Origin of the sequence: Paenibacillus tundrae (assembly GCF_030812775.1) — a bacterium.
Taxonomy (GTDB): domain Bacteria; phylum Bacillota; class Bacilli; order Paenibacillales; family Paenibacillaceae; genus Paenibacillus; species Paenibacillus tundrae_A.
Genome location: NZ_JAUSTI010000007.1, coordinates 1 through 115,343 on the forward strand (window position 1 = coordinate 1; position 115,343 = coordinate 115,343).

102 protein-coding genes and 8 pseudogenes (1 of these 110 running past the window's edge) are annotated in these 115,343 nt (G+C 42.1%); 51 read left to right on the plus strand and 59 right to left on the minus strand.

What is annotated here, in order from left to right:
• Window positions 1-204: 204 nt before the first annotated feature.
• Together J2T19_RS13615 and J2T19_RS13620 are read left to right on the plus strand one after the other, a co-directional pair.
• A complete protein-coding gene (locus J2T19_RS13615; RefSeq protein ID WP_307216547.1) occupies window positions 205-507 on the plus strand; it encodes a PadR family transcriptional regulator in 303 nt (100 codons plus the stop codon).
• A gap of 1 nt (window position 508) precedes the next feature.
• Window positions 509-1,075: a DUF2812 domain-containing protein gene (locus J2T19_RS13620; protein ID WP_307216549.1), complete on the plus strand. Its 567-nt coding sequence runs from the start codon at window positions 509-511 to the stop codon at window positions 1,073-1,075.
• 732 nt (window positions 1,076-1,807) lie between these two features.
• Here the strand turns inward: J2T19_RS13620 and J2T19_RS13625 are convergent.
• The 4 genes from J2T19_RS13625 to J2T19_RS13640 form a co-directional block, all read right to left on the minus strand.
• The gene (locus J2T19_RS13625) at window positions 1,808-2,284 is read right to left on the minus strand and encodes a DinB family protein (RefSeq protein ID WP_307216551.1); all 477 of its coding nucleotides are present in this window, start codon (window positions 2,282-2,284) and stop codon (window positions 1,808-1,810) included.
• Between the two features lie 172 nt (window positions 2,285-2,456).
• Entirely contained in the window at window positions 2,457-3,038 is a 582-nt protein-coding gene (locus J2T19_RS13630; RefSeq protein WP_307216553.1) for a TetR/AcrR family transcriptional regulator, read from the minus strand.
• Window positions 3,035-3,496, minus strand: coding sequence for a nuclear transport factor 2 family protein (locus J2T19_RS13635; protein ID WP_307216555.1), 462 nt, complete (start codon window positions 3,494-3,496; stop codon window positions 3,035-3,037). The genes J2T19_RS13630 and J2T19_RS13635 overlap by 4 nt, the downstream gene beginning before the upstream one ends.
• 299 nt (window positions 3,497-3,795) lie before the next feature.
• The gene (locus J2T19_RS13640; protein WP_307216557.1) at window positions 3,796-4,632 is read right to left on the minus strand and encodes an alpha/beta fold hydrolase; all 837 of its coding nucleotides are present in this window, start codon (window positions 4,630-4,632) and stop codon (window positions 3,796-3,798) included.
• 643 nt (window positions 4,633-5,275) lie between these two features.
• Here J2T19_RS13640 and J2T19_RS13645 point away from each other — a divergent pair.
• Window positions 5,276-5,876: pseudogene (locus J2T19_RS13645) on the plus strand (cation:proton antiporter); the annotation flags it as partial.
• Between the two features lie 269 nt (window positions 5,877-6,145).
• Here J2T19_RS13645 and J2T19_RS13650 read toward each other — a convergent pair.
• Window positions 6,146-7,210 carry a GntR family transcriptional regulator gene (locus J2T19_RS13650; protein ID WP_307216559.1) on the minus strand — a complete coding sequence of 355 codons (1,065 nt, stop codon included), beginning with the start codon at window positions 7,208-7,210 and terminating at the stop codon, window positions 6,146-6,148.
• 262 nt (window positions 7,211-7,472) lie between these two features.
• Between J2T19_RS13650 and J2T19_RS13655 the strand changes: the two genes are divergently transcribed.
• From J2T19_RS13655 to J2T19_RS13670, 4 genes are all read left to right on the plus strand, one after another.
• On the plus strand, window positions 7,473-8,810 hold the full coding sequence (locus J2T19_RS13655; RefSeq protein ID WP_307216561.1) for an ABC transporter substrate-binding protein: 1,338 nt from the start codon (window positions 7,473-7,475) through the stop codon (window positions 8,808-8,810).
• Window positions 8,811-8,894: 84 nt separating this feature from the next.
• On the plus strand, window positions 8,895-9,791 hold the full coding sequence (locus J2T19_RS13660; RefSeq protein WP_307216563.1) for a carbohydrate ABC transporter permease: 897 nt from the start codon (window positions 8,895-8,897) through the stop codon (window positions 9,789-9,791).
• Window position 9,792: 1 nt separating this feature from the next.
• Complete coding sequence (locus J2T19_RS13665; protein WP_307216565.1) at window positions 9,793-10,641, plus strand: carbohydrate ABC transporter permease; 849 nt, start codon at window positions 9,793-9,795, stop codon at window positions 10,639-10,641.
• Window positions 10,642-10,669: 28 nt separating this feature from the next.
• Window positions 10,670-11,659, plus strand: a complete 990-nt coding sequence (locus J2T19_RS13670) for a glycoside hydrolase family 43 protein (RefSeq protein ID WP_307217112.1) — start codon at window positions 10,670-10,672, stop codon at window positions 11,657-11,659.
• A gap of 103 nt (window positions 11,660-11,762) precedes the next feature.
• On the opposite strand, the gene J2T19_RS13675 is transcribed toward J2T19_RS13670, so the two are convergent.
• Complete coding sequence (locus J2T19_RS13675) at window positions 11,763-12,137, minus strand: MerR family transcriptional regulator (RefSeq protein WP_307216568.1); 375 nt, start codon at window positions 12,135-12,137, stop codon at window positions 11,763-11,765.
• A gap of 100 nt (window positions 12,138-12,237) precedes the next feature.
• Between J2T19_RS13675 and J2T19_RS13680 the strand changes: the two genes are divergently transcribed.
• From J2T19_RS13680 to J2T19_RS13750, 15 genes and pseudogenes are all read left to right on the plus strand, one after another.
• Complete coding sequence (locus J2T19_RS13680) at window positions 12,238-13,095, plus strand: SDR family NAD(P)-dependent oxidoreductase (RefSeq protein WP_307216570.1); 858 nt, start codon at window positions 12,238-12,240, stop codon at window positions 13,093-13,095.
• Between the two features lie 148 nt (window positions 13,096-13,243).
• Window positions 13,244-14,161, plus strand: coding sequence for an ABC transporter permease (locus J2T19_RS13685; protein WP_307216572.1), 918 nt, complete (start codon window positions 13,244-13,246; stop codon window positions 14,159-14,161).
• A gap of 17 nt (window positions 14,162-14,178) precedes the next feature.
• On the plus strand, window positions 14,179-15,111 hold the full coding sequence (locus tag J2T19_RS13690; RefSeq protein WP_307216574.1) for a carbohydrate ABC transporter permease: 933 nt from the start codon (window positions 14,179-14,181) through the stop codon (window positions 15,109-15,111).
• Window positions 15,112-15,244: 133 nt separating this feature from the next.
• A complete protein-coding gene (locus J2T19_RS13695) occupies window positions 15,245-16,834 on the plus strand; it encodes a helix-turn-helix domain-containing protein (protein ID WP_307216576.1) in 1,590 nt (529 codons plus the stop codon).
• 38 nt (window positions 16,835-16,872) lie between these two features.
• Window positions 16,873-18,633, plus strand: coding sequence for a sensor histidine kinase (locus J2T19_RS13700; protein ID WP_307216578.1), 1,761 nt, complete (start codon window positions 16,873-16,875; stop codon window positions 18,631-18,633).
• Between the two features lie 40 nt (window positions 18,634-18,673).
• Window positions 18,674-20,290, plus strand: a complete 1,617-nt coding sequence (locus J2T19_RS13705) for an ABC transporter substrate-binding protein (protein WP_307216580.1) — start codon at window positions 18,674-18,676, stop codon at window positions 20,288-20,290.
• 253 nt (window positions 20,291-20,543) lie between these two features.
• Window positions 20,544-22,076: an extracellular solute-binding protein gene (locus tag J2T19_RS13710; RefSeq protein ID WP_307216582.1), complete on the plus strand. Its 1,533-nt coding sequence runs from the start codon at window positions 20,544-20,546 to the stop codon at window positions 22,074-22,076.
• Window positions 22,077-22,106: 30 nt separating this feature from the next.
• Window positions 22,107-23,549: a glycosyl hydrolase 53 family protein gene (locus J2T19_RS13715; RefSeq protein WP_307216584.1), complete on the plus strand. Its 1,443-nt coding sequence runs from the start codon at window positions 22,107-22,109 to the stop codon at window positions 23,547-23,549.
• Between the two features lie 103 nt (window positions 23,550-23,652).
• The gene (locus tag J2T19_RS13720; protein ID WP_307216586.1) at window positions 23,653-24,615 is read left to right on the plus strand and encodes a glycoside hydrolase family 43 protein; all 963 of its coding nucleotides are present in this window, start codon (window positions 23,653-23,655) and stop codon (window positions 24,613-24,615) included.
• Window positions 24,616-24,657: 42 nt separating this feature from the next.
• The gene (locus J2T19_RS13725; protein WP_307216588.1) at window positions 24,658-25,053 is read left to right on the plus strand and encodes a family 43 glycosylhydrolase; all 396 of its coding nucleotides are present in this window, start codon (window positions 24,658-24,660) and stop codon (window positions 25,051-25,053) included.
• Between the two features lie 43 nt (window positions 25,054-25,096).
• Complete coding sequence (locus J2T19_RS13730) at window positions 25,097-26,026, plus strand: glycoside hydrolase family 43 protein (RefSeq protein WP_307216590.1); 930 nt, start codon at window positions 25,097-25,099, stop codon at window positions 26,024-26,026.
• Between the two features lie 288 nt (window positions 26,027-26,314).
• Window positions 26,315-28,228: a family 43 glycosylhydrolase gene (locus J2T19_RS13735; protein ID WP_307216592.1), complete on the plus strand. Its 1,914-nt coding sequence runs from the start codon at window positions 26,315-26,317 to the stop codon at window positions 28,226-28,228.
• 1,227 nt (window positions 28,229-29,455) lie between these two features.
• On the plus strand, window positions 29,456-30,679 hold the full coding sequence (locus J2T19_RS13740; protein WP_370874876.1) for a glycine C-acetyltransferase: 1,224 nt from the start codon (window positions 29,456-29,458) through the stop codon (window positions 30,677-30,679).
• A 37-nt stretch (window positions 30,680-30,716) separates the two neighbouring features.
• A complete protein-coding gene (locus J2T19_RS13745; RefSeq protein ID WP_307216595.1) occupies window positions 30,717-31,712 on the plus strand; it encodes an NAD-dependent epimerase/dehydratase family protein in 996 nt (331 codons plus the stop codon).
• A gap of 127 nt (window positions 31,713-31,839) precedes the next feature.
• Window positions 31,840-31,932, plus strand: a pseudogene (locus J2T19_RS13750) (helix-turn-helix domain-containing protein); the annotation flags it as partial.
• A 92-nt stretch (window positions 31,933-32,024) separates the two neighbouring features.
• Here J2T19_RS13750 and J2T19_RS13755 read toward each other — a convergent pair.
• Window positions 32,025-32,564, minus strand: a complete 540-nt coding sequence (locus J2T19_RS13755) for a cupin domain-containing protein (RefSeq protein WP_370874877.1) — start codon at window positions 32,562-32,564, stop codon at window positions 32,025-32,027.
• Window positions 32,565-32,799: 235 nt separating this feature from the next.
• Between J2T19_RS13755 and J2T19_RS13760 the strand changes: the two genes are divergently transcribed.
• From J2T19_RS13760 to J2T19_RS13805, 11 genes and pseudogenes are all read left to right on the plus strand, one after another.
• On the plus strand, window positions 32,800-32,946 hold the full coding sequence (locus J2T19_RS13760; RefSeq protein WP_307216599.1) for an FAD-binding protein: 147 nt from the start codon (window positions 32,800-32,802) through the stop codon (window positions 32,944-32,946).
• Window positions 32,897-33,310 (plus strand): NAD(P)-binding domain-containing protein, encoded by a 414-nt coding sequence (locus J2T19_RS28150; protein WP_370874884.1) that lies wholly within the window; start codon window positions 32,897-32,899, stop codon window positions 33,308-33,310. The genes J2T19_RS13760 and J2T19_RS28150 overlap by 50 nt, the downstream gene beginning before the upstream one ends.
• Window positions 33,247-33,678 (plus strand): NAD(P)/FAD-dependent oxidoreductase, encoded by a 432-nt coding sequence (locus tag J2T19_RS13765; protein WP_307217114.1) that lies wholly within the window; start codon window positions 33,247-33,249, stop codon window positions 33,676-33,678. Before J2T19_RS28150 ends, J2T19_RS13765 begins: the two co-directional genes overlap by 64 nt.
• Window positions 33,679-33,730: 52 nt before the next feature.
• The gene (locus J2T19_RS13770) at window positions 33,731-34,060 is read left to right on the plus strand and encodes an NAD(P)-binding protein (RefSeq protein WP_370874885.1); all 330 of its coding nucleotides are present in this window, start codon (window positions 33,731-33,733) and stop codon (window positions 34,058-34,060) included.
• A pseudogene (locus tag J2T19_RS13775) lies at window positions 34,024-34,272 on the plus strand (glutamate synthase); the annotation flags it as partial. The gene J2T19_RS13770 and the pseudogene J2T19_RS13775, both read left to right, overlap by 37 nt.
• Window positions 34,273-34,417: 145 nt before the next feature.
• Window positions 34,418-34,744 carry an ArsR/SmtB family transcription factor gene (locus J2T19_RS13780; protein ID WP_307216604.1) on the plus strand — a complete coding sequence of 109 codons (327 nt, stop codon included), beginning with the start codon at window positions 34,418-34,420 and terminating at the stop codon, window positions 34,742-34,744.
• Window positions 34,745-34,815: 71 nt separating this feature from the next.
• Window positions 34,816-36,111 carry an arsenic transporter gene (locus tag J2T19_RS13785; protein WP_307216606.1) on the plus strand — a complete coding sequence of 432 codons (1,296 nt, stop codon included), beginning with the start codon at window positions 34,816-34,818 and terminating at the stop codon, window positions 36,109-36,111.
• Between the two features lie 38 nt (window positions 36,112-36,149).
• Window positions 36,150-36,569, plus strand: coding sequence for an arsenate reductase (thioredoxin) (gene arsC / locus J2T19_RS13790; protein ID WP_307216608.1), 420 nt, complete (start codon window positions 36,150-36,152; stop codon window positions 36,567-36,569).
• 56 nt (window positions 36,570-36,625) lie between these two features.
• A pseudogene (arsD, locus tag J2T19_RS13795) lies at window positions 36,626-36,993 on the plus strand (arsenite efflux transporter metallochaperone ArsD).
• Between the two features lie 46 nt (window positions 36,994-37,039).
• Window positions 37,040-37,573: pseudogene (locus J2T19_RS13800) on the plus strand (TRC40/GET3/ArsA family transport-energizing ATPase).
• 93 nt (window positions 37,574-37,666) lie between these two features.
• Window positions 37,667-37,834: pseudogene (locus J2T19_RS13805) on the plus strand (undecaprenyl diphosphate synthase family protein); the annotation flags it as partial.
• A gap of 465 nt (window positions 37,835-38,299) precedes the next feature.
• Here J2T19_RS13805 and J2T19_RS13810 read toward each other — a convergent pair.
• The 3 genes from J2T19_RS13810 to J2T19_RS13820 form a co-directional block, all read right to left on the minus strand.
• Window positions 38,300-39,016: a collagen-like protein gene (locus J2T19_RS13810; protein WP_307216612.1), complete on the minus strand. Its 717-nt coding sequence runs from the start codon at window positions 39,014-39,016 to the stop codon at window positions 38,300-38,302.
• 214 nt (window positions 39,017-39,230) lie between these two features.
• Window positions 39,231-39,479, minus strand: coding sequence for a hypothetical protein (locus J2T19_RS13815; protein WP_307216614.1), 249 nt, complete (start codon window positions 39,477-39,479; stop codon window positions 39,231-39,233).
• A 45-nt stretch (window positions 39,480-39,524) separates the two neighbouring features.
• Window positions 39,525-39,686, minus strand: a complete 162-nt coding sequence (locus J2T19_RS13820; RefSeq protein WP_307216616.1) for a hypothetical protein — start codon at window positions 39,684-39,686, stop codon at window positions 39,525-39,527.
• A gap of 436 nt (window positions 39,687-40,122) precedes the next feature.
• Here J2T19_RS13820 and J2T19_RS13825 point away from each other — a divergent pair, with 436 nt between their 5' ends.
• The 3 genes and pseudogenes from J2T19_RS13825 to tnpA all read left to right on the plus strand — a co-directional run bounded on the left by J2T19_RS13825 (window position 40,123) and on the right by tnpA (window position 43,456).
• Window positions 40,123-40,749 (plus strand): spore coat protein, encoded by a 627-nt coding sequence (locus J2T19_RS13825; RefSeq protein ID WP_307216618.1) that lies wholly within the window; start codon window positions 40,123-40,125, stop codon window positions 40,747-40,749.
• Between the two features lie 1,557 nt (window positions 40,750-42,306).
• Window positions 42,307-42,686 (plus strand): annotated as a pseudogene (locus J2T19_RS13830) (copper amine oxidase N-terminal domain-containing protein).
• 350 nt (window positions 42,687-43,036) lie between these two features.
• Complete coding sequence (tnpA, locus tag J2T19_RS13835) at window positions 43,037-43,456, plus strand: IS200/IS605 family transposase (RefSeq protein ID WP_307217115.1); 420 nt, start codon at window positions 43,037-43,039, stop codon at window positions 43,454-43,456.
• A gap of 1,624 nt (window positions 43,457-45,080) precedes the next feature.
• On the opposite strand, the gene J2T19_RS13840 is transcribed toward tnpA, so the two are convergent.
• The gene (locus tag J2T19_RS13840) at window positions 45,081-45,989 is read right to left on the minus strand and encodes an EamA family transporter (RefSeq protein WP_307216620.1); all 909 of its coding nucleotides are present in this window, start codon (window positions 45,987-45,989) and stop codon (window positions 45,081-45,083) included.
• 637 nt (window positions 45,990-46,626) lie between these two features.
• Here J2T19_RS13840 and J2T19_RS13845 point away from each other — a divergent pair.
• The 3 genes and pseudogenes from J2T19_RS13845 (at window position 46,627) to J2T19_RS13855 (ending at window position 50,404) form a co-directional block, all read left to right on the plus strand.
• A pseudogene (locus tag J2T19_RS13845) lies at window positions 46,627-48,570 on the plus strand (beta-glucoside-specific PTS transporter subunit IIABC).
• A 15-nt stretch (window positions 48,571-48,585) separates the two neighbouring features.
• Window positions 48,586-50,031, plus strand: a complete 1,446-nt coding sequence (locus J2T19_RS13850) for a 6-phospho-beta-glucosidase (protein WP_307216622.1) — start codon at window positions 48,586-48,588, stop codon at window positions 50,029-50,031.
• A gap of 133 nt (window positions 50,032-50,164) precedes the next feature.
• Window positions 50,165-50,404, plus strand: a complete 240-nt coding sequence (locus tag J2T19_RS13855; RefSeq protein WP_307216623.1) for a Gfo/Idh/MocA family protein — start codon at window positions 50,165-50,167, stop codon at window positions 50,402-50,404.
• Between the two features lie 682 nt (window positions 50,405-51,086).
• On the opposite strand, the gene J2T19_RS13860 is transcribed toward J2T19_RS13855, so the two are convergent.
• The 5 genes from J2T19_RS13860 to J2T19_RS13880 all read right to left on the minus strand — a co-directional run bounded on the left by J2T19_RS13860 (window position 51,087) and on the right by J2T19_RS13880 (window position 53,830).
• The gene (locus J2T19_RS13860; protein ID WP_307216625.1) at window positions 51,087-51,527 is read right to left on the minus strand and encodes an Imm26 family immunity protein; all 441 of its coding nucleotides are present in this window, start codon (window positions 51,525-51,527) and stop codon (window positions 51,087-51,089) included.
• A gap of 21 nt (window positions 51,528-51,548) precedes the next feature.
• The gene (locus J2T19_RS13865; protein WP_307216627.1) at window positions 51,549-52,169 is read right to left on the minus strand and encodes an NAD(P)-dependent oxidoreductase; all 621 of its coding nucleotides are present in this window, start codon (window positions 52,167-52,169) and stop codon (window positions 51,549-51,551) included.
• Window positions 52,170-52,238: 69 nt separating this feature from the next.
• Window positions 52,239-52,895: a GAP family protein gene (locus J2T19_RS13870; protein WP_307216629.1), complete on the minus strand. Its 657-nt coding sequence runs from the start codon at window positions 52,893-52,895 to the stop codon at window positions 52,239-52,241.
• Window positions 52,892-53,665: a MerR family transcriptional regulator gene (locus J2T19_RS13875; protein ID WP_307216631.1), complete on the minus strand. Its 774-nt coding sequence runs from the start codon at window positions 53,663-53,665 to the stop codon at window positions 52,892-52,894. Before J2T19_RS13875 ends, J2T19_RS13870 begins: the two co-directional genes overlap by 4 nt.
• Window positions 53,666-53,689: 24 nt before the next feature.
• Window positions 53,690-53,830, minus strand: a complete 141-nt coding sequence (locus tag J2T19_RS13880) for a hypothetical protein (protein WP_307216633.1) — start codon at window positions 53,828-53,830, stop codon at window positions 53,690-53,692.
• 208 nt (window positions 53,831-54,038) lie between these two features.
• Between J2T19_RS13880 and J2T19_RS13885 the strand changes: the two genes are divergently transcribed.
• Complete coding sequence (locus tag J2T19_RS13885) at window positions 54,039-54,713, plus strand: DUF4097 family beta strand repeat-containing protein (protein WP_307216635.1); 675 nt, start codon at window positions 54,039-54,041, stop codon at window positions 54,711-54,713.
• Window positions 54,714-54,879: 166 nt separating this feature from the next.
• Here the strand turns inward: J2T19_RS13885 and map are convergent, their stop codons facing one another.
• Both map and J2T19_RS13895 read right to left on the minus strand, forming a co-directional pair.
• A complete protein-coding gene (map, locus tag J2T19_RS13890) occupies window positions 54,880-55,620 on the minus strand; it encodes a type I methionyl aminopeptidase (protein ID WP_307216637.1) in 741 nt (246 codons plus the stop codon).
• A 151-nt stretch (window positions 55,621-55,771) separates the two neighbouring features.
• Window positions 55,772-57,193, minus strand: a complete 1,422-nt coding sequence (locus J2T19_RS13895; RefSeq protein ID WP_307216639.1) for a DKNYY domain-containing protein — start codon at window positions 57,191-57,193, stop codon at window positions 55,772-55,774.
• Window positions 57,194-57,618: 425 nt separating this feature from the next.
• Between J2T19_RS13895 and J2T19_RS28155 the strand changes: the two genes are divergently transcribed.
• Together J2T19_RS28155 and J2T19_RS13900 are read left to right on the plus strand one after the other, a co-directional pair.
• A complete protein-coding gene (locus tag J2T19_RS28155; protein WP_370874880.1) occupies window positions 57,619-58,074 on the plus strand; it encodes a CBO0543 family protein in 456 nt (151 codons plus the stop codon).
• Window positions 58,075-58,161: 87 nt separating this feature from the next.
• A complete protein-coding gene (locus J2T19_RS13900) occupies window positions 58,162-58,638 on the plus strand; it encodes a ferritin-like domain-containing protein (protein ID WP_307216641.1) in 477 nt (158 codons plus the stop codon).
• A 75-nt stretch (window positions 58,639-58,713) separates the two neighbouring features.
• On the opposite strand, the gene J2T19_RS13905 is transcribed toward J2T19_RS13900, so the two are convergent.
• From J2T19_RS13905 to J2T19_RS13950, 10 genes are all read right to left on the minus strand, one after another.
• Window positions 58,714-59,253, minus strand: coding sequence for a hypothetical protein (locus tag J2T19_RS13905; protein WP_307216643.1), 540 nt, complete (start codon window positions 59,251-59,253; stop codon window positions 58,714-58,716).
• A 133-nt stretch (window positions 59,254-59,386) separates the two neighbouring features.
• Window positions 59,387-61,891: a WG repeat-containing protein gene (locus J2T19_RS13910; RefSeq protein WP_307216645.1), complete on the minus strand. Its 2,505-nt coding sequence runs from the start codon at window positions 61,889-61,891 to the stop codon at window positions 59,387-59,389.
• Window positions 61,892-62,110: 219 nt separating this feature from the next.
• Window positions 62,111-62,467 (minus strand): hypothetical protein, encoded by a 357-nt coding sequence (locus J2T19_RS13915; RefSeq protein ID WP_307216647.1) that lies wholly within the window; start codon window positions 62,465-62,467, stop codon window positions 62,111-62,113.
• A 65-nt stretch (window positions 62,468-62,532) separates the two neighbouring features.
• The gene (locus J2T19_RS13920) at window positions 62,533-62,814 is read right to left on the minus strand and encodes a hypothetical protein (RefSeq protein ID WP_307216649.1); all 282 of its coding nucleotides are present in this window, start codon (window positions 62,812-62,814) and stop codon (window positions 62,533-62,535) included.
• Window positions 62,801-64,576 (minus strand): hypothetical protein, encoded by a 1,776-nt coding sequence (locus tag J2T19_RS13925; protein WP_307216651.1) that lies wholly within the window; start codon window positions 64,574-64,576, stop codon window positions 62,801-62,803. The genes J2T19_RS13920 and J2T19_RS13925 overlap by 14 nt, the downstream gene beginning before the upstream one ends.
• Before the next feature lie 4 nt (window positions 64,577-64,580).
• Window positions 64,581-68,132 (minus strand): DUF4132 domain-containing protein, encoded by a 3,552-nt coding sequence (locus tag J2T19_RS13930; RefSeq protein ID WP_307216653.1) that lies wholly within the window; start codon window positions 68,130-68,132, stop codon window positions 64,581-64,583.
• Window positions 68,133-68,205: 73 nt separating this feature from the next.
• A complete protein-coding gene (locus J2T19_RS13935; RefSeq protein ID WP_307216655.1) occupies window positions 68,206-69,411 on the minus strand; it encodes a VWA domain-containing protein in 1,206 nt (401 codons plus the stop codon).
• Window positions 69,396-71,804, minus strand: a complete 2,409-nt coding sequence (locus tag J2T19_RS13940; protein ID WP_307216657.1) for a DUF5682 family protein — start codon at window positions 71,802-71,804, stop codon at window positions 69,396-69,398. Before J2T19_RS13940 ends, J2T19_RS13935 begins: the two co-directional genes overlap by 16 nt.
• Window positions 71,792-72,892, minus strand: coding sequence for an ATP-binding protein (locus tag J2T19_RS13945; RefSeq protein WP_307216658.1), 1,101 nt, complete (start codon window positions 72,890-72,892; stop codon window positions 71,792-71,794). The genes J2T19_RS13940 and J2T19_RS13945 overlap by 13 nt, the downstream gene beginning before the upstream one ends.
• Before the next feature lie 244 nt (window positions 72,893-73,136).
• A complete protein-coding gene (locus J2T19_RS13950; RefSeq protein ID WP_307216660.1) occupies window positions 73,137-74,114 on the minus strand; it encodes an aldo/keto reductase in 978 nt (325 codons plus the stop codon).
• Between the two features lie 173 nt (window positions 74,115-74,287).
• Here J2T19_RS13950 and J2T19_RS13955 point away from each other — a divergent pair, with 173 nt between their 5' ends.
• Together J2T19_RS13955 and J2T19_RS13960 are read left to right on the plus strand one after the other, a co-directional pair.
• Complete coding sequence (locus tag J2T19_RS13955; protein WP_370874886.1) at window positions 74,288-75,469, plus strand: cytochrome P450 family protein; 1,182 nt, start codon at window positions 74,288-74,290, stop codon at window positions 75,467-75,469.
• A 35-nt stretch (window positions 75,470-75,504) separates the two neighbouring features.
• A complete protein-coding gene (locus J2T19_RS13960) occupies window positions 75,505-75,870 on the plus strand; it encodes a ribosomal protein L7/L12 (RefSeq protein WP_307216664.1) in 366 nt (121 codons plus the stop codon).
• A 149-nt stretch (window positions 75,871-76,019) separates the two neighbouring features.
• Here J2T19_RS13960 and J2T19_RS13965 read toward each other — a convergent pair whose 3' ends face one another.
• From J2T19_RS13965 to J2T19_RS14005, 9 genes are all read right to left on the minus strand, one after another.
• Window positions 76,020-76,775, minus strand: coding sequence for an SDR family NAD(P)-dependent oxidoreductase (locus tag J2T19_RS13965; RefSeq protein WP_128102183.1), 756 nt, complete (start codon window positions 76,773-76,775; stop codon window positions 76,020-76,022).
• Between the two features lie 375 nt (window positions 76,776-77,150).
• Window positions 77,151-78,878 carry a ubiquinone-dependent pyruvate dehydrogenase gene (gene poxB, locus J2T19_RS13970; RefSeq protein WP_307216667.1) on the minus strand — a complete coding sequence of 576 codons (1,728 nt, stop codon included), beginning with the start codon at window positions 78,876-78,878 and terminating at the stop codon, window positions 77,151-77,153.
• 216 nt (window positions 78,879-79,094) lie between these two features.
• Window positions 79,095-79,862, minus strand: a complete 768-nt coding sequence (locus J2T19_RS13975) for an SDR family NAD(P)-dependent oxidoreductase (RefSeq protein ID WP_307216668.1) — start codon at window positions 79,860-79,862, stop codon at window positions 79,095-79,097.
• Between the two features lie 61 nt (window positions 79,863-79,923).
• Window positions 79,924-80,229, minus strand: a complete 306-nt coding sequence (locus J2T19_RS13980) for a Dabb family protein (protein ID WP_307216669.1) — start codon at window positions 80,227-80,229, stop codon at window positions 79,924-79,926.
• Between the two features lie 200 nt (window positions 80,230-80,429).
• A complete protein-coding gene (locus J2T19_RS13985) occupies window positions 80,430-80,681 on the minus strand; it encodes a type B 50S ribosomal protein L31 (protein WP_056691355.1) in 252 nt (83 codons plus the stop codon).
• Between the two features lie 142 nt (window positions 80,682-80,823).
• On the minus strand, window positions 80,824-81,090 hold the full coding sequence (locus tag J2T19_RS13990; RefSeq protein ID WP_307216672.1) for an HPr family phosphocarrier protein: 267 nt from the start codon (window positions 81,088-81,090) through the stop codon (window positions 80,824-80,826).
• A gap of 204 nt (window positions 81,091-81,294) precedes the next feature.
• On the minus strand, window positions 81,295-82,365 hold the full coding sequence (gutB, locus tag J2T19_RS13995; RefSeq protein WP_307216674.1) for a sorbitol/xylitol/iditol dehydrogenase GutB: 1,071 nt from the start codon (window positions 82,363-82,365) through the stop codon (window positions 81,295-81,297).
• A 61-nt stretch (window positions 82,366-82,426) separates the two neighbouring features.
• Window positions 82,427-84,559 (minus strand): alpha-glucuronidase family glycosyl hydrolase, encoded by a 2,133-nt coding sequence (locus J2T19_RS14000; RefSeq protein ID WP_307216676.1) that lies wholly within the window; start codon window positions 84,557-84,559, stop codon window positions 82,427-82,429.
• Window positions 84,556-86,778 carry a glycoside hydrolase family 52 protein gene (locus tag J2T19_RS14005; RefSeq protein WP_307216678.1) on the minus strand — a complete coding sequence of 741 codons (2,223 nt, stop codon included), beginning with the start codon at window positions 86,776-86,778 and terminating at the stop codon, window positions 84,556-84,558. Before J2T19_RS14005 ends, J2T19_RS14000 begins: the two co-directional genes overlap by 4 nt.
• Window positions 86,779-87,017: 239 nt before the next feature.
• Between J2T19_RS14005 and J2T19_RS14010 the strand changes: the two genes are divergently transcribed.
• Entirely contained in the window at window positions 87,018-87,929 is a 912-nt protein-coding gene (locus J2T19_RS14010) for an AraC family transcriptional regulator (protein ID WP_307216680.1), read from the plus strand.
• On the opposite strand, the gene J2T19_RS14015 is transcribed toward J2T19_RS14010, so the two are convergent.
• Together J2T19_RS14015 and J2T19_RS14020 are read right to left on the minus strand one after the other, a co-directional pair.
• Complete coding sequence (locus J2T19_RS14015; protein ID WP_307216682.1) at window positions 87,930-89,330, minus strand: aldehyde dehydrogenase; 1,401 nt, start codon at window positions 89,328-89,330, stop codon at window positions 87,930-87,932. It abuts the gene before it with no gap.
• A 148-nt stretch (window positions 89,331-89,478) separates the two neighbouring features.
• Complete coding sequence (locus J2T19_RS14020) at window positions 89,479-89,781, minus strand: ArsR/SmtB family transcription factor (protein WP_145047722.1); 303 nt, start codon at window positions 89,779-89,781, stop codon at window positions 89,479-89,481.
• 392 nt (window positions 89,782-90,173) lie between these two features.
• On the opposite strand from J2T19_RS14020, the gene uxuA reads away from it, so the two are divergent.
• The 4 genes from uxuA (at window position 90,174) to J2T19_RS14040 (ending at window position 93,534) form a co-directional block, all read left to right on the plus strand.
• Entirely contained in the window at window positions 90,174-91,241 is a 1,068-nt protein-coding gene (uxuA, locus tag J2T19_RS14025; protein ID WP_307216686.1) for a mannonate dehydratase, read from the plus strand.
• Entirely contained in the window at window positions 91,238-92,101 is an 864-nt protein-coding gene (locus tag J2T19_RS14030) for an SDR family oxidoreductase (protein ID WP_307216688.1), read from the plus strand. The genes uxuA and J2T19_RS14030 overlap by 4 nt, the downstream gene beginning before the upstream one ends.
• A 263-nt stretch (window positions 92,102-92,364) precedes the next feature.
• Entirely contained in the window at window positions 92,365-93,090 is a 726-nt protein-coding gene (locus J2T19_RS14035; RefSeq protein WP_307216690.1) for a DUF421 domain-containing protein, read from the plus strand.
• 72 nt (window positions 93,091-93,162) lie between these two features.
• The gene (locus tag J2T19_RS14040; RefSeq protein WP_307216693.1) at window positions 93,163-93,534 is read left to right on the plus strand and encodes a DUF4363 family protein; all 372 of its coding nucleotides are present in this window, start codon (window positions 93,163-93,165) and stop codon (window positions 93,532-93,534) included.
• Window positions 93,535-93,599: 65 nt separating this feature from the next.
• On the opposite strand, the gene J2T19_RS14045 is transcribed toward J2T19_RS14040, so the two are convergent.
• From J2T19_RS14045 to J2T19_RS14075, 7 genes are all read right to left on the minus strand, one after another.
• Complete coding sequence (locus J2T19_RS14045; RefSeq protein WP_307216695.1) at window positions 93,600-94,301, minus strand: M50 family metallopeptidase; 702 nt, start codon at window positions 94,299-94,301, stop codon at window positions 93,600-93,602.
• Window positions 94,302-94,376: 75 nt separating this feature from the next.
• Window positions 94,377-94,931 (minus strand): hypothetical protein, encoded by a 555-nt coding sequence (locus tag J2T19_RS14050; protein WP_307216697.1) that lies wholly within the window; start codon window positions 94,929-94,931, stop codon window positions 94,377-94,379.
• Window positions 94,932-95,097: 166 nt separating this feature from the next.
• The gene (locus tag J2T19_RS14055) at window positions 95,098-96,288 is read right to left on the minus strand and encodes a metal ABC transporter solute-binding protein, Zn/Mn family (protein WP_307216699.1); all 1,191 of its coding nucleotides are present in this window, start codon (window positions 96,286-96,288) and stop codon (window positions 95,098-95,100) included.
• A gap of 1 nt (window position 96,289) precedes the next feature.
• The gene (locus J2T19_RS14060) at window positions 96,290-97,168 is read right to left on the minus strand and encodes a metal ABC transporter permease (protein ID WP_307216701.1); all 879 of its coding nucleotides are present in this window, start codon (window positions 97,166-97,168) and stop codon (window positions 96,290-96,292) included.
• Complete coding sequence (locus J2T19_RS14065; protein ID WP_307216703.1) at window positions 97,114-97,821, minus strand: metal ABC transporter ATP-binding protein; 708 nt, start codon at window positions 97,819-97,821, stop codon at window positions 97,114-97,116. Before J2T19_RS14065 ends, J2T19_RS14060 begins: the two co-directional genes overlap by 55 nt.
• A 49-nt stretch (window positions 97,822-97,870) precedes the next feature.
• Window positions 97,871-98,020 carry a 50S ribosomal protein L33 gene (gene rpmG / locus J2T19_RS14070; RefSeq protein WP_036613813.1) on the minus strand — a complete coding sequence of 50 codons (150 nt, stop codon included), beginning with the start codon at window positions 98,018-98,020 and terminating at the stop codon, window positions 97,871-97,873.
• A 78-nt stretch (window positions 98,021-98,098) separates the two neighbouring features.
• On the minus strand, window positions 98,099-99,304 hold the full coding sequence (locus J2T19_RS14075) for a GTP-binding protein (protein ID WP_307216706.1): 1,206 nt from the start codon (window positions 99,302-99,304) through the stop codon (window positions 98,099-98,101).
• Window positions 99,305-99,571: 267 nt separating this feature from the next.
• Here J2T19_RS14075 and J2T19_RS14080 point away from each other — a divergent pair, with 267 nt between their 5' ends.
• Together J2T19_RS14080 and J2T19_RS14085 are read left to right on the plus strand one after the other, a co-directional pair.
• The gene (locus J2T19_RS14080) at window positions 99,572-100,606 is read left to right on the plus strand and encodes a permease (RefSeq protein ID WP_307216708.1); all 1,035 of its coding nucleotides are present in this window, start codon (window positions 99,572-99,574) and stop codon (window positions 100,604-100,606) included.
• 44 nt (window positions 100,607-100,650) lie between these two features.
• Window positions 100,651-101,634 (plus strand): TIGR03943 family putative permease subunit, encoded by a 984-nt coding sequence (locus tag J2T19_RS14085; protein ID WP_307216710.1) that lies wholly within the window; start codon window positions 100,651-100,653, stop codon window positions 101,632-101,634.
• A gap of 114 nt (window positions 101,635-101,748) precedes the next feature.
• Here the strand turns inward: J2T19_RS14085 and J2T19_RS14090 are convergent, their stop codons facing one another.
• The 13 genes from J2T19_RS14090 to J2T19_RS14150 form a co-directional block, all read right to left on the minus strand.
• Window positions 101,749-102,957 (minus strand): hypothetical protein, encoded by a 1,209-nt coding sequence (locus J2T19_RS14090; protein ID WP_307216712.1) that lies wholly within the window; start codon window positions 102,955-102,957, stop codon window positions 101,749-101,751.
• A 237-nt stretch (window positions 102,958-103,194) separates the two neighbouring features.
• Window positions 103,195-104,496: a pyrimidine-nucleoside phosphorylase gene (locus J2T19_RS14095; RefSeq protein ID WP_307216714.1), complete on the minus strand. Its 1,302-nt coding sequence runs from the start codon at window positions 104,494-104,496 to the stop codon at window positions 103,195-103,197.
• Between the two features lie 498 nt (window positions 104,497-104,994).
• Window positions 104,995-105,702 (minus strand): purine-nucleoside phosphorylase, encoded by a 708-nt coding sequence (gene deoD, locus J2T19_RS14100; RefSeq protein WP_307216715.1) that lies wholly within the window; start codon window positions 105,700-105,702, stop codon window positions 104,995-104,997.
• Window positions 105,703-105,879: 177 nt separating this feature from the next.
• A complete protein-coding gene (gene deoB, locus J2T19_RS14105; RefSeq protein WP_307216717.1) occupies window positions 105,880-107,058 on the minus strand; it encodes a phosphopentomutase in 1,179 nt (392 codons plus the stop codon).
• Between the two features lie 29 nt (window positions 107,059-107,087).
• Window positions 107,088-108,278, minus strand: a complete 1,191-nt coding sequence (locus J2T19_RS14110) for a NupC/NupG family nucleoside CNT transporter (protein WP_307216719.1) — start codon at window positions 108,276-108,278, stop codon at window positions 107,088-107,090.
• A gap of 294 nt (window positions 108,279-108,572) precedes the next feature.
• Complete coding sequence (gene deoC, locus J2T19_RS14115) at window positions 108,573-109,247, minus strand: deoxyribose-phosphate aldolase (protein ID WP_056691424.1); 675 nt, start codon at window positions 109,245-109,247, stop codon at window positions 108,573-108,575.
• A gap of 218 nt (window positions 109,248-109,465) precedes the next feature.
• Window positions 109,466-110,404, minus strand: a complete 939-nt coding sequence (gene deoR, locus J2T19_RS14120) for a DNA-binding transcriptional repressor DeoR (protein WP_307217117.1) — start codon at window positions 110,402-110,404, stop codon at window positions 109,466-109,468.
• A 245-nt stretch (window positions 110,405-110,649) separates the two neighbouring features.
• A complete protein-coding gene (locus J2T19_RS14125) occupies window positions 110,650-111,000 on the minus strand; it encodes a hypothetical protein (protein ID WP_307216722.1) in 351 nt (116 codons plus the stop codon).
• Between the two features lie 90 nt (window positions 111,001-111,090).
• Complete coding sequence (locus J2T19_RS14130; RefSeq protein WP_307216724.1) at window positions 111,091-111,984, minus strand: NAD-dependent epimerase/dehydratase family protein; 894 nt, start codon at window positions 111,982-111,984, stop codon at window positions 111,091-111,093.
• Window positions 111,985-112,003: 19 nt separating this feature from the next.
• Window positions 112,004-112,987 carry a Gfo/Idh/MocA family protein gene (locus J2T19_RS14135; protein WP_307216726.1) on the minus strand — a complete coding sequence of 328 codons (984 nt, stop codon included), beginning with the start codon at window positions 112,985-112,987 and terminating at the stop codon, window positions 112,004-112,006.
• Window positions 112,988-113,137: 150 nt separating this feature from the next.
• Entirely contained in the window at window positions 113,138-114,244 is a 1,107-nt protein-coding gene (locus tag J2T19_RS14140; RefSeq protein WP_307216728.1) for a Gfo/Idh/MocA family protein, read from the minus strand.
• A gap of 149 nt (window positions 114,245-114,393) precedes the next feature.
• On the minus strand, window positions 114,394-115,119 hold the full coding sequence (locus J2T19_RS14145; RefSeq protein WP_307216730.1) for a ThuA domain-containing protein: 726 nt from the start codon (window positions 115,117-115,119) through the stop codon (window positions 114,394-114,396).
• A 58-nt stretch (window positions 115,120-115,177) separates the two neighbouring features.
• Window positions 115,178-115,343: the end of a Gfo/Idh/MocA family protein gene (locus J2T19_RS14150; protein WP_307216732.1), read on the minus strand. It continues 1,007 nt past the right edge of the window; 166 of the gene's 1,173 nt are visible here — the last part of the coding sequence; the start codon falls outside the window, past its right edge; it ends in the stop codon at window positions 115,178-115,180.

Here is a 115,343-nt window from a genome sequence, read left to right on the forward strand (position 1 = left end):
TGTTGTATCTCCATTCCGGTCTCTTTGGTGGCATACATAAAAAATACCCCATAGAGAGACTTTTTTAAAGTGTCTACTCTATAGGGTACAGTTTATATTACAGTGGCTTTTTTTTATTTTATCCTTGTGGTTGACTATTCAGTTGAACTGTATTATATTATGTTCAGTTGAACTATATAGTCGAACTGAATAGAGGGTGCAGAAATGAAGCATAAGTTATTACCGCTGTCTGAAACGATGCATTACATCCTATTAGCATTACGACAACCTCTCCATGGCTATGCCGTAATGCAGAAGATAGAAGAAACAAGTCAAGGTACTGTGATTTTAGCAGCCGGCACATTATATGGTGCAATAGAAAATTTGAATAAACACGGTTGGATTGAATCTGTAGGAGAATCAGGTCGGAGAAAAGTTTACATGATCACCGCAGAAGGAAGCGCCATTCTAAAGATGGAGCAAAACAGACTGCTTCATATATTATCTTTGTACGAAGGAAGTGAGTAGAATGAAGAGATTTAAGATGTTTTTTGATATTGAGAAAGAGGAGCAATGGTTGAACAATTATTCTCAAAAAGGGTATCGCTGTACAAAAATTAGTAGTCTAGGGATATACACTTTCGAGAAAACAGACAAAAGATATGTAATGAGACTTGACTACCAAGATAATTTATCAAAGGACAAATTAAAAGACTATAAAGGAATATATGAAGACTTCGGTTGGACTTACATAAGGGGCTCCCGGCTTGCTGGTATTCGATATTGGCAAAAAGAAGATGATGGGCTGAATGAAATTTTCTCAGATCGCCAATCCAAGCGCAATTATTATAAAAGAGCGATGGGGTATTCATCTGGTTTAGGAATAGTATTATTGACATTTTGTTATATGCTTTACAAGGATTCCGGAATATTTCTAGCTGAAGGTCTTTGGAATATGAAAGGTTCATTATTTTGGAAAGCAATACTATTCGAGACACCATTTGCCCTTCTGAGGTCGCTTCCCGCGATCATGCTTGTATTCTATATCGCCAGTTATTATAACGCATATCGAAAGTACACCCAGTTAAGGAATTAAGCTAAACAGTGAATAGTCCACAATAAGCAGCCGACGAAACTGAACCGCTGCTTTTTTGGTGTTCAATTCTAGAAGTATAGGTATGAAATACTCTTTACTATAGTCCTACTCCATACTTTATAATTTGCAGAACAATACGGCAAAACATATGATGTGCGGAAAGGATTAAAACAAGATGACACATAATATCGAACAATTTGTTACGCTTCATCCGGTCAAGAAGGAAGAGCTAGCTGATTTTCAGCAAGCATCCAACGCAGCCTTTCTAAAAGGGTTAAAGGATAGTTGAAAGTGTGACTAGGAGTCATTGTGACTTAATAATATGTAGTTCACTCGGTGGTGACAATTCAACAGCTAATCGGTATTTACGTGAGAAGAGATTGGATGCTGCTATTGTTTTATCCCAAATATGAGGGACGACATACTGGTTGAAGCGGCTACGGATGGACTACGAATCGTCGTTATGGAACGAAGGTTTTCAGAGAGAATAACATTAAAGTTCCAGAGCAGATATCTGTTATTGGATTCGACAACATGGATCTGTCTCAATAGACAATCCCAGCACTCACAACGTTTAATGGATGCTGGGTAACTGGCCGGACACTTAATTATTAGAAACATTAAACAATCAATGTGTTGAGCGTGACTCGGTAAGTTCGAATTTAGGATAGTGAGGGGAATACCATTAGGTCGATACAATAATAATAGGTAAAAAGGCAACAAAAGTGTTGCTTAGTTCAATTGAAAAGTTATGCTCTTGATATTTTTAATTGTAGCAAAATGCATTGCTTCATGATATATCAGAAAACCAAGTAACTGTTCTACCTTTGTAAATGTAAGCCCTGTAGATGACTTGTAATGAGGATTGATTTCTTCACTCAACTTGCTCGAAAGTAACAATTCAACTCTTTCAATCTGTTCAGTTAGCAAGTCGATTAATTCAGACATCGTTGGAGGCTCTATATTCCAGTCAGACGGTTTCGTTCCTGGATCAAACAACTTGTTAAAATTAGCCGGATATTTGGTTTCTTCCCCAGCAAGTTGGAAAGCGAACTTCTCATGTATAACATACATGTGCCCGAGATTCCATTTTATATTATTTTTCAAACCTGTTGGAATGATTTCCGCAGCAGAGTCACTAATGCTCTCTACATAATTAACTGCCTGACGGCGAACAAATTTCAATTGATCTATGACATAATTACTCATGATTTTGAACCTCCTACAAAATTGGAATTAAATCGGTTAATTATTCGTGACTGGCGAGATAAAGTTAGCTTGACAGATCATGATCATTCTTTAAAAAAACAAGTGATTAGAATCACTTGTTTTTTTGGGGTGGAGAATCTTCTCGCCAGTGTTGCTGAAGAACATTCTCATTTCAGTGGCCAGAGTTATTTTCTGAAATATAAGTTGAGACTCGTTGTGCCAGATTTGCCAACGTACGTTCAAAATAGGATTCATCATGAAGTGCTCTACTTAGAACGAGTCCCCCTTGAATACTAGCAATCGTTTCCTCTGAAATTTGGTCAGCAGCCTCTTGGGAAATACCTGTTCGAACTAGTGCCGCACTGAATGCCTCAATCCATCTTACAAAATATTGTCGAATGACAGTGGCGAAACGATCTCTTGTTTCGTCTAAAGCAAACGCACCAATAAGGCATATACGCTGACCAGATTGAAAATACGTATCGACTTCTTGCCACATGTGAGCAATGGCTGATCGAGGTTCATTCTTTTCGAGCGGTTCATAAATGTTCTTGATAAACCATTGATCAACATGAGCAAGAATTTCCGCAGCCATTTCATCTTTTCCACCCGGGAAGAAATAATATAAGCTTCCTTTGGATAGACGCGTACGGGCTGTAATTTTACTCAAGGACGCCCCTTCATAACCTAATTCTCGAAATACCTCAGTGACGAGAGGAATGACATCACTTTTCTCAAAAACAGTCCGCGTCATAGGTTTAACTCACTTAGGCTTGGATGATCAGCGGGACGCGTGCCGAGAGGCCAATGGAACTTTCGTTCCTCTTCTTTAATGGGCATATCATTGATCGAAGCAAATCTACGTTGCATCAAACCGTCGTCAGCGAAATCCCAATTCTCGTTCCCATATGATCTAAACCAATTGCCGCTATCATCATGCCACTCATATGCAAACCTTACAGCAATACGGTTATCTGTAAATGACCAAAGTTCCTTAATGAGTCGGTAATCGAGTTCTTTGGCCCATTTTCTAGTTAGTAAAGCGACAATTGCTTGGCGGCCTGTTATAAATTCACTGCGATTTCTCCAATAACAATCCTCAGTGTACACAAGGGAGACGCGCTGAGGGTCTCGGCTATTCCAGCTATTTTCTGCCATACGCGTTTTTTGAATTGCTGTCTCAAGAGTAAATGGGGGAGTTAGATTATTCATTACATGTTCCTCGCTTTCAATACCGTTTGTGTTAGTATAAACCGATCGGTTTATAAATACAAGTTACTTTCCGATTTCGATACCCATCTGGAATCGATTCAGATTCATAATGTACCAAGTAGCCATCTAGCTTATGCATCGTGGCTCTTTATTTGTATTACCAATGATTAAGAGCGTGTTCATTCTTCATATGGCAACTCCTATGAAACAATGAACAAGCAGGACGTCCACCTATTGGGAGGCGTTCTGCTTGTTCTCTCATTATCTTCTTGTTTCCAAAATCATCATTTGAACTAGACTTATCCCTGCAAAAACTCAATCAACGCTGCATTAAATTGTTCAGCATGCGTCGCATTAAATCCATGTGGTCCACCCTCGACAACGACCAGACGGCTGCTAGGGATGGATTCATGAGTTCGTTGGCCACTTACTTCCAGAGGGACAATAGCATCGGAATCGCCATGGATAACCAACGTTGGGATATTAAATTTCTCCAGATCCTGACGGAAATCAGTCAGGGCAAAGGCAGCAATACAATCCAATGTGCCTTTAGGTGAAGCCGCAGCTGCAATATCACGGTTATAGATACGGAATGGTTCGCTCACAAGGTCTGTGCGATCCCCAGCAGCGAAAAAGTTACTTGTAAAACCATCCAGGAATGCTAGCCGATCGGCTTTTACCCCGTTTTGGAACTCGGCAATCGTTGCATCATCCAATCCTCCTTGAGGATTATCTTCGGTTATATAGAGATAGGGAGGAACCGCTCCCGCAAATACGGCTTTAGAAACGCGTTCTGTTCCGTAGGTTCCCACATAACGTGCAACTTCGCCGCCACCCATGGAGAATCCGACTAATGTGGCATCACGCAGATCAAGGTGCAAAATCAATTTATGCAAGTCTGAGGCAAAAGTATCATAGTCATAACCATCCCAAGGTTGAGAAGACTGACCAAATCCACGACGGTCATATGTGATCACACGGTAACCCGCTTCAATCAGCGCAGGAACTTGCTTTTCCCAGGATCGTCCACTCAAAGGCCAGCCATGAATCAGAATGATTGGTTTTCCCGTACCATGATCCTCATAATACAGTTCGATTGGTTGTTCATTCTCAGCGCCTACATTTACTTTAGACATGGAAAATCCCTCCATTAGTTGTTATGATTTTGTTATACAGAAGCTATTTGGCTTAAGTTATGGATAGGCTTGTTTATATATCGCCTCACTTCCTGTACTGTTTGTATCAGTATAAACCGATCGGTTTACAATTGCAAGTTGATATTTTAATAGCCATAGTAATGAATTAAACAAATATTGAGGACAAATAAGGGCAAGTGGGTAGAAGTCGCTAAATTAGCGGCTTTTTTATTTTATTAGAACACATATGTATATGTTCAACCGCTAAAGACTTGTAAATAGTCTAAGTATTTAATTAACCTTGAACACGACTGTTAGACTCTCCTATACCGGTTCTATTTTGTTGCGAAGAGTTTATATGTTCTAATTTATATATATAAATACTGCTTTAAACCTGATTTAAGAGATTTTATCGAAAATGCGTATACAGGGATTAATGATGGTGTTTTTGTGCGTTAAAACTATGTTTTTGTCTGTTTAAGCAACGTATTTACCTATGATTATTGGGGTATTATTATGTTGGAGAACGCGTTCGAATGGTCTGATATGTGGAGTTGAAGAGTAGGTAGAGATGGTGTTTATACGGTGATCTAGACCAGTTTTAGAAAAACTAGAAATCAGCAGTTGCTGTAGCTTTAGCTGGAATCGTTTAAGTACAAGAGAGGGCACAACTACACTTGGAGCTGCTGTAGTAGATGATATTTTAGTTGTGGTTCTTTTGGCATTTATGATGAGTTTCTTGGGTACAGGTGAGGATGTATCGTTAGGACTTCTAGTAGGGAAGAAAGTGTTGTTCTTCATTGGTGTGTTTGTTGCAGGCGTGTTTATCGTTCCTCGTGTTATGAAGTGGCTTTCCACGCTTAAAGTGACGGAACCCATTATATCAATCGCTCTTTTCATTTGCTTTGGATTTGCATATTTCGCTGATTTAATGGGTATGGCCGGTATTATCGGTTCTTTTGCAGCAGGTATTGCAATCTCAAGGATTACTCGGCGGTGCATTAGGAGCAAAGATAACGGGATTCAGCAATGTTTCTTCTTTTGCTATTGGAGCTGGAATGGTATCAAGAGGGGAAGTTGCATTGATTATTGCCGCAACTGGTTTACAAGCAGGGCTTCTGTTACCTGAATATTTCACCTCCGTTGTTATTATGATCATACTTACTACTTTAATTGCACCGCCATTGTTAAAAGTATTATTTAATGCTCATAATCAAACTGCTCAAAAAGAAGGCGGACAATAAGAATTAGAGGGGGCATTTATCATATCTAAACTCTATTCGTTTTCTTATAAGACTAAAAAAGAAGGATGGACTGAGGATTGCATTAATTTTCATTTGGCTATCATTAGATAGTTCGTTTTTTTTTGCGCAGGCTTAAGGATTCTTACTTGTAAGGCTAGCCATATAATCATTGATTCATAAGATAACTGGGCAGATGATCTTATATAACAACTGGTAAAACCGATCTAACTGCCCAGCTTATCTATCGAATAGCTGCAACAATTGTCGTGTCAAGGGAAGATGAGTTGCACGGGAATAATGGCGTTCTTAGGAGAATACATATCTTCCATCTGTTCATGTAACAGCTTTACTGCTGTTCGTGCCATTTCCTGTTCATCCTGCTGCACATAAGCTACGCCAGAAAGATGTGGATTATCGAAAGATAGCAATTCAATATTGGAATGATCGTTCAGACGACGGATAGCGGCCGATGTAAGGCGTGCTGTTTCTTCAGTCAGGGAGAATGCTGCCGAAATTCCACTGTGGTTCTGCAAGAAGTCGCTTACATAGTCCAATGCTTGCTCGCTGCGTAGAATGTTGAGAGGGATGTGACACCACAAGCTTTTGTCAATCGAAATGCCTTGATCTGTGTACGCTTGCTCGAAGCCAAGCGTGCGATCCTCGACGGCTGTATTGGCATTTTCAGGTGAGATGAGCGCAATTCGCTGATGACTCTTGGATAACAAATGGGACACAGCCTTATACGCACCGCCGTAATTGTCGGATGTAATGGTATACGTCTCAATGTTGCGCAGATAGCGGTCGATGAACACACACGGGAATTTATCGAGCGACAAGCGCAGCAATGATTCGTTGTACTTCTCATCTTCTGTCGGAAAAACGATCAGTCCCTTCACACCGAGCTCCGTTAGTGTACGAATGACGTTTGTTTCAATAGAGGAGGACTCGCGCGTGATGCTAAGTACCATGTTGAGGCCGGCTTCTTGCAGAAATTGTTCCGTGTAGTCAACGAGCTTCTGAATGACACGGGTTCTCATTGTCGGAATAATAAAGCCGATGAGCGGCATAGAAGTCGAGCTGTATGAGGATGGCTGTGAATGGATGCTAGAAACAGCAAGACTTGAAGAGACGAAGGAGCCTTTGCCTTGTACGCGTATAATCAATCCTTCGTCAGCGAGTAGAGTTAGGGCGTTCTTGACGGTTATTTTACTGACTCTGAATTCGTCCATCAGTTCTTGTTCAGAAGGAATGCGGTCTGTTGGCCGAAGCTGCCCTGATTTAATTTTTTGAATAATATGTTCTCGAATTTGTTTGTAGAGCGCCAGCTTTTTCAAAGAGTAGCATCTCCCCATAAACTTTATGATTTTATAATCAATTGGTTATATAAAGCTTATTTCATATATATTATAATACGGCATGTAAAGCGCTTACAATATGAAATCTGAGAAATTGTTGCGAAGGGGTCTTTTCTTTGAACGGTTAGAATGATGTTGAGAATGGTGGTGCTAAGATGGATTGAAACCGCTTAAATTAACAGAACTAACTAGTCAGCCGACTTTTCAAATGCTTAACACAAAAAGAGAGGATGACGAACAAATGAAAAAACGCAGTACGTTAATCTCCATTGTTACAGTCCTTATGATGTCCCTTTTTTTTACAGCATGTGGTAACCCTTCTGATTCAAATACGGAAACACAGCAATTAGGCGCTAATGCCGGTGAGAATGCAACAGAATTGTCGTTTTGGACATTTGTGGATTTGCACGGCAAGCATTTGGATAAAATGCTGGGCTTATGGAACGAAGAGAACCCAGACAAACAGATTAAGTTGAATGTAACCGTTATGCCTTACGATGATATGCACAACAAGCTCTTATTGGCAGTTACAAGCGGAAAAGGTGCTCCTGATATTGCGGATATTGAGCTTGGTCAATTCCCTAAATTCTTGGAAGGTGACAACGTTCCTCTGGAATCTTTGAATGATGTATTTGCACCATACAAAGACGTTGTTGTTCCTTCACGTGTCGAGATTTATTCCAAAGCCGATCAGGTTTATGGATTTGATTACCACGTAGGTGCAACGCTTGCTTTCTACAATACTGAAATTCTCGAACAAGCAGGTGTTGACTACAAGACAATCATAACGTGGGAAGATTACAAACAAGCAGGGATCAAGGTTTATGAAAAGACTGGCAAGTACTTAGGTACTGCTGATACATCTGCTACGTGGCAAGCATCATTACTGTTAGCTCAGCAAAACACAGATTTTACAGATGAAAATGGTAATCCAAAAGTGAACTCGCCTGAAATGATTAAAGCGTATGAAATGTTAGTCGATCTGCAGAAGAACAATGTTATTCATACGATCCCAGGCGGACAACCCGACACAGAAGAAGCAAAAGGCGAATACAACAAAGGCAACTACGCAAGCGCATTGATGCCTGAGTGGTACATGTCCCGCTTTGTAAACGAAATGAAGGATCTTAAAGGTAAATATGCAATTGCTCCATTGCCTGTATTTGAAGAAGGTAATCCTCGTTCCGTTGGCTTAGGCGGTACTGGCACAGTTGTTACGAAGAGTGGTAAAGACGTTCAATTGGCCAAAGAATTCGTAGCTTTTGCTAAGCTTTCGAAAGAAGCTACGACTGAAATCTGGAATACACTTGGATTTGACCCAATCAACATGGAAGTATGGAAAGATGATGCAGTAACGAAAAACCCTGATAATGAATACGTCCAATACTTCAAAACAAATGCGTTTGATACTTTGAATGAAATCAAGGACGAAATTAGAGCGATCAAGTCCGTCAAAGCTTCACCGATCATCGGCAATATCTTCAATACGGTTACTTTGAACGCCATCTTTGAAGATGGTCAAGACGTGAAGGAAGCGTTGGATGAAGCACAAGCAGCAATTGAACAAGAATTGAAATAAATAGAATAAGTAAATGATTTGGTTAAACCTGTCGGCAGGTATAGTGGTCGGCAGGTTTAACCTTAGTCAAGGGAGATTGAGAATATGATAAAGAAATTTGTATACTCTCAAAAAGTTGCACCTTATGTCTTCGTACTTCCATTTATACTTATATTTTTGATATTCTGGTTTTTTCCGCTTGTAAATTCATTCGTCATGAGCTTTCAAGATCGGATGTTGGGACAGGATCCAAAATGGATTGGTGAAGCCAATTATTCGAAATTACTTACGGATAAAGTGTTTTTGACGGCTATTAAAAATAGCGTTGTGTACATGTTAGGAACCTTAGTACTGTTAATTCCTCTTCCAATGTTATTCGCCGTTATGATAAACAGTAAGTTAATGATGGGAAGAGAGTTTTTTAAATCTTCGTTCTTTCTCCCTGCATTGACATCTGTCGCAGTTGCGGGTACCATTTTCCGCCTTACATTCGGTGAGATGGAAGGTTCATTAATGAATAGTTTCCTAGGTCTATTTGGTGTAGAGCCGATTAAATTTTTGAAAGACGGAACTTGGAGTATGGCAGCACTGTTAATCCTCGCATGTTGGAGATGGACAGGTGTGAATATGCTTTACTATCTATCCGGTTTGAAAAGCATTGACAATGAATATTATGAGGCTGCTTCAATTGATGGAGCATCTGCTTGGCAGAAGTTTAGAACGATCACAATGCCATTATTGAAGCCGACCACGGTATATGTTACGACAATTAGTGTGTATGCAGGTTTAGCCATGTTTACGGAGAGCCTGATGATGTTTAACGGTAACAATTCACCCAAAAATATTGGCTTAACCATTGTTGGATATTTGTATAGACAAGGGATTGAGCAGAACAAGCTGGGTTACGCAGCTGCAGTTGGTATCGTACTGTTAGTCATTGCTATGGTTATCAATTTAACACAGTTGAAATTTAGTGGAATGTTTAAAAAGGGGGAGGATTAAAGTGGGCAAAAGTCAGACCAGGAGTGATTTCATCTCTAGAATAGTCATTATTTGTTTATTCATTATACTATTCGTTTTAATTATGATTCCATTCTATGCAGTGGCCCTATCTTCCTTTAAACCAGGTGAATCATTAGTTAGGTATGGTCTTAACCTAAGTTTGGATTTTGAAATTATGAGTTTTAATAATTTCATCTATCTGTTTACTGGACAACATGATTATTTTGTGTGGTTTTGGAACAGTATGATTTTAACTATCGTTCAAGTGGTTTTAACCCTTTTTGTAAGTGCATTTGTTGCTTATGGTTTTGCAGCATATGATTTTAAAGGTAAGAACTTCCTCTTTATATGTGTTTTGCTCATTATGATGGTGCCTTTCGAAATACTGCTAGTTCCTTTATATAGCCTAATTAATGATTTGGGAATGGTGAATAGCTATTCAGCAATCATTCTACCCGGTATAGCCAATGCCGCGACAATATTTTTCTTCAGGCAATATCTACGAAGCATACCCAAAGAGATTATTCAATCTGGGCGGGTTGATGGCGCAAACGAGTATGCCATTTATTTCAGGCTCATTATGCCGATTATGAAGCCATCCTTTGCAGCAATGGCCATTTTGAATGGTATGAATAGCTGGAATAATCTATTGTGGCCATTCATGGTGCTCGGAGATCAGAGTAAATATACACTTCCAATCGGTTTGAAAACGTTGTTAACTCCTTATGGCAATAACTATGATCTATTGATCGTAGGTTCCTTCTTCTCCATCATTCCAATTTTTATCTTATTCATTGCTTTTCAGAAATATTTCATAGATGGTATGACTGCAGGTGCTGTTAAAGGGTAGCATATATTATGGTGAAACGGGTGATAAGATGGAAGTCCAAAAAAGAGTGTTACACGACATTCAACCATTGATTGAGCAGAGAGCTGATCCTTTTATTTACCGACATTCGGACGGGTATTATTACTTTGTAGCATCCGTTCCGGAGTATGATCGGATTGAAATCCGTAGAGCCCAGAATCTTGAGGGGCTTGCTACTTCAACTCCTGTAGTGATCTGGAGAAAGCGCGAGACGGGTATCCTTAGTGCTAATATTTGGGCACCTGAACTGCATTTTATTGATGACAAATGGTACGTGTATTTCGCTGCCGCACACACGACGGAAACGAATGAAGGCTTGTTCGACCATCGGATGTACGTGCTAGAGAATGAAAATGCCAATCCGCTCGAAGGTAGTTGGACGGAAAGAGGGCAGGTTCGTACCGCGTGGGAAAGCTTCGCCCTCGATGCCACTACCTTTGAGCATAATGGAAGCCGTTATTACGTATGGGCACAAAAGGATCCAAATATCGAAGGTAACTCTAATCTGTATATATCTAAAATAAGCAATCCGTGGACGCTGACTGGTCCGCAAACGATGATTTCCATGCCGGAATATGACTGGGAAATCATTGGTTATAAAGTGAACGAAGGCGCGGCATTTCTTCGCAAGGGTAATCGGGTGTTCCTCTCTTACTCGGCTAGCGCCACCGATTTCAATTATTGCATGGGCCTACTTGAAGCCAATGCGGATGCTGATTTGCTCGATGCCACCTCATGGCGTAAGTCGCAAACAGCGGTTCTCTCGACAGATGAGAGCATCTCAATGTATGGTCCCGGTCATAATTCCTTCACAGTGTCAGAGGACGGCGAAGAGACGCTATTTGTGTTCCACGCTAGAACATATAAGGACATTATAGGAGATCCGCTGTACGATCCGAATCGCCATACATTTGTGACGAAGCTTTTGTGGACGGCAGACGGCAGACCCGATTTCCGCGGCTCTGTTGCAGCACTTGCACGTCACAACAAGGTTGATTGATATATTTGTGTTCGTTTTATCCAACTTGTCAAAGAGAGGCAGGTTATAACATTGAAGGCACCCTTATGGGTGCCTTTAATTTCGTTCTACAGATAAATAACTATTAATTGCTTGATGGAATATGCCTGAAAGAGTTCTGTTCAAGTTTACTATCAATGATCTCAATAACTTTCTGTAAATCCGCTATTTGATTCAACATATCTTCTTTATGTTTTAATGCCATATCCATCAAATCAGGATAGTCTGAAAGTAATTCATTATCTTTGATCGATAGAAAGGGCCTTATATTTTCTAAAGACATTCCTACATTCTTCAGACAAGTAATTAATTTTAGACGCTCAATATCCTCGTTTTCATAAATACGGTATCCGCTAGGATTTCTCTTCACTTCAGGAATTAGATTGATTTTTTCATAATAGCGAATAGTATGAGTCGATAAGTTTACCATTTTGGAAATTTGCTGGATGGAGTATGTCAAACAATCACACCTTATGAATGTATTTTAGTAGATGATCACATTTCCTTGCATTAGAGTCAACTTTAAAGTTTATACTCTTCATTACAAGGAGGAGGTCATTATGAATATGATAAAAACAGCAATGATTACAGGAGCGAATAGAGGGATCGGCCTAGAACTTACCAAGAAGTTAATTGGAGAAGGTTGGAACGTTATTGCTTTAATTAAATCTAACTTCCCTGAGGTTGAACAAGATATACAAATGAAAATAAAAGAAGGGCAAATTAGAATCTACAAAGCTGACCTATCAAATTTTATTGAACTGAAACTAGCTATTAAAGACATAAAAGAGAATGAAAAGGGAATTGACGTATTATTTAATAACGCTGGTGGGAGTTTTGATAAGCTCTATTACTCTGCTCAAGCAAGAGAACTACATTTTGAGCTACACACGGTTGTACCGTATATCCTTCTAGCTGAATTAAAACCATTAATAAAAATGGGTTCCCACAAGCTGATTGTAAACACAAGTACAAACGCATTTAACTTCATATATAGAATAACTTATGAAGATATGATGCGCCCGAAAAAATTCAAAAAGTTAATTGGACCTTATTCTACAAGCAAATTAGCAATGACACTATGGTCGCAAGAAATATCTTCTGAACTCTCTAAAGAGGGGATTAAGATTATTTGTGTAGACCCTGGGGGAAATAATACATTACGAAATGATCGAAAAAATGGAATTCCTTTTTTTCTAATACCCATAACAAGATGGTTCTTTCCTCATCCAAGTAAAGGAGCAGACATATTATACAAGTCTAGTATTGGAAACTTATCTTATCAATCTGGAGCATATATGACTAAAGGAAAAAATGAACCTTTAAAGTTCTCAGCGTATTCATCGAGTGTATTAGAAGAAATTAAATCGATATATTTAAATGATTATCTGGAAGAACGCCAGATATCCCATGATTGATTCTACAAAATTTTGCTAAAAGCTGACTTCAACTCTGATTCTTATGGGATATAAGCTTTTCAAAGAAGAACTAAGTTCTACCATATATAAATGTATACGCTTCCAACTTATAATGAGGTCAGATTAGAAACTTATAAGGAGGAGCAACATGAAAAAAGGCTTCTGGGGAGATGTGGTACAATACCGAACGCTTTTGCTAATGTTATTGCCAGCCGTGATATTTTTCTTTGTTTTTGCGTATATACCGATGGCAGGTATTGTGCTTGCATTCAAACAATTTAATTACAGTGGGGGCATATTCGGCAGTCCTTGGAACGGGCTTGATAATTTTCGTTTTTTCTTCCAGTCAGGCGATGCGTGGACAGTAACGCGAAATACAGCATTATATAATTTGGCCTTTATTATAGTTAATAACGTATTTCAGATTATGATGGCTATTTTGCTTTTTGAGGTCGCCAATAAATGGTTTAGGAAAATCTTTCAAACCATGATGTTTTTGCCCTACTTTATTTCTTGGGTAGTTGTAGGGGCAATTGCGTACAATCTATTTAACTTTGAATATGGAACACTCAATGTTGTGTTGAAATTCTTTGGTCTTAATCCGATTGATGTCTATAACACAGCTTCTTACTGGCCTATTATTCTTATATTGGTATCTGCTTGGAAGGCTGTTGGTTATGGAACCATTATGTACTTAGCAGCGATCACAAGTATTGACAGTGAGATGTATGAAGCGGCTGAGATTGATGGAGCTAATATTTTTCAACGTATCTGGCGCATTACGATACCTAACCTTTTTCCAACAGTTATTATTCTTGTATTGCTCGCGATCGGTAATATATTCCGTGGGGATTTCGGGATGTTCTACAACATGGTCGGAAATAACGGTCTATTGTTCTCGTCTACAGATGTAATTGACACATTTGTATTCCGATCCCTAATCACGTCCAATGATATTGGGATGTCTTCAGCAGCAGGATTCTATCAGTCTGTATTGGGATTAATCACTATTCTTATAGCTAACTATGCTGTTCGCAAGTACGACAAGGATCGCGCATTATTCTGAGAAAGGAACGATATCCCATGAGTACACGAGTTGAGAAAACATCTACTTCAAGTTCTTCTAGTCATCGTAAGATGAGAGGCGACAAACTAATCATGAATCTGGTTGGTTACATTCTGCTTACGATAATTTCGCTTTTTTGTCTGTTTCCATTCATTTTAATTTTATCGTCTTCGTTTGCTTCGGAACAAAGTATTGTAGAAAATGGATTTCAAATACTTCCAACCTCTTTCTCTACGGAAGCTTACCGTATACTATTCGAGTATCCCGCTCAGATGCTGAATGCATATGCAATTACGATTACTGTTACAGTTCTCGGTACTGTCTTTGGATTATTACTTACATCAATGACGGCGTATGTACTAGCCCGAAAGGATTTTAAATGGAGAAATAAATTTTCGTTTTTATTTTTCTTCACAACACTATTCAGCGGGGGATTGGTTCCTTGGTACTTGCTAATTGTCAATTATCTGAATCTAAAAGATACACTTCTTGTATTGATCCTCCCCATGCTTCTGAACGTGTTCTACATCATTGTCATGAAGTCCTTTATGGGTGGTATTCCGGAGGCAATTACTGAATCTGCCAAAATCGACGGAGCAGGTGATTTCTTGATCTACTTCCGGCTCATTATTCCACTGTCCAAGCCCGCATTGGCAACGATCGGACTCTTTATCGCTTTAGGTTACTGGAATGATTGGTATTATTCGCTGTTATTTATATCGGACGAACGTTTAATGCCGCTTCAATATTACCTTTATAATATGCTTGGTAACATGGAAGGGATGCGCCAGGCCATGATTTCTTCTGGAGCCGTTGTGAGTGTGCAGATCCCTTCCGAAAGTCTTAAAATGGCCATGACCATTGTAGCGACCGGGCCGATATTGTTTGCATATCCGTTCATTCAGCGATATTTCGTACAAGGTCTTACATTAGGTGCGGTAAAAGGATAAAATTTAAAAAAAAGTAACGTGTACTTATTTGAGAGTCATAGGTACCGTTTAATCGAGGAGGCTCCAAGTCTCCTCTTTGCTATTCTAGAGTAAATGAAGCAACAGCACTCATTCAGGGGGAACAAATATGAGATTGTTGATTATTGAAGATGAGTTTCGCACAAGAGAAGTGCTAGAGCGTCATTTCAAAGCTTCAAAGATCGGCTTGACTGACATACGCACAGCTCCCAATGGCCTAAGCGGGCTAGATATAGCCAAGGAATGGAAGCCTGATATTCTTCTATGTGATGTTCGCATGCCAAGAATGGATGGAATCCAGTTCGCTTCGTCTTATCGGGAAATAGGAGGGAAGGGACAACTTATTTTTCTTAGTGGTTATTCGGATAAGGAGTATTTGAAATCCGCGATCAAAACACGTGCACTAAATTATATCGAAAAGCCAATTAATCTGAAAGAAGTCCAAGACGCTGTTTTGGCAGCCGTACGTTTGGTTACAGCGGAAGAAGAAAAACGTAAAATGTCTGTAGATTGGCAACAGCATCATGACACTCACTGGTCTCTCGCGGTTCTACGTCAAGAGATGGTTCGCAAGTTAATTGTAGAGCCGGATTCTCAACATGTACAGCTCGCTTTGAAAAGTAAAGATACATTCTTACTCAGATACAATAATTCTTTTACGGTCATCACAGCAGCCCTTTATTGGGGCTCTTCTAAATATCCTGAAGACATATCCAAGATGCAGCAAGAAGTGCTGTACCAGTTGATAACGCGCCCTTTGCTTGCACAGCACGAAGGGATATGCGGATTTACTTCTAGTCAATGGCTAGTTATTATTTTACCTGGTGCATTCGGATCAAGTTTCCAAGAGGGCAGAGAAAAGATTGAAGATATGATTACTGAACTATCGGAAGTTTTGGATCCTACAATTTCTTTTCAAGTTGGAATTAGTGAGCCAGTGAGGCTGCTATCCGACATTCCGCTCGCTTATCAACAAGCAATGAAAGCCTGCAACTCACTCTTTTATAATGAAGGAAAGAACTTTTTTTTCGCAGATTTGTTAGGGCAATCAGTCACTTTTTCAATTGAACGGCATGAACTCCAACAGTTCCGAGAGGATTTACGTAAAGAGAACATTGATGCTGCTAAAAAGCAATTAGTTCAACTGACTGAACGAGCTAGACGCTCCTGTGATTTGAATATTTCACATGTCAAAGACGTCTACTTCCAATATCTTATGATTATTCTTGAGATGGCTATTCAGTACGGACTTAAGGAGATCGACAGGGATGGAGAACGTAGATATATATGGAAAGAATTCGATGGCATTATGAATCTTCAAATCTTAGAATCCTACGTACTGTCTTTTCTCGAACTCTTTCAGGATAGCTCTGGTGAGGATCATGTTAAAATTCGTGAGATTATTCGTTACATTCACAATCATTTTTCTGATAAAGGCTTCACCATCAAAACAATTGCTGAATATATCGGCTTTAACGAAACGTACTTATCTGTATATTTCAAAAAGCAGCGAGGTCAAACCATCAAGGAATATATCAATGAAGTTAGAACTGAACAAGCCAAAATCCTTCTTTCCAACGTTGACATGAAATTGCATGAAGTTGCTGTAAATCTTGGATTCACTGACGCCAATTATTTTGCAACGTTTTTCAAGAAAACGACTGGATGCACACCGACTGAGTTTCGGGAGAAATGTGTTAGATGAGGGGTAAACGTAAAGTTTTATGGAGCCTTCATTATAAAATGGCTTTGATAATCTTGGTGGTATTCAGTATCCCATTTCTCCTTCTTCTAACGATAAACTTGCATCAGATTAGGATTGAGAGTGAGAAGCAGGCATTATTTTCTGCAGAGAAAGTGTTGGATGAAACGAAGGATTATATTGCGTTTAAGACACGATCCATTACGGAAATTTTGAATTTGATCGCTTTTAATGATACTGTTCAGGCTTCGTTGATTGCAGATTCCTCTAGATATGAGGATATTAATCTCTGGTATCAGGATGCCAATGCTCTAAGCAATGCGATGAATCAGTTTCGATTTAACTCGGATATACAAACCTTTCAGTTATATATGGAGTCAGGTCTCGCCGGTCAGCCAGGCAACTTTGATTATCTGAAAATGGAGGAGCTTGAGAAATTAGACTGGTTTATGCCTTTTTTATCCTCATCTGATGCATTCGACTGGTTACCAACGAGATCATTCAATTATGATGTAGATAACCAAGGTATCTCTGTTATTCGTAAAATTCCTGCTATGCACAATATTCAGACTATTAGTGGAATCATTAAAGTTCGGCTCTATGCAGATGCGTTTCGCTCCGTTCTGGATCATGCGCTACTTACACCGAATTCTTCTGTAATCCTGTTTAACGAACGACTCGAGAGTCTCGGGTCTTCAATCACAAGTCAACTAAACGAGAAAGACTTTATGAATGTGATAAGCAATCATCGGGAGGAATGGCTTTCTTACCCAAACAATTATCAAGATGAACACTTCATAATAAATGATAACCGAATGTTTCTTGGCCTTCGTTCCATCCCTTTAACAAATATGAAGATCGCGCTAATTGTACCCTACTCAGATATTTTGTCAGCCAGTAATAAGGCACGTGATCAAATGATCAAATTATATCTGTTGGCGATCCCATTAGTATTTCTATTATCTTATATCGCCGCAGGTACAATGACCAAGCGAATTCGCAAACTGACACATCTCGTTCGCAAGATGAAGAGTGGAGACTTCAAAGTTGCGGATCTTCCAGTGAATGGGGATGAGATTGGGGAGTTGACTGAAAATTTTAACTTAATGGTTAAGAACATTTCTCATCTGATGGATGAGACTTATCTATTGGGGCGAGAAGTGAAGAATAAAGAATTGATGGCGCTACAAGCTCAGATTAATCCTCATTTTCTGTATAATACATTGGATCTAATTAACATAATGGCTCTAACAAACAATCCGAATGAGATTACAGAGCTGGTTCAAAGAATGGCTACTTTTTATAAGCTGAGTTTATCGAATGGAAAAGAAAAGGTCACATTAGAAAACGAGCTGCGCCATATCGAGGCATATGCAGCTATACAGAATATGCGATTTGGAGACAAAATTAAGCTTGCTATTCGAGTTTCTAGCGAGTTCTTTCCTTATGAAGTGCCAAAAATCATGTTGCAACCTTTAGTAGAGAATGCCATTATTCATGGACTTTTAGAAAATGAGAGTGGTTCAGGTACGATTGAAATCTCAGCGTACATTGAGGTACAAGACTTGATCATTATTGTGGAAGATGACGGTGTTGGAATGGCATCTTCTGAAACTGAAAGTTTACTTCATGGTACTCGTAGCAAAAATACGGGAGGATTTGGTTTGAGAAACATTCAGGAGCGAATTCAATTAATGTATGGCCAGAAATATGGGATGGTCTTCGTCAGCCAGCCTGATCAAGGGATGAAAGTTATTTTGCGGCTACCACTCATTTTGACTGAAGATGATGAGCGTAATTAAATGCGTACCTTCATGTAACGCCGTATGAGATGGAGGGAACATGAAACTTAAGAAAAATAAAATATTCCTGTGGTTCGTTAGTATGATGGCAGTCATAGTCATCTTTGTCTATGTTCTTGAACGCAATTCTGAAAAAGGAATGGCTACAGAGTTAACTGAATCACAGCCTACGGAACATACAGTAAACACAAGCAAAAAAAATGATGTAGTCACATTAAATATGTATTTGATTGGTGAAGCTCCACAAGGATTCCCCGAAGTTTTGGAAACATTGAACGACAGATTAATGGACGATCTGAATACCATGCTTAACATTCAATATATTCGTTGGGAGGAACTGAATTTAAAGTATCCAGCAATTCTTGCTTCAGGGGATGTAGATATCATCTATGCCTCGTCATGGAGTTATTATGCACAGCAAGTATCTAGGGGAGCCTTCTTGTCAATTACGGAACACATGATCGAACAGTTCTTGCCCAGACACCATGACCAACTAAACCCCAAGGCATGGGATGCTGCAAAGATTAAAGGCAACATATATATGGTTCCAACCTCTACTCCTGATGTGACAACAGGAGTGACTGTAATTCGTCAAGATTTGAGAGAAAAATATGGAATTTCTCGCATTCGTCGAGTGTCTGAACTCGAACCTTATCTTGAAGCCATAAAAAAGTATGAGGCGAACATGATTCCAATGAACTTGGATAGTCAATATGATCTCTCAACACCATACTATAATATCGTCCGAGATAAAATTGCCTATCCTGGTGCACCTATGGATTCAGGAATTACCTATGCACAAGGCATGACTTACGATTATCAGGATCCATCTGGTACCATCTATTCCATGTTGGAGGAACCGTATTTGAGCGCGCAGAAGTATGCAGCCGGAATCATGAAAAAATGGCGAGATAAAGGTTATATGAATGATAATCCTTATGCAAATCAAGTTCGCTCAAAAGATAACTTTTGCGAAGGTAGAAGTGCTGTCGCCTTTGGCAATTCAAATGATATTGCGTCTACGCTAGAACAATGCGAGTTAAAGGGGATTAAAGCAGAAATAATACCAACTATAGATGCCAAAGGAAATGCTCCAGCAGCCTCTTGGTTGGTAAATGGACTAGCCGTTTCTTCAAGTTCCAAACATCCAGAGAAATCATTGCAAGTCATTGATCTATTAATGGAAGAACCAGAGTATGTCTACTTGGCATACTTCGGACTAGAAGGTAAGAATTATGTCATTACGGATGACAACAAAATTGCATTACCTGAAGGAGTAACAACTGAAACCAATAGGTATCCGATGGATAAATCCGGATTCTGGTTTGTTAACAAGAGTCTGTTCTTGCCACGGAATTCATGGCCCGATAGTTATATACAGCATTTAAATGAAATCAAAAAGATATTAATTCCCTCAACCTATGCTGGTTTCAGCTTTAATTCGGAGGCTGTAGAACCTGAATTAACAGCGATTTTACAGATTTCGGAGCAATATGCAAGACCTATATATATCGGTGCCGTTGAAGATGTTGATCAGGCATTTGACCTTCTTAGCGATAAACTTCACGCTGTTGGACTGGAAAAGGTAAAAAAGGAAGTTGAAAAGCAAGCGAACCAATATCTATTAAACAAAAATACATCTATGAAAAGTCATTAAATAAAATCTAATCAAAGTAAGTTGTATGACAATCTGTTCTCATAGCGCTCTTAGAACCCGTTCAAGGGCGCTGTTTCTCTGTGATTTGACCTGAATCTATTATACATAAGATATTCAAAGATAATCAGAGGATTATCAGATTGTATAGAAAACGCTTACATCTTATGATTGATTTGTACTTTCGAATAGGGATAATATGTTTCACTTCAATGTTTATCCCAAAACACTTGATTTCAGGGGAGGCAACAGAAACATGAGATTAACAAGAAAATACTTAGTCATGATTACGGCAATGGCATTATTGCTTACGGTCGTACTAAGTGGCTGCTCATCAGGAGGCAACAAAGAATCATCATCAAGTTCTGCTGTAGGAGATAACTCTTCTGCACCCGTGCAATTAAAAATGATTATGTTAGGACCAAAACCTGTTGATTATGAAAAAGTTTATACTGAACTAAATCAAAAGTTAAAAGAAAAAATCAACACAACCGTCAGTGTTGAGTTCTTGGATTGGTCAGACTGGGCACAGAAGTATCCCCTTAAATTTGCTGCTAATGAGGATTTTGACTTAATTTATACAGCGAACTGGGCTTTCTATACCAATCAGGCTACGATGGGCGGTTTTTTAGAATTAACAGACGAAATGCTGGAAAAGTATGCTCCTCAGACATGGGAGAACATGCCTAAGGTCAGCTGGGATCAGGCAAAAATTGAAGGCAAACTCTACATGGTTCCCAACAATCATGTGGAAGTGACCGATGGATTCACCTTGATTCGCGAAGATCTCCGGAAAAAGAACAATTTGCCGGAAGTTAATAGTTTAGATACGCTGGCGATTTATTTAAAAACGATTGCTAAGAACGAGCAAGGAATTGTTCCCTTCAATGCTTCTGCCAGCGGTGAAATGTGGAATTCTTGGGATAACCAGACTTTGATGCAAAAAAACGATTGGCATCTTATCGATCCTCGCTTACCTCTTGCGTTTAAACTAGATGACTTGAGCGGAAAGTTATTTAATGTCGTAGAAACGCCTGAATACAAAGAGACTCTCAAGTACTATAAGGATCTAGCAGACAACGGAGTTTGGCCGAGAAATATTGTGAATAATAAAATTGATGGATGGCAGGAAATGAAGGCTGGAAAAGTAGCGGCAAGTAATCACAACGTATTGACACTAGGTGCACAGATCGCTGAAGCCAAACAAGAGAAGAGAGATATGGAGCTTAAGATTGTTGATATTACACCAAACAGCAAGGTGAATGCAGCAATCTCAACACAAAACGGAACAGCTATTCATTCTACGTCAAAAAATCCTGAACGTGCTTTAATGCTCATTGATTTATTACAAAACGATAAGGAAATTCATGACCTTGTCATGTACGGCATTGCTGGAGAGCATTATATTCCTGAGGGTGAAGACAAATATTCGGCAGGGCCAAGCTCCTCTCAATATCCTGGATACTCCGTATGGGGCTGGAACTCGCATCTCAATCGTGACAATGTGAACACACCTCAAGAAGCCTTGGATATCATCGCGGCAAGTCAAACCAAGTTATATCATTATCCGCTGGAAAGTTTCGTTTTGGTTGATACAAAGGTGAAAAATGAGATTGCAAATATCGGTAATGTGATGATGAGATATAATCTTCCATTGGAATATGGCATCATTAATGATTTGAATAAGGGTCAGCAAGATTTGCTTAACCAGCTTAAAGCAGCTGGAATTGATAAAGTTAAGGAAGAACTTCAGTCACAGATTGACAACTTTTTAGCTGGGAATTCCTAAGTACAAAATAATAAGATTATAGGAGGAACTATGAAAAAATTCATGGCTAAGATTAGTGCAGTGACGTTAATTGTTGCATTATTTTTCTCACTATTTCAACCTAACTCTATTCATGCAGAAACAGAGGATCGTACGTTTGCTTATGGAGCAGATATTAGCATATTGCCATTACTTGAAGCACAAGGAGATAAATTCTTCTATAAAGATGGTACGGAAGGCGATCTGATTGATATTCTCCAAGAAGAATTCGGAATTAACGCTGTTCGCATTCGAACGTGGGTGAATCCAAACGATGTTGATCGTTATGCAGATCAAGAAGGGAGTATTGCATTAGCTAAGCGTGCGCATGCTAAAGGCATGGAAATTATGATTGATTTTCATTATGGGGATACATGGAATAGTGTAGGGGGTCAAGTGGCGCCCGTTGCTTGGCAAGGTTTAAGTTATGAAGATATGAAGACCACGTTGTACGATTATACGTTTAATTATATGACTGCACTAACTAATGAGGGGATTATTCCTAAATGGGTTCAGATCGGCAATGAAACAAACTCTGGTATCGTTGGATGGCAAGGTAGTCTCAGAAATCCAGTCCAGATGGTGGGATTATTTAACGCAGGATATGATGCTGTGAAAGCGGTCTCTCCATCAAGTGTTGCCATGATACATTTAGCAGGACCGCAACGGGATCTGGAATCTTTTCTTGATCCATTCTTCAATAATGGTGGAAAAACTGATTTAATAGGATTTTCTTCTTACGCTGGTGTTAACGATATTCAATTCGTAGGAGAGAGAGCTGAATATTTGCATAATAAGTACAATAAGCCAGTAATGATGGCTGAAGTGGGTGGAAGATGGGATCGAGGTACTCAAACTAAACGAGCGATTGATAGTTGGATCAATTTGATGAAACGTATCGGGGGCAATGATTCCGGGGTGTTCTATTGGGCTCCAGAAACTTTACCTCCTGGGCCAGAAGGCGGCTACGATATGGGAGCAAGAGATACCAATGGACAGTGGACACCAGCTATGGACGCGTTTCGAGATGCAAGCGGAGCTGGCCGTGAAATCAAGCGAATTGAATCGTATAATTTTCCTGGAAGGTTTCTAAGACACGCGAACTTCCAAGCACGAATTGATCAAAATGTATCACCTCTAGACGATTCAAAATTCAAGATTGTACCAGGGCTCGCAGGTGGGGGAACAATTTCATTTGAATCAACCAATTTCCCCGGGTATTACTTAAAGCATAGTAATTATCAACTTGTGTTAGTAGAATCAGATGGGACGACTGCGTTTAACCGCGATGCTTCGTTCATGAGAGTTCCTGGACTTGCTGATCCAGCTCTTGCTTCATACCAATCTTATAATGTTCCAGATCGATATGTAAGGCATTCCAACTATCAATTGAGAATTGATTCTATTAACGATACAACTTCAAAGGCAGATGCAACATTTAGAGAAGTTCAGTAAAAGGTTTATCCCAAATAAAACAAATTATACTAAAAAATCAGCGTCTGTTATAGGCGCTGATTTTGTGTCATGTGTAATGAATAGAATTTGAAGGGGGATAAACATGAGTTCAAATGTATCATTGTATGGTTATGTTTTTGCTCATTTTATTGGGGATCAGGAAGATGGTGAGCAGGTTTATTTTGCTTTGAGCAAAGATGGCCTGCACTGGCAAGACCTGAATCAAAACCAACCTGTTCTCCGCTCGGATATAGGGGAAAAAGGGGTTCGTGATCCTTTTTTACTTCGTGGCGTCGACCATAACTTGTTTTATTTAATCGCTACTGATCTTAGTATCTATCATCGCGGTGGTTGGGAAGGATCACAGCCAACTGTTAATGGCAGTCATGCATTGCTGATTTGGGAGTCAACGGATCTAGTGAACTGGTCGGAACCTCGAAGTGTTGAAGTTGCACCTAGAGAGGCTGGCTGTGTTTGGGCACCCGAAGCCATCTATGATGAAGAAGAAGGGAACTACTTAGTCTTTTGGGCTTCCAGCGTATTATCAGAAGACAATCAGCCCGAAGGCATGCATATCTATGCCAGCAGGACGGAAGATTTCCGTACATTTACACAGGCAGAACTATATATTACGAGAGGTAAACAGGGGACAATCATTGATACAAGTATCATTAGAGCAGATGATATGTACTATCGGGCATCTGGAGACGGACATATTACGATTGAATCCAGCAAACGTTTAAATGGAGATTGGGAGCATATTTCTACACTTGATTCCTTGGGGCTTGGGTTGACTGGGAGTGATGTGGAAGGGCCTGCATTCTTTAAATTCAATAACGAGGCAAAGTGGGGGTTGTTTGTAGATCAATATAGTAGCAATGGGGGATATCTACCTATTCTCACAACTCAGATTGGGGATACTTCCGGTGAAAGTTGGCAGAAATTAACCCCCGAACAATATTCTTTTGGATCGTTAAAGAAACGGCATGGGAGCGTATTACCAATTACAAAAGGAGAATATGATACTATTCTTGCAAAATGGGGCACAGTAAATGAAATCTACTAACGATAATATGGCTGGGATCGAAACGGTGACATCTCCTCGGGGGTGTCGGAGGGAGCCTTTGTTATTAAAAATGACGATAAGCTATATATGGCTTTCTCTGGATCAGGTGTAGGGCCAAATTATTCAGTTGGGTTGCTAGAACTGAGTGCATCAGACAACCCACTAAATCCAAATGCTTGGATTAAGTATAACTATCCAGTTATGCATTCTTTAAGCCAGCCCGGAGAATATGGACCTGGACATAATATGTTTGTACAGGACAAACATGGAGACTGGTTTAACGTATATCATGCGTGCGGGATACAAGGTGGACATCGCCACGCTAGTATGAAGCCTGTTCATTTTAGATTTGACGGTAGTCCTACTCTTGATATGCGGAACGAGGAAGACTTATCGCCAGATATCAAAAGTGTGACCTTGGACGTTGTCGTAGATTAAATAGAATCCTGTGTTAAAAATAGATAAAGGTGGTTTTATTAAAATGGCTTATTTATTCGTTCATTTCAGAGAAAAAACGACACCGGATGGTGAACAGGTCTATTTTGGGCTTAGCAAAGACGGATTACAATGGGAGTCTGTGAATGATGGAAAGCCAATATTATGGAGTAATCAAGGGGAACAAGGCGTACGTGATCATACTATTGTCCGAACTAAAGATGGAAAATTTTTTATTATATCTACCGATTTAAGTCTGGCCAATTGCTTCCACAGCAAATATGAACGAGATTGGAATAACATCTCTCGTAATGGGAGCAAGTGCTTATCTATGTGGGAATCGGATGATCTTGTTTATTGGTCCGAGCAGCGTATGGTTGAACTGGGTGATGAGGATTTTGGTTGTTTGTGGGCACCAGATGTACTGTATGACGAGAAACGTAAGGACTACATAATCCATTGGTCTTCGTCTCATGCCTCCAATAATTATGGGGATAAGGCTATCTATTACACTCGGACAAAGGATTTTGTTCAATTTGATAAAGCACAATTGCTCTGCAGAAAGGATGGAAGCGGCATTATTGATTCTGCCATCTATGAAGAAGACGGATCATATTATCGATTCTTGAAGAGCGAAGCCAATCCGGAAGGTATCATTCTACAGGAAGGCAACACCATTACTGGAACATATCGAACCAATCAAAAGTTTGAAGAGGAAATGAAGAAACTTGGACACGGTGCATATGAAGGGCCTACTGCATTTCAACTTGAGAGTGGGAAATGGTGCCTTTTACTAGATTATTTTGGAGTTCCTGGGGAAGGTCAAGGATATGTCCCCTTTCTCTCAGACAATCTGAAAGATGGGCGATTTATTCGTAGTGAAGAGCATTTCAGCTTTCCGTATCGATTTAAGCATGGTACGGTTATCGCTATTACAAAAGAAGAGTATGACCGTATTAAAAATCACTACGTTTAAAGTACCTTACTTTGATTTAGTGAAAATAATGGTTGTCAAGAATCTGGCAACCTTTTAATAGTATTAAGCTTGGTAAAGTTTTTTTCTGCTATTTGCATCATAACTCCTCTTCCATTTGAACCATCAGTCAACTGCGTTTCAATTTCATTAAGGTTGAGATATAAAATTGTGTTGGACATGTGATTTCGGGACAATGAATTGGATTAAAGAGAATACACTGGTATGGAAAATCCGTGAGGCGATATCTAAAAAATTATTATTCTACTAAATGGAGGAGCGATCAATTAGATGACTCTAAAAACGCAAGTTTCAGTAACTTTAGATGAAGATTATGCTGAACTATTGGTATATACCCAAGGTAGTGGTATGGACGAAAATTTTATCTCTGGAGAACGTGATTCTGCACTTTGTGCTGCAGTGCGTATTATCGGTGAGGATAAATATAGTTTACTAAATAACGGTAAGCCAATTCATTATCCCACAAGTAGTTATGCAGTTGTGCCGGTAGGATCAGGAATATTAAAAAATCCGTACTTGTTTCGTAAATCCGATGGATCTTATGGCTTGATTGCCGGTAATAATAATAAAGGGAGCAAAGCCTACCTATTTGATTCAGAAGATTTAATCACATTTCAGAATGAGCGCTTACTATCGCTGAATGAAGCAAGTATCTCTGTACAGGATCCTTTTGCTTTGTATGACGAAAAGATTGATGCTTATCGTATTCGGTGGACAGATGATAAAGGTATATATTATGAAACAGTTACTGATTTGAAACGAATTTTTTCTGTTTCGGAAATTGAGGTTCTTAATAGACCAGTGTTAGAAGGTGGTTCCTTACCAATAGTGTCGGGACTCGTTTCAAACTTAAAATTGACTAAAACAGAATATGAGCGGGTATCCAGGCATTATTCAAGGGTTATCAATATCGGGGTAGAAACAATCCCTCCACTAACGATTCAGTCTAGATGTTCTGTTCAGCCTCCAAATAAAATAAAAGCTCTGTACAGTGATGGTTCTTTCAAGTATTTGGGTGTACAGTGGGAAAATGAAGATTTACTTGCAGTTAGAACTTATAGCAAAGGAACATATAAAATTAAAGGGACGGTTGAACAGATACGTTACCCAGACCCATTTATTAAGTATAGAGCCGATCCGCATATTACAAAAAGCAATGATGGGTACTATTACTTCACGGCTAGTTATCCTATTAATGGTGACCAAGATCTCGAGGGATATGATCGCATTGTACTTCGTCGTTCCCAAACATTGGAGGGGTTAGCAGGAACAGTTGAATTAAATGGTATGGCAGAGCCTGGTGTACATGAGATAGTTATTTGGGATGAGAAGCATTCAACTTCAAATGGACGTTATATTTGGGCTCCTGAGATTCATCAAATCAATGGAAACTGGTTTATATTCTTTACAGCAAGCACAAGTAAAAATAATTTATGGGCACTACATCCTGCGGTAATTGCTTGTAAAGGCGATGGTGACCCCTTTAAAAAGGAAAACTGGGATACTGAGGCACATTTTAATATACCGTATACAGGAGATAATATTGCTTTCAATTCGTTCTCACTTGACATGACTTATTTCGAAAGTGGAGGACAGCATTACGTTGCTTGGGCACAATATGTTGAGGCTGGTCCCTCCTCCATTCTAATTGCAACAATTAATCCAGAACAGCCTTGGATTCTAACTAGCAAGTCAGTTATACTTTCAGAGCCTTCTTATGCATGGGAGAAGGCCACAGACGGAAATGGTATGATAAATGAAGGTCCATCCGTTATTAAACGAGATGGTACTGTGTACCTTGCTTTCTCAGCCTCTTCTGTTAATTGGTCATATTGTATTGGGGTTTTATCTATAAGCGAAGGAGAAAATCTATTGGAAGTAGAGAATTGGGTAAAGATAAATTATCCGGTACTTGAAACAAACGATTTAGATAATCAAAATGGGCCAGGGCACAACTCATTTACAGTTGATAAATTCGGAAATCCTATCATCGTATATCATGCAAGAACTCCTGGTGAAAAAGAAGGATCAGGGAATGGTGGATTAGGAGATCCAGGGAGACATGCCCGCATTAAACCGGTACATTTTACTGAGGATGGTAGTTTGGTATTTAGTATGACACCAGAAGAAGAGCTGAACCCAATGTTTAAAGATATTTATTTAGACCTGATAGTTAAGGATTAGGTGAAAAAAAGCGTATTCTGTGATTGTTGAAATGTTATATCAAAATGAAATGAACCAGCAACTCAAGTTAACAGATCCAACTGATTTGGTAACGCTAATACAGGAATAGTGGACGAAAATATGTAGTCATTTCAAACGAAGAGAATATATGAAGCAGCACTATAGGACGGCAAATGCTTTCCTATTTGTGTTTTTTCTGAAAGGGCATTGTATCAGCAAGCTGCAATATGTACTTCAAATTAATTAGATGGTATAGAAACAAAATCGTGACATTTTGATTAAGAAAGAATCTAAAATGATCAAATTATTTTCATTAGCGTCATTTAAGTTGTTTGGTGATTTAGTTCGTTTTGCTATCAAATCCAAATATGTTTGGGTGTTATGGTTGGGTCTTTTTTATTTTAGATTCTATGTTGAGGGTTGGAGTGTACGAACAATTCATCCCGTTATTTCTCTTCTTTTACATGTTTACATTTTATTATGGATGTGTCATGTACATTGTCTATTTAGTAAAGAGATTTAGGAGAAAGTATCATTCAGAAAAAAGAAGAAAAACTATTTCATGAGAGCCATTCGATCAATGTTATGGTACTAGTTTATACTGGGAAAATAACCACTCGTACTGATCTTTGTAAATCATATGAAGTATTTTAATAAGTTGCTTTAAACAACCAGGTGTACTCTTAAGACAAACAGATGATTAATTTAAAGCACACTGAACTGATCAAATCAGAAGCAGTGTGCTATAGATCATATTCGAACGATGAAAAAGGTGTAAATCTAACACAATTTAGACGAATGAATTTATTGTCGAGGGACAAGAACATATTCCCATTGAAGTCGCTATTTTAGCGGTTTTTTTATTTTATCGGTACAAGTTCTTGTCCCGAGCGAAGGACAAGAACTTGTACTGATTATAGGAATGGTAATAACTTGTTCCCACTACCGATTAGACAGATATCTAAGTGGTGAGGCGAGCATAACTTCGGCAAGCATTCCCATACGACTCATCTCATTGCGTTGGGCACGGTACCGAATAGCAAAAGATATAAACAAAAATTTAATAGCGATTGCTTCCGGGATGGGGGAATAATCACGATGTATATTTGCCTATTTTTTGGTTTTTTTGTCCTCCATATGTGTACAAATAATAAAAAAGATGCTACATTGAATTTAGTATAAACCCCTTTGTAACAAGGTTTTCTTGAAGAATAGAATGTCTCCTGTATGAGGACAAACGTATATCGAGGAGGTAATCAAGTGTCAAGTCAAGTATTGAACCAATTTTTAAGTTCGAACATCGAAGATCTAAAGAATAAAGGGCTATATAACTTCATCGACACACTGCAGGGTGCAAATGGTCCTGTTATTCGTATGGACGGAAAGTCCCTAATCAATTTGTCTTCTAATAACTATTTGGGCTTGGCAACAGATTACCGCCTGATTGATGCTTCAGTTAAGGCGGCGCAGATATACGGGGCAGGGGCAGGGGCTGTAAGAACAATTAATGGTACGATGGAACTTCACATTGAGCTTGAAGAAAAACTGGCTCGTTTCAAAAAAACCGAAGCCGTTATCGTGTATCAATCGGGATTTAACTGTAATATGGCTGCTATATCCGCGGTAATGGATCAGCATGATGCGATTTTATCCGATGAGCTGAACCACGCTTCAATTATTGATGGCTGTCGCCTGTCGAGAGCCAAGGTGATTCGTTTTAAGCATTCGGATATGAATGATTTAAGACAGCAGGCGAAAAAGGCCAAGGAATCAGGTCAGTACCACAAAATTATGGTCATCACCGACGGGGTTTTCTCCATGGATGGTGATATAGCAAAACTGCCCGAAATCGTGAAAGTAGCAGAAGAATTCGATCTGATTACTTATGTCGATGATGCCCACGGTTCGGGCGTTCTCGGAGCAGGAGCGGGAACCGTGAAACATTTTGATTTGTCCGACCGCATTGACTTTCAAATTGGTACTCTTTCCAAGGCGATCGGCGTTGTCGGTGGATATGTGGCCGGTAAAAAACAATTGATCGAATGGTTGAAGCTGAGAAGCCGTCCGTTTCTGTTCTCGACATCTCTACCTCCGGCTGCAATCGCTTCTTGTAGCGCTTCTATCGACATTTTGATGAATGACAAAGAGCTGATTGATAAGCTGTGGGAGAATAGCAATCATTTGAAAGATCACTTGAGCCGGCTTGGATACGATGTAGGCCAAAGTGAAACTCCGATCACACCTTGTATTATTGGCGATGAAGTAACCACTCAACAGTTCAGCAAACGGCTCTATGAAGAAGGCGTTTATGCCAAGGCAATCGTATTTCCTACGGTTCCGAAAGGAACTGGAAGAATACGCAACATGCCGACAGCTGCCCATACTAAGGAGATGCTCGACCAGGTGATTTCTGTTTATGAGAAAGTTGGCAAGGAAATGAAGCTGATTTAGCTGCATCCGCGGGAGTACATTTCGGGAGGAATGTCTTATGAACAAGATCTTGGTAACCGGAGCACTGGGTCAAATCGGTTCTGAGTTAGTTGTTAAATTACGTGAAATTTATGGTGTGGATCACGTCGTTGCTACGGATCTCAGGTCATCAGCCCACGAAATTACCCGATCAGGACCATTCGAGTTACTGGACGTGACGAATGATAAGGCAATGTTCGAAATCGCCAAGAGGTACGAAGTTGATACCATCATCCATTTGGCTGCGCTGTTGTCGGCTACGGCAGAGGAGAAACCCCTGTTTGCCTGGAATTTGAATATGGGCGGATTGATGAATGCACTTGAAATATCCAGAGAGCTCGGTTGCCAATTGTTCACTCCAAGCTCCATTGGATCTTTTGGCCCAACGACTCCAAAATATAATACCCCGCAGGATACGATCCAGAGACCCAATACGATGTACGGCGTGAACAAAGTGTCCGGCGAACTGCTTTGTGATTATTATTTTCACAAGTACGGCCTGGATACTAGGGGGTTGAGATTCCCAGGTTTGATATCTTACATGACACCTCCCGGCGGAGGAACGACGGATTACGCGGTGGAAATTTATTACGCAGCCGTGACGGCTGGCCGGTATACATCTTATATTGCCAAAGACTCAAACATGGACATGATGTATATGCCGGATGCCCTGGACGCTATCATCGATTTAATGGAAGCGGATTCTTTCCGGTTGATGCACCGAAACTCATTTAATGTCACAGCAATGAGCGTGGATCCGGAGGCGATCGCTGCAGCAATTCGGGAGGAGTCTCCCGGCTTTATCCTAGATTACGACGTTGATCCGAAGAGACAGGCGATAGCCGATAGCTGGCCGCATTCCATTGATGCGACGGCAGCAAAAACAGAGTGGGGATTTCATGCCCGCTACGACTTGAAGGCCATGACGAAGGATATGCTTTCAAAGTTAAGTGAGAGACAATGTAAAAATACAAATGAATCTGCATCAAGAGGAGGTTGGGCGTTACCCGGATAAAATGAAGGGAAGAACAACGTCAATCTTCAAATTGGGGATAATAACATTGTGTCATTTCGGGTAAGTAATTATTGGCGTACAGAAATGAGCATTATGCCTGGGGCTCTCGAACGGGAATTCACAACTGAAGATGTATGAAAGTAAAGAGTACAGTCTTGCTGAGATTCGTGAAGAAACAGGTATTAGCAAAACAACCCTGTATCGATACCTCGATAAATAATTAAATTAAGAAATAGCCTGATTTTTCTCAACACGAATGAAGAGAAATCAGGCTTTTGTATTAAAATTTGTATTTCATTAGAATACGATCAACTAACTTTCAGAAGACATGGCAATGGCTTTTGTTTCATGAACTGTCCCATAAGGATGCTCAGGCGGCGCATAGATCACATAAACTTTAAGTGGTATACTGCCTGTGTTGGTGATATTGTGCCATTTTCCTGCAGGCACCATAACAGCATAGTCCTCACAGGCCATCGTTTGAAAATTCAATTTGTCTTTCTCGTCTCCCATTTGCACAAGTCCCTGACCTTCTTCAATCCGTATGAATTGATCGGTTGTCGGGTGGACTTCCAGACCGATATCTTCGCCAACAGGGATACTCATCAGAGTCACTTGAAAATACTTTCCTGTCCATAGAGCCGTACGATAATTTTGATTATACTTTGTGGCTTGATCCATATTGATTACAAGTGGTTGTTGTCCATAATCTCTTATTTCTATATTTCCACCAGGGTGACTAAGGTTCACATTTCCATGATAGCACGGAGTGGAGATCCCCAGTCCGTTGTTATTCCGGATGTTAGGCAATGGATTATGCCATTGATTTCGATTTGATAATTTATGGTACATAGTCATTCTCCTTCTTTGGTGAAATATATACTCACACTCTATGCATCCGCCTAAATAAAGGTATACAACATTTGCAATAGTGGGCATAAGCCTACATGAAAACTTACAGGGTGGCTTTTGAGAAGAGATAACTAGTCACCAAATGATAATACTTGCAATTTGCAAATAAATATACTAAATGAGTACATACCTTGTAAGAATGAATCACTCTAATTATATTTGAAGGAGATGTGTTATGAAACCTATCTGGGATGTCATTGTTATTGGTGGAGGTCAGGCAGGACTTGCTTCCGGTTATCATTTAAAAAAGCAAGGGCTGTCTTTTTTTGATTTTGGAGGCAGGAGGAGAAGCGGTAGGAGCATGGCCACAGTATTACGATAATTTGAAGTTATTCTCACCTACCAAGTACTCTTCTCTGCCTGGGCTTTCGATAGATTCTCCAGGGGATCAATACCCTCATCGTGATGAAGTCATCCAATACTTGAAGGACTATGCTTCTCATTTTGACTTGCCTTTGGTTTATAACAACCTTGTAGATCAAGTATCCATAGAATCTGGCGTTTTTACAGTAACAACTTCAAGTGGAGAGAAATACGTGGCTCTCAATCTGATTTCGGCAACAGGATCGTTTAGCAGGCCCTATACCCCTTCGATTCCCAAACACGAAAAATTTGAGGGGAAATCTTACATTTCGCGACGTATCGAACACCGGCCCCTTTTCATAATCAATCGGTCATTGTTGTAGGGAGAGGAAATTCCGCCGTTCAAATTGCGATGGAACTATCCGAAGTAGCTGAAACAACACTTGCTGTGAGAGAACCAGTAGCACTAATCCCGCAGCGTCTCTTGAGCCAGGATATTCACTTCTGGTTTAGGTTAACGGGGATCGATTCGTTTTGGAAATTTGGCAAGTCATTTGCAAACGGTTCATCCGTTCTAGATTTGGAGGGATATAAGCAGCGGCTTAAAGCGGGAAACCCGAAACAAAAGAAAATGTTCACCGCATTTTATGACAGTGGGGTGATCTGGTTTGATGGAACACGAGAAGAGGTCCAAACCGTCATTTTCGCGACAGGATATCGCTCTAACGTTTCTTATATTGATGTCATTTGAAATGAAAAACATTGAATTCAAACAAGTCGAGTCATGTTGTGCACCTACGCTCATGGAAAAGCAGATCTCTCTTCAAGAGCCTGTACACCAAGGAGAGCTATCTCATTTACCTGTAGCCATCATTGGTGCTGGGCCTATTGGTCTGGCAGCGGCAGCACATCTGATTGAAGCTGGCCAATTCTTTATCATTTTTGAGGCGGGGAGTAAAGTAGGTGAGAATATCTCCAAGTGGGGCCATGTTCGTCTATTTTCGCCATGGCAGTATAACGTAGATAAAGCAGCAGAGAGGTTGTTGACGAAGAATGGGTGGATTGACCCATCTCCAGACGAATTACCGACGGACATGAGCTTCGTCATATGGAACAAGGGTTGTATATTATAGGTATGAAGAGTTATGGACGTGCACCTACTTTCCTGATGGCTACAGGATATGAACAGGTTCGATCCGTGGTGGCCTTTTTAGTCGTTGATCTAGAAGCCGCTTTAAAAGTAGAGCTGGATCTACCGGAGACCGGTGTATGCAGTGTCAATCGCCAGCAAGTGAAGGTGGTAGTTGAGGAAAAGGGTGATTGCAGTAATTCTTGTACCAATTGAAAATGGAAGAGATCTTACGAACACCCGAAGCATTGGTTCTAATTTGAACCAACGCTTTTAAGGTTAATTCCAATTAAACGTTGACTTCAATTTTTTTATATTATAATATAAGCATGCACTTATATTAACAGAAGGAGGAAGTGATATGGATTCTATTCAAGAAGCAGCGGATAAGATTAAATTGCTGGGCGATAAAACACGTCTTACTATACTTACACTCCTTAAAGAACGTGAATGGTGCGTGTGTGAATTTGTAGAGATTTTAGACATGTCACAACCCGGAATTAGTCAGCATTTGCGCAAGCTGAAGGATCAAGGCTTGGTTAAAGAAAATAAACGTGGTCAATGGGTATACTACTCTTTAAATGTAGAGAATACACCCTATATTAAATCTGTCTTGGAACTGATGCCGGACACGGCTACGATCCTTAAGTCCTTAAATAAAGAAAACGTTACATCCGTTTGTAATTAATTTTTATTCATTATATAAGTATATTGTTATATACAAATATAAATTAGAGGAACTGAAAGAGGGGGAGGGTTTTGTTTTCCACGCTGTTAGCCTGCATGATCTTTTTAATTACGTTAGTCCTCGTCATCTGGCAGCCTAAAAACCTGTCCATTGGTTGGTCTGCTTGCGGCGGAGCAATTCTTGCTTTACTTGTGGGTGTGGTCAATCTCCAAGACGTCTGGGATGTGACGCAAATTGTTTGGAATGCCACGCTTGCGTTTGTCGCGATCATTCTTATTTCGTTAATGCTGGATCGTATCGGCTTTTTCGAATGGGCTGCGTTACATATGGCCAAAGCTGCTCACGGCAATGGTGTCCGGATGTTTGTTTACGTCTCGATCTTGGGAGCTGTGGTTTCTGCCTTCTTTGCTAATGACGGAGGCGCACTGATTCTGACACCGATTGTTCTAGCCATGGTACGCGCACTGAACTTCGATGAGAAAAAAGTATTTCCATTCATTATCGCCAGCGGATTTATTGCGGATACGACCTCTTTGCCACTGGTTGTAAGTAACCTGGTCAACATCGTATCTGCTGATTTCTTTGGTATTACATTCATGGAGTACGTAGGAAGGATGTTTGTTCCGAATCTGTTCTCACTGGTGGCAAGTATTGGCGTACTGTATCTCTTCTTTCGAAAAAGTATTCCAAAACACTTTGATGCGAGCGAATTGAAACTACCAGCAACGGCCATTAAGGATATGAAGATGTTTCGATTGTCGTGGGTGGTCTTGGGAGTTCTGCTCATTGGGTACTTTATTAGTGAATTTATCGGAATTCCCGTATCCCTTGTGGCAGGTGTTGTCGCGATATTTTTCCTGATCATGGCTTCCCGCAGTTCTGCTGTTCCGACTACCATGGTAGTCAAGGAAGCGCCGTGGGCCATCGTATTCTTCTCCATCGGCATGTATGTCGTGGTCTATGGTCTGCGTAACGTGGGTTTGACGGATCTGCTGGCCGTAGTCATACAGGCCGTGGCGGATCAGGGATTGTTTGCTGCAACGATAGGTATGGGCTTTATTGCGGCAATTATTTCATCTCTGATGAACAATATGCCTACCGTGTTGATTGATGCGCTTGCCATTGATGCAACAACGGCTACGGGAACGGTTCGGGAGGCGCTCATCTACGCCAATATTATTGGATCAGACCTGGGTCCCAAGATTACCCCGATCGGTTCACTGGCGACACTGCTCTGGCTTCATGTGCTTAGCACGAAAGGCGTCAAAATCTCATGGGGCACTTACTTCAAGACAGGTATCATTATCACCGTTCCGACTCTGCTTATTACGCTAGTGGGTCTGTATCTGTGGTTAAGCATTCTATAAAAGCATTAATAAATTCAAACAACGAGGAGACGATGAACATGAGTAAAAAAACACTGTATTTCCTATGCACAGGCAATTCTTGCCGGAGCCAAATGGCCGAAGGCTGGGCCAAGAAATATTTGAGTGAGGACTGGAACATTTATAGTGCAGGCATTGAGGCACACGGTCTGAATCCAAAAGCAGTGGAAGCCATGAAAGAAGTTGACCTAGATATTTCTACTCAAACTTCCGATATCATTGATTCCGAGTTGTTGAACAATGCTGATTTTGTAGTTACACTGTGTGGAGACGCCGCGGATAAATGTCCAATGACACCACTACATGTGAAGCGAGAACACTGGGGATTCGATGATCCTGCCAAAGCGCAAGGTACAGATGAAGAGAAATGGGCTGTATTCCAAACGGTTCGTGACCAGATTGGGGAGCGCATTAAAACATTCGCTGAAACCGGCAAATAATACAAACTGCCGGGAGATTGTTTCCCGGCTTTTCTAATTTGGAGAGGGGTGTTGCGTTGAAAACAATGGAGATCTACGATCCTGCCATGTGTTGTTCTTCCGGCGTGTGTGGTCCGGGTGTTGATCCGGGAACTGATTCGAGCACCTGTTTTCATCCATAATTTGCAAAAGAAACCTGTTTCAGGTATCTCGTTATAACTTATCCAGTGAACCTGATGCTTTTGTGGCAAGTCCGCTCGTAGGACAACTTCTGGCTGAAAAAGGTCCTCAAGTGCTGCCGATTATTATTGTTGATGGGCAAGTCGTAAAGGAAAGTGCTTACCCAAGCAATGACGAATTTGCTCAATGGACGGGTATGACGGAAGAAGAGCTGGTGGCTAAACCGAGAACACGACTTGAATTCAACACCAAATCTAAGCTTTAGGGAAGAAGGTCCACTCAACATGTTAAACCGATTTGAACCGAAATCCATGTCGTTAATCCCTTATCTGTTATTTACCGGAAAAGGGGGCGTGGGCAAGACGTCCACGGCTTGTGCAACAGCCGTATCCCTTGCCGATTCGGGGAAGCGTGTTTTACTGGTGAGCACCGATCCGGCTTCTAACCTACAGGATGTTTTTGGTATGGAGTTCTCTAATCATCCCGTACCTGTAATCGGAATGAATAATCTAGATGCTGCCAATCTCGATCCTGAAACTGCTGCTAATGAGTACAAAGCTGAGATGGTGGGCCATACCGCGGCGTGCTTCCAGATACAGTAATTTCCACGATGGAAGAGCAATTATCTGGAGCCTGTACCTGCCTTTAATGAGTTCAGTTCCATGCTGACTAATCAAGAACTGCGAGAGCAGTATGATCATATATTGTTCGACACGGCTCCGACAGGGCACACGCTGCGTCTGTTGCAATTGCCGACCGCCTGGAGCGGATTTTTATCTGAAAGTACGCATGGGGCTTCCTGTCTGGGCCCCCTTGCCGGTCTGGAAGCGAAAAAAACACGTTAAATTATGTATTGAAGAAAACTAAAACGTACCGGACATCTCTGAACAGGACCTCGAGAAGTTTCTGTATACTGGGCAAAATCCGGCACCGGATCATTGATTCGGACAAGCGGTGAGAACCTACTGAGCAATTTTTTATTATGGCAGGTTGCCTACGCTGAGCTGTGGTTTACGGATGTCATGTGGCCCGACTTTAACGAGCAATTGTTATACGAAGCCATGCTTGATTATCAACAGCGCAAGTTGCGGGCAATAGAGGTTTAATGTCGCGATGGTTCATCCATTCCCGGCGATTATAAAATCTATGAGGTACCCGCTCTCCAGCCATATGTACCGTAACATTCCAAACTCTGCACCATATACTATGTTATCTTACAACAAGATTTGTTCGAGCCTAATCACTGTTATCCGAAGGCTGACCAATGGATGTCTTTTGTATAAGCTGCTCTAGCCCCATAGAGCTTGTCTCTCATACACCAATTACAGGATCTGAGGTTTATTAAGAAATTCCCTTCAATAACAATCCTCCCAATCTAGAGTCCATTCCCTCACTTAGGTCTCGGCTACGAAAAGGAAAAGAGCAGCGGTCATGTCTATTTAGCAACAGCATCCCGCCGCTCCTGAATCCCTAGCCATCCATACTATCTTTTCAATAAATAGACTTATGGACTGGACAACAAGCATATACTTTAATTTTTATGCTGACATAGACTATATCGTGGATCGACATTAAGGAGTCAGTTTCAAAATAGTCACCGTGGTATTCAGATTGTTATGCAACTGTGCAGGAGTTGCATTCGCATTGACCAATTGAATCGTTGTCGGAACTGTTGTGACCGTAATAATAACTTCAGCAGATATGGGGCCTCCGCCATTACCTGTGAAAGGCACAGGTGTGATGGGCGTCCCATTCACTGTAAGGTTGAAATCGGCATTGCCCTGATTATGAATGGAGAAAGAGATAAAGTAACTTCCTGTTTCATTGATGGTTATCGTTGAAGATGGCGGCACGAAGGTAAAGGCCCCCCCTACGTTAGCCAAAACACCAGTCAACGTAATTGGCGAGTTTCCTGGAACGATATCCGTACCTGTGCCGGGATCAGCTCGGAAAACACTCAGGAAATCGGAGATTCCAGCCCCCGTTGGCCCGGCGGGACCTGTTGCTCCAGTTGCACCTGCTGGGCCCACTGCTCCGACCGCACCAGCCGAACCCACGGGTCCTTGTATACCAGGAATTCCTTGCAATCCGACTGGCCCCGGTATCCCTTGAGCACCAGTGGCCCCTTTGGGACCTATCGGTCCTATTGGACCAGGAACCCCTGGTACGCCTTGTGGTGCATTAACTATAACCTTAGGTTTAACCTTTACTACCTTAACCTTCACACCGCAATGTACATGTTTTTTGAATTTACGTCTACAAATCCGTTTGCCATGATGATTGATCAATGAACTCACCTCCGTGATATTTCTCCACATACTATGTGCAGTAATCACTGGGGGCGTAGACAATTAACTATAATTCAGAAAATTACAGGGCCCATTATGAGGAAAGTTGTCTATCTCATGGAGCAATATTTAGACGTAAAGCTTCTTTTACATATTGAAAAGCCTCTTACCAAACAGCCAAGAATACAATGCTAGCATATTAAATTTCTATACGTTACACATGTTTGGTATATGATGCTGTACCCGCAAGCCAGTATGTGAGTGCACCTGACAAGGCGAAGGCTAAGAGTAGACCAATGCAGGTATGCAGCAAGTTCAGCGTGCCATCTTCCATGAATGACGGGATTTCCAGCAGGCTTGCTGATTCACTTAAGGCAAAGGATTTTACGGACACGATGCCGAAATAGAGTCCGCCTATAGCTCCACCAATTAGTGTTGCACCAAAAGAAGCCATTCTTCTCATGTTGACGGCATAGATCGCAGGCTCCGGAACGCCCAATAAAGCCGTTCATGTCGCCCAGAATGCGAGCTTTCTGAACCCGGGCTGTCTGCTGCGCAGACCTGCAGCCAGTGCAGGTCCCGCCTGAGCAGTAAATGCAACAAACATTGCAGAAATGATCACACAGAATCCGTTGGTCATCAGTTCATAAGCATTAGGGGAACCAGCCAATAATGCAATCCGGCAAAAAGCATGAATGCAAATGCTTCCTATTGCCGATTAGGCGTGTATCTAATCGTCATCTTGCCCTTCAATTCATTAAACTAAGGCAGGATAGTTCGTTTTAGTCATGTAGAATCGTATCCATAAATAGCGTGGGAAATTTTACATGAATAAAGGTGATACGGATACTGGGTACAAAATATCAGTTGAAAAAACGGAGTTACTTTTAAATTAATTAATGAGATCGATAGAGAACGAAAACAGTAGACACATTTATGAACTAATCATCCTAGTATATTTGCGTATACGCGTACATTGGCTTATGAACAGGTGATCTATAAAAATTAATCTGAATATATTGAGTCCATGATATTAATAATAATCACTGACTGCGAATGTAGGGAATCATTATTTGCAGGAAACAACACATAGGAGGACACACGAAATGCAGCAGCAAAACCATCAAAACATTGAGACAGGCATTGTTCCACCCCAACTGAACCATGGCGGGCATGAGATGTTTGATGTCCATGAAGTATTGGCAGGAAGTATCAATACAATGAACACGTACACCATGCTGAGTGAGCACGTACAAGATCCAGAACTTCGGGATATCTTACAGCGTCAGAAGCAATTTATGGCTGATGAATATAACATTACATTGGAAAGTTTCAAAACCGGACAAGATCCTTCAAAACGGACCCAGAGCTATAAAATGAAACAAGGTAATGATTTTACTTATGGGATGAAACCGAGTCAACCGACAAAGCCAATTCAAACTGCAGCTGAGATATGTGATCAATCCATATCCCTTAATATGCTAAATTCAGTAAAATCAGGGGCTGTAATGAGAACAACAGCAGCATTGGAAACAACGAATCCGGTTGTACGTCGCGTACTTGCAGATTCCTTACCAAACTGTATTGAGATGGCTTATGAGATCTCGATTTATCAAAATAAAAATGGCTTTTACCAAGTGCCGCAGCTTACCCAGCAAGACATGCAGCAAATGCAAAATGGTTACGCTACTGCACCGGTTCAGCCACAAAATTCTGGTAATCTTCCCCACTAAAAATCAAACGCCGTATCTCATGTCGAGATACGGCGTTTGATTTGTTACCACTTTGAAACAGGACTGCAATGAAGCGAGCTCTGGATCGAATTAATATTTGATTTCCCTTAAGTAACAACAAAAACCGGAATTGAAAAGTACACTGTTCCGCACTTTTTAACAATTTCGTTATTGAACCAGGGGAAGATAATCCTCCGGATATAAGGGTTCGATTAGAAGCAGCGTGGCAAAGAAGCAATCAACCGGAGGGATAGTAGAAACAAATCTTTATTTTGTTACAGCTCCTAAATCAACTCCATTGAGTCTTCAATACTAAAGACCTATTTCTCAAAACACAAATATTCCAAATAAAAAGAATTTAGTTCCTGCAGTTGCTTGTTCTTGATTATTGCATCCTGATAAGTAAGCCAGTTGGTTCCCATCCGGCGACCAACTTAAAGGGGTAGAGAAGCAGGTGGAGACCGCCAATGTTTTTTGTTGCCCTCTAACTCGGGTGTCAATGTGGATTATAGAAACATATTGATTATCCACGATGTCGTCGGCACTGTATGCGATGGTCGAAGATTCCGGGGATCATTCGGGGAAATAGTTTTTCGCCTGAGTCCACCTTTAAGTTGGTAGCTTGCTCCTGTTGTCAGGTTCACCGTTGTAATCAAGGAAATGCTGGCTTCTGGGGATGCATATAGGGAAACTCTCCGTTAGGTGATATTCTGACATTGTGGAGAGGCTTCTCAGTATTTTGAGTTAATTGCTGTTTGTTTATGACATCTCGGTTGAATTTTATATATTGGGTATTGCCTGCTTCATCCGGAGCTGCAAACAGGAGTGCCTCTCCTGAAGGAAACCAAAATTCATATTTGATGCCGCCCTTCAGGTTTGATTTCACTACAATGTATTCAAGAAATGGAGATAGGCGAATTATTCGTAAAATTCCTATCAGAAATTATTTATTCTGCCGATAATGAAGGAGCATATATTTTTTTACTTCAGGAGGAATCGTCAATGAAAAAAACAGTCATCTTGCTAACTAGTCTGGCGCTAATGCTTGGTACCACCGCAAGCACAACCTCAGCCAAACCGGCAAACACTCCAGCCGGACAATCAGGTAAAGAGGTATCGTCAAAAGCACCCAAAAACAAAGAAACTCAAATTGAGGAGATACAGACCGAGAAAGTCGAGTCTCCTGACACAGTCAGCACTGAAGAAGACAAAGTTAAGGATTCCTTAACATCGGAGACAGATAATACAACCAACAATACAACCGATCCAACCGAATCCAAGAAAAAAGGCTCCAAAGGATACAAAGGTTTGCTAAATGCTATTCAACATGTGGAAGATAAACCGGCAGGTGCTGTACTAGCAGATATTTTGCTTACAAAATATGCGACTGAGCTGACGGACGAGCAAATCAAAGAACTTGAAGCCATCCTTGAAAAGGACAAGGCGTTGGAAACTGCAGCAGAAATGCTCGAAATAAACGGAAGTGTGACTGACGCGGTGTATTTGCAGGAAGAGGCCATTAAAGCCAATTTTAAGAACCTGGATCTGTACAAAACAATGGGAAAACTCAATGAAAAGGCGGGTAAAAAGAATGGGGTGAAGCTGTATGTGAACGGGGAAGCTTCTGACTCCGAACCTTTTGTCAAAAAAGGCAATACGTTTGTTCCTTTTCGCGCCATAGCTGAGTCTTTGAAAGCCGAAGTGGCATGGAATCCCGAAGAACACTCCATCATTGTCACGAAGGATGGGGTAAGGATTAAACTTGTGATTGACAGTAAGACTGCAACAGTTAATGGCAAAACGTCTCTTTGGATGCGCCAGCTACTATTACAAAAGGCAGTACTTATGTACCCGTACGTTTCATAAGTGAGGCATTGGATGCTACCGTGCAATGGGAAAAAGAAAGTAAAACCGTAGTTGTTTATAAAGAAGAATAATATGTATTAGGATGGACTTAATCTTGCCAAACGAAGGGGATTTTTTCATGGCTAAAAAAATACAAACTTTCCGGTATTACTTAAAAAATTGAAATATGTCGAGGGACAAGAACATGGTTCTATTTTAGTCGCTATTTTAGCGGCTTTTTTATTATGGCTTTAGCCAGTTGAGTGCGTGAAACGCGCGAAACAAAAAACCACCCGCTATGCGGGTGGAGGGACTGAGGGTTTGACCACCATGACCATTCCAATACAATTGAGATGTTCAGGCTCAAAAAGAAAGGAATGGTCATTTTATGGCAACCAAGAGCTACAGCCTAGCTCACACAAAGTGGATGTGAAAATATCACATTGTGTTCACCCCGAAGTATAGACGGAAAGAAATCTATAATCAAGTGAGAAGAGATTTAATCGAAATCTTCAAACGTTTGTGCAAGTACAAGGGAGTAGAAATTATAGAAGGCCATATGATGCCCGATCATGTCCACATGCTGGTAGCGATTCCACCCAAAATTGCAGTATCCTCGTTTATGGGATATCTAAAGGGAAAAAGCTCGCTCATGATCTTCGAAAAACATGCTCAGCTCAAGTATAAATACGGAAATCGAAAATTTTGGGCAGAAGGGTACTATGTGAGTACAGTGGGCTTAAATGAAGCAACCGTAAGAAAGTATATTCGTGAGCAAGAAGCACATGATCAGGCGGTAGATAAGCTGAGTGTAAAAGAATACGAAGATCCATTCAGCAGTAATCGGAGCAAAAAGAAGTAAAACCAGTTTAACTGGTAAGTGAAAGAGACAAATAACAATGAGCCTGAACAGTCCTGCTGTCAGGCTAGCGTCTTTAGGCGCAGTTTGGCAACAGGGGGTTATACCCCAAGAGCAAACCACCCGTTGGACGGGTGGTCATGATTTTATCGTTACAAGTTCAGCTAGAACCGGTAGAAGAAGGAAAGCTTGCTGGTGTAGAATGACATAAAGTTACCAACCATGAAATCCCTTATAGAATAAGGTTTTTTTATTCTTTGGTAGGGAACTTTGTGTCAATTAATGTACTGTCGCAGGACAAGAACATTGTACCATTCCCCATTAGAATGTTATCTAAACAGTTGCATGATAGGAATTATGTCGATTGAAAAGAGCACATTACCATAAAAAGTCGCTAAAATAGAGGGCGTATGAGTTAAGAACAGATCCCCAAAAAAAACTAATTGTAAAGTAATATCCATTTTTAAAGTTAACGGGCAGCTTAGTTTAATGAACGATGCTAAAATAAAGAAAATATAAGAATAAATTGAGGTAAGAAATTGAAAACAAAGAAAAGTATGAGACAGATATGCCCAAAATGTGGGTACGAGAAATGTGTTCCCAAACTGTATATCGATAATCCAAAATATCCTTCTGGTTCGATTCTGAGATGTAAGCAGTGTAAATCACTTTTTTCGCTTAAAAATGGAGGATGGGTCTTTTGGAAGGAATGGGAATAAGCTAACGAGAACCGTTAGCTCAATCAAATACATAAAAAGCAGCCGATCATATGCGTTTGAAAGTAGGGTACTTTGTGTCATTTTGGTAGGGAACTTTGTGTCAATGTATGTCGAGGGACAAGAACATATACCCATTAAGGTCGCTATTTTAGCGGCTTTTTTATTTTATCGGTACAAGTTCTTGTCCCAAGCCAAGGACAAGAACTTGTACCGATTACCGGAATTGACAAGAACATAGTCCGATTGCCGGAATTGAAAATAACATACTCTGATGTTCGATTAGATGAGTATCTAATTAATGAGCAAGTCACTTAAAACTTCATTAAGTACTTGTAACACATGAGAGTGTTCACATAGTTATGGAGCAATTGAGATCTTGAGAGGTTAAACGCCGAATTAATCAATTAAATACAAAGTCTTATAAGTCAATGAGTGAAGGAGTAGTTAGCGTCAGTCATCAGAGGAGAAGGTTCAGTAGTGAAGGATGCAGTCCAAAGGGCAATAATGGGAGCTGTTTTTGCAGCTGTATGTCTGTGAATGGCTGGTAGCAAGAAGTAAAGTGGGATAATGAAGAGAGTTGCTACTCTAGAAATAGGGTAGTGCCTTAATTTATAGAAATCCATAATTCATTGTTCAATTCATTAATTGAAAGTGTTCTTGTCCTAATCTGTGTATGAAAACTCGGATTATTATCCGAAAAGGACAAGAACATTACGCCATTTCCAATTCTGCAAAATGTGCGTATATACTTAAAAAAGTTCATTTATAGTTACATGTGAGGAAGTGGATTTCATAACCCAAGTTCCTTGGAAAGTCAAACATGAATTAGAGCTAGCTTCGCAACGATGTTAAGGGATTGGATGATAGAGTTATTAATTTGAATTAAAAATTTCAAAACTGTTAGAATGCTAGATTGGAGTGTAATCCTGCCGTTCAGCTTGTTGATGTGTTCTTCGTTTTCTTAAATTGCTAAATGCAATGCCACTTAAAATAATGATAACACCCGTCCATTGAAACCAGCTTACAACCTCCCCTAGAACAAGAGATGACATGATAACAGCCATGGGAAGTTCGGATGCAGTCATAATAGTACCCATACCTGAGCCGATATGCGGCATACCTATAGAGTACAAAAGGGGTGGTAGCAATACTCCAAAAACTCCAAGTATTAATCCGTACGGAGTTATACCTGCCATTACATCTAGATTGAATAAGAAGGTTGGAGGGAAAACGACAAAGACCGTAATAACAGCTCCAGTAGAAAGCAGAGCGCTTTTTAAAATTGGTGAAGTCTCTTTTGCAACAGAACCACTAAGGAAAATAAATAAAGCAAAGGTTGAAGCAGCCAGTAGCCCCCAAATTGTTCCTTGCCACGTTAAGGAGAGACTTCCTTGAGAGATAATATTTGCTGCAAGTACCGAACCTGAGAGTAGTACTCCAATTGAGATTAGTTTATTTCGGGTTGGTTTTTTCTTCTGGAGAAGCCATTCGTATATTGTTCCAATCCAAACGAACTGAAACAAGAGGACGATGGCTAAGGAAGCATTGATGGTTTGTAATGATTGGTAATAAAACATACCCGTGAGACCAAAGGGAATCCCAGATAAAAGAAGCTGCATCACTTGCTTAAGCGTGAGATTTTTTTTCTTGACGAATATCACAAATATCCAACTTAAAACCGCCCCAAAAAAATATTGCGTACCCGTGACCTCCGGTGTTGAAAAACCTGCGTTATACGCTAACTTCACAAAGGTAGAAAGTATGCCATAACAACAACCTCCCAAAAAAACAATAAGTGCATAATGCCAAGATTTCATCAGAATCCTCCTTTTATAGATGCAAAAAAGCCACACAAGCGCTCATCGGCACTCGTGTGGCGAAAAATAGAGATGACTCTCTATGAAAAATCCACATCTGATCATTTTATTATTCTGTTCATCACGGTATCAGTATAAAAGCAAAGATTTGATCTTGTCAATAATCTGTTTATGAGATTTAAAAGGTGAACTCTAAGATATTTAGTTTGGAAGTCAGGTCTGTAGAAAATAATAACCTGGGTGATAGCGGAAACAGAATCATTTCATATATTAAATAAGGATTGTTTCATTGGGTTCATTACGAAAAGTCAACCTCAATTTTAAAAAACGCTTGCATTTTTTAAAAAAATTGTTTTATTATTGTCCGCAAAGACAGCTTATACATTGATCCGGGTTGTAACTGTTTAATCAGGTAATACCATTTCTGGCCAGAAAAGACGTATATGAGCTGACTTTTTTTGAAAAAATGTGATCTACTAACAGTTTGAAATCATGTATTGCGTTGAAGGATGAATATCTTTTTTTAGGATACCATCTCGAATGCAAAAGACATTGATAGAAAACTTAAGAGCCAGTACAAGGACAAACAAACAATTTATTCTCTGATGTAAATCACACCCAGAAAGGAAGAAAAGTCATGAACTATGATCAATTGGCCAAAGAATTCTATCACGTGTTGGTAGTGTTGAAAACGTTAACAACCTCGGTCATTGTATAACACGTTTGCATTTTCAATTGAAGACGAAGGCTTGGCCAAAACTGAAGAAATAAAAAATTTATCTGGTGTCATTACTGTTATGCAAAGTGGGGGGACAATATCAAGTAGTCATCGGAAATGAAGTTCCTGATGTATATAAAGCCGTTTCGAAATTAATTAGGAAATTGGTCTTCTGATAACGACGATGAGTCCAGTTCCGAGGATGACAAAACATCTAAAGGAAATATATTCAATCGCTTTATTGACATGATCTCAGGTGTTTACCAACCATTACTTGGTCTATTGGCTGCTACAGGTATGATCAAAGGATTCAATGAATTATTTATATCCTTTGGTTGGATTACAGAGTCATCTGGGACGTATCAGCTGCTGAAAGCTACCGGAGATTGCTTATTTTACTTTTTCCCTATATTTCTAGGTTATACAGCAATGAAGAAGTTTGGTGGGTCACCATTTATTGGTATGGCAATAGGTGCATCTCTCGTATACCCAACCTTATCTGGTTTAAGTAACGGAGAGTCGTTATTTGTTTTATATGGAGGAACCATTTTCGAATCTCCAATTCACATTACATTTTTGGGGATTCCCGTTATCCTAATGTCGTACTCTTCATCAGTGATACCCATCATATTGGCTTCATTCTGTGCATCAAGGTTTGAGAAAGTACTAAAGAGAATTATCCCACGAGTGGTAAGAACATTCTTAGTCCCTTTTTTTATCATGCTTATCATCGTTCCAGTTACTTTTTTGATAATAGGTCCAATCTCTACATGGGCAGGAAATTTAATTGGTTCAGGAGCTACTGAAATATACGGATTAAGTCCTATTTTAACAGGTTTTATTATAGGATTTATGTGGCAGGTTTTAGTTATTTTTGGACTTCATTGGGGAATCATTCCTATTGCATTGCTTAATATTGGTATTCTAGGGTCTGATCCGATAATGGCTCTTTCTTTTGCAGCTTCATTTGCGCAAATCGGTGCAGTACTAGCGGTTATAATTAAAACGAAAAACAAAAAAATGAAAGTGTTAGGTATACCTGCGTTTATTTCTGGAATTTTTGGTGTCACAGAACCAGCTATATATGGTTTGACTTTGCCTTTGAAAAGACCTTTCATTATGAGTTGTATAGCTGGAGGAATTGGTGGAAGTCTTTTAGGATATGCCGGTTCAAAATTCTATATTCTTGGGGGACTTGGAGTGTTTGGTTATCCCAATTATGTAAATAAAATAGCTGGTATTGATTTCACGTTTTATATGTCATTCATTGCTACGGGGGTAGCTTTTATATTTGGGTTTATTTTAACCTACTTAGTCGGTTTTAAAGACCCAGTTGAGGAGACCTCAAGTCCTATCACTGAAGAAAATGAAAATCTTACCGAGGAACATCAGTTTGATGACCAAGTGTTTGAAATTGCTAGTCCTTTGACAGGAACTGTAATTAAACTTCAGGAAATTAAGGATGAAACTTTCGCAGGGGAGCATATGGGCAAAGGAGTAGCCATCCGCCCGACGTCGGGTAGAGTCGTATCTCCTGTTAACGGTATAGTGCAAATTATTTACCGAACTAAACATGCCATTGGCCTGATCAGTGATGATGGAGTAGAGTTGCTCATTCATATTGGACAAGATACTGTTCAGTTGAAAGGCCAGTACTTTGAAGCATTTGTAAAGGATGGTGATCGGGTTCAGGTCGGTGATTTAATAGTAGAATTTGACTTGCAGGCAATTCAAGAAGCTGGCTATGAAACAGTAACTCCTATCATTATTACCAATACGTCCAACTATCAAGATATAGCACAAAGTACAAATGACATTGTAAATGAAAAGGAACCGTTACTCAAAGTATTCGCACAAAATTAGGGAGGTAATTTAGTTATGTTTAATAAAATTAATTCATTTCCAGAAGGCTTTTTATGGGGCGGAGCTACGGCTGCCAATCAAATTGAAGGGGCTTATTTAGCTGATGGTAAGGGACTCACGACTATTGACTTAATGCCTAAGGGTTCTAAACGGAATGAGGTTGCAATGGGGAATCTTAATTCGTTTGAACCTGAAGGAGAAGAGGTGTATCCCTCCCATGAGGCAATAGACTTTTATCATCGGTATAAAGAGGACATCGCTCTTTTTTCAGAGATGGGTTTCAAATCCTTTCGAATGTCGATTTCATGGTCTCGGATTTTTCCGAATGGAGATGACTTAACGCCTAATGAAGCAGGATTACAATTCTACGATAATGTGTTCGATGAACTTCTTAAATATAACATCGAACCGATCGTTACAATTTGTCACTTTGATTTACCAGTGAATTTGGCGAAAACATATGGCGGTTGGAAGAATCGCGCGATGATAAGTTTGTTTGAAAAATATTCCAAAACTTTGTTTGAACGCTATAAAACAAAAGTGAAATATTGGATGACATTCAATGAAATAAATATGCTTTTGCATCTGCCGTATACAGGAGCTGGAATTATTTTTGAAGAGGGAGAGAACAAACAACAAGTTCTCTATCAAGCTGCTCATCATGAACTTGTTGCTAGTGCACTTGCAGTAAAAGCTTGCCATGAAATTATTCCTAATGCCATGATCTGCTGTATGTTGGCTGCTGGAAATGTATACCCATACAGTAGTAATCCAGAAGACTACTGGGCAGTAATGGAAATGGAACGGGAATCCTATCTTTTAATTGATGTCCAGTCGAAAGGTGAATATCCTGGGTACGCAAAACGGTTTTTCATTGAAAATGGCATTGACTTGCAGATCACTTCGGATGATTTAGAGATATTGCAGAAGTATACGGTGGATTACATCGGTTTCAGTTATTATTCGAGCCGTTGTACAAGCGTTGACCCGGAAGTGTTAAAGAATTATACAGATGGAAATGTCTTTGGTTCTGTGCTTAATCCATATTTGGAAACGTCAGATTGGGGCTGGACAATTGATCCAAAAGGTCTCCGTATAACCTGTAACCAAATACATGAAAGGTATAACAAACCATTATTTATCGTTGAGAATGGACTTGGTGCTCAAGATACCTTACTGAAAGACGATACAATTGAAGATGATTATCGTATTAAATATCTAGATCTTCACTTTGCTGAGATAGCTGAAGCGATCAAAGATGGGGTTGATATTATAGGATATACAAGTTGGGGACCAATTGATCTTGTAAGTAATGGGACAGGCGAGATGAAAAAAAGGTATGGCTTTATCTACGTAGACAAACATAACGATGGAACAGGGACACTTCGAAGAATCAAGAAGAAAAGCTTCTTTTGGTACAAAGACATTATCGCGGAAAATGGTTCAAAATATTTTGAATAATTTACGTGTGTTTTATTTAGATATAGGTTTTAAAACTAAGATATAGTCTATACTTGCTTTTGAAAGTTTAGTTCTTAGACTCTTTATAAAACATTAAACACAGCACATAAAAATGAGTATGGAGGATTAATGCATGATAAAATGGGGAATTCTCGGAGCAGGTTATATTGCAACTCGCTTTGCCACTGCACTACAACACGAAGCAGAAAGTAAATTATATGCAATTAGCGGTCGTAATGAGTTGAAAATAGAAAAGTTCTCTGACAAATTTGGTGTGGAAAAACAATATATATCACATGATGAGTTGTTATTAGATCCTGACGTTGATGCAATCTATCTAGCTTTACCAACATATTCCCATAGGAGTCGCTAATTTAGCGACTTTTTTATTTTATCGGGAAATCTTAAATTCGGCAATACAGTGATAGAATGGGAGCGAGTATGCTCAAGTCGTATAGCTGACGATATCCGGAATTAACTTACTGATGACCAGAAGGTTTCATATATACATATGTACAAAATACGAGTTTTGTGAAACAGTATTCAACAAAATGAAATGCAAGTTCGCGTTATTCTTATATTTCTATTTCTTAGACTGTGCTTTCAGTTGTTTGTCTTCGTTCTTCGTATTTAATGATTTCTGATCGATACTGATATTTTCTTATTTTCTTTATTAATTTCATGCATTTCATTCATTCCTTATCATCAGCATTTTATAAGTTCATCTAAATTTATATTTATATTTTACGCACTTATCCAAATCTGATTTTAGACTGGTCAATACTGTTCAATGTATTCGATCTTATCGATATTATCCATCCATAATCGTTTTTTACAACATCGATCGTCATCCATTAAGTCTGAAGTTTCGTTCGTTATATATGGATAAATGTGTCTATTTGTATATATAACCCTCGTGATTATTCTCATTTTATATGGTTAAATATGCTAACGGTATTCCATACATATTACTTTCTTCTATTTCACCTTATGTTATACGTACTCATTCAACTTTCTTATATAGTAATTTGCAACCTCCCTTCTACGTAACTATCTTAACTTAAAGGATTTTTATGCCACTTATCATTGCCCATTATTCTATCCACAATGTGATACGCCTCCCACACAGCAGCAATTTCTAAGCCTTCGCATTCCTGCCAACTCGAATGCCGCATTTCTCCCTTATGGTACAACGAATATTCACCTGACAACTGGTCAATGACGCACATCGGAGGTGGCCAGGCTTCTTCTTCGTTTGCAAACGGACGGTGATCAACGACAGGCCATTGACCTGACTTCAATACATCATCGTATACACCTACTACAAATTGATAATCCTCTTCCTGAGGTGTGTCATCATGCGAACTCCCAATGTAACTATAAATGGCGATACATGCATCCTTAAAACTTCTCCCAAAAGCAACTTTGCCGTTAGGCAAATTGATGGCATATACATCTCCAAGTTTTATTCTCCTGCGTTTTATACTTTTCATCATTCGATCGCCCTTTCTATAGCATCAATAAGAAATACCCACACGAGACCTAATATAAGATTGATCTCTGATCTGCTTGTAAGCGAATTCTGCTGTATCCATAACTGATATTTCCACGCCCCCTTCAGGCAATACATCGCGCTCTACCCGATACGTGCCAATACGTTCTCCGTCTGGCAAATACGTAGGACACACGATCGTCCAATCCAGCGTAGATTGTTGAAGCAATGTATATACACGATGATGCTCTTCTGCTGCACGGGTTGACTTCCGTTTAGATTCACTTGATTGATAGCGGAGAAGCTCCGGAGAGATTCTACTTTGCAGAATGCCTGCGGTTCCGATCGTAATGATTCGTTGTACACCTTCTTTGTACATACCTTCAATGAGCAATGGCATACTCTCCGACAGCGTTGTTGTTCCATCTGTATTTAATGCACTAATCACGACATCTGTACCTTTGATAGCCTGCTCAAGATCCGCTTGATTCAATGCATTACCTGCAACGATAGTAAGATTAAGATCCTCAAGCTGTAACTTATCTGGGCTCCGAACTAATGCAGTGACATGGTGTCCATCCATAAGCGCTAGTTCAAGGATATTCCTTCCTACTCGCCCAGTTGCTCCTAGAATTAATATGTGCATAAAATAAAACCTCCTGAATTCTGACTAGATACTAATACAAAACAACTATTATCGATTCTTATGGCCAACTTATAGATAATCAACACTATAGAAGATCAAAACCAATCCGACAATACACATTACCCAGGATACTACAGAACTAGAACTTTTAGAAAAATAACGATGAAGGTATTCTAGAGGCTTTCGCATTCTAGTTTCAAGCCAGATATATAAAGCATATAACAAAATTGGAAGTAAGATCATAATGATATTGTATGCTAATAATATTGGAATCCACTCGTACCACACTAACGCTGAATTCGTCATTAGCGCAATCGCAGTAAAGTATGGTAAAGCGGTGCCTATTTCCACAATAGTTGTCGTCACTCCAAGCATAACCATGGATGATTTGGTTCTGCCTTTCATGAGTACACCGGATGTTTGCTTTTTCTTTGGAACATAGAAGCTCCAGACAAACAAAATGCCTCCTATACTAAAAATAATCCAACTAACAACACGGTTCTGTATAAACGATGAGAACATATCAAAGAGAAAGCCAAATCCTAATTTAATCGCAACACCTGCTCCAAAATAACATCCAACGATCGTGAATAAATAGATTATTAATCTAGATCCTAATTTATTCTTTTCCGTCAGAATCAAATACACAGTCACGCCTAAAGTCGCTGGACTCAAGGTATCGAGCAACGACAATCCGCCGATAAACCATAATAGTTCAGTACTCATGTATCCCCTCCTGTATCAATACTTGATTGAGACTTCATGAAGATGTTATACGCCTGCTCCATGTATTCGAGGACTTCCGCATCTATAGGATATAATCCAAGCTGTTCGGATTCTGTTGGAGATTTGCGCATCTCCCATAGTTTGTCTAAGAAAGCATCTTCGCCCTTGTACTCTGCTTGCTGTTTCTCTAACATTCTGCGAATTACGTTTTGCACACATCCAGATGATAACGGTTTTTGGCTTGTATGATATTTGGTAATCATGCCAATCAGACCAATCCACTCCATAGACTCCGGGTTATCTGCATTCATTTTTGGTAGTTTGTCCCATAAATGCAGTTCGGCTTCATCAAATGTCTGTTCTTTAAATCGCTCGAAATTGCGTTTATCCTGCATAGTTAACTTGATTAGATTCTGAATGACTTGTTCTTGATCTCCCTTCTCTAAGGCTAGCCCGCTTATGACAGTACGTAGTAGTTGCTCCATTTCCTTTATTCTTGATCTTTCGTTTGTAATATACGTTAGCTGTTTAACTAACCCCGCAGTCCAGTTCCACTCCGAATCGGTCAACATCATTTTGATATCCGAGAGGCTATACCCCATGCTTTTGTAAAACTGGATTTCCTGCAGTTTCTGGAGATCTTCTTCCGTATATAATCGATGTCCTCCCCCCGTTTTGGATGAAGAGATCAGCAGCTCAATTTGCTCGTAATATCTTAGTGTTCTAACCGTAATGTTCGTCTGTTCCGCCAATTCTTTAATATGTATCATTTGGTCTCCCTTCCTCTTCTCTTTTTATCTTTTAGTTATAGCGAATTTAATCAGATATCCTGCTCCCAAACCTATAACTACCATAGGTAGTGGATTATCAATCATCAGACCGATTCCCCCACCTACGATAACACATCCATATATGATCATATCTTCTTTTTTCATGTTTTCTCTCCCCTTTATAGTGATGTCATTTTTATAAACTGACTACGAATATTGCAAATTATACTAGATGACGTTACGTCACTTTCAAGGGGTATTGTATATTTTTCTAATGATTAGATTGTGTTTATCCATTGATTTAGTTTAGGGTTTGCAAGTGACGTTACGTAATGCATTACAATCAGGAGTAATCATGAAATGAGGTGGAATCATGAAACAGAAGAAGCCATGGCTTGTCTTATTGTTGATGCTAAGTTTGATAAGCTTAATAAGTGCCTGTAGTACATATGAAACAGAGGAAAACAGGCGTAGCTCACTAAATGGAATCGAAACCATTTATATCAATCATGGCAGCACCACAGTGAACCTCCATCCTGGTGAGACAGATGAATTGCAGACTTCCTTTGTTTCCAACGACAACGGGCCAGGAGTCAATATCGACACAACCAAGAATCAGCTTAAACTATCTATGAAGAGCGATATCAGACGTTTATTCAACATCGGAGCAATGCCCACACTACATGTGTATATTCCCTCCGGATATAAGGGCAAAGTCGTAGTGGATGGTTCATCTGGCCGAGTTAATGTAACGGATCTGGAGGTCATAGAACTTGATATTAGAGGAAAAAGCGGTAATGTATCCATGGATCTTCTCGATATCAAAACCAATATTAACGTTTCAGTCTCCAGTGGGAATGTAAACTTGAACGTGAGAAACAAAGATACCGATGCGAACTGGCTACTTCAATCTAATAGTGGCAAGCGTTCTGTTGCTTTTACGTTAGATCATCATAGCTCCACGAGAAAAAAGACTTCAGGGCAGACAGGCAAGGGATCATTCATAGTAGACATTTCAACTTCATCAGGCAATATCCGTATTGACTAGGAGTAAAAGAAAGACGCGTAAGCCCGAATGATCTGAGTTCATCACTACAGCACTCGGGCTTTGATATACGCTAACAATCGCTTTATATCAGCCAAACAGCAAAAAGCCGATTCCTGAACGGAATCGACCTTATATATCATCAAACATAGATATGCTACTGAAGATATTACAGTGTGATAATAATTGGCCCTTCTTTCGTAAGGATAATGGTATGCTCCATTTGAGCCACATGACTTTTCTCTGTTGCAAATGTCCAGCCATCTTGCTTTTGGAATACTTCTTCTTCCAAGGTAGAGACAAACGGTTCAAATGCGATAACCATACCTTCTTTTAACAACTCATCATCCGAAGTATCGTTATAGTTATAAATATGATCTGGAGCTTCATGAATTGTACGTCCAATACCGTGTCCTGTGAGGTTTTTGATAACCGTTAGGTCATTCTGTCTTGCCGTTTGGAATACAGCTTTACCGATTCCGCTTTTTTTGGAACCCGGTTTTGCTTTTTTAAGACCAGCTTCAAATGCCAGTTTAGCCACTTCACAGACCTTAGTACGTACTTCATCCCCTTCACCTACGACAAAAGAAATCCCTGTATCTGCAAAATAACCATTTTTAGATCCAGATACATCAATATTAACGAGATCCCCTTCTTGAATTAAACGTTCTCCTGGGATACCATGAGCTACCTCTTCATTAACACTGATACACGTAAATCCAGGGAAATCATACTCACTTTTCGGAGCGGAAACGGCGCCTTCTTTCTCGAATAGCTCACCGGCAAGATCATCAAGCTCTTTCGTTGTGATGCCAGGAACCGTTTTTTGTACTAATTCATCACGAATCATTGCTACGATCTTACCAATTTCTTTCAACCCATTAAAATCTTCTTCTGTTTTTGCAATCATTATTCAGACCTCACTATCTTTTATCATCATTTTCATCATTATATGTTATTGGCTTAACTCAGGTAATGTCACCCAAACACCGCATTAAACAATCATATCGAATGGGGCAATGCTTCGCAACTTTTTTATAAAGGTTATGTGTTATTAAAGGCTATTTTTTCTTTGACTTTTTAATTGTTCCTTCGTCTGTGATGACATAGGTAAAACTAGCATCCTCTGCTCTCCCAGTCTCGTCCGTCACATGGAACGTCGCTGCATCTGCCGCCCGCTGTATGCCACCTGTGATGAAGCAAAATACGTTGTTCTCATCTTTTCCCCAATAACGATTGAACGCTTGAAAAGTCTGACCATCCATTCCCTTCACGGTTCGCCGGCCATTAGCATTGTATAGCCCATGCTTGTCGTAAGCCCAGCTCTCTACCCCTTGACTAAACAAATAAGTAAAGCTGGCACGATCAAGCTTCTTAGCTAAGCCGCCCCACTGATATACATGATCTTGATCAACCGCCCGGCTTCCATTGTCTGACAAGATCGCGAAACTCTTCGCGTCAGCACCAGATATTTGTTCAAGTACATAGTCAGGGTGGCCAAACGGTCTGCTTGTTCGCACGAACTGTGCGTGGTACACATGGTTTTTGTCTTTCGAAAGTCCTAACGATCCCGATGTTAACAAACATTGAAATGTGTCACAATCGGTCCCAGTGACAGCGTATCCATTATAGAAAATGTTCTGCGCATCTCTCCCAAACAAACCGCCTAGCGCTTCAAAAGTTTGTGGGTCAGCATCGCTAACCTTGCTCCAAGTACAGTAGACCCCTGCCGCATCATGACCATACTGATCATTTAATACTTTGAACGAAGCCGGATCAGCACCGCGTACCAGATTATATATTTGCCGAGTTTCATTCCGACTCCGACCAGAACCACCAATCTCCTCACAATAAAAGACTGCTTGATCTGTCCTGTACCAATAGCCTTGTATCCGCTCTGCTCCATGTTCTGATTCGTTATATTCGGGTTGCCACCACCCTTGGACATGAGGATAAGCTTCTTGTAACCAACCGAGCAATTCATCTTTACTACCATTAGCGTAGGATAACGATTGATACAGATGTAGCACATGATCCTTATCGGTACAGTAATCCATTCGAGCTACAGCGGTCTCAACATCAATATCATCCCACGTATGAAACCGATCTCCGCTCTTTACATACAGTCGATGCTTGTCCTTAGCGAAATAAGGCGATCCTGGAAGTAGTTCGAAGCTTGCCGCATCCGAATCGGGGATTAGCTGATCCTCCAGATAAACACGCTTGGCGTCCAACCCGTAATCATCGTCCAGTACCCGGAACTCGTCCGCACTCCGACTTACTAAAGTCACTTTGGTCTTGCGGCCATCAAACCACCACACGCCTTGGACATCTCGTAGATAGCCAAATGGGATCCATCCGCGATAGAAGTGATGTATAAGAGAGAAGCTGTCACCGGTGATCCCGCCCTCAATCAGCTTAGGCTCCCCCTCTGCTTGGTTCAACAATACACGGTTCGCTTCGATTACAAACAAGCTCGTCATTTTCAACCTCCCATGAAGAAACGGGTTAATACTCTCATTTTATACCTGTAAGTCATTGTTCGGCAAACAGTAAAGGTTAGGTAAGTAAACGAACCGAAGCGATATATCTTGGAAATGTATAACTTAAATTAACTTTGGACATCTTAACCAAATCATGCATGTTTTCAAGGGAGGCGAACCCCATCAGCGCGCTCAATGATTGGCTCAAACATCTAGCACACAACTATGTTTTAATCGTAATCGCCGCAGTACTCTTCTTTGCAGTCAAAGCCATCATTGGTTACTACACGTATAAACACTACGACAAAAAATTAAAGCTCCTTACGGATAAGGTAGATCGTCTGCTAGAGGAGTTTAAGCGAAATTAAGAGCTCATCACTTAAGAAAAATCATTAAATAGAATCATAGATTATGGGGGGATAGGCATGCTTGGGAATCTTATCGTGGGGTTTGTTATTCCTGTCATTATAGGTGGATGGATATTAAGGCGACAGTTAAAAATATTGCTCGTTTATTATCCGCTAGGGATCGCAACTTCAGCATGCATTAACAGCGTGGGGTTTAATTTTTTCTGGAACATTCTACCCAACACGAGGAACCAATCCTATGCTGCACTTCCAATGGACTTAGGAATCTATCCGATGGCAGGTTGTCTGATGATTTACTGTATTCTTGTGCATAAGAAAAAGCCGTGGCCGTCGATCCTGGTTGCATCATTTACCCTAACTCTAATTGAATGGATCGCGAAGACCATGGGACACGTTGTTTATTTTAATGGATGGAATATTTTTTGGACATTCTGCTCTTATTTCATGCCGTTTGTACTCGCATATGGATATAGTAGGATGTTTGCACATCTGTTTTATCCTGAAAGGACTTAGCCATACGAAGGTTTCATCTATTATGATTAACCCTCATAGGCATTTGTGCATATAGTAACCCATATTAAGTTTTTGGGGAGGTTTCTTATGTATTCGGCATATCCGGTGCACTATTACTATAGGCAAGGCTTTACACCCATCTGGGCAACATCTACAAATGAAGCCCTTGCTTTAATGAAAATGGCAGTTCAAGGAGAACGGAGTGACGAGCTTTTTTATGACGCTCTAATCAAGCTTGCTCCTAATGCGAACCAGGCTATGATTATTACAGGCATCCGAAATGACGAACGTGGACATAATCAGATGTTTAGAGAAATGTATAAAGATCTGACGGGTCAAGATATCGTTCAAGAAGGTCAGGCACCTCTTGAACCAGTTGATTCCTATCTGAGTGGTCTGCAGACTGCTTTTCAAGGGGAATTAAGCGCTGTAGAGCGATATCGAAAAATATGGTTTGGTCTTCCTTATGGAATTTACAAAGATACAGTATGGGGAATTATACTCGATGAACAAAAACATGCCGATAAATACAATAATTTAATAACATATAATTTACCCCGATAAACATCTCTAGGAAGTTAAAAAGAAGAGAAGCCCCTCAGGCTACGTTTTCCTTCCTCGGGGCTTTCGAATATTGGATTATTCTTCTTCCGTCTCAGCTTCAGGTGCATTAGGTTGCTGAGGCGCCATTAGACCCTGCACCGCACCCATAAATGGCTGGATGGATTTGATCATGCCGTAGCCCATTTTCACGACAGGCACGAAACGTTGAATCATACCGAACAGCCGCATACCTCCGCCCAGCATCCCCCCAGCCGAAGTCGCTCCTCCTAATCCGCCTAATAGTGAACCCATCATCGGCATGAAGGATGAGACATGCGCGTGTGAAGCAGTACGCTTATAGTTGGAAGTTTTACGAGTGCTGTTAACCCGTTTACGGCGGCTGTGAGAACGAACCCCCGTACTATGACTGCGATTAACCTTGCTGTGCTTAGAGGATTGAGGCTTCCCACCGGAAGCTTTCGTAGTCGATATCTTGCCTCCCCCGGCAATCACCACGCCTTCATGCTTCACATCCTTAATGTAGCCGATATACGTTTCACCATTATGGAGAGTCACACATACAGGACGATCTTTATATCGCTCTGCCTTTAAGCGTATTGTATTTGGTTTAGCCATGCATTTTCACCTCGCTCCACTGAACTTACTTCAGTTTACGCGTTGGGTGGACGACTTGCCTGTGCGAATGGGACATCGGTGTTTGTTCCTTTCTCTAGATATCCTCATTTGCATATTCTATAAATCGATGAATTTACTTATGAAAAGCTATCCAAAACTCGCCTTCTGTATTGATAATATCCTTGATCTGGATAAACGGAATGTTAAAGGTTGGGAATCCAGCGGCATAAGGTGCAATCTCATATGGAGCAAAGTACAGATGCAACGCATCTGCTGTCACAAAAAACGGTTGATTAGGGCTAATCCCCTCATACGTATCCGGAAACACATACGAATATTGTGGATCATTCTTAATCTGATCAGCCACAATTCGACTTAGAACCTTGACATAATCACTGTTTGGTTTAAATAAGTCTTTGAGCTCATACATATGTCCGTTCGTTAGATTAATAATGGCGTAAATCATGGTAGGCATGCCATGTGCTGCACCAAACGGATAGTTGTACCCTGTAAGCTGTAATTGAAGCAGCTGCTGCTTATAGAAGCTAATCTCAAAGTCACCCGTATAGGAATAATCTAATTTCTGATCTGCAGGAATAGGCTTAACCTGAGATAAAGCTTTTAGATTGGCATTAACCCCGAGCTGTGCGGCTTGATCTGCCATTCCCTCAACTTGCGGATAATAGACTAAGTAGTCCGGGTTAGGCTTATACTTTTCCTCACGAACACGGTACGGTGGATGGAGCGGGACGATCGTATTTTGTTTCCATATCACCTGTCCGTTTCGATTTACATACGATAGACGCTGATCGACAAACGCTTTGATCAGATTCGGTGCTACGACCTCTAATGTTCCTGAGCCTTCAACCTGAGGATATCCTGGAGCAGGCTGACCACTGCGATCGAGCAAATAGGTACGTTTGCCATCTGACGCAGAAAGTAATCCTTGTTTAAACTGTCCCACTTCCCGATATGTGAATGGCGAAAGTAACTTTCCACCTTCATCTGCAATAGCATACAAGGAACCAATGTAAGGCTGTTCGGAATCAATCGCTTGACCAAGTGCAAACCGCTGCTCTCCAAGCTCTCGTATATCGTTATACGTGGGCTGAATGACGAACTGCCCTTGCGGATTAATCACACCATAACTTGATTTGTAGTCCTCCGAGGTGTTAACAATAGCAAGACCATCCTGAAATGGAAGTGCTGTGCTGAACTGAGGCTGAATGATAATGTTGCCACGTTCGTCGATGTAACCATATTTACCTGCTGTCTCCTTCTGAAATGCAAGCAGTCCGTCGCCTAGTGGGCCTACATAAGGATAAGGATAGGTCGCGAGTCTATTTCCGTTGAGATCAATTAACGCATACTCGTTATCCTTAATCTGCACTACGGCTTTCCCTTGCTGAAAATCGTAAGCTGACTGGAACTGTGCCTTAATGACCTCTTGACCTGAATGATCTAGATAACCATATTTGATCGTTCCACCACCTGAACTGCTGTCCGTATCATAAAATAAAGCTCTTCCACCGGATAAATCCGCTATAAATGGATAAGCACGTCGGGTCAAAACATGACCTTGCTCATCAATCATTTTGAATCCTTGAGAATCAATGACGATGGCCCGACCTTCCACATATGAATTAATGCTATCGTAAAGTGGCTGAACGACAAATTGTCCATTCAAATTAATGACGCCTGTCTTCCCATTCTGAACGACAACCGCAAGACCGTTTGGCTGGAAATCACGCGCATCGTCTAGCACAGGCTCCAATCGAAGGTTGCCTTGTTCATTCATATATCCCCACCGAGTCCCCTGTACGGTTCTAACGGAAACGGGATATAACCACGTGACTTCCCGGGCATGGCTGCCACTCTCCATGGCTTGTTGAATGCTTTTCTCAAGCGCAAGTAGTGCTTCTTTAGATGGATATGGGTCTGAGAAGCTTAATGCCTTCTGAACAGAAGCTAATGCAGCAGGGAACATGCCCGCTTTGTATTGTGCATCTGCGAGGTAGCTCCAATAGAAAATATAGTCTGGATAATGCTGCGTCAGTTTCTCATAATATTGCACAACTTTGGGGAAATAGTAGGGATAGACATCCGGTGCAGATACCCACTTGCCATTTTGCCAGCGAATGATGTCTACCCGGTAGGCTTCGCCTGTATCATGAATCCATAGTGCAATTTCTACTTTGCCATCTCGTCCATGCTGTCCAGGCATATCAATAATCTCTGCATGACTAAATACAACATCGTCCGGGGTCAGATCCTTCAGACCCGAATCCGTCCAATCGTATACAGCCAGCTTCGACCAGATGGCCCCTAGCTGCCAGCCCACAATAAGATTATTTCGAGAGGTAGATGTAACCGGCGCAGCTGTAAGCAACGTAACCCGATACCCTAGTCCCTTGGTAAGCGACATCTTGATCCATTGACCGTTGTAAAACTTCAGAATAAGCAAGTATAGCTCCCCATTCAACTGATAGACTGTAGCAATTTCCGGGATGCCATCTCCAGTCAGATCAGCAGCATAAATGGCGGGATGCTGCACCGGTTTATCAATTGTGACGACTGTTGCACCAGCCGGGATATGTTGATGGACAATCTGAACAAGTAGCGGCTCGCTTATAGACATTTTGGTTCCTCCCTTATGACCGCATTCGCCTAATGGTATGCGTCATCTACAGGGATATGACATGAAATTCACTTCCATAACTTACTTCCACGTTTACATAGAAGATGGATACAAATTTTGATCATCTTGCGATATGTCCACGTATGCCCCTATATTCAATCTTCCTCATTTAGATTCTTTATTCATCTTGCAGAGCTACCTTCTGTCCATTGACCTTTTCTAATCTGGATTTTGCCAAAACGTAAAAAAAGTATCCGCAACGCATTCTTCAATCTCTTCGGTCGATGCCTGATAGAGAATAGAATGAGCGACTTTCCATAACAAACCAGCATACTGGTCCATCACCCACTCCATCGCTTCAGCATCACCTCTTACTATTGCATGTCTAATCTGTTCTTCGTTCACAACTACCAACTCTCTCTCCCGTCCTGTTGAGATGGCATCATACCCATATGTATTGACCTTACTATATTCGATGGGAAAATGACTTTTACTTACACAGCTGAAAAAAAGATTTGCAGAGGTAAGAGCCCACTGCAAATCTTCTAATATGTTTCTATAACGTATGAAATTCATTGATTAGATTATAGCTACATGCTCTGATGAACCAAACTCTATATCGCTCAGGTAAGTTCATTATTCTATACGCTGTCTTGCTTACTACTAAGCTGTACATATTGGGTCAGACGACAAAACTGAAATAACAATACATCTTCATCGCCTTCTCCAAGAGCCACCCGGCGCCCTTCCTGAATCACATGTTCAACTAGCTCGTATAAAAACGACATCTGCAACTGCAATGCTTCCTCCGCCAGGGGTTGCAGCACATCTAGATCTCGGGTACTAAACTGGGATAAACCTCGCAATAACAACTCTTCCGACCAGCTCTCGAATCTCTGCATGAGGTAATTATAGTCTTCCAAGTCTCTTCATCCTTCCATAACCCAGATCCAGCTTAAGACTGAATACGGTGCTTCCTTTCAGAAAACTGATAGGGACAATCTGCTGTTGCTCTACACGGACAAAAGTATAGAAATGCTCTAGAGCTGCCGCACCATAGCCGGATTCCAGCCGTTTAATCGTCGTTTCCCAATCCGAGGCATAAGGTAACGTCAGCACGAGCTCTTCACTTGCTTCTGTCATAACCGTAAGCATAAGATCCTGCGTGTTTGGTTCGAAGTAATGCTCCAATATACGAGAAACCTTAATTATCGCGAGTCGCTCTTTAGGTGCAGAGAACAAGCTAACTTCCTGTGAATCATGACTCAGAATCGATGAAGCTTCCTGTACCAGCGACGCTACATTCACCTTCTCTACTTCTGTCCGAGGAAGTATCGTAAGTTTAGCCCCCTCGCCTGAAGATAGCCTGCAATCTTCATTTACTTTGACAGCGCGAAATTGCACTTCTTCTCCTGCAAACTGACGAAACGTCACCTGGGGTAGCCATGGAATGTAAGATCCATAATGTTCCGAATAAGAGAATTCATGATCATCATAGTAAGTGGCTCTGACATCGCTATACGTATAGATCTGCTGATCATCTAATCCATAGAAATAATACGTGATGCCTCGGAAGCCTGAGCGTGTCTCCCAAGCATCTGCCCCGATTCCATACAAATGCAGCTCCGGCACCGTATAATATTTACTGCGGAATCGACCGATAAGTTGGCTTTGTTGAATCGCTGATGCATTTTCCTGTTCAAGGACGTGAAGTGCAAGGTACAGCTTGCTTACTCGGTTTAGCAATGTGGGCATAGAGAAGCGTACATGTCGGTTAAAGAACAACTGCAGCTCTCCCTGAATGCCGCGTAAGCTACGCTCAATATCAGGCAAATTACCACTATGGGCTGTGATCGCCAGCGTTTCTAACTCTGCTAAATAGGACTCAGGAAGTCTTGCTAGTCCTGTTTTGAGCATGTCTGCCAGGATAACTCGGCATTCCTTCACAGTCAGTAATGAGAACTTCAGATCGAATGCCTTGGTACTTAGTGAATCAGTGTCATCAATCCCTTGTTGCATCCGGTAACGAAGCAGCGCTTCGAGCTTAGCGATATTTCCAGCCGTCTGCTTCACCTTGCACAGAGCTTTAGCGAGACTGGGCTCTTCGGTGAACGAAACTTCGATGTCCTGACTCACAAGATATACCGTAAAAAGCGAGTCTTCCAACACTTTAATTACTTCAGGATATCTTAATCTGAACAGCACTTCTTCAATGACTGAAGAACTCAGTGATTTAATCAGTTTCGTAAGATCGGATTCGAGCATCCAACGGAATCGGGACGCTGTGTCTATAGACGATGAGGCTTGATCTATACGAACTTCATCAAGTTCATTTGCCTGATCTAAGCCGGTACCGCTATCTGCTTCACCTTGCTCATCCTTATTTTTGATATCTGTTGTTGCATGCTCCCGCTGATAATAGAGAATTGAAATTAACACATGCTTACAGATCTGTTCAGATGGGCATGAACATTGCCACTGATCTAGCGTATCTTGCAACGTACACATGGAGCCTTCACTTAGTTCACAACTAACAGATGTCTCGTTCCATGTGTAGTCTACCGTTACACCGTTGTCTAACTCTTTTAAAGACCGCTTGTATAATCCCTTATTCGCATATCGAATCAAATAATCTTCAGTGCATAGATTGGAGAATATCCGAAACTTCTGTTCAAATGAACTCACCTGATCAACGCCCCGTTGCTCTCAAAATATCATAGATGGTCTCACTGAATATGCGTCCAGATACTTGTCCGAGCGGAATAGCTTTGTTATTTCCATAATAATAAGATCTGTTATTCTCCGGTTTGAAGAAGTGTAGCCCTTCAAGTGTAATCTCTTCTAAGCCATCATAATACGTGATACTCGTACCACTGAACTGTAGTTCTGCAACGAGGTCTCCATATTCCTTGTAAAATTCATGATACCAGCCACCGTCCTGTGCTGGACCTTTGATCCATCCGTACTTTTCCAATGCTTTTGGCAGAGCAGTTGGCGAGAACTCGGCCTCTGGCAAGTGTTCATATTCAACTTTATTTTGGTCATCATCCTCAACGACATGTGCCTCACGTTCTAGCTGTTCGAACGGTTGTTTGATCTCATAATCCTCTAATTGAGTCTTCCAAGCTTCTAATGAAGAAGGCTCCAGCTCAAGTGGATGTACTAGCCCAACGCGTGCAGCCGAAGCAAGTTCGTACTCATCCTCGTCCACGGTATTAAACGTACCATCTTCCATGTAACGGAAGGTGTCCACTAGTTCCCCATCTTCATACGTTCCCCAGATGAGACCAACTGCAAATTTACGCATAATGACATTGCGAACGAATAGATCTTTCCAGTCCTCTGCAGTCCATAAGCGTTGCTTGGACAATGATTCTTCAAGTCGTTGAGCTTGAATCGTAACCATGGATTTGAGTTCTTTTTTCAGTTGTGTGAAACGTGCCTTGGATTTAGCGGCGAGCTCAGCATTGTCTTTTTGCGCGGGAGCAGGCAGACTCTTCACGGATTTGCCTGTTTCTTCATTCAGCACGACGACCTGCAGATCGCTGCTCACCTTGACGAGGAATGAGCGCTCCCCATAACTTAACTGTAACGTTCCTTTCTCATCGAATCCGAGAGTGGTCACCAATCGATCTTCCAGCTGCTCCGAAGTGAGACCCAAATTGTCAGCTGCGAGTTGTAACGCTTCTTCTGCTGCACCTTTAACCTGACGATTCTTCACACTACGTTTAATTTTGTCGATCGCCATTAGAGCAGATGGCTCTTTGAGGTATGCAAGCACTTTTACAGCATCTGCTGCAATTGCACCACGACTATTTTCTGTCCAATCCTTGATCTGAGAAGCCAATATATTCACAATCTGAATATCACCAAAGAGTGCTGCAAGGTACATCACCCATTTCTCCTTCGCAGGAGCGCCATCTTGAATCCACACATGGAGTAGCTCATTCACAAATCGTGCCAACGATTCCTCGCTAATATATTCGCGAAGCTCATTAAGTCGTTCATTCGGAGCAGATGTATGCTCCATCGACTGCACCAGGGCATACTGCTTAATACGATCATCTAACGGTTGATTATCCTCAGAGCGAATGAGAGCAGGTAAATCCTTCACTGATAACCAGCCGAGTCTAGATAGTTTTTTGGTATCTGCTTGATCAGCAAGCGCAGCATGTGCATACTCTGGACTCTGATCTGCAGTTTCTTGCAGGATCTGAATAAGGTTTTTCCAGTCTGTTGATTTCTCGCTCTTTAACAGCTCCTCGTATAATGACTTGCTATTCTCTAGTGTTCGGATTGCAGATAAAGCCATCTCTTTGATTGCTGCTTTTTTCTCTGAGCGATATATCAACATATACAATTCCTGATCCGGTATGCGATTGAATTCAGCTAATGCAGTACTCGTTGCTTTTTTGGAAGAATCCTGTAGTCCCGCGCGAATCGCCTCAGCCAGCTTTGGCTTTGGAAGTTCTTCACGTTGTTCAAAAGCAATGTCCAGTACCAAAATACGAGTGTCTGTAGGCAGCTTCTTATATTGTGCGATAGCATAATCCAGATTCTGCTGAATGATGCGACGGTATTCATCCTGTGGCATCGATTTGTAGCTGTAGTCCGTCATTCCGTTAAGTGAGAACAGACTGGTAAGTAATTGCTCACGTTTCACCTGAGGGTCTTGTCCATAACGTTGCAGTAGTTTCTCACCACTGAAAGCATAAGAGCTATACATATCCGAGATAATATCCAGCGTCCAATCCGGATGAGTCGTCAAGATGGCGAACCGGCGCATCGCTTCCGAATCAAGTGGCAAAAAGCTAATGCTGATCAGATTGTTAATTCGTTTTCGATCCCGATTCAGATGATTAAACAGTCCGCGACTGTTCGGATCTTCCCAATATTCTTCTAATGACGTTTCGCCATTTAAATACCGGGCAATCGCAAGTCCTTGCCTTCCTCCATCCAAAGGTTGACGAAGAGCGTTGAACACAGCTTCCTCCATCGTCGCTTCCGGATTAGGTAGTGTTAATTCGTTATCTTCCATTATTTTTTGAATAACGGCCTTGAGAAAAGGAGTCTTGAGAATCTCATATGCGCGTGCCGCTTGCTCTGGTTGACTTGCAATAGCAGCGTGAAGCGTGTTCCAAGATATCATGTATGCATTGAGTTCATCACGTAACAATTCGATCAACTGGTAAGGCTCCTCCAGAGAGATCAGTCCTTCAAGCAGAGCATTAGCATTCTTCGGCCTTGAGTCCAAGCCGAGCAAATACTGGCGAACTTCGAGGGGGTACACCTCATGTAAACGTTGAATAGTATCTAGCAGAACAGCTCCTGTCTCCGTCTTCGCATCAAGGAAGCGCTGTTTCCCTCCATGAATATTAATCAGGTACAGCACAGCACTGCTCAGCAGCACCATCGTTTGATGAAACTCATTATGTGAGCCTTGTTCTTTGGAAGAGAGTTCAGTATTCGGATAATGCTCAGCTATAAGCTGACTGCGCTTTTGCTGTATATGCTCATCCTTCAGCACTTTGGCAGAACTGTTGTGCTTCCCTTGCATATTACGCACGATTGCTGGCTCAATTAATGTATGTAGTTCATCCCGCAGCTTCTCCGAATCATCTTCCATCACATATTGTAATAATGGCGGCAGAGATTGCTTATATTCTTGAACCTGTTCAACATGCGAGGGAGTGTCGCTTAGCTTGGAGTACAGATGTAATAACATCAGTGCTTGAAGGATATCCCGATAGTTGCCCTGATTCTCCTTGTTGTTTAGAAGCCACTGTGCGCGTTTCAATCTGCCCTTCAATTCTTCATGGATTTCCTCTTCACCAGCGAATTGCTTGATTTTGTTCAGTCGTTGCACTAGATAAGCCATGCGATCAGGGTTTGAGCTTCTTCCAGCTAAGCCATACGGTGAGAACGCAGCGCTAATACATATTTCAAACGCACTCGTTTGCCACGTATTTCGTTTAGCGTAGCTTGATTCCAAATGCATCACAATAGCTCCTGCACGGAAAAACACATCTCCGTCATCCTTTTTGCCAAGCTTGGTTAACATATCAATCGTATAATAGACATAATGGCTTGATTTCCCCATCATCTCAGGAAATTTATCTGTACGACCCATGACATATTCAATAATTTCGTCACTACGGTCTGTTTTGAGTGAATAATCTTGAGAGCACATCACTGCAAACTTTTCGACTAAACCTTCAACTCCGCGATCAACTGTAATCATTATTTATTCCTCCTTAAGGTTGAGTTTACAAGAAACAAACGTCATGTGGTTCTATGTTATCCTTCATGCATCCTTACGCGATGATCTCACCAATCCAATCTGCAAGTTCATTCGGGGTGATAGCCGCAACATGCGCACCCATATTCGTAAGTGTCTGCGCCGCATGTTTGTTGTAGACCGAATCTCCATTGAAATCCAGGGCGGTGAGCACGAGTAATTTGCAGCCCGCATCAATAATATCTTTACACGCTTGATACATGTGATTGATGTGGAATCCTTCTTCCAGGTCGCTGACGAGAATATAGATCGTTTTGCCAGGGTTATCGATTAACGTCTCACCGTACCTTAACGCTTTTGCGATATGCGTTCCCCCACCGAGCTGTACATTCATGAGAACGTCCACGGGGTCTTCCAGTCGGTTACTCAGATCAACGACCTGGGTATCAAATATAAATAATTTCGTACGAAGTGCATTCAAACGATAAAAAATACTAGCCATTACGGAGCTATAGATCACGGAGTCCATCATACTTCCGCTCTCATCGACACCAATGATAATGTCCCACTTGTTATGATTCTGCGTTGAACCGTCAAAATAGAGACGATCTATCACAAATCTTCTTTTGTTCTTATCATAATTTTTCAAATTCCTGGTGATCGTTCGTTTGAAATTCAGATTACGCAAAGATCGTACGGAGCTAGATGTGTATCGACTGCGTTTCCCTAGAATACTCGCTCGGGTCTGAGACTCTAGCTTACTGCGAAGCTCCTCAACCACGGTGCGCACAATTTCTTTGGCACTACGGAGTACATCGCCCTTCATACGACCTTTGAACTGCATAATGTTCTTCAGCAGATTCATATTTGGTTCAAGGGATTCTAACAGCTTCTTGTCGGTTAATAACTCCGTTAAACCGTAACGGTCAAGTGCCTGCTTTTCGAGAATTTCGACCGTCGTTTTAGGAAAGAGCTCTCGAACTTTATGAAGCCATTTGGGCACCGTCAGATCCGAAGCGCCTTGTCCGCCTGTTTTGCGATACCCCTGTTCCTCGCCGTACTCACGGTTATATAAATAACCTAGAATCTCATCAACTTCTTGATATTGAAAATTCTCGGAATCAAATGATGCGTTGTTAGACAAGCCTTCTTCTGCTGAATTACCAAGAATGAGTCGCCAACGATTAATGGTCTCAGCTGTGTTCCGTATCTCCGTAGATACGTCGTTGACGCTATCCAGTTGATCACTTGCCGGTACCTCGTTATTCAGGTCAGCTTCCATGCGTCAAACTCCTTTCGCATTGCTTCATCCCATGATCTAGCCGCTTGTAGTAGCTGTTCATCTACTGGAGCTCGTCCTAATTCCTCGGATTGAACCTGGTGCAGACCTGCGACTCTATCAGCGATTAGACCCGTTTCCATCGGTGTGAAATAGGTGAACGCGAGCCGCAGCTCAGGTACCATACTCATAAATTCATCCAGTGGGAGCTGCTCAATTAGAAGATTTAGTTCATGTAATAGTTCATCTTCATATAAGAAGGCATCACGAGCTATGGCAAATACACCTTGCAAATAAAGAGCGGTCTGGCGCATTTGTTCTGGAGCCCCATGGATATAACCACGTGCTCGTTCTACAATCTCATGTCTTGGCCGATCACCAAGTCCGGAGGAAATGGCAATACATACACCTTCCAATTGAGCAGGAAGCTGATGATCCGTTAATAATTCATTCAAATGTATTTTGAATGTGTCATCTAGATAACGCTCCTCCGAGGATTCTGCCAGCATAGCCAGCAGTTTTAACCCTTGAATGATTGCTTCATGCTCATCGGGATTCGTTCTAGAGAGATGTAGCAGCTTGTCCACAGCGTTGTTATATGCTTCGAGCACCATAGCAGGCAATTGCCGATCCTCAAATAGACCAAGAAGTCTGCGATGCTGATGAATACGGTGCAGTATTCGAAGACTAGCACATAAGGATAGAAAGTTACCATCCGTTCTCAGCGCACTTGCCACCTTGTCAACCAATTGCTTCGAGGTGCTTTGTAGTCCCATCAGCATGGCTTGCAGCATTGCCTTGGCAAGCTCCCCGCTATGATGATCTGGGATGCTGTTCATCGCTTCTTCCATTTTCCGTGTTGCTGCTTCCTGAATCGTTCCACCATATAGCGAATTTTCAATTAAGCGGGCTTCGACTCTGGAGGAATATGCATACACCCACGTCTCCCGGACTAAATTCATATCACGCTGTTCAACCCAATCCGGGCCTGCCTGGCGTTTGGCAAAGTCCGGCACAAGATACGTCGTACATTCAAATAATTGACTGAGCTTGCGATGTTCAGGCTTTGCATACAGGTCTAACACTTTCTTGTGTTGACCTGTCGTTCGCAGCTGAAGCTTAGCCTCATTGCAGCGCTCTTTGAAGTCTTCAACAATTGGAATACTATAGCGGTTTGGTGCCACTGTACCGATAACATCCCCGGTCAAAACATGCTGAAGCTCTTGCAGTGGTTTATCTGTAGCTAATGTAAGCTCACCTTTGACAAAGGCGGATAACGCTCCATCCATTAACTCGTAAACTCCGCCTTCTCTCTTGCCACGCAGTGAGGCGAGTCCCTGAATCATGCTATAAGCTTCAATCGCATCGCTTGTAGAAACATACTCATGATTCTCACGAAGTTTGCGTGTAAGTTTAGATAAGACCTCCACAGCGGTTGCATGATACGGTGACTGGTTATGACGAAGGATGTGATTCCAGATCTGTTCGTAATAATTAACATAAGGCATCCCGCTTGCATATCCATTTAATCGATCTGCTTCAGCGAATGTGTACACCATCGGATACATTTGCTTCCGCACGGGTTCCAGTTCCGGCTCTTGAGAAGGATATGATAAATTAGTGTTTTCGAAGCTGGTTGAACTCGAGTCTGGCATAACAAGCCCATAGGTATGGAATCCTCCCGTAATCACCAGTACGCGGTCAAATACCAGCTTAGCTTCTTGTATACGTTGTCTCATATGAGTTTCTCTAGCGAGATCCCCTGTACGTTGCAATTGCTTGTCTGTATAACACATACGAGATAACGTGCAATAGGTAAATACCTCCTGCACAAATGCTTGCGTTGTCTTCTCAAGCCCTGCAATCTCAAATACTTTTTCCCACAACTCATCGAAGCTGCGACAATTCGTTTTGTGGCACAACCGTTGAATAAAGTCAGATCCTGCGAGCAATGTCTCATCCTGAACAGATACGTGTTGTTGCTCTTGCTCTCTCGGCTGCGAGAAATGATGATAATCCAGGTCAATGAATTGAGCTGGTATGCCAAGCCGTGAGGCCTCTTTCAGAGCTACATATTCAGGTGAATATCGCAGCATGGGATAATAACAGGCTGCTCTCGTTTGATCCGTCTCATAGGTGTAATACAAGCTAATGGGTGGAATGGTAGCTTCATCAATTAATACATCCAGATAAGGATTACCACTCTCCGGTCCTTCAATGAGGATGGTATCTGGCTTGTACTCCTCTATTAAGCGTAGCAAATGATAAGAACACGCTGGACTATGATGGCGGATAGGAAAATAGATCGTGTCATTGTTCAGGTTGTACACCTGAGAATCAAATAACGTCTCGACATGTTCAAGCTCTTGCTGCCGAGCTTCTTCTAACCGATCCATTTTTTCTCCTCATAATAATCCTTCCAGATCCCTTCTTCCCGAGCTCGCTCCTTCACAATCTTAGAGAAATAGGATTTGAGAATCGAAAGATCTTTTTCATTTTCCTTAGCAATCGTTCCAAGCATGTTCTGAACAAGCCGATCTAATGCGATATCTTTATCTTCGTAATAATAGGATGTCATCGCACTCTGAACATAGACCGATACAGCTTCAGCCGTACTCATTGTCGCTTGTGGTGTATCGAGCTTGAATCCTTCTCGCGTTAATCCTGTACGAAGCTCCATAAAGGTTGTGGCTAACAGTTCAACCACATCTGTATTGATATCAATATCGATACCACTATGTAATAATAGGCTCCGAGCCTGTGACTCAATAATTTTGGCTTCCATTTTCACATTGCTGATTGGTTTGATCGTTTCAAAATTAAAACGACGCTTCAATGCACCACTCATCTCATTGACACCTTTGTCCCGTATGTTGGCGGTAGCAATCACGTTGAATCCGGATTGCGCGAACAAAACGCCACCATCCAGTTCGGGGATACTCATCACCTTGTCACTGAGAATACTGATCAAGCTATCTTGTGCCTCTGCTGGACAGCGGGTAATCTCTTCAAAACGTGTAATAATGCCTTTTTTCATTCCATTATATAGAGGAGACGGTACAAGAGCAGCTTCTGATGGACCTTTATCGAGCAGCATGGCATAGTTCCACGAATACTTAATCATATCTTCTGTGGTACCTGCTGTGCCCTGAATGGTGTTCAAGCTCGTTCCTGAAATTGCTGCGGACAGCAACTCGCTGAGCATGGTCTTCGCTGTACCAGGTTCACCTACTAACATCAGTCCTCGGTTGCCCGCAAGTGTGACGACTGCACGCTCGATTAGTACATCATTACCGTAAAATTTACGTGTGATTGCTACCTCTTCACCATTCAATATGGCGGGCTTATCCCTACCAATAATAAAATCTCTGACGTACACGGGAGATAACAACCAATGTGGGGGACGTTTCCCTGTATCTTCTTCTCGTAATGCACGTAATTCAGTTTCATATAATGTCTCGGCGGGTGGTTTAAGCATCTCCATCGTCAAGATATCTCCTCTCGAATAAACAGATCGTATGTTCTTATACTAGGCATTTTATCACAGCATGCGTTAAACCACTGTAGAAAACGGTAAAAATGGTTGTAACGTCCTTCATATCAGGCTTGATATATAAGTCCATGGACATGGGTAAGAGTGTAAGTATGAACGTCAAACTAGCCAAAAAAAGCACAGGCAATAACCTGTGCTCACGAATCTCTTCATCTTTCTTTCTACGTTCTAATTTCTACATTCTCCGTCCACAAGAAGCTGAGTACAGTTCATACCACTCGTAGCGAGTTAGTTCAGTCTGGACCGCATCCTTACAGGCTCTGATACGCTCTGGGCGGATCGAGCCGATAATAGGCTGAATACCCGCAGGGTGTTTCATTAACCAGGCAAGTACTATAACCTCAGATGTAACGCCACGTTCCTTCGCGATCCGTTCAACGATTTGCGTTGTAGCTTCGATCTCTGGTCGTTGGCCATCAACGACTCTTCCTGTAAAACGTCCCTGAGCAAGTGCACCCCAAGCTTGGAGCTGTATATGCTCCGATTGGCAGAACTCCATTGTTCCGTAAGGGAATACATTATGGAGTGCTTGAGGACGATTCACGGTGACGCCAGCCTCAACAAATCCAATTTTGTCTAAGCTCATCTCAAGCTGATTCACGATAAAAGGCACGTTGCTATAGGACTGCAGGAGACGAATCTGCTCTGAACCCATGTTGGAAACACCGAAGTGCCTTACCTTTCCGGAATGATGAAGCTTAGCCAAGGCTTCCGCAATCTCTTGCGGGTGTGCAAGCGGGTCTGGACGGTGTAATAGTAAAATATCCAAATAATCGACACCCAGACGTTGAAGGATACCATCCACACTGGCGAGGATATGTGATCCTGATGAATCGTAACGTTGTGGGCCATCATCATCTCCAACGAGACGTATGCCGCATTTGGATTGAATGATGATCTGTTCCCTTAAGCCTGCTGATTCCGCTAATATACGTCCAAAAACATGCTCCGCCTTGCCTCGTGTATAAATATCTGCCAGATCATAATGATTAATGCCAATCTCCAGTGCTGCTTCCACAGCCTGATGTCCCTCGTAGACTAAATCATCGGTAATCGGGAGTCCATCCCACTCGCCTCCGAAACGCATACAGCCCAGGACAAGAGGGCTTGCAGGGATATGATGATGATGCAGTGGTAATTGAGGATTAGACATGCACACTTCGCCTCCGTTACATTTTTATCGTTGAAGACAGGTTTCAGCATTTTGATATGGAATATATACATGAACCAAACTTTATGTATGAAGCCACAAAAGTTCCCTATAATTCCTTAAACAAGAATATCATATTTCAAGCTCTTAGATGAAAGGAGATTTACAATTTGAACATGGATGAGCCTTCTCAACCGGCGTTTTTTACTAGAGAATTTACACAGAACCCTTACCCCGTATATGAAAATCTAAGAAAGAACAATCCGATTTATAAAGTAATGTTCCCGAGTGGTGAATTCGGCTGGATCATTACGCGATATGAGGATGCTGTTGAGATCCTGAAAGATTCACGTCTGAGTAAGGACGTGGCTAAACGGTATGGAGCTGAGAATCAGAGCATTTTTGTCAATAATATGTTATTCTCTGATCCGCCGGATCATCGCCGTTTACGTGGACTTGTGCAGAAAGCGTTCACCCCTAAATGGATTGCAGGAATGAGAGACCATATTCAATCTATCGCAGACAATCTAATCGATCAGTTAGAATCCAAGGATCAAATGAACCTGATTGATGATTATGCTTTTCCGCTACCCATCATCGTGATTAGCGAAATCCTAGGTGTACCACTAGAAGATCAGGATAAATTCCGGATGTGGTCTAACACGATCATTGATGCAACGAGCTCTGAGCACGCCGAGATGTTTGAACAACATGCCCAAGAGTTTATTGAATATCTAAATGCTTGGTTTGATAAGGTTCGTAAAGAGCCTGGGGATGATCTCATCAGTCAATTAGTCGTTGCAGAAGAAGCTGGTGAGAAGTTAACAGAGAACGAGCTGTTAGGCGTTGTTGCGCTGCTAATTATTGCTGGTCACGAGACAACGGTTAATCTGATTGGCAATGGTATCCTAGCTTTATTAGAGCACCCGAGCCAGCGAGATCTTCTCATTGAACAACCCGAGTTGATTCATCAAGCCATTGAAGAAATGCTCCGTTACAACGGACCTGTTGAATTTAGCACATCTCGCTGGGCACTGGAAGATATTCAATTCAGAGATCAGCATATTAGCCAAGGCGAATTGGTTATCGTCGCTTTGGACTCTGCTAATCGGGATGAGCAACAATTTCCAGATGCAGACGTATTCGACATCACGCGTGAGAAGAGTCCACATTTAGCTTTTGGAAAAGGAATTCATCTCTGTCTGGGAGCTCCACTAGCCCGTCTAGAGGGGGAGATCGCTGTGATGACACTCCTACGTCGATTCCCTAATATGCAGCTTCAAGCTGACGTGGATCAGCTTGAATGGAGACCTGGGATGATTGTCCGCGGTGTAAAGGAGATTCCGTTACAACTCTAATCAAATTGTTTGAACTGAAAGTGAGGCCCAACATCATGGAAATGAACACAATGATATTTATCGTATTTTTGCTATTTATGTTAATTTCGCTAGTCCGGATGGCAAGCTTACAGCGACAGCTGAATGAATTAAAAAGAGATGTCGAGCGTTTGGAGAATGGCGCCCGTATGCCGTCCAATGCTTCGGTTCCTTTAACCTCATCCTCATCCCAGCAATATGCTTCGTCAACATCTGTTACCGCTTCGTCTTCGACAATAGACACACCGCCATCTGAATTAGATCAGGAACTGCTCTCCCTGCTTCAGAAGGATCAGAAAATTAAAGCCATCAAGCGACTTCGTGAAGCTAGAGGGTTATCTCTTAAAGAAGCCAAAGATTATGTTGAATCCTTGGATCGTTAATATTTAATCTCATATCTCTCAGCAGTTACGTAAGTTTCACATCGGCTAGGGGGATAACACAAAGAGGCACTGTCTTCAGACAGATGCCTTTTTGTATACTTCCTTATTATGTTTGCCTAGCCTAGTGCGCGTAAGGTTACTATTCGATATTACTGCGCAGTTACGGCACCATCAATTGGATATACAGCACCATTAATATACGGGGCTTCGTCACCAAGCAGGAACGCAACTAAGTTCGCAATCTCTTCCGGTTTACCTAAACGTCCGGATGGAATGCTATCAACGGTTGCTTTGAACACTTCCGGATTATCCTTACCAAACTGAACAACCATAGGAGTTTCAATCGTACCTGGAGCAATCGCATTAACACGAATGTTATCTTTGCCATATTCGATTGCAGCTGTACGCGTTAATCCTACAACACCATGCTTTGTTGCTGCATAAGGAGCAACGGCTTGAACGCCTACAATTCCTGCTGTAGAAGCAGTGTTGAGAATTGCACCTCCGCCTGTTTTGAGCATTTCAGTAATCACGTATTTCAACCCGTAAAATACACTTCTCAGGTTAATATCGATAATTTGATCAAATTGCTCAATGGTATGTTCGATTAATTTGACACCAGGCCCAGAAATACCCGCATTGTTAAAGAACATATCAATACGTCCGAACTCTTCGACCGTCTTCTTCACGTAGTTTTCCACATCTACTGCCTTACTTACATCGGCTTGAACAAAAATAGCTTTGCCACCTAACGCCTCAATCTGTTTAACTGTTTCTTGGCCTGTCGCTTCAACTAGATCAACGACCACAATAGATGCGCCCTTCTCAGCGAGCTTCAATGCGGCTGCCTGACCCAATCCACTTCCTGCTCCAGTGATAATGGCTACTTTTCCTGTATGACTCATTCTGATCTCCTCCATGTGTGTGTATTCTCTCGTCGTCGGATCCATTAGATCAATATGAAGCAGTTAGTTACAAAAAAATGCAACATATGTAGGTTAAATGATACATAATCCTATCTGACAACATTTATTTTATAGGACTTAGAAAATAAAAACAATTTTAAATAATATGATGCACGATAATATAGATGTATACAACGTGATGGAACAAGGAGTGCCGTCCTCATACGAGGCATGGCTGACCCCCTTGTTTACACACGAATCTGCCCTGTATTACTTCAAACAGCGGTAAGTGGAACAAAGAATATGCTTTCTAGAAATACAGTTGTTTAGCTCTCAGCTAGGGCAATTATCTCAACTCCGAACGTGTTATCTTACTTACCGTATCAAATTCGTCTTAGCGAGTTCAATCAGCTCATCGCCTCGACCATTGAGTACAGCTTTCATCATCCACAACGTGAATCCTTCAGCCTGTTTAATATTAATCTTCGGAGGCAACGAGAGCTCCTGACGATTAACGACAACGTCAATCAGGACAGGTCCATCATGTTGAAGTGCACGCTCGACTGCTCCCTCCAGCTCCGCTGGGTCTTCCACTCGGATGCCCTCTAACCCCATAGCCTGAGCGACCATAGCAAAGTTAGGATTCACAAGTTCTGTCCCCGATTCTAGAAAACCAGCTGCCTTCATCTCCAGTTCAACAAAACTTAGTGCGCCATTGTTAAATACAACTACATTAATCGGCAGGTTATGCTGCTTCAGTGTTAACAGATCGCCCATAAGCATGGCAATACCACCATCTCCAGATAGTGAGATGACCTGTCTACCTGGATTTGCAACTTGAGCACCAATCGCTTGAGGGAGTGCATTAGCCATTGTACCGTGATTAAATGAACCCAGCAGCCTGCGATTACGGCTCATTTCAATATATCGAGCAGCCCACACCGTAGGTGTGCCTACATCACAGGTGAATATTGCGTTCTCAGCAGCAGCATTACTAATGATTTTCGTTAAGTATTGGGGATGGATTGGCGTTTTACCCGGTTTGCCGGTGGCTAGTTCGTCCAGTTCTTTGCGAACTTTGACATAACGATCAACACTTTTCTTCAAGTGTTTATCAGAATGTTCTTTTGTTAAATATGGCAGCAAGGCTTCGATCGTTGATTTCACATCACCACAGACACCGAAGTCGAGCTTCGTACGCCGTCCAAGATGCGAGGACTGAATGTCGACCTGTAGTACCGTAGCATCCTCAGGGTAAAATTGACGATAAGGGAAATCCGTCCCCAGCATCAATAACACATCACAATCCATCATCGCATGGTAGCCAGACGAATATCCGATTAGACCCGTTAATCCTACAGAGTACGGATTATCATATTCAAGATATTCCTTACCTCGTAGCGCAATGACCATGGGTGATTTGAGGCGTTCGCATAGCTCCATTAGAGGTTCACGAGCACTTGCACAACCAGCTCCGCACAACAATGTGATTTTTTTGTCTTGATTCAGATATTCCGCAAGCTTGATTAGTTCAGGCTCTGAAGGATGCACGACAGGATTAGTTGGATGGTATACATGTTCAGGGACAGGAAGATCTGCCGCTTCTAGAGCCGCAACATCCCCGGGTAAAACAACGACCGAAACACCTGAACGAGCTACTGCCGTTTGTATGGCCATCGTTAATGAACGAGGCATCTGTTTGGCTGTTGTAATGACTTCACAATAGTGACTACACTCTTGGAACAGATATTCTGGATGAGTAGCCTGAAAGTATTCACCCCCGATCTCGTCGCTCGGAATATGGGCAGCGATAGCTAGTACTGGTACACGGTTTCGATGACAATCATATAAACCATTGATTAGATGTGTGTTTCCGGGGCCGCTACTACCTGCACACACAGCAATACTACCGCTTACTTCGGCATCTGCACCGGCTGCAAAGGCGGCAACTTCCTCATGCCGAACATGAATCCATTCAATTTTACCCGAACGGCGAATCGAATCCAGGACAGCATTAAGAGAGTCACCAACAATGCCATAGATCCGCTTGATGCCAGCATTTAATAGAGCTTCGACAAGAACGTCTGCGATTGTTTTCTTCATGATGATCTCCTTTAATTGCTTATTTTGAGTTAGGTTTCCACGTCTTGAATATACCTATTCTTATACCCCAATGTTTTGAATATCGAATCAAATTTATATGTATGTATAGATATAATCTGCGTGAATACAATAAGAAAAATCCGTCTGTCATAGGACAAACGGATTTCAGGTCGAAATGCTTAATTTATCTGTTGTACGGATTAAATAAAAGATGTATTAGATCGCAGGCATCACGTTGCCGCCATTAACCGGTATGTAAGCTCCCGTAATAAACGAGGATAGATCAGATGCAAGAAAAGCAACCGCATTAGCGATTTCTTGGTCTTCCCCTCTTCGTTTCAATGGCACAGTACGTGTATAGCCTTCATCATGTCCAGGTTCACTAGAACGATCACGTTCACTAATCGTCCAGCCAGGAGCCACCTGATTAACGGTGATCTGATATTTGCCCACTTCTTTTGCCAGTACACGGTACAAGCCATCCATTCCACGTTTACCCGCAGTATAGGCGGACTGTGTCTCGAAATTTTGCATTGCGCATTCGGTGTTGATGCCTATAAAACGCCCACCTTTAACCTCTTTCATATAAGGAATAAAGGCTTTGGCTAGGTAAACGCTCTGCATCACACAAGACTCGAATTGTCCGAGGTAATCTTCAGGTGCCTGTTCCAATACCGTTGTCCACGCATATTGAATGACAGCATTCGCTACAACGATATCTACTCCACCTAAGCTAGATTGAATTTGTTCTTGCAGCCGTGGAGCCGTCTCTGGTCTGGTGATATCACCTTGAACAATAATTGCTTGTTTACCCATGCTCTCAATCTCACGTTGAAGCTCCTGAGCCTTGGCCTCATTATTTATGTAATGCAGGGCAATATTCGCACCACAATCAGCGAGAGTACGCGCAATAACCCTTCCTAACTGACCCGTTGCTCCAGTAACCAAAGCCATTTTTCCTGTGAGATCCAACTGTTTCAACATGAACACCTACCTTTATGGAAAACGATTTCGAAAATTCCGTTTGAACAACTATAATTTTGATTTATGTTGTATGTTGAATCAGATCAATTTCTTGGAAACGACTGACTTCTTTTTCCCAGCGTTCAGCTACATATTGGACATGAACCGGATGGTTGTTGTAAGCATCATATGCCGCTTGATTCGCAAAAACCATCGAAAAGCTGTAATCGAATTCATTTTTCTCGCTCACTTGGCGAAACACTTGAAACTGCTCCACACCTGGGATGGCTTCTAATGCCGTTTGGCTTTCTTGTAAAAAGCTCTCTGCCTCTGGCGTATCCTTGCCCACGTAAAGTGTAAAAGTGACCATATGTGTAATGCTACTCATGTCAATGTCCTCCTTCAATATGATCTTGCTCTGTTTCTTAGTGTACCCTTGAATGTGATGTAAGCGCAATCCTAAATATGCAGAATCATGTCTAAAGTTCGTCTGACAGCGCATATGGCTAATATCTGCAGTAGTTCTTAATTAAAACAAAAAAGCCTTGAGAACGAATTCTCAAGGCTTTCATGCAATCTATGGACAGACTAGTTTTTGAGGTTGTATTTACGGTTGAACTTGTCAACACGACCACCGATGTCCACGTTTCTTTGTTTACCAGTGAAGAACGGGTGGGATGCGGAGCTAGTGTCCACACGGATTACTGGGTAAGTGTTACCATCTTCCCATTCCATTGTTTCGTTCGAGAATTTAGTCGAAGAACTCAGGAATTTGTAATCAGCGCTTGCATCGTAGAAAATTACGATTTGTGTCTTTGGATGGATATCAGCTTTTGGCATATCTATTTACACTCCTTTAAAATGGGTACTTCCTAGAATCAAACTAAATTTTATTATACTCTTTTTTTGCAAGAAGCACCAGCAGGAATTGAAGAAACATTAAAAAAATTACAATTCGGCGTCATTTCCACCTCTTCTAGAGCTACTTCCTTCTTTTCTCCAGCACATCTAACATGTACTCTAGAGCCTCAAGTTCATCCCAACCTCTGGTTTGCAATCTGACAATGCTCCCTTGCTTTATAGGAAGAAGAGCCATCCCGAGCAAGCTTTTGACATCAACTCGACGTTCATAATCAGAATCCAGAAACGACATTGAAATATCGGAGGCAAAGCGTGATGCTTGAGAAGATACTGACATCAGATCGTCCCGGTGAAAATTCGTGTGAATCGTAAATTCATGTGTTCTCACAACCTTCATATCCTTTCGCTCTATAACTCGAACAACATTACACTTGCTATTAAAATCTTCCAAGAATTATACCACTTTATATGGGCTTGTATAGCTTATTATGACTTTAAAATAAAAAAAATAAGCCCCACAGCGCGGGGCTTAACAGTAGCGAATGTCTAAGAATCGCTCTTCGTTCGTATGACCTATCAAGAATGGGTTATTTTACTGCATTCCATTAGGGTAAACCATCACTTTAAGACTTCCGCTTTTGTTATGCAGTGCCCGCTCCATCGCCTTCTGTGTGTCTTCCAGGCTATAACGATCGGTAATCAGCGTCATCACGTCATGCTGACCAGAGCTCAGGAATTCAATTCCCGCACTATACGTATTCGCATAGCGGAATATCCCGTAAATATCGACCTCATTATCCGCAATAAAAGGAACATTCAACGCTATTTCGTCCTGTGCAGGTAAGCCCACAATGGCAAGTTTCCCTCCCCGACGTAGTGAATATAGCGCTGTCTGTAGTGCTTTGGGATTGCCGGCAGTTTCCCACGCGGTATCAACACCTTGACCATTCGTGAGTTCACGAATGATTGGAAGTGCATCTTCATTCCGAACATTGATCGTGTGCGTAGCTCCGAGTCGGCGTGCCGCGTCAAGTCGAACTTCTTCCAAATCTGTTACAATAATTCGCTCGACTCCGAACGACTTCGCCGCGGCTACAGCCATTAAGCCTACTGGCCCCATGCCCATAATGGCCAACGTTGTTCCCGGAGCAAGCTTGCTCCGACGCGCGGCATGGATACCAACCGAGAAAGGTTCGTTCAAGGCTGCTTCTTCAAACGAAAGATGATCTGGGATCGGAAATACCATATCTTCACGTATCGTCATGTACTGAACAAATGCTCCATCGACAGGAGGTGTCGCCAAGAATTGCACATCCGGACACAAATTATAGCGCCCCTCCTTACAAGCAGAACACCGGCCACAAGTCACTCCAGGTTCGATGGCTACGCGGTCTCCTAGCTTAAGCCTAGTCACGCTAGAACCCACGGCTGCCACAATTCCTGCACATTCATGACCCAATATGATCGGCTTTTCCACAACGAACCGGCCAATCCGACCATGCTCGAAATAGTGTACATCAGACCCACATACACCTACAGCCATGACTTGGATGAGTACCTCATCTGCCTTCGGAACGGGAACTTTCTGCTCTTCAATAAGGATGTGCCCTGGTTCCTTCATAACAGCTGCCTTCATTGTCTCAGGAATGGAATGTTGTCTCATGTTGCGCCTCCTTCTTCTGTCCATACACGAATGATCTCTAAGGTATAAGTTCTATTTAACGTTAATAAATCGTTCTGCCTTGTGTATCATCAATGCCACTCTTACGATAAAAGTAAGTATTAATCATGTCCCGCCATTCCTTCGCATGTTCAGCCTGTTCCTCCTGCAGTGCAGCAACCTTATCGTATATGCTTGCATCAATCTTGCCTTCAAGGCTTCTCCATTGACTAGCCAGCTCTTCCGCCTGCGCTGCTCCTTCGAAGTGAGTATCATAAATATGTTGAATGACCGTCTTGCCGGAGTGCAGCACATGCGTATAGGGCACATGATGGAAAAATAATATCAATTCATCCGGACACTGTTCAAGGGATTCATACTTGTCCGTGTTCTGCTGGTGATACTGGGAAGTATACCCCGTGCCACTACGTACCGTTCGATCCACACCGATCCCTTCGCAATCGGCAAAGTGATACGTCCCCCATTTGGAATACTCATATCCATCCACGTTAGGACCATAATGATGATTCGGGTTAACCATCCAGCCTACCCCAAGAGGTGCCGTATAGTTCTCATAAATGTCCAGTGAGCTCAGCAACATGGCTGAGATGGTATGAATTACCTCTTCGTCATGTCCAAACGTTAGGCGAATCCATTCTTCGGCGATCTCTTCAGCTGACAACTCTGGATTCCAAGCTAGCCTTCCATATCCATATAAGTTAGCCTGAGCAAGTGGGTGTCCTGTCCAGCAAGCATCTGAACCGATGTTCGAAACGGCTGCAAAGCCACTATAAGGTCTGTTGAACATCGATCCATCGACAATGTTTTTAATCTGAGACCCTTCACCTTTGGCATACGTATCAAAATCCAAGACTTCCTTCCATTGTGGTACCAGATAACACAGATGGCGCTGCTGACCCGTATATTCCTGCGTAATCTGAAACTCAATCACTTGATTCGTCTGCTCCATGGCACCAAACAGTGGAGATACTGCTTCACGAACCTGGAAGTCCATTGGGCCATTTTTGATCTGCAAAATGACATTATCCGCAAAGCGGCCATCGAGCGGAGTGAAATGATCATAAGCTGCACGTGCGCGATCCGTTGAACGATCACGCCAATCCTGCTTGCAGTTATAGACGAAGCAGCGCCAGATAACAACTCCATTGAATGGACGAAGTGCTTCTGCAAGCATATTGGCACCATCCGCATGATCACGATTGTAGGTGAAGGGACCCGGTCGATTTTCTGAATCTGCTTTTACCAAATAACCTCCAAAGTCAGGTATGGTGGCATACACTTTAGCGGTCTGCACATTCCACCATTCACGAACTTGCTCATCGAGAGGATCTGCTGTATTCAATCCACCGATCTCGATTGGACTTGCGTAATTGACACTGAGGAAAAGCTGAATGCCATAAGCTCTGAACTCAGAGGCAACTCGCGCCACATCCCCTAAGAAATGTTCAGTCAGAAACAATGACTCGCGTTGATGCACGTTCACATTATTGATGGAGATCGCGTTGATCCCGGTTGAGGCAAGAAGCCGTGCATAATCTCGTATCCGTCCAAGATCACGAGTAAATTCACCTTTTTCATAGAAGATGGATTCGCCGGCATAACCTCGCTCAATACTGCCATCCACATTATCCCACTGATTAATCATTCGTAGAGAATTACGTGGTTGTTCTGCAATGTAACGTAATCTAGACTCCAAAGGCCCTGCATCAATTGAGCTTTCTGGGGTTAGAGTAAGCTCTCTCAGAACATGAAACGTACCATAAAGGACACCTTGAGCGGATTCAGATCCAATAGCCAGTTGACCTAGCTCTTCATTAAAACGAATGGCATAGCCTTCTCCCTGAACGGAGGTACGTTCACTTTCACTGAATTGTCCAGCGACACTGGATGAACCAGACCAAGTGCCAAGCCATATCCCTGGTGCTGCATCCGAGTTCGTTTGAGCAACCTGAGCTTGATTTACAGTTGGTTTCACCCCGTATAGATTCTCTAATCCCTGTATAAGTTCAGCAACAGCGGTAGAAATGACCTCATGCTTTTCATTTACCGTGATGTGCTGGATCCAGGAAGGAGCATGTTTCGATGCTCCCCCACTTGTAAACGATCCTGAACGGTAAGACAACCATGCATCATACTGTGGACCAGATAAGTCCGTCTGAACGATAGATCGACTCATTGTACAGCCTCCTTGCTTGCGTATATACGTCCTAATTGATGCCCCTTACCTTCAAGAAGCCACAAAATAGATGTTACTCCGCGCGGATAATATTTACTTCCGACTGCAACGCCAGATAGAATCTGGTCACTCCAGCACCAGTAGGATTCTTCTGGATGCAATAACCAGTTCACATGAGCTGCATCAGCTTGTTTGCCGGATTCATCCCACTCAACGCCTAGAAGCTCTCTTGTGATGAATTGAGATAAGTAGATTTTGCTAAGCCATGAGTTGTTGCTTGTAGAAGATAGCTTCCATCCACCATCCTCAAATAGGCATGTGCCTGGTACTAAAACCGTATTTAAATGTGTTCTCAATGCTTGCAGATATAAGCTGAAGCGGCCATTGACATCAAGCGCACCTTCACATCCTGTAAAATACGGGAACACTAAGCCTTCAATAGCTGGGATGATTCGAGAATCATTGTTCTCCGCGATAACCGCTGGGATGTAACCCGCATCTGTTAATTGTGCCGCAACACTAGCTGCACAAAGATCAGCTTGGCGTCCCGCTTGAAGGGACAGATCCGCAAGTTTCTCCGTTGCAAACAGCTTCTCCAGGGCGACATAAACGGCCCAACATTTTCCTGCCAAATAGATATTATTGCGAGACTGCCCTAGCGATACGTCCAGACTATCATAGGTTGTAATCTCTGCTCCGCCTTTGGTGCGAGTGCTATCCAGCCCCATGAGACCGTTACGCTGCTGTTCTTCCGGGTGATCTCGGTTAAGCATGCTTTGGAAGCAATCTTGAATAACAGGCAACATGTCTTGGACAAAGCTGTGATCCTGCGTCTGCTCAATGTATACCGTCGCACAGCAGAGCCAGTTCACTAATTCCTCATGGCTCATCTGTGAGAAACAGTCGTCAATGCCCACAAGCTCGTATGCTGAATGACCGGGTCTAGAAAATACATTCGCTACTCCAATATCATGTGTAAACGTAATACCACCTGGGTATTCTTTCTCTTCACCTGGAAAACGAACATGATCTGTGTAACTGTACCGCTTCACAAACCATTCCAGCTCGTTCCGCACAGTCCACGGATTAAGAGCCAATTCGAAATACAACTGATCTGCTGTCAGATCCAGTGTATTCATCATGCGATATTCCCCTTCGTTAACGATCCAGAACGGTTCACCGTCCGCATCAAGCAGCTGTGTGCTTGCATAATAACTATGGATGGAATGAGCAAGCATGAAAGCCTGATCTTCTGAGAGTGATGCCGTTCCCAGGCGCTGATCAGCCTCCTCGCAGGATGATGCCAATTCATTGTAACGATTGAGCGCATACTGCCCTACTTCCTGTATATTGGCAAAATATCGAGTATACCAATAAGTCGTATCGATTCCAGACGTAGCAATGCCTCCACGATAGAAGCAGACCGCAAAACGGTATGTACGTATCTCGCCTGCCGGAACCTCCATTAACAATGCAGCCGTACCGCCTAGACCGAAAGCTAGATTCTCAACATGCTTCTCTTGAAGGATTTTCTCTAATGTGAAACCTAAAGCCGGCCACAATCCATCATCCTTAGACATGATCGCGGTTAAGCGTCCTTGACCTACACCTGTTAATGAACCGCCTTCTGGGCCACCAATCATTCTCATTGCTGAATAAGGATCATTACCTTGATATCCAAAATACGCTTTGCGTGACTGTTGTCCCTGCGTATTATCTATCGTCATCTCAACCAGTACCGCAGGTACAAGCGCATCCATTAATGCTTCACGCTCACCCTTCAGCGGCTCTGGTACAGGACGTACCGGTGAGTATATGCGGAATGTAAGATCTCCGGCTGTCCATGTATCTGTTCCGGAAGTGAACTTACGTGAGATCTCTTCATCTCGAAAAGCTGAAATAAATGGTTGTTGTGCTCTCGTAGACTGTGCGGTAGATTCTACGACACCCTGTTGTTCCGTTGCCTGCCCTGCATCCGAACTCTCTAGCTTCTCCACGTCATATCGGACACTCTCGTCTTCTGTCGCTTCATAAAAAGGAAGTGCTTGATACGTCTCGCCATCCCTAGACTGAACACCAATATAGATATTCTGATCCGCTGGCTTGCCCAGCTCCAGTCCGAGTCCACCCTTCGCTCCCTTATAACCTAAAGTAAAACTAGCAAAAGCTCCAATCGGTGAGTGATGGGCATTATAAAAAATAGATTTGGATGCGCTCATGAAACATGACCCCTCTCAAATGGTATGCATACGTTTTCATTAGCCCCATCCTATCATGGGCGTGGAATTAGATACCATGGTCAAATCAATCGGATATTTACCCAAATCGAGCTAATGTAGTACAATATAATAAAGCGCTTACAGTGAATCTTAAAGCCTCACTCTCTATCTTATCGTAAATGCTCCATAAGGACGATAACCTCTGAATCAACTATTCTCATTATTGAAGGAGAGTTAATATGTCTTCTACCTATCTGCCTCCGCTTCTAGGAGAAAGTGTACATGAAGTCTTTTACCCGGATGTACAGACGACCGTCAACTTATTTGCGATCCATTTGCGCAGTGTTGCTGCAGATTGGGATTATCCGGCACATGAGCATCCTCAATACGAATTGAATTATGTTACAGAGGGCGAACAATGGATGACGGTTAACGGTCATATTTATAAGCAAAAGGCTGGCGAATTACTCCTGATTCCCCCAGGTAGCATTCATTCCAGCCAAAGTCGTAATGATCAAGGTTTTACGTATTTCTGCATGCACTTTGATATCGATGACCACTTGTTTCTTTCCCTACTTGCAAGAATCAAACAAGTTTTGTTCAGTTCAGATAGCCCAGTGACACAGAAAATCGAGCCTGTACTTCGTAAATTAATGAACACTGCCCCTCATCCTAATCCAAGTGCCATGGTGCAACGTATGCAGCTTCAATCCGCTGTATTTGAACTATTCGGTCATTTGTGGGAAGCTGTCTCGCAAGAAGTAGCTCAGTCATTTACAGATAGCTATGAGAAGATTGAGCTCGCTCATCAAATCCGAAACCGACTACAAAGCTTGGTTAGCCAACAGTTCAAGCAAGGTCGGGAAACGGATACTCACTATGGCATCGATGATATTGCATCAGAACTGGGGATCAGCTCTTCTCATTGCAATCGGGTATTCAAGCAGGTGTTTGGTCAATCTCCGCGCGTCGTATTGTCCGAAATGGTTTTACATGAAGCGAAGCTACTACTGGTTAATTCGACACGATCCATTCAGCAAATTTCCTCGATGCTGGGCTACAAGGATATTGCTCATTTCAGTCGTCAATTTAAGCGCTGGTCTGGTGTATCACCGTCCCAATACCGATTGGAACGAGCGAATGAGAAGTAATTATTTTAACAACCGCTTAATGGTTTTGAGCTTGTCCGCATATGGTGGATATAGAATAGGCAGATTCAACTTTGTACTCTTTTTAAGCACACTTTTGAAATGTGAGAATGTCTCAATGCTGAATTTTCCATGATAAGAGCCAACCCCAGAGTTCCCTACCCCACCAAATGGCAGTTGAGGGTTAGCCACATGTGTAATGGTATCGTTAATACATCCACCACCGAAGGACACTTCCGACATGACCTTGTCTTGCAACTGTGTGTCTGTCGTGAATAGGTACAGAGCCAGTGGTTTCGGGCGCTTGAGAATACCCGAAATGGCTTCGTCAATGTGTCTGTATGTGATAATCGGCAAAATAGGGCCAAAAATCTCGTCCTCCATGCTAGCTGCATCCCATGAACTTATATCAATCAGGGTTGGCTCGATATAACGATCATCTTCATCCGACTGTCCACCGTATATAACCTGAGCTTGATCGCGCTCAATAATGGTTGTTAACCGCTTGAAATGAGCGTTATTGACGATTCGTCCATAATCGCGATTATGCTGGATATCAGAACCGTAGAAGGACTCCACCGCTTGTTTCATCTCTGTGATCAATTGATCCTTCACACGTTCATGTACTAGGAGGTAATCCGGCGCTATACAAGTCTGACCTGTATTGAGTAATTTTCCCCACATAATGCGCTGTGCAGCCACTTTAAGATCTGCATGTTCATCTACAATAACAGGGCTTTTGCCTCCAAGCTCTAACGTAACGGGAACCAAGTTTTTGGCCGCAGCCTCCATGACAATTTTACCTACAGGTACACTGCCTGTAAAAAAGATATAGTCAAATGGCGCATGAATAAGAGCGGTGGTGGTGTCCTTCGCTCCTTCTACAACTTTTACATATGAAGGCTCAAATACGGAAGCAATCAATTCACGTACGACAGAGGATACTGCTGGTGTGTTCTCCGATGCTTTGAGCACAGCTGTGTTGCCTGCTGCAATTGCACCTACTAACGGTTCGATTAACAGCTGAAATGGATAATTAAACGGTCCAATAATCAGTACTGAGCCATAAGGTTCAGGGATAATGTAGCTTTTGGAGCCAATCAAGGCCATTTGTGTTTTTACTTTGACCGGTTTGACCCATTTCTTCACTTTTTTTATCGTCTGTGTGATGCTGTCCAACATGAATCCAACTTCAGTGGTATAAGATTCGAACTCGCTCTTACCTAGATCTTGGTATAGTGCTTCAATAAGCTGGCTTTCATATTGTTGGATCGCTAGTTTAAGGCGCTTTAGTTGTTCGATCCGATAATCTACAGAGCGTGTTGCTCCTGAGCGAAAAAATTCATGCTGGTGCTGTAGAATCTCTTCAACTTCATAACTGCTGATTTCTTGTAGAGTACTCATGTTATCATGCTCCTTTAAAGTTAGAATGACGAAGAGTTTAAACTGACGAACGTATTAATCACATAAAGTCCAAATGGACTTTACTTGAGGTTGTGTTATCTAAATCAAAAGATTAGCTAGCCTATTCAACGTACTCTTTTAATCAAACTTATATGCACTCTTCTTCCAGAGCCGCAACGAGTTCTTTCAACAGTGCAACCGAGGATTGCAGCGATGCAGAGTAATAACGTTGTGTACCCTTCTGCTCCACTGAGATCAGTCCTTTTTCAAGCAGTAACTTCAAATGGTGAGAAATGGCAGGTCGTGACAAGCTAGATTGTTCCGTGATTTCATTCACTGTCATCTTGCCTCGTTCACTAAGCATGAGCAGGATCGATTGACGATGGTTATCACTGAGTACCTGAAATAAAGGGATGCAATTCTGAAAAATATGTAGTGCTTGTTGTCCCATGGTTCACCTCTATATTTTCATTCATCATTTGTCTGTTGGTCTAAACATTTAAACTAATATATACATCGTACTACTTCTTTCGACAAACTGCAATGAAATTCAAGCAAATCACAATAAAACCGATGTAATATCATACTAAATCAGTATAAAGCGCTTCCACAACATTGTACTTGTATGGTAGTATGTTAGTAGAACCAACTTGAAAATCATTAAGCATTTGATTTTCGAGTAACGCACCACTACAGCTTCATGTTTGGCTTCAAACTAGGTACATATTTAAGGATACACCGCCTTACCTGCTTTACAGCATGTTGTATGAATCTAACCCTATGCACAACATTGGCGTAATGATGCAACCATGCTTTTCTACTAAACTTGATGAGGTGAACGTAATGAAAATGGTTTTTCGCTGGTTTGGCGAAGGCAATGATACGGTATCGCTGGATCACATCCGGCAAATTCCGGGTGTTGAAGGCATTGTGTGGGCATTGCATGATGTGCCAGCAGGTGATGAGTGGCCGATGGACAAAATCTTGGAAGTCAAGGCTGCTGCAGATCAAGCTGGATTACATTTGGACGTGGTCGAAAGTGTCAACGTGCATGAAGATATCAAATTAGGTCTACCAAGCCGTGATCAATACATTACCAATTACAAAAAAACGATGGAAAAGCTAGCGCAAGTCGGTGTTAAGGTGATTTGTTATAATTTCATGCCCATCTTCGACTGGCTGCGTACGGATCTTCATAAGGAATTGGAGGACGGCTCTACTGCCCTCTTCTACGAAAATAGCAGGATTGCTGATATCGAGCCGTTGGAACTCGTTCGCAACATTACAGAAAATTCTTCATTAACAATGCCAGGCTGGGAACCTGAACGCTTGCAGTATTTAACCGGGCTATTCGAAGCCTATAAAGATGTAACAGAAGATGATATGTGGGAAAATGCTCGTTATTTCTTGCAGGAGATCATCCCAACCGCTGAACAATTAGGTATAAAAATGGCGATTCACCCGGATGATCCACCTTGGCCGATCTTTGGTTTGCCTAAGTTAATAATTAATCAGGATAATGTCAGAAAATATCTTGAACTATACGATAGCCCGAGCAACTGCGTGACGTTATGTAGTGGCTCGCTTGGAGCTAATCTAGATAATGACATCATTAGAATGATCCATGAATTCAAAAATCGTATTCCTTTTGCCCATATTCGTAATGTTAGAGTCTATGACAATGGAGACTTCATCGAGACTTCTCATCGTAGTCAAGACGGCAATGTCGATATCGCTGGTATCGTCGAGGCCTATCATGATATTGGGTATGAAGGGTATGCCAGACCAGATCATGGACGTCATTTATGGGGTGAGCAATGCAGACCGGGATACGGACTCTATGACCGTGCGATGGGCATTATGTACCTTTGGGGCGTGTGGGATTCTCTACAAAGGAGGGCAAAAGTATGAGTGACTTCATCGGTGAACGAACCTCTCGATTGGAGGGGAAAGTTGCTGTCATAACCGGAGGCGCAGGTGTGTTGTGTCGTTCAATGGCTGAAGAGCTTGCCCGCCATGGAGCCAAAGTAGCTATACTTAATCGTACTGTATCTAAAGGAGAAGCCGTCGTCGCTTCGATCGAAGCTGCTGGAGGTACTGCGATTGCAGTGGCTTGTGATGTAACTCAGGCAGATAGTGTGCAGGCCGCTGCCGCAGCAGTGCTTGAACAGCTGGGTTCCTGTGACATTCTGATTAACGGTGCTGGTGGCAATAACGCCAGTGCCAATACAACGAACGAGATTTTCAAAGTTGAAGATTTAGACCAAGCCGATGTTACGACTTTTTTTGACGTCAGTGTAGAGGGTTTCCGTCAGGTTATGGATCTCAATTTTGTCGGATCTCTTATTCCTACACAGATCTTTGCAAGACAGATGGTCGAACGGGATGTACAGGCAACCGTCATTAACATTTCGTCGATGAGCGCCCCTTCGCCTATGACCAAAGTTCCAGCGTACAGTGCAGCTAAGGCAGCGATTAACAATTTCACACAATGGTTAGCTGTTCACCTGGCTGAATCCGGCATTCGTGTAAATGCGATCGCACCGGGATTCTTCCTCACAGAGCAGAACCGTAATTTGTTATTGCAGCCTGACGGATCACCAACAGAGCGTTCTAGCAAAATTATTGCACATACACCAATGCGTCGATTCGGCAAACCGGAAGATCTACTCGGCACATTGATGTGGCTTGCGGATGACCGTCAGTCTGGCTTCGTCACGGGCACCGTTATTCCGGTGGACGGCGGGTTTATGGCTTATGCTGGCGTGTAGGTCTCTTCTACTCATCTCATTTGTGGTAAACAGCCAAATATAATATTCTGTCATCATACAATCCGAAGTGGGGTGCTTATCCCGCTTCGGATTATTCATTATTCACTCCTGCACTTCTACATTTCGAATAATATCCAATAGCGTAGGAAAAACTTGTTATAGTTCACAGAAAAGTGCTAAAGGTATGACACTTCTCTACGAACCTGTAGGACATTCGAATCCGCTAATTGTTGGATGAAGTGAAGGCTGGTGAACACTAGATGATGGAAGAAACATGGGTCGTTGCAGTCCGTTCCATAATTGCCTTTTTGACGCTGATGATCTATACCAGAGTACTAGGTAAGCAGCAGATGGGCAATTTAACGTACTTTGATTACATTAACGGCATTACGATTGGTTCCATTGCAGGAACGTTTGCGACAGATTTATCGTCGAAGGCTTGGATTCACTTTGTGGCACTAACTATATTCACGATTGTCACCATCATCTTTCAATACATCACGCTGAAGAATCGTACCATTACGAAATTGCTGGATTCAGATCCCACTTTGGTCATACAGGATGGCAAAATCCTGGAACAAAACCTGAACAAAATGAGGGTTAAGTTCGATGAATTGACCATGATGCTTCGGCAGAAGGATGTATTCGATATTACCACTCTTAGCTATGCGATCCTTGAACCAGATGGGAATATCTCAGTTGTACTCAAACCTGAACATCAACCACTGACAGCGAAAGATATGAATCTACACCCACCCAAAAGCCGGTTGATGACCGAATTAATCATTGACGGCGTTCTAATTAAACAAAACCTGAAGGAACGTCACAAAGATATGAACTGGTTGACCGAGCAATTAAAAAAGAAAAAAATAACGATTCAGGATATTGCATTTGCCGCTATTTTGCCAAACGATAAGCTGTACATCGATCTCTTCCAAGATCATTTCGCCGAGAAAACAGATATGGGAGATTACGAAGGCCCTTTCTAATACAACGTCTCCCCGCTCTATTTCAAACTTTACGAACAGAACGCTCGTTCATATCGATGCAGGAGGACTTGAATGAAAACACGATTCTGGTTGCTATATGTCGTTCCAATTACCTTAATTATTTTGTTCTGTGCTATTCTCGCATCTGGATCATTTCTTAAAAGACCTTTCGGTACGGAGGATCGTTTATTGCAGTCGATACATTCACTAGAGAAGCAAGTACAGAACAAGCAATGGCCTGAAGCCAAGTCTGAAGCAGAGTATGCCATGAACGCGTGGGAGCACATCGTCAACCGTATCCAGTTCAGCGTAGAGCGTGAAACCATCTATGATATTTTAGGCACGCTTGCTCGAATCAAGGGTGGCGTTGCTGCGCAAGATGATCAGGCACTCCTGGAGGAGATTTATTACTTTTATGCCTTGTGGGATAACATAGGAGACTAACTATGGATGTAACGCAGAAAAGGACTTCCCAGAAGACGGGAGTCCCTTTCATTTGGTCCAGTCATTTACTTACTTAAAGCACGCGCACGCGATGTTCGGCCACTATTACTTTCTTTCCGGAAAAATAACGCTAACGCGCCTTTGGCACACCAGAGTGCAAACAAGGCGAATAATGTTCCCCAGAACATCGCAGGCATGAACGTTTGCTGTGCGAGATTAGCTGCATCTCCTGCTCTAGAAGGCTGTGTCCAGGACAGTAATCCGATATACATTGCAGTCAAGACCGACTCCTCTAAAGTTAAAAATGCAAGGAATAGATAGTAGAACTTCACGATCTTAGCACCAAAAATCATAATGACCACGTTTAAGGCAATAAAACCGGTAAGCCACAACATGCCAAACTCTCCTCTTACATAGAGCAGCAGGGATACAAGAGCTATAGCTGTAATGATACCCAGACCCCACATGTGTCGTCCTTTTCGATATAGATAGAACAACAACCAAGCGAACAATGATGCAGAGATGTAACCTGCTAACGAGACGAGAATGGATCTTCCTGGCGTCAGCATGGTGGAATAGGTGACTCCGCTATGATCCGCGTACAGTTCAATTCGTAATACCTTGCCAGATAACAAGAGCGTCGCAAGCGCATGCCCGAATTCGTGAATCATCGTATCCACGTTTCGAAATAGAGATGAGAATGGAATAAAACGTGTGAGAAATACAGAGACGATTAGAAACAAAATTGTTTTGAGCCATTTATTCAAGTACCTTCCCACCTCCCTTGCCACAGAAAAATGATGAATAGTTAGACCTTATCCGTATATTACGTTATAGAAGAGTTAATCGTTTCTTTTCAAAAATTGAGCGGCACATTGCTGCATCCACCAACAGAAGCTACGATTGTGTCCTATGAAAAAGGAAGAGAGATCATAACGCCCACTGCCTGTCTCTAATGTAACCAGAAGTCTATGGCGCATATTCTGTATCGCGTATTGGACGAACCGATCTGCTGTTTCACTTTTCACCAGTGTAACATACGCATAGAGTGAGTGATCAATAGGTTCATCCAAGGGACTTACACCTGCACAAGAAAACTCTGTAACAATTCCTGCATGCTGAAGTAGAGTGAGTGCCTCAGCAAGCTCGACATCGACTTCTACACCATTCCACAGGGTCGTCCGTTTCGGAATTACCGTCTGTTTATCACGCTCTGTCCAAGACATTAATTCTAACTTACGTCTTCGCCATAGGTGAGCAGGCTGGTCACTCAGAAGCTCTTCTTGATCTGTACTAGCCAGAGTTGTGGTATGCATGCTGGTCACTGTGGAATCAGATCCGTTTAAATTGTGGTGAAGACTTGCTTCTGTTACATCTAGTTCTGGCTCCATACTCATAAAAGGTTCCCCCTACTCCCGCTTCATATCCGGTTGCCTTAGACAACGAAGAGAGCACATCCCTGTGCTCTCAGCTTCGCCAGTCGGCAAAGGAATGACATCACGTGCCTTCCTCATCTTATTGTATTATTGTACCTCTTTCATTAAAATGCATCAAATCCGATGTTTATTCGTTTAGCGCAAGCTTCAATGCTTCTAAGTTCTGTCTCATTACGCTAATGTAGTCCATTCCTGCTGCAATCTCATCCTCGGTCAATCCTTCAATTGGATTCAACACCGCTGTCTTCGCACCAACTTCATTTGCAATCGTCTCGGATACTTTAGAAGATACGAGTGTTTCGAAGAAAATGGTTTTCACCTGATGTTCCTTCGCAAAATCAATGACGGATGCCATCTGTGCTGCGGATGGTTCATGTTCAGGAGACAGTCCTGCGATAGGTACTTGCTGTAATCCATATTCTTGTGCAAGATATCCAAAAGCAGCATGCTGCGTAATAAAGTCTTTTCGTTTGCTATCTGCGACAGCTGCCTTGAAATCGGTATCCAATGCTTCTAGTTTAGCTACGTACGCATCCGCATTTTGTTTGAATTGTTCTGCGTGCTCTGGCGCAGCTTCTGTTAAGCCAGCTTCAATATTACGGACTTCTTGAATAGCTAATGCCGGTGACAACCATACGTGTGGATCAAGTCCACCGTGATCGTGACTATGGCTATGGGCATGCTCCTCTGTCGTTGCTTCGTCTCCATGGTCATGTTCATGTTCTTCTGTAGCCGCTGTATCTGAATGGTCATGATTGTGATCATGCTCTTTTGTTGTCCCTTCGTTCGCATGATCATGATCGTGGTCATGCTCCTCTGTAGAAGCTTCGTCTGCATGGTCGTGGTCGTGGTCGTGATCGTGGTTATGCTCTTCTGTCGTGCCTTCACTACCATGATTGTGGTCGTGCTCTCCGCCTTCAAGTAGGTTGATGCCTTTGCTTGCTTCGACTTGAATTAGTTTGTCATTACTCAAACTGTCCTTAACCTGATCAATCCAAGACTCCATTCCAGCTCCATTGTATACAAGCACATCTGCTTTCTCAATGCTAGCCATGTCTTGAGGTGTTGGCTCCCAATCATGAGGCTCCATACCAGCTGGAACAAGTGTATGTACATCTGCCAGGTCGCCTGCGACATTTTTGGTAAATTCATACATCGGATAGAAACTTACTTGTACGTTTAATTTACTTTCCGTTGCTGCTGGAGTACTAGCTGTAGATGGATCTGGCTCCGAAGCGGAGTTTGTCTGCCCACAACCTACGACAACAAGTGCGAGGCTGAAGAAAAGTCCAAATGCTGCTGTTTTGCTTAATTTCATATTATATATTCTCCTTTGAATGGATAGATAGTATGGCTCTTTGTTGTGTTTTTGCTACGCGGTGACGTTTACGGTTATATAGTGAAATCAGCTTTTGCGCTGATATTCCAGTCAACAGAAATACCAACAGGATTAGTGCAATCGTACCTCCCGGTGGTGTGTTCAAATGATAAGAAGTTGTCAAACCGCTAAAAATTCCGATAAGCCCTGTAACCACAGCAATAACAATGGCTGTAGCAAAACTACGTGATACTCTTAGTGCGAGTGCTGCTGGCAGCACAATGAGCGCAGATACGAGCAACACACCAACAATAGGCATGGCTGCTGCGACCGTCATTCCTGTCAGAACGGCAAATGCGAACGATAACCCTTTGACCTGAACACCACCGATGGAGGCTGTTTCTTCATCAAATGTTAGATTGTATAACGGTCTTCTGAGAACAATGAAAAAGGCTAAACCGATCAGACATACCACAACCATCATGAGCAGCTGAATATTACTAACGGCAACGATGGAACCGAATAGATAGGAACTGAAGGTTTTGGACAGATTCGTTTTCAAACTCATAAGTACAACGGCAAGTGCAAGGCCTGATGTCATAATAATAGCGACAGGAACTTCACTATAGGTTCGATAACTTCTCCGTAATTGTTCAACCAGCAATGCACCAATGACCGCAACGACGAAGCCGCTGATGACTGGATTCAGATTCATAACCGAACCAAGCGCCACGCCCGCTAGCGATACATGGGATAATGTATCAGCCATTAGAACCTGTCTTCGAAGCATGAGGTAGACTCCCAGGATGGGAGCAATGATGCCAATTAATCCTCCTGCCCAAAAGGCACGCTGCATGAATTCGTACTCAAACACTGCCATTCCTCACTTTCTTGACGTTCCAACGTGATCGTTCGATCTAATCGGTTGCCCATTTCTTCTAGACCATGTGTAACCATAATGATCGTCAAGCCGTGAACATCTGCGTAGTGGCGCATCAAATCATAGAAGCCTTCCCGACTGCGTCGATCCATCCCCGTTGTCGGTTCATCTAACACAAGTACTTGCGGCTGTCCTGCCAGAGCTCTTGCAATACAGATACGCTGCTTCTGTCCCCCGGACAGTTCGCCTACTCGCATATTCCTGTATTCCCACATGCCTACTTCGCGAAGACTACGCTCCACAATGGCTTCCTGTTCGGTGGTAAACTTACGAAAGAGCCCAAGCTTGCGATAACATCCTGATTTGACCAATTCAATCACGGTGCTTGGAAAACCGCTATTGAATGATGCCACCTGTTGAGGCACATACCCAATCTCTAACTTTTTACCGCGGGTATTCTGAATATTCATATGAACCGAACCGCTCCAGGGCTGAAGCAGCCCTAGCAGCAATTTCAGCATGGTTGTCTTCGCAGAACCATTGGGGCCTGTAATACCTACGAATTCTCCCACATGAATATCTAACGACAGTTGATCAATGACAGGTTCTTTCCCGTATCCAAATACGACATCACGCATGGAGGATAGTATCATGATTCTTCCTCTTTTCGTAATTATTACGATGTAAAAATGACAAAAAAAATTAACGTGTTTCCCGGTGAATCGTCATCTTCTTCAATCGTGGCGAATATTTCTTCATCTCAAGGCGCTCCGGATGGTTACGCTTGTTCTTCGTTGTTGTATAGTTGCGATCTCCGCACTCGGTGCAGGCTAGTGTAACAATGACTCTCATGATTGTTGCCTCCCTTTATTTAATCGTAATCATTACTATTTAATGATACTAGCTTATGCCTTTTCTTTTGTCAAGACTTCAGCTTCTACTCCACTGTGGAAAAGGATCTTTCAGCTCTCTCCAATTCATATGCATCTCTTCTTCGGTTAGAAGTGTCTCGTCGAGCGTACGCTCAATCTCTACCCGGTTCATATCAATGCCGATAAAAACAAGTTTGGTTACTCGGTCGCCCCATTCATCATCCCAGTCTGGAATAGCAGGCAACGTGTCGCCAAAATGTAACTGCCGCTCCTCTTCACTCATCGCACCTACCCAAATACCTGCTGGCGAGAGCTGCTTCGATGTGCCGGCATGACTGAAAGAGATTGCCATATGGTTTCGCGTAGCCAGCCACATCAAGCCTTTGGAACGTACTATCGTATTTGGCCACTTGGCAATCCAATGAAGTAAGCGTTCTGGGTGAAAAGGACGTTTACGATGATATACAAAAGAATGAATGCCATATTCCTCTGTCTCGGGAGTATGTTCTTCTTTCATCAGCTCACGAATCCAACCGGCAGACTGACTTGCTTTTTCAAAATCAAATCGGCCTGTGTTCAATATTTCACGCGGATCAATCTGACCTTGTGTCGTGCGGATCAATTTAGCTTCTGGTTGCATCGCATGCAGTGCTTTTTCAAGCTTAGATAGTTCTTCCTCGGTCGCTAAATCGCATTTGTTGAGAATAAGCACATCACAGAATTCAACCTGATCCGTCAGTAGATGTACGATTCCACGAACGTCGTCCTCGCCTGCTTCCTGTCCACGATCCTTCAGCGTTTCTTTTGAGTAAAAGTCACGCCAGAACTGAGCTGCATCCACAACCGTAACCATCGTATCCAGACGAGTAAATTGCGTGAGATCTATGCCAAGCTCTTCATCGATATACGTAAACGTCTGGGCAACAGGTACAGGCTCGCCTATGCCCGTGGATTCAATTAATATGTAGTCAAATGAACCATCCAGTGCAAGCCGTTCTACCTCTTTCAGCAGATCCTCTCGCAATGTGCAGCAGATGCAGCCATTAGACATCTCGACTAGCTTCTCGTCTATACGGGATAACCCTCCGCCATCCCGAATTAAGCCAGCATCAATGTTAACTTCACTAAGATCGTTTACAATGACCGCCACACGCATACCCTCTCGATTATGCAGTACGTGATTGAGCAACGTTGTTTTGCCTGCGCCCAAATATCCACTTAGGACGGTTACGGGCACCTTTTCTTTTATTTGTTGATCCGACATCTCTGCTTCCTCCAATCTAATCTTTTACTACGCACACGTGAACCTTTTAAATCCATTAAGTGTACTTTGATGAATCTTTTATTAATCGTAATTATTACGATTAAGGACTTACAGAAATATAACGTATTTATGTATAGCTTGTCAACTATATGGAGATCTCCCCTTCGTTAATCGTAAAAATATTGATTAGAGTTAACAAATGATGTATGTCACTGCACGTACAAGCATATATTCTAGCAAAGTCTCAGTTGTGGAGGTCTGTTTGTAATGAAGATAGCAGCCAATGTGAAGCTCTTAACGTTCCTTATCCCATGTGCCTTTCTAGTTCCAGTACTTATTACACTAGCTCCTGATCTGAGTGCTGCTTGGAATAGCGAAGCTTTGCAAAATATGAAAACCATTTTCGTCAGTATTTTCTTAGAGGCAGCCCCTTTTCTACTAATGGGGGTACTCCTGTCATCGCTAATGCAATGGTTTGTTTCTGAAGAAATGGTACGCAGGCTCACACCCAAAAACCCCATTGGCGGAGTGCTCGTTGCTGGACTATTAGGTATTGTCTTTCCGATCTGTGAGTGCGGTATGATCCCCGTCGTGCGGCGACTAATGCATAAAGGCATGCCAGCTTACATTGCGGTTACCTTTATTCTGAGTGGACCCGTGGTGAATCCCATTGTATTTACAGCTACACTGCTTGCGTTCCCCTCGCATCCCGAGATTACGATTGCACGTATGGGACTTGCATTTGCTGTAGCAGCTTCCGTGGGTGGTCTAGTGTATGTGTTCGCTCGTCGTAACCCGCTCCGTACACCAAAAACAACCATTACCGAAGTGAAGACACATCCTGGTTTTAAGATGGCTCAACCACATACACATGACCATTCTCATGAACACAATCATGTTAAAAATTGGCGGAGTTTCTTCATTCATGCTGGAGACGAATTCGTGGATATGAGCAAATATTTGGTGATTGGTGCCTTGATTACCGCCTGTATCCAGACTTTTATTAGCCGAAGTGATCTGATCTCCCTTGGTAACGGTCCTGTGGCTTCGTATGTTTTCATGATGGGTTTTGCCTATGTACTATCCTTGTGCTCGACATCCGATGCTTTTGTGGCTTCGGCGTTCTCACATACGTTTGCACTTGGTCCATTAGTTTCTTTCCTTGTACTCGGTCCAATGCTTGATTTCAAAAGTACTTTAATGCTGCTCTCTACCTTCCGCACTCGCTTTGTTATTGGACTAAGCCTAGCCATCATCACACTTGTATTTGCCGGATCATGGTTGATTAATTTATTGGCGTGAACCCGATTGCATATATAGACTCGATCAATAAAAGAGGTGAAGAGATGAACAATCCGGCTCAGACGGTGACGAGAAATATGTTGCCGAAGCCAAATAACATCCAATGGCACAGTTTAATTCGCGCAAGCTGGATGGGTGGCATTGCTGTCTACATTTTTCACCTGAATTCAAGTGATTCTCTACATTATTACTTAGCACCTACGATGCAGAAGCTGCTGTTATGCTGCCCGATTCCCTTTATATTTATCGCTATCATTATGGCGTGGCATGGTCTTTTCAGTAGAAGTGAGGTGCATTGCGACTGTGAACATCCACCACCTACGGGCTTTGTTCGTAGTTCCGTCTTATACGGATTGATTGCCCTTCCCTTAATGTTCGGCTTCCTTCTGCCAGATCAGGCTTTGGGTAGCTCTATAGCGAGCCAGAAAGGAATGTCGCTTACCTATGCACCTCCGGAGATTCGGCGAAAGGAGCCTTTGCCTGCTGTCACAGCAAATCTGAACGTCCAGGATCTTAGCCAGCAACAGCCAACAGTTACGACGACATCAACATCTGACGTACAATTCATTCCTCCAGATGAGTATAGTAGAGAATTTGCCGACTTAGCCGAGAAGTTATATGTAGAGCCGGTTATTCAGGTCTATCCTGAGGTTTTCTCCGAAACGCTTGGTACCATCGACATGTTTCAACGCCAATTCGCAGGCAAAGAAATCTCATTGACAGGATTCGTATATCGTGACGCAAGTATGGAGCATGAATCTCATTTTGCATTGGGACGATTTCTTGTGATGTGCTGTCCAGCGGATGCTGCGCCATTTGGTGTTATGATTCATATTGAAAGCGCAAATACCTTCCCAACCGATAGTTGGGTGCAAATTAAAGGCACGATTGGTTCTGCTCAGGTAGATGGCAAAGACACAATAGAGATTCGGGCTACACAGGTTACTCCTGTATCCGAGCCATCCACACCCTACATTTACACAAGCGCAGATTCGGTGATGGCGTATGAAAAACGGAATGGAAATTAACGAAGCTATCCTTTCAGCTTTGAAGGGAATATGCAACGATAAATATGTAATGCAAAAAACACACTATTTTAATAGTGTGTTTTCTTCTGTACACAATTATTGCACTATACATCTTTATTGGGAGAAGCTATTTAACCAACCATTCCATGCTTGCGTGTTGGCAGGCTTTCCAGAATCGTTTAACTTCATATACTCCAAAAGCTGATCCAAACTATTGGATTGATTATCCCGATATTCTTGGATAAAATGCAACATGGCTTTATATACAATAAGATCTAGAGGAGAGTATGTGATCGTATCATTTGAGCTTCCATCTCCACTGCCGTTTCCCCCATTATCAACCGGTGGTTCAGAAGGCGTACGAGTTACAGCATCCGCATCAGTGAACGTACCTGTGTCTCCGATGTATGTAGGGTAACTAATGGCGATCTCTCCAGTTAGGCTATGGCCCAATCGACCGATGTTGGGTTTTTCTAGGGTTGTAATCATACCTTGACTATTCACAATTCCTTTAAGAGCTGGGATCGTTATTCTTGTTGGGAAGGTGCTCGGTACAGCTAAAGGATTATACTGTATATTTTCTCCTGTGCTGTTATCTACGAAAATAGGCATGACTGTCTGGTAAGTCGATGTCATATCTAATTCTTTGACTGCTGAGCTATAAGCTGCAAATGCATTGGGAAATTGCTGTGTTGAGAGAGTGCTTGGCCAAATCGTCCGATGAGGATATGTGCTTAACTGTATCTTCCCGTACATATCTGTATGTACACTATATACATAGTGCATCACGCCACTCATAAACGTACCAAGATCATATTTAGTTTCTCCTGGCCGGTTTGTAGTTTTTACTGTAGAAGGAACAATAACCGACTTAATTGTAGCTACCTTTTCGATTGTATGGTTTGCATCATTGATCAGCGCACCCGCTCCAAAGTATTCATTCCACTTGTTTACCAGGTACATTTGTGCATCCGAAGACCATTGTAGACTGTACTTTCTATTCGTTCCCCATAGATCATTATAACCTTGAATCGACGATGTAATTTCTGATCTTATCGTTGCATTGGCATCTTGCCAAGCTTGTTGCCCAAAGTGATGCACCTGCTCCATAATACTAGGATCAATATTCGTCGCATTCTCCGCAGCTGCCAGAAGCACGGTTCCACCCCACTGCATGATTGCGCCTGCTTCCAGTTCCCCTGGGGCAAAATTAGAACTTGCTGCTTCAGCCTTGAATTGCACTGTTGATGCGAATAGTAGAATCATGATGCTTAATACGATACTTGATCTTTTAATAAACTTTTGCTGAGATTTGCTAAACAACGTAAACTCCTCCTACTCGTATGTACTTCATGAAACTCTACACATTTAAAACCTCAGGAACATTTGGATCTTGTTATCCAGCCTACTTCTACCCTCCTTAAAAGGTAAAATATAACTCTAATATTATCTCAAATCCTGATGTTTACGTAAATAAAAAATGACATAGGTGGAAGCAAGATAAACGTATTCTGGTTCTGTAAAAGAAAACAACCGTATATTCGGCTGAATGCATTTGAACTATTCGGTTACGATATCATGCACCAATACTGGAGCATCCGCTTTATCTGCAATCGTAATATTTTCTTTAATCTTCGCAATTACATCCGCCACATCTTCACGATTAGCGTGGATCGTTACGAGTGATTCGCCTACTTTGACAGGGTCACCCACTTTTTTGTTCAACATCAGACCAACAGCAAGATCGATCTCGGATTCTTTGGTTGCGCGACCTGCACCAAGCAGCATCGCAGCTGTACCAATCTCATCCGCAACGATTCCTGATACGAAACCGTCTTGGTCTGCAGGTACTTCGATAAGGTATTGAGCTTGCGGCAATCGATCTGGATGATCCACAACAGAAGCATCTCCGCCTTGATTTGCTAAGAAATGTTTGAATTTCTCCAGTGCTTTACCGTTCTGGATCACTTCTTTCAATTTCTCTTCAGCTTGCTCAAGAGAGTCTGCTTTGCCAGCGAGGAATACCATTTGGCGTCCAAGTGCCAGACAGAGCTCTTCCAGATCTTTAGGCCCTTTACCTTGCAGGGTAAGAATGGCTTCTTTTACTTCAAGTGCATTACCAATAGCCAGACCCAACGGTTGGGACATGTCAGAGATCACGGCCATCGTTTTACGTCCAACATTGTTACCAATGCTCACCATTGCATGTGCAAGTTCTTTAGCATCTTCTGCAGTTTTCATGAATGCACCAGCACCTGTTTTCACATCCAGTACGATGGCATCTGCTCCTGCTGCGATTTTCTTACTCATGATAGAACTAGCGATCAGTGGAATGGAGTTAACGGTTGCTGTTACGTCACGCAAAGCATATAGCTTCTTATCCGCAGGCGTTAGGTTACCACTTTGTCCGATTACCGCTACCTTGTGCTCGTTAACGAGTCTGATGAATTCTTCTTTTTCAAGCTCAACATGAAAACCTGCAACGGATTCCAGTTTATCTGTTGTTCCACCTGTGTGGCCAAGTCCACGACCGGACATTTTGGCAACTGGAACGTCCAGTGCAGCTACGAGAGGAGCTAATACAAGCGTTGTTGTATCGCCCACCCCACCTGTGGAGTGCTTGTCTACTTTGATGCCTTCAATGGCTGACAGATCAATCGTTTCACCCGAATTCACCATCGACATCGTCAGATCGGCACGTTCTTTGTCCGTCATATCGTTGAAAAATACAGACATCGCCCATGCGCTAACTTGATAGTCAGGAATCTCTCCTTGGGTGTATCCTTGAACGACGAAGTCGATCTCTTCTGTTGTTAATTCTTTTCCGTCACGTTTCTTGGCAATAATGTCTACCATTCTCATGATGCTCTCTCCTTGTGTATGTTAGTGTATGTTAATTTTACAGAACACTTTGTGCGGAGTCCGTTCCGGCAATGGATCGTTCTTTCGATCGCTGTTGTCTTCACATTTCTCTGAATCACCTCTCATGAGGTTGAAATGTGAAGACAAAGGCGAACGCTTTGCTTCTTCAGAATCGATTCCATTGCCTCCACTCCGTGCTCCAAACAAAAGTTTCGGTAAAATCAAATTATTTTAGTGCAGTAAATTCTTATGCAAAGAGCGTGTGCTCGCTTCTTCAGAATCGATTCCATTGCCTCCACTCCGAGCTCCAAACAAAAGTTTCGGTAAAATCAAATTATTTTTGTGCAGTAAATCCTTATGCAAAGAGCGTGTGCTCGCTTCTTCAAAATCAATTCCATTGCCTCCACTCCGTGCTCCGAACAAAAGTTTCGATAAATTCAAATTATTTTCGGTGCAGTAAACCTTTGTGCGGTATGCGTACTGACAATGGATTGTCTTTTACAAATTAATTGCTGTATCCAATGCTACGACCATCATGTCATTGAACGTTTTTTGGCGCTCTTCTGCTGAGGTTTCTTCGCCTGTGAGCAAGTGGTCGCTTACAGTCAGGATAGTAAGTGCATTAACACCAAACTTGGCAGCAATGGTGTACAATGCTGTTGTTTCCATTTCTACGCCAAGTACGCCATGTTTCATCAATTTTTCCGTTACGGAACGGTCGTCGCGATAGAAAGAATCGGAACTGAAAACGTTACCGACGTGAATTTTCATTCCCTTAGCTGTAGCGCGGTCATATGCTTCTTTGAGCAATGAGAACGTAGCGATTGGTGAGAAGTCATATCCACCGAATACGTGTTTATTCATACTTGAATCTGTACATGCTGCTTGTGCAAGGATAACGTCACGTACACGCACATGCTCCTGCATTCCGCCGCAAGTTCCTACACGAATTAAGTTCTTCACACCATATTCACTAATCAATTCATTTGCATAGATGGCGAAGGACGGAATCCCCATCCCTGAACCTTGCACCGAAATGCGGTGCCCTTGATATGTACCTGTGAAGCCGAGCATACCGCGAACCTCGTTGTAACACACAACGTCTTCTAGATATGTGTCAGCAATGTATTTTGCGCGCAATGGATCTCCTGGCAAAAGAATCGTTTCAGCAATATCTCCAGGTTTTGCTCCAATATGTGTACTCATAAAATAATCTCCTCCAATATGTTATATACGTCCGTCTATATAATGGACGAGGAAGCGGAGAAACTGTAGTTTACCCCGATCCCTGACCATGGTTTGCACTTCAAAGTCATGCGTTTGTCGAATTTTCGACCAAGTTAGCGTCATTTCTTAGATCCGTTTAGTTCAATCTTTACGTACTTACTTCAGATCTTTCAAGAAGCTTGTACCATACTCCGGCATTTTCACACCAAAGTTCTCCGCTACCGTTGCACCAAGATCAGCAAAGGTACTGCGCAGATCAAGCTGTTTGCCCTCACTGAAACGCGGGGAGTATGCCAGCAAAGGTACATATTCACGTGTGTGGTCTGTACCACGGTATGTTGGATCGTTACCATGGTCGGCTGTAATCAGCAGCAGATCGTCGTTTGTCATTTTCGCAAAAATTTCTGGCAGGCGTGCATCATAATCTTCAAGGGCTTGTGCATACCCTTGTGGATCACGACGGTGACCATACAGCGCATCAAAATCTACCAGATTCAAGAAGCTCAGACCAGTGAATTCTTCATCCATCGTTTCGGACAACTTGTCCATTCCATCCATATTGGAAACGGTACGAACAGATTTGGTTACACCCTCACCATCATAGATATCCGCGATTTTACCAAGAGCAATAACATCAAACCCGCCATCTTTCAATTCATTCATTACGGTACGACCAAATGGTTTGAGCGCATAGTCATGACGGTTCGCTGTCCGTTTCCAGTCACCTGCTTCACCCACGAAAGGACGTGCAATAATACGACCCAACATGTAAGGATCTTCAAGCGTAATTTCACGGCAGAACTCACAGATCTCATACAGTTCCTTCAAAGGAACGACATCTTCGTGCGCTGCAATTTGCAGTACCGAGTCAGCCGATGTATATACGATCAGTGCACCCGTTTCAACATGCTCAGCACCTAGTTCATCCAGAATTTCAGTGCCGCTCGCAGGTTTGTTACCAATCACTTTACGGCCTGTTTTTTCTTCAATTCGCTGAATCAGCTCATCCGGGAAGCCATTTTCAAACACACGGAAAGGTGTATCAATATACAAGCCCATGATCTCCCAGTGACCTGTCATGGTATCTTTACCTTTGGATGCTTCCTGCATTTTGGTGTAATACGCTTTAGGTGCAGCTGCTACAGGAATACCCTCGATTTCTTTAATATTAGATAGTCCAAGACTCGCCATATGTGGCATCTTCAGACCTCCGCGTTCACGTGCAATGTGACCGAACGTATCGACATCAAAATCATCAAATTCTGCTGCATCTGGCGCTTCGCCGATTCCTACAGAATCCATAACGATTAGATGTACTCTTTTGAATGTTGACATAAATGAAGCACTCCTTCCAATAATCCAGCTTACAAGTACAGTCCAGTGATGATCGCCGACAGCACGCTGACAAGCGATGCACCATAAAGCAGCTTCAGACCGAAGCGGGCCACCACATTACCTTGTTTCTCATGAAGTCCTTTAACCGCACCGGCAATAATACCGATGGAAGAGAAATTAGCGAACGATACGAGGAAAACAGACACGATTCCGGTAGTTCTCTCCGACAATGCTGTCTGACCACTAAGACTTAGCATTGCGACGAATTCATTGGATACCATTTTCGTTGCCATAATACTTCCCGCTTGAATCGCCTCTTTCCAAGGGATCCCCATAATAAAGGCAAAGGGTGCAAACACATAACCAAGCAGTTCCTGGAATGAAATACCGAGCACCGCACTGAAAATACCATTAATTAAGGCGATTAACGCGACAAAACCGATGAGCATCGCAGCAACCACTATGGCTACTTTGAATCCATCTAGAATGTACTCACCTAGCATTTCGAAGAACGATTGCTTCTCCTCTTCCTGAACCTCCAATATATCTTCTTCCGGTGTAACCTGATAAGGGTTCACAATAGAAGCAATGATAAAACCGCCAAATAGATTGAGCACTAATGCCGTCACTACATATTTCGGATCAATCATCGTCATATAGGCACCGACAATGGACATCGATACCGTGGACATCGCTGAGGCACATAAGGTATACAGCCGATGTTTTGGCAGTAACCCAATTTGTTTTTTTACGGATATGAACACTTCAGATTGCCCTAGAATAGCCGAAGCAACCGCGTTATATGATTCCAGTTTGCCCATTCCGTTGATTTTGCTTAATACCAGACCAATATATTTTATAACAAAAGGCAAGATTCGGATATACTGTAATATCCCAATCAAGGCAGAGATGACCACAATCGGCATCAGCACGGTGAGGAAGAACGGACCAGATCCACCTTCTGCCCCAATGGTTACTAAATCACCGAATACAAACGCAATCCCCTCATTCGCATAATCCAGCAATGCCTTAAATGCAGTCGAGAATTTACCAACAAGAAACGTACCCGCCGCTGTATTGAGCAAGAAGTATGCCAATATGATCTGTAAAACAATCATTACCGCAAGCGGTCGGTATCGAATCTGTTTCTTCCCGTTGCTGGCGATATAAGCCAGTCCAAATACAACGAGTAGGCCTAGTATAGCGATTAAAAATTTCATGTGATCTCTCCTTTGAAGGTAGTTAAGCCAGTTGTTCAATCAGCTCAAAGGTTTCTGTTCATTGATTATAATGAAAATGAATTAAATTTACGAAAAAAAGAATGAAGCGCTTACAACATATCGCTGCGAGTTGGTGTATTTTTACGTGTCCTGCCTGTTTAACCCGCATAAGCTTATAAAAAAAACGTGAAATAGATTCGATTATGCGGGCATTCAAGACAAGCTCAGTTCGTTTACATCACTTCGTTAAACTGTAATACAGATTTTCCATACAACGAAATATATTTCGTTTGATTAATACGAAGCCGTAGATTGTCCACCTTGCATGATTTTAACGCCAGAGCTTGCGCCAATTCGTGTTGCGCCTGCTTCGATCATTTTTTGCATGTCTTCGAGGCTACGAACGCCACCGGACGCTTTCACTCCTACATCTGGACCTACCGTACGACGCATCAAAGCGATATCCTCAGGCGTTGCTCCACCAGTAGAGAATCCAGTTGATGTTTTGACGAAGTCAGCTCCAGCTCTTACAGCCGCTTCACATGCACGTACTTTTTCATCATCAGTCAACAGGCAAGTTTCGATAATGACTTTGACCAAAGCTTTACCTGCGGCCGCTTCGACCACTGCACGAATATCTTGCTCAACGTAATCGTCTTTGCCATCTTTCAACGCGCTAATGTTAATGACCATATCAACTTCTGTTGCACCTTTAGCAATGGCATCTGTCGTTTCAAATGCTTTTGTTTCAGAAGTAGAAGCTCCCAAAGGGAAACCAATAACAGTACAGATATCAACGCCAGTACCTTTTAATTGCTCAGCAGCATAAGCAACCCAACCTGGATTCACACATACGGATGCAAATTGATATTGTTTGGCTTCTTCTGTCAGTTTAACCATCTCGCTCTGTGTAGCGTCTGCACGAAGCAAAGTGTGGTCGATCATTTTAGCTAATTGTGGTGTAGTCATTCATATCTCTCCCTTTATATAAACGATGTATTCTATATCCTACACTAACATGAACATATGTAATAATCAAACTGAACTTTTGTTCACGTTGTGCTGGATGAAAATCTACTGAGTTACAACTTATACATGTACTTACCCAATTACTGCACATCTTAGCTTTCGCTCTACACAGGAAAACATCCGCCATGAGAACATGGCAGATGTTGTCACCCTTCCGATTAGAGACGAAGCAAAGCTTGGGCTGTGTACTGATCCGTAACCAGAATGTTCGCATACTGTCCTTGGAGTGCGGCATGAATCGCTTCAATTTTGCGTTGACCCCCAGCGACAAGAATGGACTTCTCCTTATTTTTCAGCTCAGACAGGTCGATACCTACTGTTCTGCTATTGATCTCTTCACTGATTAGCTTCCCCTCACTATCAAAGAAACGTGAGCAAATATCACCTGCTCCTGCATGTATCAGCAGTTGCTGCTCCTCTTCACTGAAATAACCAAGTTTGAACAAAAGTGCATCTTCCTTCACTGTGCCCACCGTAAAAATTGCGATATTCGCTTGCCGGCCAAGCTCTACAATTCTACCGATATGTCGATCAGCTTCCACCATGTTCTTCACTTCGATAGAATCAAAGATCACAGGTAGGGGCAGATATCGAGGCACAGTATGGAAAGCTTCCGCAAATAGATGTACGATATCAGCTGCATAGGTATTCACATGCGAGTGACTGACGCCTCCCTTTAACTGAACAACCTCTACGCCCTTGACCTGCTTAGGACGAAGCTGGCGAGCGACAGCATGCATCGTTGTTCCCCACGTTACACCAATAATATCCGCATCTTGAACGGTATCCTGAAGATAATCAGCAGCTCTCTTGCTAATCTGCTTCTGTATTTCTTCATCGCTCTTCAGAGGTGCGAAACATACAAGCGCTGTTTCGAGATCATATTTAGCTTTTAATTCCCCAGCAATAATATCGATATCCTCTAAAGGATCCATAATCTCAATCCGGACATAACCCCGGTCTTTGGCATACTGCAGCAGTCGAGATACGGTCGGACGTGATACACCGAGCCTGACCGCAATATCCTGTTGGCTATAATCAGACTGATAATACAACTTGGCTGCTTCTATACTTAGTCGCTGTTTCTCCAGATCTATTCCCATGTGTGCTCAACCCACTCATCTTCGTTATCGTTAGAAACCATACGTATCTTGTATATCTTATACATACATTATCAAAATAACCCTAAGCGAACAACTAATAACCGTTCAGTAATGCACTTCATGCCTCTACACAACTTCAATTAATTTAATCAATATAAAAAGCCCACTTGCATATCTCCATGGAAGGAAGCAAGTGGGCTCACGTATATTATTTTTATTTTAATATAAAAATGAAGCGATTATGATTGACCGGATTTAGATCTGCTTATCGTTTCAAGCTTGCGTGTAATCGCAGTACGATCCACTTTCAATCCCCAGATCGACTCGATAATCTGTTCTTTATCCTCAGCATCCTCTGCATGCTTTAACTGGATTAACAATGCGTGCATCTGCTCATTTATATCTTCAAACTGCATCCATAGATCATGTCTTACTTCCATAGAATCCAGATGGCGATTAGCTTCAACTTCTTCTTTCAATGCAGCTAGAATAGATTGTTCCCATTCCATATCCCTTAATTGCTTAGCCATATTCAGGAGATCCAGATAATCGTCAACAAGAAGCGAGTTCATTTCAGCATGTGTTTTCATCGTTTATTGCATCCCCTTTTCGTCTATTTACCAAGTATTATACTCGGTATTTCAGGATATGCAATAGGTGGTGAAAAAAGACGGATGTAATTAACTCTCAGATTGTAGAGCCAGAGCCACTTCGCGAACGAGACCAGGGAACCAGTCCATCAATGATTCAAACGTATAACCTGCTTGTTCAGCCTTATCTGTGCTCATCGTCCAAGATTCACTTATGCCAAAAGGTGACATATCTTCTTTCCCTGTCTCGGATAGAATCTGGGACTGCATCCCCGTTACGGATTCAATTAACTTCATCATTTCTGATAACGTAATCGCTCCTTGTGAGGCAGCATTAACCGGCCCAGTAATGGAAGAATGTCCAAGCCAGGCGAGGAATCTAGCCGCTTCGGTGGAATTAATGAATCCAATCTCGGCTTCCGGATTCGGCATGCCAATCGGTTTTCCCTTTTGCACATGTTCAATATGAAAATGCAGTCGTCTTGTATAATCATCAATCCCTAACACAATCGGAATTCGCATGGCAACAACCGGAAAATCGGCTTCTTGGAAAAATACAGCCTCAGCAAGACGTTTGCCTTCACCATAAGAAAACTGTTCATGATTCCCATATTGCAACGGGTAAATATATGGATCAAAGTCATCCTCTGTAAATCCTGGTTTCGGATCACCGTACACAGAGAGTGTAGATGTTAGAATATATCTTTTGGTTCGACCAGCGAATGCTTCACATGCCGATTTGGCCGCATCGGGTGAAAAACAGATATTGTCATACACCACATCCCACTGGTCTGTTTGAGCAACCTTTGCCAAAGATTGTGGATCTTCCCGATCCATCTTAATCCGGTTCACTTCACTTCCGAAATCCACACGCATTTTGCCCCGAGTTGCCACCGTGATCTGTGATTTCCCTTCCCACAGCAAGTGATCCACCAGACGTTTGCCGAAGAACCGTGTACCCCCAAGAATTAATACCTTTTGCATCCGGCAACCCTCCTTCTACCTATTTATCATTTGGGAAAACAAGTCCGATTTGTTTCCGGATTTGATCCATAACTAACATGGTTTCATAGGAACGTTCATATGTGTTCATATCCGATTCTAGTTTACCCGCTTCAACGAGGTTTACGAACTCTTGAACTTCGTAGAACATCGTTGGATAATTCTGCTCTGCTTCTAGTTTTTCCACCGTACCATCATTGTATCGAATCTCGGCATGTTCGGGCGATCCAATTTTATCAATTAAAATACTGCCGAGTTCACCCATAATTTCAGTAGGCACATGTGAATTAGAGATTTTGGAATAGGTTACAACCGCGTCCATCTCATCATAATTCAGAATAACACTCCCTTGACCATCCACGCCGGATGCCAACATATACGCCTGGGATTGTACTTGATTAGGTGCACCAAACAGCGTAATCAATGGATATAAACAATATACGCCCAGATCCATAAGTGCGCCATTGGCTAGCTCCGGCTTAAACGCATTTAGCACAATGCCCTCCTTATACTTGTCATAGCGTGAAGAATACTGGGAGTATCCTGCGATATACTTGCGAACAGGTCCAATTTTATGAAGGTTCGACTGAACCGTTTTGAATGCCGGTACTAGTGTTGATTTCATCGCTTCCATTAACAGAACCCCGGATTCACGAGCAGCATCCACTAATCGGCGAACCTCTTCACTATTTGCAGCTAGCGGCTTCTCGCACAATACATGCTTTTTATTTCTTAGAAACAACTCTGCCTGCTCCGCATGATATGTATTAGGCGTTGCGATATATACGGCATCAATCTCATCACTCGCTGCCATCTCTTCGAGATTCGTGAATCGGTGTGCAGCCTTATATTGATCTGCAAATGCATCTGCTTTCTCAGCACTCCGAGAGTAAACTGCAGTCAGTGCGAAGCCCTCCACCTGTGCTGCGGCCTCAAGTAGTCTTTCTGTAATCCAGTTGGTGCCTACAACTCCGAAGCGTACCATGCTTACCTACCTCTTTCATTTCTATATTATTGTCCATTGTAGCTTAATTTTCGTTCAGAATGAAGTCACCCTGCTTAACCGTAGTGAACAGGAACAGCCTGGAACCCTTTATACAAGGACACCAGGCTGCAATTTGTAACATAAGTAAAGTTACTGATCAAGCATGTAGAGAGGAAGATTCTCCGGCAGTGGAGCCGGACGCTGACAAGTGCTTTTCATTTGATAGAATGTCTGGTCATCCGAAGAATCATGGAATGCCCACATAGCTTCTAAGACATGGTACGCAAGCTCACCGCTTGCTCGATGTGCCCGGCCACTATGCGCTGCATATGCCATATCTGCTACACCAATTCCGCGTGTATTTTCCTGGTAACCTGAGAGTAGGGGTACCTCCGTCCATTCTTGCTCTCCAAGAAGTCTATAACGGACTGGACCTCCGAAGGTATTAGGGTCAGGTACTTGTAATGTACCATGCGTTCCATAAATTTCAATCGGAGGCAACACACTGCCGCCAAATACATCGAAGCTTGTAATGAGTGTGCCAATAGCGCCCTGTTCGAACTGCAGCAAGCCTGTTACATGTGTTGGGATCTCAACAGGAATCGTTTGTCCTCGCTTTTTCTCACTCGTAATCGTCCGTTCATTCATTGCTTTGCCCGTCATACCAGCAATAGTTGAGATCGGACCCAGAAGTTGCACCAGTGCTGTGAGATAGTACGGTCCCATATCAAACATCGGCCCGCCACCTGATGCATAATAAAACTCAGGATCCGGATGCCAGTGCTCGTGACCTCTGCCCATCATGAAAGCTGTTGCCGAAACAGGTTTGCCAATCACACCATCTTCAACTAATTTAAGGGCAGTTTGAATGCCTGAACCGAAGAAAGTTTCGGGTGCACAGCCCACCAACAATCCTTTTCTTTTGGCTGTCTCTAGTACGGCAAGACCTTCTTCACGAGTAACCGCAAGTGGTTTCTCCACATATACATGTTTGCCCGCTTCCAGTGCTTGCAGACACACATTCGCATGAACGGAAGGAATAGTCAGGTTGATAATCAGTTCAATCTCAGGATCCGCCAGTATTTCTTCTACCGTATACACTTTGGGAACTTGATAAGCTGCTGCTTGTTCCTCAGCCCGCTTCTGATCTAGATCTGCAACTGCCACGAGTTCAAGCACGTCAAACCGATGACAATTCTCCATATAAATGCCGCTAATTTTACCACAGCCAATGATGCCAACTTTCATAACGCTCATACTTGGGCTCCCTTCGCCATCGAACAGAAATGTAGAAACATAAAATTATGTTTTTATATGGTTATTCTGATACGTAAACGCTTAAAATGGTTGATGCACACTAGTTATAACCCAGCATTTAGTAGGTCTACTACTATCACTCTATCTCATTACGTTTGGTTGTCAGCCATACCTGTATACACTTCAGTCTTTGGTTCTTTATTTTGCTTCGCAAGTTGTTTGCCTGCGGCTGTCCATTTGAAGCCACTTCTCATCATCTCGGTTACCTGCTTCATCTCAACGATATCGGCATGATGGCCGAGTGAATTATAGAATACACGCCCTGCTCCCCAGCGCTTCGTCCAGACGACGGGCATATCTACAGGTCCATTTGCGGCGTGAGGGCCACTAACGATAGGAAAACGTGTTGTTGCTAACACTTCTACAGCAGGGTCTACGTGAAGATAATACTGCTCTGTTTTTACTTGAAAATCTTCAATGTGGTCAAGCAGTGGACTTGAGCCACGTTTCATATTAATGGTGTACTCTACCCCATCGTTACCTGGATGTGCGACCCACTGGCCACCCGTCATGAATTGCCAATCTACATTATTACGGAATGCATCACACATCCCACCATGTAGACCTGCCAAGCCTACACCACTCTGAACAGCTGCAGACACGTTGTTGACCAGTTCTTGTTCAATCTGTCCCATTGTCCAGAGCGGTACGATCAGATCAAGACCAAGCAGTTTCTCAGCGTCTGCATACGCCTCAAGTGTATCTGACACCTCAACCTCAAACTTCTCTTCCTTCAGAATACGTTCAAAAATAGCCGCTACCTGCTCCGGTTCGTGTCCATCCCAACCGCCCCATACGATCAATGCTTTACTCATCACCTAATCACTCGCTTTCCTAAATTATCATGGTAGTTTAGACTACATGCACTTAGACTCACATCTCTTCAAGGGATACCCAACGTCGCTCATCAATGGAATGCTCAACAGCTTCAAGCACTGCTTGACAAGCTACACCGTCATGGAAACTTGGTGATGGCTGACGACCTTCCGATATCGCAGTAACAAGCTCTAACATCTCGTGAGTGAACGTATGTTCAAAT

What these genes read in the sequence shown, in the direction of transcription:
- poxB (WP_307216667.1), bottom strand. Translation starts at nt 78,878, where the DNA reads ATGAAGAAAACAATCGCAGACGTTCTTGTCGAAGCTCTATTAAATGCT.
- J2T19_RS13950 (WP_307216660.1), bottom strand. Translation starts at nt 74,114, where the DNA reads ATGTCTAATCCTCAATTACCACTGCATCATCATCATATCCCTGCAAGC.
- J2T19_RS14010 (WP_307216680.1), top strand. Translation starts at nt 87,018, where the DNA reads ATGTCTTCTACCTATCTGCCTCCGCTTCTAGGAGAAAGTGTACATGAA.
- J2T19_RS13660 (WP_307216563.1), top strand. Translation starts at nt 8,895, where the DNA reads ATGATAAAGAAATTTGTATACTCTCAAAAAGTTGCACCTTATGTCTTC.
- J2T19_RS13770 (WP_370874885.1), top strand. Translation starts at nt 33,731, where the DNA reads ATGGAAAAGCAGATCTCTCTTCAAGAGCCTGTACACCAAGGAGAGCTA.
- J2T19_RS13940 (WP_307216657.1), bottom strand. Translation starts at nt 71,804, where the DNA reads ATGGATCGGTTAGAAGAAGCTCGGCAGCAAGAGCTTGAACATGTCGAG.
- J2T19_RS13915 (WP_307216647.1), bottom strand. Translation starts at nt 62,467, where the DNA reads ATGAATTTCATACGTTATAGAAACATATTAGAAGATTTGCAGTGGGCT.
- gutB (WP_307216674.1), bottom strand. Translation starts at nt 82,365, where the DNA reads ATGAGACAACATTCCATTCCTGAGACAATGAAGGCAGCTGTTATGAAG.
- map (WP_307216637.1), bottom strand. Translation starts at nt 55,620, where the DNA reads ATGATTGCAAAAACAGAAGAAGATTTTAATGGGTTGAAAGAAATTGGT.
- J2T19_RS13755 (WP_370874877.1), bottom strand. Translation starts at nt 32,564, where the DNA reads ATGTACCATAAATTATCAAATCGAAATCAATGGCATAATCCATTGCCT.
- J2T19_RS14145 (WP_307216730.1), bottom strand. Translation starts at nt 115,119, where the DNA reads ATGAGTAAAGCATTGATCGTATGGGGCGGTTGGGATGGACACGAACCG.
- J2T19_RS13745 (WP_307216595.1), top strand. Translation starts at nt 30,717, where the DNA reads ATGAACAAGATCTTGGTAACCGGAGCACTGGGTCAAATCGGTTCTGAG.
- J2T19_RS13780 (WP_307216604.1), top strand. Translation starts at nt 34,418, where the DNA reads ATGGATTCTATTCAAGAAGCAGCGGATAAGATTAAATTGCTGGGCGAT.
- J2T19_RS14125 (WP_307216722.1), bottom strand. Translation starts at nt 111,000, where the DNA reads ATGAAAACACATGCTGAAATGAACTCGCTTCTTGTTGACGATTATCTG.
- J2T19_RS14140 (WP_307216728.1), bottom strand. Translation starts at nt 114,244, where the DNA reads ATGAGCGTTATGAAAGTTGGCATCATTGGCTGTGGTAAAATTAGCGGC.
- J2T19_RS13740 (WP_370874876.1), top strand. Translation starts at nt 29,456, where the DNA reads ATGAGGACAAACGTATATCGAGGAGGTAATCAAGTGTCAAGTCAAGTA.
- J2T19_RS13985 (WP_056691355.1), bottom strand. Translation starts at nt 80,681, where the DNA reads ATGCCAAAAGCTGATATCCATCCAAAGACACAAATCGTAATTTTCTAC.
- J2T19_RS13730 (WP_307216590.1), top strand. Translation starts at nt 25,097, where the DNA reads ATGGCTTATTTATTCGTTCATTTCAGAGAAAAAACGACACCGGATGGT.
- J2T19_RS13945 (WP_307216658.1), bottom strand. Translation starts at nt 72,892, where the DNA reads ATGGAGATGCTTAAACCACCCGCCGAGACATTATATGAAACTGAATTA.
- J2T19_RS14055 (WP_307216699.1), bottom strand. Translation starts at nt 96,288, where the DNA reads ATGAAATTAAGCAAAACAGCAGCATTTGGACTTTTCTTCAGCCTCGCA.
- J2T19_RS13955 (WP_370874886.1), top strand. Translation starts at nt 74,288, where the DNA reads ATGGATGAGCCTTCTCAACCGGCGTTTTTTACTAGAGAATTTACACAG.
- J2T19_RS14080 (WP_307216708.1), top strand. Translation starts at nt 99,572, where the DNA reads ATGAAGATAGCAGCCAATGTGAAGCTCTTAACGTTCCTTATCCCATGT.
- J2T19_RS13670 (WP_307217112.1), top strand. Translation starts at nt 10,670, where the DNA reads ATGGAAGTCCAAAAAAGAGTGTTACACGACATTCAACCATTGATTGAG.
- J2T19_RS13895 (WP_307216639.1), bottom strand. Translation starts at nt 57,193, where the DNA reads ATGACGAGCTTGTTTGTAATCGAAGCGAACCGTGTATTGTTGAACCAA.
- J2T19_RS13855 (WP_307216623.1), top strand. Translation starts at nt 50,165, where the DNA reads ATGATAAAATGGGGAATTCTCGGAGCAGGTTATATTGCAACTCGCTTT.
- J2T19_RS13975 (WP_307216668.1), bottom strand. Translation starts at nt 79,862, where the DNA reads ATGTTGAAACAGTTGGATCTCACAGGAAAAATGGCTTTGGTTACTGGA.
- J2T19_RS13625 (WP_307216551.1), bottom strand. Translation starts at nt 2,284, where the DNA reads ATGAGTAATTATGTCATAGATCAATTGAAATTTGTTCGCCGTCAGGCA.
- J2T19_RS13655 (WP_307216561.1), top strand. Translation starts at nt 7,473, where the DNA reads ATGAAAAAACGCAGTACGTTAATCTCCATTGTTACAGTCCTTATGATG.
- J2T19_RS13760 (WP_307216599.1), top strand. Translation starts at nt 32,800, where the DNA reads ATGAAACCTATCTGGGATGTCATTGTTATTGGTGGAGGTCAGGCAGGA.
- J2T19_RS14040 (WP_307216693.1), top strand. Translation starts at nt 93,163, where the DNA reads ATGAAAACACGATTCTGGTTGCTATATGTCGTTCCAATTACCTTAATT.
- J2T19_RS13735 (WP_307216592.1), top strand. Translation starts at nt 26,315, where the DNA reads ATGACTCTAAAAACGCAAGTTTCAGTAACTTTAGATGAAGATTATGCT.
- J2T19_RS13825 (WP_307216618.1), top strand. Translation starts at nt 40,123, where the DNA reads ATGCAGCAGCAAAACCATCAAAACATTGAGACAGGCATTGTTCCACCC.
- J2T19_RS13630 (WP_307216553.1), bottom strand. Translation starts at nt 3,038, where the DNA reads ATGACGCGGACTGTTTTTGAGAAAAGTGATGTCATTCCTCTCGTCACT.
- J2T19_RS14130 (WP_307216724.1), bottom strand. Translation starts at nt 111,984, where the DNA reads ATGCAAAAGGTATTAATTCTTGGGGGTACACGGTTCTTCGGCAAACGT.
- J2T19_RS13700 (WP_307216578.1), top strand. Translation starts at nt 16,873, where the DNA reads ATGGCTTTGATAATCTTGGTGGTATTCAGTATCCCATTTCTCCTTCTT.
- J2T19_RS13935 (WP_307216655.1), bottom strand. Translation starts at nt 69,411, where the DNA reads ATGGAAGCTGACCTGAATAACGAGGTACCGGCAAGTGATCAACTGGAT.
- J2T19_RS14030 (WP_307216688.1), top strand. Translation starts at nt 91,238, where the DNA reads ATGAGTGACTTCATCGGTGAACGAACCTCTCGATTGGAGGGGAAAGTT.
- J2T19_RS13865 (WP_307216627.1), bottom strand. Translation starts at nt 52,169, where the DNA reads ATGCACATATTAATTCTAGGAGCAACTGGGCGAGTAGGAAGGAATATC.
- J2T19_RS13900 (WP_307216641.1), top strand. Translation starts at nt 58,162, where the DNA reads ATGTATTCGGCATATCCGGTGCACTATTACTATAGGCAAGGCTTTACA.
- deoD (WP_307216715.1), bottom strand. Translation starts at nt 105,702, where the DNA reads ATGAGTACACATATTGGAGCAAAACCTGGAGATATTGCTGAAACGATT.
- J2T19_RS28155 (WP_370874880.1), top strand. Translation starts at nt 57,619, where the DNA reads ATGCTTGGGAATCTTATCGTGGGGTTTGTTATTCCTGTCATTATAGGT.
- J2T19_RS13640 (WP_307216557.1), bottom strand. Translation starts at nt 4,632, where the DNA reads ATGTCTAAAGTAAATGTAGGCGCTGAGAATGAACAACCAATCGAACTG.
- rpmG (WP_036613813.1), bottom strand. Translation starts at nt 98,020, where the DNA reads ATGAGAGTCATTGTTACACTAGCCTGCACCGAGTGCGGAGATCGCAAC.
- J2T19_RS13615 (WP_307216547.1), top strand. Translation starts at nt 205, where the DNA reads ATGAAGCATAAGTTATTACCGCTGTCTGAAACGATGCATTACATCCTA.
- J2T19_RS13680 (WP_307216570.1), top strand. Translation starts at nt 12,238, where the DNA reads ATGAATATGATAAAAACAGCAATGATTACAGGAGCGAATAGAGGGATC.
- J2T19_RS13685 (WP_307216572.1), top strand. Translation starts at nt 13,244, where the DNA reads ATGAAAAAAGGCTTCTGGGGAGATGTGGTACAATACCGAACGCTTTTG.
- J2T19_RS14110 (WP_307216719.1), bottom strand. Translation starts at nt 108,278, where the DNA reads ATGAAATTTTTAATCGCTATACTAGGCCTACTCGTTGTATTTGGACTG.
- J2T19_RS14085 (WP_307216710.1), top strand. Translation starts at nt 100,651, where the DNA reads ATGAACAATCCGGCTCAGACGGTGACGAGAAATATGTTGCCGAAGCCA.
- deoC (WP_056691424.1), bottom strand. Translation starts at nt 109,247, where the DNA reads ATGACTACACCACAATTAGCTAAAATGATCGACCACACTTTGCTTCGT.
- J2T19_RS13710 (WP_307216582.1), top strand. Translation starts at nt 20,544, where the DNA reads ATGAGATTAACAAGAAAATACTTAGTCATGATTACGGCAATGGCATTA.
- J2T19_RS14020 (WP_145047722.1), bottom strand. Translation starts at nt 89,781, where the DNA reads ATGGGACAACAAGCACTACATATTTTTCAGAATTGCATCCCTTTATTT.
- J2T19_RS13720 (WP_307216586.1), top strand. Translation starts at nt 23,653, where the DNA reads ATGAGTTCAAATGTATCATTGTATGGTTATGTTTTTGCTCATTTTATT.
- J2T19_RS13860 (WP_307216625.1), bottom strand. Translation starts at nt 51,527, where the DNA reads ATGATGAAAAGTATAAAACGCAGGAGAATAAAACTTGGAGATGTATAT.
- uxuA (WP_307216686.1), top strand. Translation starts at nt 90,174, where the DNA reads ATGAAAATGGTTTTTCGCTGGTTTGGCGAAGGCAATGATACGGTATCG.
- J2T19_RS14075 (WP_307216706.1), bottom strand. Translation starts at nt 99,304, where the DNA reads ATGTCGGATCAACAAATAAAAGAAAAGGTGCCCGTAACCGTCCTAAGT.
- J2T19_RS14065 (WP_307216703.1), bottom strand. Translation starts at nt 97,821, where the DNA reads ATGATACTATCCTCCATGCGTGATGTCGTATTTGGATACGGGAAAGAA.
- J2T19_RS14060 (WP_307216701.1), bottom strand. Translation starts at nt 97,168, where the DNA reads ATGGCAGTGTTTGAGTACGAATTCATGCAGCGTGCCTTTTGGGCAGGA.
- J2T19_RS14015 (WP_307216682.1), bottom strand. Translation starts at nt 89,330, where the DNA reads ATGAGTACTCTACAAGAAATCAGCAGTTATGAAGTTGAAGAGATTCTA.
- J2T19_RS13870 (WP_307216629.1), bottom strand. Translation starts at nt 52,895, where the DNA reads ATGAGTACTGAACTATTATGGTTTATCGGCGGATTGTCGTTGCTCGAT.
- J2T19_RS14050 (WP_307216697.1), bottom strand. Translation starts at nt 94,931, where the DNA reads ATGAGTATGGAGCCAGAACTAGATGTAACAGAAGCAAGTCTTCACCAC.
- J2T19_RS13910 (WP_307216645.1), bottom strand. Translation starts at nt 61,891, where the DNA reads ATGTCTATAAGCGAGCCGCTACTTGTTCAGATTGTCCATCAACATATC.
- J2T19_RS13960 (WP_307216664.1), top strand. Translation starts at nt 75,505, where the DNA reads ATGGAAATGAACACAATGATATTTATCGTATTTTTGCTATTTATGTTA.
- J2T19_RS13880 (WP_307216633.1), bottom strand. Translation starts at nt 53,830, where the DNA reads ATGAAAAAAGAAGATATGATCATATATGGATGTGTTATCGTAGGTGGG.
- J2T19_RS13635 (WP_307216555.1), bottom strand. Translation starts at nt 3,496, where the DNA reads ATGAATAATCTAACTCCCCCATTTACTCTTGAGACAGCAATTCAAAAA.
- J2T19_RS14035 (WP_307216690.1), top strand. Translation starts at nt 92,365, where the DNA reads ATGGAAGAAACATGGGTCGTTGCAGTCCGTTCCATAATTGCCTTTTTG.
- J2T19_RS13875 (WP_307216631.1), bottom strand. Translation starts at nt 53,665, where the DNA reads ATGATACATATTAAAGAATTGGCGGAACAGACGAACATTACGGTTAGA.
- J2T19_RS13620 (WP_307216549.1), top strand. Translation starts at nt 509, where the DNA reads ATGAAGAGATTTAAGATGTTTTTTGATATTGAGAAAGAGGAGCAATGG.
- J2T19_RS13980 (WP_307216669.1), bottom strand. Translation starts at nt 80,229, where the DNA reads ATGAGTAGCATTACACATATGGTCACTTTTACACTTTACGTGGGCAAG.
- J2T19_RS13965 (WP_128102183.1), bottom strand. Translation starts at nt 76,775, where the DNA reads ATGAGTCATACAGGAAAAGTAGCCATTATCACTGGAGCAGGAAGTGGA.
- J2T19_RS14135 (WP_307216726.1), bottom strand. Translation starts at nt 112,987, where the DNA reads ATGGTACGCTTCGGAGTTGTAGGCACCAACTGGATTACAGAAAGACTA.
- arsC (WP_307216608.1), top strand. Translation starts at nt 36,150, where the DNA reads ATGAGTAAAAAAACACTGTATTTCCTATGCACAGGCAATTCTTGCCGG.
- J2T19_RS14095 (WP_307216714.1), bottom strand. Translation starts at nt 104,496, where the DNA reads ATGAGAATGGTAGACATTATTGCCAAGAAACGTGACGGAAAAGAATTA.
- J2T19_RS13705 (WP_307216580.1), top strand. Translation starts at nt 18,674, where the DNA reads ATGAAACTTAAGAAAAATAAAATATTCCTGTGGTTCGTTAGTATGATG.
- J2T19_RS13840 (WP_307216620.1), bottom strand. Translation starts at nt 45,989, where the DNA reads ATGAAATCTTGGCATTATGCACTTATTGTTTTTTTGGGAGGTTGTTGT.
- J2T19_RS13690 (WP_307216574.1), top strand. Translation starts at nt 14,179, where the DNA reads ATGAGTACACGAGTTGAGAAAACATCTACTTCAAGTTCTTCTAGTCAT.
- J2T19_RS13850 (WP_307216622.1), top strand. Translation starts at nt 48,586, where the DNA reads ATGTTTAATAAAATTAATTCATTTCCAGAAGGCTTTTTATGGGGCGGA.
- J2T19_RS13815 (WP_307216614.1), bottom strand. Translation starts at nt 39,479, where the DNA reads ATGAGAAGAATGGCTTCTTTTGGTGCAACACTAATTGGTGGAGCTATA.
- J2T19_RS13930 (WP_307216653.1), bottom strand. Translation starts at nt 68,132, where the DNA reads ATGATTACAGTTGATCGCGGAGTTGAAGGTTTAGTCGAAAAGTTTGCA.
- J2T19_RS13905 (WP_307216643.1), bottom strand. Translation starts at nt 59,253, where the DNA reads ATGGCTAAACCAAATACAATACGCTTAAAGGCAGAGCGATATAAAGAT.
- deoB (WP_307216717.1), bottom strand. Translation starts at nt 107,058, where the DNA reads ATGTCAACATTCAAAAGAGTACATCTAATCGTTATGGATTCTGTAGGA.
- J2T19_RS14005 (WP_307216678.1), bottom strand. Translation starts at nt 86,778, where the DNA reads ATGAGCGCATCCAAATCTATTTTTTATAATGCCCATCACTCACCGATT.
- J2T19_RS14000 (WP_307216676.1), bottom strand. Translation starts at nt 84,559, where the DNA reads ATGAGTCGATCTATCGTTCAGACGGACTTATCTGGTCCACAGTATGAT.
- J2T19_RS13715 (WP_307216584.1), top strand. Translation starts at nt 22,107, where the DNA reads ATGAAAAAATTCATGGCTAAGATTAGTGCAGTGACGTTAATTGTTGCA.
- J2T19_RS13885 (WP_307216635.1), top strand. Translation starts at nt 54,039, where the DNA reads ATGAAACAGAAGAAGCCATGGCTTGTCTTATTGTTGATGCTAAGTTTG.